The 115343-nt window shown below is 53.5% G+C and carries 107 protein-coding genes and 3 pseudogenes (1 of these 110 running past the window's edge); 71 read left to right on the top strand and 39 right to left on the bottom strand.

Going from position 1 to position 115343, the window contains the following annotated elements; all coding sequences use genetic code 11:
• The 10 genes from DFP98_RS28975 to DFP98_RS28930 form a co-directional block, all read right to left on the bottom strand.
• On the bottom strand, window positions 1-730 hold the 5' portion of the coding sequence (locus tag DFP98_RS28975) for a Ger(x)C family spore germination protein (RefSeq protein ID WP_116064130.1). The gene continues 440 nt to the left of window position 1, outside the view; the window shows 730 of its 1170 coding nt (coding positions 1-730); it begins with the start codon at window positions 728-730; the stop codon falls past the left edge of the window.
• Window positions 727-2298: a spore germination protein gene (locus DFP98_RS28970; protein ID WP_116064129.1), complete on the bottom strand. Its 1572-nt coding sequence runs from the start codon at window positions 2296-2298 to the stop codon at window positions 727-729. The genes DFP98_RS28975 and DFP98_RS28970 overlap by 4 nt, the downstream gene beginning before the upstream one ends.
• 227 nt (window positions 2299-2525) lie before the next feature.
• Window positions 2526-3569, bottom strand: coding sequence for an NADH:flavin oxidoreductase/NADH oxidase (locus tag DFP98_RS28965; protein WP_116064128.1), 1044 nt, complete (start codon window positions 3567-3569; stop codon window positions 2526-2528).
• 74 nt (window positions 3570-3643) lie between these two features.
• Complete coding sequence (locus tag DFP98_RS28960) at window positions 3644-4552, bottom strand: SDR family oxidoreductase (protein WP_116064127.1); 909 nt, start codon at window positions 4550-4552, stop codon at window positions 3644-3646.
• Between the two features lie 115 nt (window positions 4553-4667).
• The gene (locus tag DFP98_RS28955) at window positions 4668-5822 is read right to left on the bottom strand and encodes a GNAT family N-acetyltransferase (protein ID WP_116064126.1); all 1155 of its coding nucleotides are present in this window, start codon (window positions 5820-5822) and stop codon (window positions 4668-4670) included.
• On the bottom strand, window positions 5819-7150 hold the full coding sequence (locus tag DFP98_RS28950) for a F390 synthetase-related protein (protein ID WP_116064125.1): 1332 nt from the start codon (window positions 7148-7150) through the stop codon (window positions 5819-5821). The genes DFP98_RS28955 and DFP98_RS28950 overlap by 4 nt, the downstream gene beginning before the upstream one ends.
• On the bottom strand, window positions 7147-8010 hold the full coding sequence (locus DFP98_RS28945; RefSeq protein ID WP_116064124.1) for an MBL fold metallo-hydrolase: 864 nt from the start codon (window positions 8008-8010) through the stop codon (window positions 7147-7149). The genes DFP98_RS28950 and DFP98_RS28945 overlap by 4 nt, the downstream gene beginning before the upstream one ends.
• A complete protein-coding gene (locus DFP98_RS28940) occupies window positions 8007-9005 on the bottom strand; it encodes an NAD-dependent epimerase/dehydratase family protein (RefSeq protein ID WP_116064123.1) in 999 nt (332 codons plus the stop codon). The genes DFP98_RS28945 and DFP98_RS28940 overlap by 4 nt, the downstream gene beginning before the upstream one ends.
• Window positions 9002-10267, bottom strand: coding sequence for an ATP-grasp domain-containing protein (locus tag DFP98_RS28935; protein ID WP_116064122.1), 1266 nt, complete (start codon window positions 10265-10267; stop codon window positions 9002-9004). Before DFP98_RS28935 ends, DFP98_RS28940 begins: the two co-directional genes overlap by 4 nt.
• The gene (locus tag DFP98_RS28930) at window positions 10257-11258 is read right to left on the bottom strand and encodes a beta-ketoacyl-ACP synthase III (protein ID WP_116064121.1); all 1002 of its coding nucleotides are present in this window, start codon (window positions 11256-11258) and stop codon (window positions 10257-10259) included. The genes DFP98_RS28935 and DFP98_RS28930 overlap by 11 nt, the downstream gene beginning before the upstream one ends.
• A 528-nt stretch (window positions 11259-11786) precedes the next feature.
• Between DFP98_RS28930 and cyoE the strand changes: the two genes are divergently transcribed.
• From cyoE to DFP98_RS28900, 6 genes are all read left to right on the top strand, one after another.
• Window positions 11787-12710 (top strand): heme o synthase, encoded by a 924-nt coding sequence (cyoE, locus tag DFP98_RS28925; RefSeq protein ID WP_116064120.1) that lies wholly within the window; start codon window positions 11787-11789, stop codon window positions 12708-12710.
• A 208-nt stretch (window positions 12711-12918) separates the two neighbouring features.
• Window positions 12919-13482: an alkyl hydroperoxide reductase subunit C gene (gene ahpC / locus DFP98_RS28920; RefSeq protein WP_116064119.1), complete on the top strand. Its 564-nt coding sequence runs from the start codon at window positions 12919-12921 to the stop codon at window positions 13480-13482.
• A 14-nt stretch (window positions 13483-13496) separates the two neighbouring features.
• Window positions 13497-15029 (top strand): alkyl hydroperoxide reductase subunit F, encoded by a 1533-nt coding sequence (ahpF, locus tag DFP98_RS28915; protein WP_116064118.1) that lies wholly within the window; start codon window positions 13497-13499, stop codon window positions 15027-15029.
• 163 nt (window positions 15030-15192) lie between these two features.
• Complete coding sequence (locus DFP98_RS28910) at window positions 15193-15438, top strand: hypothetical protein (RefSeq protein ID WP_116064117.1); 246 nt, start codon at window positions 15193-15195, stop codon at window positions 15436-15438.
• A gap of 252 nt (window positions 15439-15690) precedes the next feature.
• A complete protein-coding gene (locus DFP98_RS28905) occupies window positions 15691-17433 on the top strand; it encodes a pyrroloquinoline quinone-dependent dehydrogenase (protein ID WP_116064116.1) in 1743 nt (580 codons plus the stop codon).
• Between the two features lie 15 nt (window positions 17434-17448).
• Entirely contained in the window at window positions 17449-18567 is a 1119-nt protein-coding gene (locus DFP98_RS28900; protein WP_116064115.1) for a carboxypeptidase-like regulatory domain-containing protein, read from the top strand.
• On the opposite strand, the gene DFP98_RS28895 is transcribed toward DFP98_RS28900, so the two are convergent.
• The 7 genes from DFP98_RS28895 to DFP98_RS28865 all read right to left on the bottom strand — a co-directional run bounded on the left by DFP98_RS28895 (window position 18531) and on the right by DFP98_RS28865 (window position 23162).
• Entirely contained in the window at window positions 18531-19514 is a 984-nt protein-coding gene (locus tag DFP98_RS28895; RefSeq protein WP_116064114.1) for a dipeptidase, read from the bottom strand. The two genes, DFP98_RS28900 and DFP98_RS28895, sit on opposite strands and share 37 nt — an antisense overlap.
• An 8-nt stretch (window positions 19515-19522) precedes the next feature.
• Window positions 19523-20605 carry a pyrroloquinoline quinone biosynthesis protein PqqE gene (gene pqqE / locus DFP98_RS28890; protein ID WP_116064113.1) on the bottom strand — a complete coding sequence of 361 codons (1083 nt, stop codon included), beginning with the start codon at window positions 20603-20605 and terminating at the stop codon, window positions 19523-19525.
• The gene (gene pqqD / locus DFP98_RS28885; protein WP_116064112.1) at window positions 20596-20874 is read right to left on the bottom strand and encodes a pyrroloquinoline quinone biosynthesis peptide chaperone PqqD; all 279 of its coding nucleotides are present in this window, start codon (window positions 20872-20874) and stop codon (window positions 20596-20598) included. The genes pqqE and pqqD overlap by 10 nt, the downstream gene beginning before the upstream one ends.
• Entirely contained in the window at window positions 20871-21581 is a 711-nt protein-coding gene (pqqC, locus tag DFP98_RS28880; protein WP_246016824.1) for a pyrroloquinoline-quinone synthase PqqC, read from the bottom strand. The genes pqqD and pqqC overlap by 4 nt, the downstream gene beginning before the upstream one ends.
• A 2-nt stretch (window positions 21582-21583) precedes the next feature.
• The gene (gene pqqB / locus DFP98_RS28875; protein ID WP_116064111.1) at window positions 21584-22492 is read right to left on the bottom strand and encodes a pyrroloquinoline quinone biosynthesis protein PqqB; all 909 of its coding nucleotides are present in this window, start codon (window positions 22490-22492) and stop codon (window positions 21584-21586) included.
• Window positions 22493-22541: 49 nt separating this feature from the next.
• Window positions 22542-22613, bottom strand: a complete 72-nt coding sequence (pqqA, locus tag DFP98_RS40330; protein ID WP_371822901.1) for a pyrroloquinoline quinone precursor peptide PqqA — start codon at window positions 22611-22613, stop codon at window positions 22542-22544.
• 141 nt (window positions 22614-22754) lie between these two features.
• The gene (locus DFP98_RS28865; RefSeq protein ID WP_116064109.1) at window positions 22755-23162 is read right to left on the bottom strand and encodes a WGxxGxxG family protein; all 408 of its coding nucleotides are present in this window, start codon (window positions 23160-23162) and stop codon (window positions 22755-22757) included.
• A 142-nt stretch (window positions 23163-23304) separates the two neighbouring features.
• On the opposite strand from DFP98_RS28865, the gene DFP98_RS28860 reads away from it, so the two are divergent.
• The gene (locus tag DFP98_RS28860; protein WP_246016822.1) at window positions 23305-23838 is read left to right on the top strand and encodes a manganese efflux pump MntP; all 534 of its coding nucleotides are present in this window, start codon (window positions 23305-23307) and stop codon (window positions 23836-23838) included.
• 150 nt (window positions 23839-23988) lie between these two features.
• On the opposite strand, the gene DFP98_RS28855 is transcribed toward DFP98_RS28860, so the two are convergent.
• Entirely contained in the window at window positions 23989-25437 is a 1449-nt protein-coding gene (locus DFP98_RS28855) for a CAP-associated domain-containing protein (protein ID WP_181918000.1), read from the bottom strand.
• Between the two features lie 251 nt (window positions 25438-25688).
• On the opposite strand from DFP98_RS28855, the gene DFP98_RS28850 reads away from it, so the two are divergent.
• Together DFP98_RS28850 and DFP98_RS28845 are read left to right on the top strand one after the other, a co-directional pair.
• Window positions 25689-26039: a PadR family transcriptional regulator gene (locus tag DFP98_RS28850; protein ID WP_116064106.1), complete on the top strand. Its 351-nt coding sequence runs from the start codon at window positions 25689-25691 to the stop codon at window positions 26037-26039.
• A 2-nt stretch (window positions 26040-26041) separates the two neighbouring features.
• The gene (locus DFP98_RS28845; protein ID WP_116064105.1) at window positions 26042-27052 is read left to right on the top strand and encodes a hypothetical protein; all 1011 of its coding nucleotides are present in this window, start codon (window positions 26042-26044) and stop codon (window positions 27050-27052) included.
• A 15-nt stretch (window positions 27053-27067) separates the two neighbouring features.
• Here DFP98_RS28845 and DFP98_RS28840 read toward each other — a convergent pair whose 3' ends face one another.
• The 4 genes from DFP98_RS28840 to DFP98_RS28825 all read right to left on the bottom strand — a co-directional run bounded on the left by DFP98_RS28840 (window position 27068) and on the right by DFP98_RS28825 (window position 30416).
• A complete protein-coding gene (locus DFP98_RS28840) occupies window positions 27068-28057 on the bottom strand; it encodes a serine hydrolase domain-containing protein (protein WP_116064104.1) in 990 nt (329 codons plus the stop codon).
• 202 nt (window positions 28058-28259) lie between these two features.
• Window positions 28260-28763, bottom strand: coding sequence for a hypothetical protein (locus DFP98_RS28835; protein ID WP_116064103.1), 504 nt, complete (start codon window positions 28761-28763; stop codon window positions 28260-28262).
• A 186-nt stretch (window positions 28764-28949) separates the two neighbouring features.
• On the bottom strand, window positions 28950-29462 hold the full coding sequence (locus DFP98_RS28830) for a hypothetical protein (RefSeq protein WP_116064102.1): 513 nt from the start codon (window positions 29460-29462) through the stop codon (window positions 28950-28952).
• 87 nt (window positions 29463-29549) lie between these two features.
• Window positions 29550-30416 (bottom strand): helix-turn-helix domain-containing protein, encoded by an 867-nt coding sequence (locus tag DFP98_RS28825; protein WP_116064101.1) that lies wholly within the window; start codon window positions 30414-30416, stop codon window positions 29550-29552.
• Between the two features lie 146 nt (window positions 30417-30562).
• Between DFP98_RS28825 and DFP98_RS28820 the strand changes: the two genes are divergently transcribed.
• The 3 genes from DFP98_RS28820 to mnmH all read left to right on the top strand — a co-directional run bounded on the left by DFP98_RS28820 (window position 30563) and on the right by mnmH (window position 35372).
• On the top strand, window positions 30563-33154 hold the full coding sequence (locus tag DFP98_RS28820) for a GH116 family glycosyl-hydrolase (protein WP_116064100.1): 2592 nt from the start codon (window positions 30563-30565) through the stop codon (window positions 33152-33154).
• A 100-nt stretch (window positions 33155-33254) separates the two neighbouring features.
• The gene (gene selD / locus DFP98_RS28815) at window positions 33255-34304 is read left to right on the top strand and encodes a selenide, water dikinase SelD (protein ID WP_116064099.1); all 1050 of its coding nucleotides are present in this window, start codon (window positions 33255-33257) and stop codon (window positions 34302-34304) included.
• 30 nt (window positions 34305-34334) lie between these two features.
• A complete protein-coding gene (gene mnmH / locus DFP98_RS28810; RefSeq protein WP_116064098.1) occupies window positions 34335-35372 on the top strand; it encodes a tRNA 2-selenouridine(34) synthase MnmH in 1038 nt (345 codons plus the stop codon).
• A 504-nt stretch (window positions 35373-35876) separates the two neighbouring features.
• On the opposite strand, the gene DFP98_RS28805 is transcribed toward mnmH, so the two are convergent.
• Window positions 35877-36458, bottom strand: coding sequence for a DUF4358 domain-containing protein (locus DFP98_RS28805; RefSeq protein ID WP_116064097.1), 582 nt, complete (start codon window positions 36456-36458; stop codon window positions 35877-35879).
• A 133-nt stretch (window positions 36459-36591) separates the two neighbouring features.
• On the opposite strand from DFP98_RS28805, the gene DFP98_RS28800 reads away from it, so the two are divergent.
• The 6 genes and pseudogenes from DFP98_RS28800 to DFP98_RS28780 all read left to right on the top strand — a co-directional run.
• Window positions 36592-37920: a vWA domain-containing protein gene (locus DFP98_RS28800; protein ID WP_116064096.1), complete on the top strand. Its 1329-nt coding sequence runs from the start codon at window positions 36592-36594 to the stop codon at window positions 37918-37920.
• Window positions 37921-38016: 96 nt separating this feature from the next.
• Window positions 38017-38553, top strand: a complete 537-nt coding sequence (locus DFP98_RS28795) for a GNAT family N-acetyltransferase (RefSeq protein WP_116064095.1) — start codon at window positions 38017-38019, stop codon at window positions 38551-38553.
• Between the two features lie 329 nt (window positions 38554-38882).
• Window positions 38883-39452 carry a sigma-70 family RNA polymerase sigma factor gene (locus DFP98_RS28790; protein ID WP_116064094.1) on the top strand — a complete coding sequence of 190 codons (570 nt, stop codon included), beginning with the start codon at window positions 38883-38885 and terminating at the stop codon, window positions 39450-39452.
• The gene (locus DFP98_RS28785) at window positions 39424-40176 is read left to right on the top strand and encodes a hypothetical protein (RefSeq protein WP_116064093.1); all 753 of its coding nucleotides are present in this window, start codon (window positions 39424-39426) and stop codon (window positions 40174-40176) included. The genes DFP98_RS28790 and DFP98_RS28785 overlap by 29 nt, the downstream gene beginning before the upstream one ends.
• Window positions 40177-40209: 33 nt before the next feature.
• Window positions 40210-40530: pseudogene (locus tag DFP98_RS39895) on the top strand (AraC family transcriptional regulator); the annotation flags it as partial.
• Window positions 40530-40976 (top strand): annotated as a pseudogene (locus DFP98_RS28780) (SDR family oxidoreductase); the annotation flags it as partial. The pseudogenes DFP98_RS39895 and DFP98_RS28780, both read left to right, overlap by 1 nt.
• A gap of 103 nt (window positions 40977-41079) precedes the next feature.
• On the opposite strand, the gene DFP98_RS28775 reads toward DFP98_RS28780, so the two are convergent.
• Together DFP98_RS28775 and DFP98_RS28770 are read right to left on the bottom strand one after the other, a co-directional pair.
• Window positions 41080-42366 (bottom strand): leucine-rich repeat domain-containing protein, encoded by a 1287-nt coding sequence (locus DFP98_RS28775; protein ID WP_116064092.1) that lies wholly within the window; start codon window positions 42364-42366, stop codon window positions 41080-41082.
• 15 nt (window positions 42367-42381) lie between these two features.
• Window positions 42382-43290 (bottom strand): VOC family protein, encoded by a 909-nt coding sequence (locus DFP98_RS28770; RefSeq protein ID WP_116064091.1) that lies wholly within the window; start codon window positions 43288-43290, stop codon window positions 42382-42384.
• 171 nt (window positions 43291-43461) lie between these two features.
• Between DFP98_RS28770 and DFP98_RS28765 the strand changes: the two genes are divergently transcribed.
• The 17 genes from DFP98_RS28765 (at window position 43462) to DFP98_RS39285 (ending at window position 59085) form a co-directional block, all read left to right on the top strand.
• The gene (locus DFP98_RS28765; protein ID WP_116064147.1) at window positions 43462-44013 is read left to right on the top strand and encodes a MarR family winged helix-turn-helix transcriptional regulator; all 552 of its coding nucleotides are present in this window, start codon (window positions 43462-43464) and stop codon (window positions 44011-44013) included.
• Window positions 44014-44313: 300 nt separating this feature from the next.
• Entirely contained in the window at window positions 44314-45471 is a 1158-nt protein-coding gene (locus tag DFP98_RS28760; RefSeq protein WP_116064090.1) for an MFS transporter, read from the top strand.
• A gap of 86 nt (window positions 45472-45557) precedes the next feature.
• Window positions 45558-46046, top strand: a complete 489-nt coding sequence (locus DFP98_RS28755) for a MarR family winged helix-turn-helix transcriptional regulator (protein ID WP_116064089.1) — start codon at window positions 45558-45560, stop codon at window positions 46044-46046.
• Window position 46047: 1 nt separating this feature from the next.
• Entirely contained in the window at window positions 46048-46485 is a 438-nt protein-coding gene (locus DFP98_RS28750; protein WP_116064088.1) for a flavodoxin domain-containing protein, read from the top strand.
• Between the two features lie 223 nt (window positions 46486-46708).
• The gene (locus DFP98_RS28745) at window positions 46709-47203 is read left to right on the top strand and encodes an SH3 domain-containing protein (protein ID WP_116064087.1); all 495 of its coding nucleotides are present in this window, start codon (window positions 46709-46711) and stop codon (window positions 47201-47203) included.
• On the top strand, window positions 47193-47882 hold the full coding sequence (locus tag DFP98_RS28740) for an AIM24 family protein (RefSeq protein ID WP_116064086.1): 690 nt from the start codon (window positions 47193-47195) through the stop codon (window positions 47880-47882). The genes DFP98_RS28745 and DFP98_RS28740 overlap by 11 nt, the downstream gene beginning before the upstream one ends.
• Window positions 47883-48119: 237 nt before the next feature.
• Entirely contained in the window at window positions 48120-49913 is a 1794-nt protein-coding gene (locus tag DFP98_RS28735; RefSeq protein WP_116064085.1) for an ABC transporter substrate-binding protein, read from the top strand.
• A gap of 112 nt (window positions 49914-50025) precedes the next feature.
• Window positions 50026-52257: an accessory Sec system translocase SecA2 gene (gene secA2 / locus DFP98_RS28730; RefSeq protein ID WP_116064084.1), complete on the top strand. Its 2232-nt coding sequence runs from the start codon at window positions 50026-50028 to the stop codon at window positions 52255-52257.
• A 26-nt stretch (window positions 52258-52283) separates the two neighbouring features.
• Window positions 52284-53600, top strand: coding sequence for a deoxyguanosinetriphosphate triphosphohydrolase family protein (locus DFP98_RS28725; RefSeq protein WP_116064083.1), 1317 nt, complete (start codon window positions 52284-52286; stop codon window positions 53598-53600).
• A gap of 72 nt (window positions 53601-53672) precedes the next feature.
• Window positions 53673-54023, top strand: coding sequence for a MerR family transcriptional regulator (locus DFP98_RS28720; protein ID WP_116064082.1), 351 nt, complete (start codon window positions 53673-53675; stop codon window positions 54021-54023).
• Between the two features lie 188 nt (window positions 54024-54211).
• On the top strand, window positions 54212-54523 hold the full coding sequence (trxA, locus tag DFP98_RS28715; protein WP_116064081.1) for a thioredoxin: 312 nt from the start codon (window positions 54212-54214) through the stop codon (window positions 54521-54523).
• Between the two features lie 140 nt (window positions 54524-54663).
• Window positions 54664-55962 (top strand): SWIM zinc finger family protein, encoded by a 1299-nt coding sequence (locus DFP98_RS28710; RefSeq protein ID WP_116064080.1) that lies wholly within the window; start codon window positions 54664-54666, stop codon window positions 55960-55962.
• Window positions 55963-56091: 129 nt separating this feature from the next.
• Window positions 56092-56853 carry an SDR family NAD(P)-dependent oxidoreductase gene (locus DFP98_RS28705; protein WP_116064146.1) on the top strand — a complete coding sequence of 254 codons (762 nt, stop codon included), beginning with the start codon at window positions 56092-56094 and terminating at the stop codon, window positions 56851-56853.
• A gap of 25 nt (window positions 56854-56878) precedes the next feature.
• Window positions 56879-57583 (top strand): alpha/beta fold hydrolase, encoded by a 705-nt coding sequence (locus tag DFP98_RS28700; protein WP_116064079.1) that lies wholly within the window; start codon window positions 56879-56881, stop codon window positions 57581-57583.
• A 105-nt stretch (window positions 57584-57688) separates the two neighbouring features.
• Window positions 57689-58330, top strand: a complete 642-nt coding sequence (locus DFP98_RS28695; RefSeq protein ID WP_116064078.1) for an HAD family hydrolase — start codon at window positions 57689-57691, stop codon at window positions 58328-58330.
• A gap of 88 nt (window positions 58331-58418) precedes the next feature.
• Window positions 58419-58928 (top strand): GNAT family N-acetyltransferase, encoded by a 510-nt coding sequence (locus tag DFP98_RS28690; protein WP_116064077.1) that lies wholly within the window; start codon window positions 58419-58421, stop codon window positions 58926-58928.
• A gap of 16 nt (window positions 58929-58944) precedes the next feature.
• Window positions 58945-59085, top strand: coding sequence for a hypothetical protein (locus tag DFP98_RS39285; RefSeq protein ID WP_181917999.1), 141 nt, complete (start codon window positions 58945-58947; stop codon window positions 59083-59085).
• A 94-nt stretch (window positions 59086-59179) separates the two neighbouring features.
• Here the strand turns inward: DFP98_RS39285 and DFP98_RS28685 are convergent, their stop codons facing one another.
• Window positions 59180-60736, bottom strand: a complete 1557-nt coding sequence (locus DFP98_RS28685; RefSeq protein ID WP_116064076.1) for an ABC-F family ATP-binding cassette domain-containing protein — start codon at window positions 60734-60736, stop codon at window positions 59180-59182.
• 131 nt (window positions 60737-60867) lie between these two features.
• On the opposite strand from DFP98_RS28685, the gene DFP98_RS28680 reads away from it, so the two are divergent.
• Window positions 60868-61827 carry a hypothetical protein gene (locus DFP98_RS28680; protein ID WP_116064075.1) on the top strand — a complete coding sequence of 320 codons (960 nt, stop codon included), beginning with the start codon at window positions 60868-60870 and terminating at the stop codon, window positions 61825-61827.
• On the opposite strand, the gene DFP98_RS28675 is transcribed toward DFP98_RS28680, so the two are convergent.
• Both DFP98_RS28675 and DFP98_RS28670 read right to left on the bottom strand, forming a co-directional pair.
• Complete coding sequence (locus tag DFP98_RS28675; protein WP_116064074.1) at window positions 61820-62185, bottom strand: GIY-YIG nuclease family protein; 366 nt, start codon at window positions 62183-62185, stop codon at window positions 61820-61822. The genes DFP98_RS28680 and DFP98_RS28675 overlap by 8 nt on opposite strands.
• An 18-nt stretch (window positions 62186-62203) precedes the next feature.
• Window positions 62204-62959, bottom strand: a complete 756-nt coding sequence (locus DFP98_RS28670; RefSeq protein ID WP_116064073.1) for a DUF2087 domain-containing protein — start codon at window positions 62957-62959, stop codon at window positions 62204-62206.
• A 168-nt stretch (window positions 62960-63127) separates the two neighbouring features.
• Between DFP98_RS28670 and hisC the strand changes: the two genes are divergently transcribed.
• Window positions 63128-64186: a histidinol-phosphate transaminase gene (gene hisC, locus DFP98_RS28665; RefSeq protein WP_116064145.1), complete on the top strand. Its 1059-nt coding sequence runs from the start codon at window positions 63128-63130 to the stop codon at window positions 64184-64186.
• 90 nt (window positions 64187-64276) lie between these two features.
• On the opposite strand, the gene DFP98_RS28660 is transcribed toward hisC, so the two are convergent.
• The 3 genes from DFP98_RS28660 to DFP98_RS28650 all read right to left on the bottom strand — a co-directional run bounded on the left by DFP98_RS28660 (window position 64277) and on the right by DFP98_RS28650 (window position 71076).
• The gene (locus tag DFP98_RS28660; protein WP_116064072.1) at window positions 64277-66181 is read right to left on the bottom strand and encodes an EAL domain-containing protein; all 1905 of its coding nucleotides are present in this window, start codon (window positions 66179-66181) and stop codon (window positions 64277-64279) included.
• A 247-nt stretch (window positions 66182-66428) separates the two neighbouring features.
• Window positions 66429-67160 (bottom strand): response regulator transcription factor, encoded by a 732-nt coding sequence (locus DFP98_RS28655; protein ID WP_342772515.1) that lies wholly within the window; start codon window positions 67158-67160, stop codon window positions 66429-66431.
• Between the two features lie 91 nt (window positions 67161-67251).
• Entirely contained in the window at window positions 67252-71076 is a 3825-nt protein-coding gene (locus DFP98_RS28650; RefSeq protein ID WP_116064071.1) for a response regulator, read from the bottom strand.
• A gap of 156 nt (window positions 71077-71232) precedes the next feature.
• On the opposite strand from DFP98_RS28650, the gene DFP98_RS28645 reads away from it, so the two are divergent.
• Window positions 71233-71526 (top strand): hypothetical protein, encoded by a 294-nt coding sequence (locus DFP98_RS28645; protein WP_116064070.1) that lies wholly within the window; start codon window positions 71233-71235, stop codon window positions 71524-71526.
• 38 nt (window positions 71527-71564) lie between these two features.
• On the opposite strand, the gene DFP98_RS28640 is transcribed toward DFP98_RS28645, so the two are convergent.
• The gene (locus DFP98_RS28640) at window positions 71565-72740 is read right to left on the bottom strand and encodes a HAMP domain-containing sensor histidine kinase (RefSeq protein WP_246016819.1); all 1176 of its coding nucleotides are present in this window, start codon (window positions 72738-72740) and stop codon (window positions 71565-71567) included.
• Entirely contained in the window at window positions 72737-73411 is a 675-nt protein-coding gene (locus DFP98_RS28635; RefSeq protein WP_116064142.1) for a response regulator transcription factor, read from the bottom strand. The genes DFP98_RS28640 and DFP98_RS28635 overlap by 4 nt, the downstream gene beginning before the upstream one ends.
• A gap of 184 nt (window positions 73412-73595) precedes the next feature.
• Here DFP98_RS28635 and DFP98_RS28630 point away from each other — a divergent pair, with 184 nt between their 5' ends.
• The 6 genes and pseudogenes from DFP98_RS28630 (at window position 73596) to DFP98_RS28610 (ending at window position 77789) form a co-directional block, all read left to right on the top strand.
• Window positions 73596-74228 (top strand): HD domain-containing protein, encoded by a 633-nt coding sequence (locus DFP98_RS28630; RefSeq protein WP_116064069.1) that lies wholly within the window; start codon window positions 73596-73598, stop codon window positions 74226-74228.
• 2 nt (window positions 74229-74230) lie between these two features.
• Window positions 74231-74785, top strand: coding sequence for a GNAT family N-acetyltransferase (locus DFP98_RS28625; RefSeq protein ID WP_116064068.1), 555 nt, complete (start codon window positions 74231-74233; stop codon window positions 74783-74785).
• Window positions 74782-75582: pseudogene (locus DFP98_RS39890) on the top strand (VanW family protein); the annotation flags it as partial. The gene DFP98_RS28625 and the pseudogene DFP98_RS39890, both read left to right, overlap by 4 nt.
• A complete protein-coding gene (locus DFP98_RS39885; RefSeq protein ID WP_342772517.1) occupies window positions 75562-76686 on the top strand; it encodes a phosphotransferase in 1125 nt (374 codons plus the stop codon). The pseudogene DFP98_RS39890 and the gene DFP98_RS39885, both read left to right, overlap by 21 nt.
• An 87-nt stretch (window positions 76687-76773) precedes the next feature.
• Complete coding sequence (locus DFP98_RS28615) at window positions 76774-77070, top strand: GNAT family N-acetyltransferase (RefSeq protein ID WP_116064066.1); 297 nt, start codon at window positions 76774-76776, stop codon at window positions 77068-77070.
• Window positions 77067-77789: a metallophosphoesterase family protein gene (locus tag DFP98_RS28610; RefSeq protein WP_116064065.1), complete on the top strand. Its 723-nt coding sequence runs from the start codon at window positions 77067-77069 to the stop codon at window positions 77787-77789. The genes DFP98_RS28615 and DFP98_RS28610 overlap by 4 nt, the downstream gene beginning before the upstream one ends.
• On the opposite strand, the gene DFP98_RS28605 is transcribed toward DFP98_RS28610, so the two are convergent.
• Window positions 77752-79347, bottom strand: coding sequence for an AraC family transcriptional regulator (locus tag DFP98_RS28605; protein WP_181917998.1), 1596 nt, complete (start codon window positions 79345-79347; stop codon window positions 77752-77754). The two genes, DFP98_RS28610 and DFP98_RS28605, sit on opposite strands and share 38 nt — an antisense overlap.
• A gap of 255 nt (window positions 79348-79602) precedes the next feature.
• Here DFP98_RS28605 and DFP98_RS28600 point away from each other — a divergent pair, with 255 nt between their 5' ends.
• The 5 genes from DFP98_RS28600 (at window position 79603) to DFP98_RS28580 (ending at window position 84003) form a co-directional block, all read left to right on the top strand.
• Window positions 79603-80133, top strand: a complete 531-nt coding sequence (locus tag DFP98_RS28600) for a hypothetical protein (protein ID WP_116064063.1) — start codon at window positions 79603-79605, stop codon at window positions 80131-80133.
• Window positions 80134-80151: 18 nt separating this feature from the next.
• Entirely contained in the window at window positions 80152-81438 is a 1287-nt protein-coding gene (locus DFP98_RS28595; protein ID WP_116064062.1) for a stalk domain-containing protein, read from the top strand.
• Window positions 81439-81532: 94 nt separating this feature from the next.
• On the top strand, window positions 81533-82549 hold the full coding sequence (locus DFP98_RS28590) for a FecCD family ABC transporter permease (RefSeq protein WP_116064061.1): 1017 nt from the start codon (window positions 81533-81535) through the stop codon (window positions 82547-82549).
• On the top strand, window positions 82546-83532 hold the full coding sequence (locus DFP98_RS28585) for a FecCD family ABC transporter permease (protein ID WP_116064060.1): 987 nt from the start codon (window positions 82546-82548) through the stop codon (window positions 83530-83532). Before DFP98_RS28590 ends, DFP98_RS28585 begins: the two co-directional genes overlap by 4 nt.
• A 75-nt stretch (window positions 83533-83607) precedes the next feature.
• Entirely contained in the window at window positions 83608-84003 is a 396-nt protein-coding gene (locus DFP98_RS28580) for a glyoxalase superfamily protein (RefSeq protein WP_116064059.1), read from the top strand.
• On the opposite strand, the gene DFP98_RS28575 is transcribed toward DFP98_RS28580, so the two are convergent.
• Complete coding sequence (locus DFP98_RS28575; RefSeq protein ID WP_116064058.1) at window positions 83960-84313, bottom strand: DUF3889 domain-containing protein; 354 nt, start codon at window positions 84311-84313, stop codon at window positions 83960-83962. The two genes, DFP98_RS28580 and DFP98_RS28575, sit on opposite strands and share 44 nt — an antisense overlap.
• A 47-nt stretch (window positions 84314-84360) precedes the next feature.
• Between DFP98_RS28575 and DFP98_RS39280 the strand changes: the two genes are divergently transcribed.
• Window positions 84361-84522 (top strand): hypothetical protein, encoded by a 162-nt coding sequence (locus DFP98_RS39280; RefSeq protein ID WP_181917996.1) that lies wholly within the window; start codon window positions 84361-84363, stop codon window positions 84520-84522.
• 31 nt (window positions 84523-84553) lie between these two features.
• Here DFP98_RS39280 and fumC read toward each other — a convergent pair whose 3' ends face one another.
• A complete protein-coding gene (gene fumC / locus DFP98_RS28570; RefSeq protein WP_116064057.1) occupies window positions 84554-85939 on the bottom strand; it encodes a class II fumarate hydratase in 1386 nt (461 codons plus the stop codon).
• A gap of 540 nt (window positions 85940-86479) precedes the next feature.
• Between fumC and DFP98_RS28565 the strand changes: the two genes are divergently transcribed.
• Entirely contained in the window at window positions 86480-90028 is a 3549-nt protein-coding gene (locus DFP98_RS28565; RefSeq protein ID WP_220377185.1) for an nSTAND3 domain-containing NTPase, read from the top strand.
• Window positions 90029-90040: 12 nt separating this feature from the next.
• The gene (locus DFP98_RS28560; protein ID WP_116064056.1) at window positions 90041-91705 is read left to right on the top strand and encodes a restriction endonuclease; all 1665 of its coding nucleotides are present in this window, start codon (window positions 90041-90043) and stop codon (window positions 91703-91705) included.
• A gap of 104 nt (window positions 91706-91809) precedes the next feature.
• On the opposite strand, the gene xerS is transcribed toward DFP98_RS28560, so the two are convergent.
• Window positions 91810-92895 carry a tyrosine recombinase XerS gene (gene xerS / locus DFP98_RS28555; RefSeq protein ID WP_116064055.1) on the bottom strand — a complete coding sequence of 362 codons (1086 nt, stop codon included), beginning with the start codon at window positions 92893-92895 and terminating at the stop codon, window positions 91810-91812.
• 155 nt (window positions 92896-93050) lie between these two features.
• On the opposite strand from xerS, the gene DFP98_RS28550 reads away from it, so the two are divergent.
• The 3 genes from DFP98_RS28550 (at window position 93051) to DFP98_RS28535 (ending at window position 95559) form a co-directional block, all read left to right on the top strand.
• Entirely contained in the window at window positions 93051-93320 is a 270-nt protein-coding gene (locus DFP98_RS28550) for a hypothetical protein (protein WP_116064054.1), read from the top strand.
• A gap of 126 nt (window positions 93321-93446) precedes the next feature.
• On the top strand, window positions 93447-94550 hold the full coding sequence (locus tag DFP98_RS28545; protein ID WP_116064053.1) for a nitric oxide synthase oxygenase: 1104 nt from the start codon (window positions 93447-93449) through the stop codon (window positions 94548-94550).
• 694 nt (window positions 94551-95244) lie between these two features.
• The gene (locus tag DFP98_RS28535) at window positions 95245-95559 is read left to right on the top strand and encodes an MTH1187 family thiamine-binding protein (RefSeq protein WP_116064051.1); all 315 of its coding nucleotides are present in this window, start codon (window positions 95245-95247) and stop codon (window positions 95557-95559) included.
• Here the strand turns inward: DFP98_RS28535 and DFP98_RS28530 are convergent.
• A complete protein-coding gene (locus tag DFP98_RS28530) occupies window positions 95549-96136 on the bottom strand; it encodes a hypothetical protein (RefSeq protein ID WP_116064050.1) in 588 nt (195 codons plus the stop codon). The two genes, DFP98_RS28535 and DFP98_RS28530, sit on opposite strands and share 11 nt — an antisense overlap.
• 149 nt (window positions 96137-96285) lie before the next feature.
• On the opposite strand from DFP98_RS28530, the gene DFP98_RS28525 reads away from it, so the two are divergent.
• The 13 genes from DFP98_RS28525 to DFP98_RS28465 all read left to right on the top strand — a co-directional run bounded on the left by DFP98_RS28525 (window position 96286) and on the right by DFP98_RS28465 (window position 111564).
• Complete coding sequence (locus DFP98_RS28525) at window positions 96286-96993, top strand: response regulator transcription factor (RefSeq protein WP_116064049.1); 708 nt, start codon at window positions 96286-96288, stop codon at window positions 96991-96993.
• Window positions 96990-97982 (top strand): sensor histidine kinase, encoded by a 993-nt coding sequence (locus DFP98_RS28520; protein ID WP_116064048.1) that lies wholly within the window; start codon window positions 96990-96992, stop codon window positions 97980-97982. Before DFP98_RS28525 ends, DFP98_RS28520 begins: the two co-directional genes overlap by 4 nt.
• A 125-nt stretch (window positions 97983-98107) precedes the next feature.
• Entirely contained in the window at window positions 98108-98872 is a 765-nt protein-coding gene (locus DFP98_RS28515) for an ABC transporter ATP-binding protein (protein WP_116064140.1), read from the top strand.
• Window positions 98847-100718: an FtsX-like permease family protein gene (locus DFP98_RS28510; protein WP_116064047.1), complete on the top strand. Its 1872-nt coding sequence runs from the start codon at window positions 98847-98849 to the stop codon at window positions 100716-100718. The genes DFP98_RS28515 and DFP98_RS28510 overlap by 26 nt, the downstream gene beginning before the upstream one ends.
• 107 nt (window positions 100719-100825) lie before the next feature.
• Window positions 100826-101743, top strand: a complete 918-nt coding sequence (locus DFP98_RS28505; protein ID WP_116064046.1) for an aldo/keto reductase — start codon at window positions 100826-100828, stop codon at window positions 101741-101743.
• Between the two features lie 224 nt (window positions 101744-101967).
• Window positions 101968-102621, top strand: a complete 654-nt coding sequence (locus DFP98_RS28500) for a FusB/FusC family EF-G-binding protein (RefSeq protein WP_116064045.1) — start codon at window positions 101968-101970, stop codon at window positions 102619-102621.
• Between the two features lie 169 nt (window positions 102622-102790).
• On the top strand, window positions 102791-103891 hold the full coding sequence (locus tag DFP98_RS28495) for a type III polyketide synthase (protein ID WP_116064044.1): 1101 nt from the start codon (window positions 102791-102793) through the stop codon (window positions 103889-103891).
• A 41-nt stretch (window positions 103892-103932) separates the two neighbouring features.
• On the top strand, window positions 103933-104628 hold the full coding sequence (locus DFP98_RS28490) for a methyltransferase domain-containing protein (protein ID WP_246016817.1): 696 nt from the start codon (window positions 103933-103935) through the stop codon (window positions 104626-104628).
• The gene (locus tag DFP98_RS28485; RefSeq protein ID WP_116064042.1) at window positions 104612-105757 is read left to right on the top strand and encodes an NAD(P)/FAD-dependent oxidoreductase; all 1146 of its coding nucleotides are present in this window, start codon (window positions 104612-104614) and stop codon (window positions 105755-105757) included. The genes DFP98_RS28490 and DFP98_RS28485 overlap by 17 nt, the downstream gene beginning before the upstream one ends.
• Before the next feature lie 17 nt (window positions 105758-105774).
• Entirely contained in the window at window positions 105775-107007 is a 1233-nt protein-coding gene (gene fabF / locus DFP98_RS28480; RefSeq protein WP_116064041.1) for a beta-ketoacyl-ACP synthase II, read from the top strand.
• 11 nt (window positions 107008-107018) lie between these two features.
• The gene (locus tag DFP98_RS28475) at window positions 107019-109052 is read left to right on the top strand and encodes an MMPL family transporter (RefSeq protein ID WP_220377184.1); all 2034 of its coding nucleotides are present in this window, start codon (window positions 107019-107021) and stop codon (window positions 109050-109052) included.
• A gap of 45 nt (window positions 109053-109097) precedes the next feature.
• Window positions 109098-110636 (top strand): FAD-dependent oxidoreductase, encoded by a 1539-nt coding sequence (locus DFP98_RS28470; protein ID WP_116064039.1) that lies wholly within the window; start codon window positions 109098-109100, stop codon window positions 110634-110636.
• Window positions 110637-110910: 274 nt separating this feature from the next.
• Window positions 110911-111564 carry a hypothetical protein gene (locus tag DFP98_RS28465; RefSeq protein ID WP_116064038.1) on the top strand — a complete coding sequence of 218 codons (654 nt, stop codon included), beginning with the start codon at window positions 110911-110913 and terminating at the stop codon, window positions 111562-111564.
• Here the strand turns inward: DFP98_RS28465 and DFP98_RS39275 are convergent.
• On the bottom strand, window positions 111551-112495 hold the full coding sequence (locus tag DFP98_RS39275) for a hypothetical protein (protein WP_181918004.1): 945 nt from the start codon (window positions 112493-112495) through the stop codon (window positions 111551-111553). The genes DFP98_RS28465 and DFP98_RS39275 overlap by 14 nt on opposite strands.
• A 507-nt stretch (window positions 112496-113002) precedes the next feature.
• On the opposite strand from DFP98_RS39275, the gene DFP98_RS28460 reads away from it, so the two are divergent.
• From DFP98_RS28460 to DFP98_RS28450, 3 genes are all read left to right on the top strand, one after another.
• Entirely contained in the window at window positions 113003-113758 is a 756-nt protein-coding gene (locus tag DFP98_RS28460; protein WP_116064037.1) for a hypothetical protein, read from the top strand.
• Window positions 113759-113866: 108 nt separating this feature from the next.
• Window positions 113867-114817, top strand: a complete 951-nt coding sequence (locus tag DFP98_RS28455; protein ID WP_147310290.1) for a formylglycine-generating enzyme family protein — start codon at window positions 113867-113869, stop codon at window positions 114815-114817.
• Between the two features lie 111 nt (window positions 114818-114928).
• Window positions 114929-115343 (top strand): ankyrin repeat domain-containing protein (locus DFP98_RS28450; protein WP_147310289.1); only part of this gene is annotated, 415 nt, incomplete at its 3' end.

The raw sequence follows: 115343 nt of genomic DNA, 5'->3' as shown, positions 1-115343 counted from the left end.
CCACTATTCCGCTTTTGTACCGGTCCGTCAGCATCAAGTAGGCTTCCGAATCTTTCTCCTCCAGAACGGTCACCAGTTTGCTATCTTTGACCATGGCAATTTTGGAAATGGTCGCGGTGCGACCGGAATCGCTCTTATGAATAAACGGAATGTCCGAGGCTCGCGAAGGGCTTTTCAGGTGAATGGCCAACTCGTACAACGGAATGCTCGTTGTTTTGGCAGAATAAAGAGAGCCGTTTGTTTCCATCTTTTTGTACTGCTGGCCTACGGTTTGCTCGATATAGGGAGGGATCTTCAAATAGTCTCCGGCTCGTCCTTCGGCGATAAGCGGCAGTACCGTTCCTCGCGGCTCATGATCCCGAGAGAAATAATCGAGAATTTCCCGGATATTTTGCGACCGCGCGAGCTGTTCTCCGATCAAAATAACGCGCATATGATCCCATTTCGCTTTGCGGCCGAACTTCATGGGAACGTCGCGAATAGCTTCGAACAGCGTCTTTCCGCTCGTGCTGATGTTGATGCCCTTCTGCGCAGCCTTGACTTCCTCTCCCATTCCCATTTTGCTCGACGGATTGTAGAATAGCGTCGTAAGCTGAAGCAGGCCGTCTTCACCGTGATCAATCGCTACAGCCTGGACGTAACCGTATTCGTCCAGCTCGTGATTGTCCCAGCAGCCTGCCGTCAACAAGAGTAACAACAGGGCGGCGGCGATGGAGAAGAGCGGCCTCATGCTCGCTGTTTTCCCTTCGGGCCGCCGCGGCGCAAATGTCGGTTACGCGGCGATCGCAGAAGCACGAGACGCGGGAATACGATCAGCGTATCCCTGAGGCGGCTGATGTCCAGCGGTCCGAACGAGGCCAAGTACGGCTGGCCGAGCGATCGCAGCTGTGACAGATGCAAATAGATGAGAAGAAAGCCGACCATAATGCCGAGTCCGCCAAACGTTGCAGCCAGAAGCATAAGCGGAAACCGCAAAATCCGGATGGCGATCGCCATATTGTATTGCGGAAGCGCGAACGACGCGATTCCCGTAAGGGCTACGACTATGACCATGACCGGCGAAGCGATCTGCGATTGAATAGCTGCCTGGCCGATGACAAGGGCGCCGACGATGCTTACGGCAGAGCCGATCGGACGAGGCAGGCGAATGCCGGCTTCCCGGAGCAGCTCGAAGAAAAATTCCATGATGAGCGCTTCGACAAGCGCAGGGAACGGAATGCCTTCCCGCGTATTCAGAATCGCCAGCAGCAGCACCGTCGGGATAAGCTCCGAATGAAAGGTGGACAGGGCGATATAGGTGCTCGGGAGCATCAACGCTATGATGAACGCGAACATCCTCAGGAAGCGGATGAGCGACGAGAACACCGTGCGATAGTAATAATCTTCGCTGGTCACGAAAAATTCCAGGAAAATGCCCGGACAGATGAGAATGGACGGGCTTCCGTTTACCAGCGCGATAATTTTGCCGTCGAGCAGCGCGGACACGGCGGTATCCGGTCGTTCCGTATAGCGAACCTGCGGAAACGGCGAGTAGCTGGAATCCTCGATCCATTCCTCCAAATAAGAGGTTTCGAGGATTTCCGCCTGCCCCACATCGGCGATTCGGCGCTTGAACTCGGCCAGCGTCTCCTCCTTGACGCTTCCGGACAAGTAGCCGTAAGCAATCTTCCTGTTGCTCTGTTCTCCGGCGGTGACAAATTCGAATTTCAAATTGGGCGACTTCAGCAGAGAACGCAGAACGCCGACATTGCGATCGAGATTTTCGATCGTGCTCACATGCGGGCCTTGCACGCTCGGCTCGGTGATCGCCTCCGACGGTTGGCGCTGTTCAAGATGAAGGGCGTCGTAGGCAAGCGCTTTGTTCCACCCGTCGAAAAAAATAACGACTTTCCCGTCCAACGCGCCGCGTACCGCTTCCCCCACAGTAGCGAGAAGCTCGGCGGACGAAGCGGAAGCGCCGCGATGTTCGTAAAAATGGGCGACCTCCTCCACAGTGACTTCTGTGGCCGGGCCGATGTCGTGAAATACGAGGTTTTGCAGCGTCTCTCTAAGAAAGCTGCGACGGTCGGAGCGGGCAAGCGTCTGAAAATAAACCGAAAAAGCCGATTGCTGCAGCTTCGGTCCATACTGCCATGCCGTCACTTCCAGATCGCCGCAACCGGCAAAAGTTTCTTTCATTCGCCGCAGGCTGTCCGGGAGCAGAGCGGGAATCGGCTCGGCGTGGGAAGTAGAAGACGGAGTCTCGGGTTGGGGCGGTATGCCGGAAGTCGCTTGTCGATAAGTCGGATTTTTCCTCATATGCGCCCGCCTCTACAGGAAAAGGATGACAATAGCGTAATTAAGTTGTCCGATTGGCAGGGGAAATATACAATTTCTGGACTGGTCATATGGAGAAGCGGCAGAAGGAAGGCGGAAGAGGCGAAGTTTTGCGAACGACAAAAAGAGGCGGACTCATAAGTAGAGTCGCACAAGATCATCCATTCGTACGACTCTTTTTTAGGAGACAGCCTCTATTGCTTGCTGGATCAGCGAACGTAAATGCCTCTGGCGTAAGGTGCGGGCGGCTCTACCTTTCGACTGATAGTCATAATCGCATGAAGCGCCCAGTAAGGATCGTTCAGCATGCCGCGCCCGACGGCGACCAACTCGGCGTCGCCATTGGCCAGAGCCGCCTCGGCCAGGTGAGGTTGGTCGAGATTGCCGACGGCGATGACCGGCACGTTCAGCGTCTCCTTGAAAGCTCGCGCGAACGGAAGCTGGTAGCCCGGATGGTTGGCCGGCTTGCGGCGTCCCGGAGGCGCTTCTCCTCCGCTGGATACGTGAAACATGTCGACGCCGGCGTCTTTGTAGCGCTGCGCGATTCGGAGCGCATGGTCGAGCTCGTAGCCGCCGTCCATATATTCGACCGCGGACATCCGCATAATTAGCGGCATGTTCTGCGGCATTGCGCTGCGGGCGGCTCTGACGACTTCTTCGCCGAAGAGGGCGAGATCGCGTCCGTATTCGTCGGAGCGATTGTTGATGCCAGGGGAATGGAACTGATGAAGCAGATAACCGTGCGCGCCGTGCAGCTCAATGGCGTCGAAGCCGGCCTCGACGGCGCGCCGGACGGAGTCCCGGAACTTGCCGACCATCGCTTGAACCTCCGACGTATCCAACGCCCTCGGTCGCCGGTACACGGTGTTCCCGGCAGCATCCGGAACGGGAATATCCGACGCTCCTACGGGTGCTGGGGCGTCCTCGGCTTTGCGTCCTGCGTGCGCGATCTGGATGGCGATTTTCGCCCCGTATTTATGAACTTCGTCCACGATGCGGGCATAAGCGGGAATTTGCTCGTCCGACCAGAGCCCCAGGTCGCGGTCGGAAATTCTGCCGTCCGGTTCGACGTCGGTCATCTCGACAATGATCAGTCCCGCGCCGCCAACAGCGCGAGAGACATAGTGAACGAAGTGCCAATCGGTCGGCGTGCCGTCCTTCAGCTCGACGGAATACTGGCACATCGGAGGCATGACTATACGGTTTGTTAAGGTAAGTCCCTTCAACGAAAAGGGGGAATCCAGGTGGGTCATCGACGATCTCTCCTCTGCCTATATAAGTTGAATTAATGGAGGGTAAGTCCATTCCCTATCTTCATGCCATTGGGTTATCTCTGCGAAGTCTCATCCTTTGCGTAGGTTTTCGCAGACGGGTCGGCTTTAGCCGCGGCGCGATTCAACGTCCTGCGAATCGCCGCTTCAATCCAGCGCCAGGGAACAAAGCGCGAAGCTGCAACAAGCGTGCGAGCCCCTTGGCCAATCGGATGCCGCAGCGTTTTCGTGCGGCTGGAAACAGCCAGCCGCGCGACCAACGCAGCTACCTCCCGCGGATGAGGAGCGGACTCCGCCGATTTGCGGGCGAAGCCGAGCACGGCGTTAAGCATCCTCTCGTAAGGAGAATCCGGCTTAGCGTGAATCGTGGCGAAGCCTTTGTCCCAGATCGGCGTGCGATAGGCTCCGGGTTCTACAAGGTATACCCGGATGCCGTAAGGCGCAACCTCGTGTCGCAGACTTTCGCTGAAGCCTTCAACCGCGAATTTGGAGGCGGCGTAGACTCCGTAACCGGGCAAACCGACCCTCCCGCTGACGCTGCCGATGTGGATGACGGTTCCTTCGCCTTGTCGGCGCATCGCGGGCAGCACGGCCTGCGTTACCGCGACGACGCCGATCAAGTTCGTTTCCAGCTGCGCTCGCCACGCTTCCAGCGGAACCTCTTCGACAAAGCCGCCAACGGCATAACCGGCGTTATTGACGAGCACGTCGATCCGTCCGTAGCGCTCGAGCGTCTGCGCAACGACCGCTTCTATTGAAGCGGCGTCGGTGACGTCGAGCCGGGCAACTTCCAATTTGTCGGCGACGCCAAGCCGTTCGGCTTCCTGAAGCAGCGGATCGCGACGCTGCGGATCGCGCATTGTCGCAACGACGCGACAGCCTTTATTCGCCAAAGAGAGGGAAATCAACAGACCGAAGCCGCTTGAGGCTCCGGTTACGAGCGCGATTCGCTCAACGGTCGACATGGACCGACCTCCTTTCCGGTTGCGGATGCCGTGCGGATGTCTATCAGTTTACCACTTTTTTGGTTTCGGGGCTCGCAGCGGCGGAACGAAATGCTGAAGCCAGAAGGCCGAACTGCTATAACTTGTATTTGCGCAGCAGAGGCACGCCGATTTTAGTAAGCAAATCTGCAAGCGCCGTCCAAGGCACACGCCGCCGCAGCGGCAGATGGCCGACTTGGACCGCCGTATATTCGATCTCCGCCTCGGCTCCCCGATTGCGCTTGAACTGGGCCGCTCCGGAGCTCTCGTGCAGCAGAACCCGTCGCTCGCAGGCGATTTCGATCAATCGCGCGGATAGCATCCGGTATAAGCCAAGCTGCTGCGGCAGCGATGTATCGTAACCGAATAACGGCGTTGTCATCGCGTCTCCTCTGAAGTAGAAGCCGAGCACCGCGTCGAGCCGGCCGTCGCGACGGAAGCCGTGAAGCTCCAGTATTCCGTTATGCAGCGCTTCTTTCAGATAACGTTCCGTGAACTGGGGATTATGTCGCGAATACTTCTCGAGATACAAGAGACGGTACAGTTCCGCGATGCGAGGGATATCGGAGTCCGCCATATCGTCGGGGCCGGCTCTTGCGTATCCCCCCTTGGCGGCCAAAGCGCCGTCCCGCTTCAACAGCCAGCGAGATTTGGCGCTGCCGAAACCGGTCTCGCCGGTTCGCAGCAAATAAATCTGTCTGCTTGGAACAAGAATGCAGCCACGGGACTGCAAGCTGTCGATCGTACGCTTGTTGAGAGAGGGACAGAGCGAGCGAAAGGCGATCGCATGTCCGGGAAAAAGCGCAAGCAGCTTATCCAGTACGGCTGCCCACTGCGATTCGGCAAGCTCGGGGGACAGGTTGGTGGACAGCAGCCAGTTATTGACATGTACGATCCGGTTGAAGTCGGCGCGTTTTAGCAGGCAGCCGACGCCAGACAGAAGAGCGTCCAAGCAACCGATCAACGCTCGATTGCCCAGCAATACAAGCTCCTGCTTCGCATAGCTGACATAGTGAGTATAAGGGGAGCATACGTAACTGTTGTCGTATTCCTTCTCGTTCACGGTTATGGGCAGCGGTATGCCGTCCACATCCAGCACAAGCAGCCGGGTGCGGACGTTGCGGACGAAGCGCTCGGAGCCTTCCGCGAGCAGCGGCAGCAAATATTGCTTAGCGTAACGGCCGTAATCGCTGTCGGGCCACACGTATTGATCTATATTGGCTGTATCGTACAGCTTGATGCGAGAGGTCATCGCTTGTATCTCCTTTCGACGCGCCGAAGCTTCGCGACGCCGGCTTCATGCGTGTAGGGGGAGAAGGCGAGAATTGGCGTTCGACAGCGCAGACGGCCGCATAACGCGGCAATGGCCGTGCGAACCCGATCCTCCGTCATGCTGCGCTGATCGTCCGGCAGCTCCAGCTCGATCGTCCATTGATCTAGTCCGGTCTGAATCGCCCGGTACTGCGCGATAGCGGGCGAAGCTCCGATGATCGCTCGCGTTACGAAGTCCGGATAGATGGTGACAAACTCTTCCCCTGAACTAGAGTCGCCGCTGTTCGTTGCGATAAAGATATCGTCGCAGCGGCCTTCAATCCGTTCGATAGCCGTAAACGGGGAACCGCAGGGACAGGGACGGTCGCTCTCCGTCAACAGATCGTTAAGCCGGTAACGGACAATCGGCTGCGTCTTGCGCGAGAAGTCGGTGACGATCGGCACGAACGTGCGGTCTTTTCCGGGCACGTATTCCTTTTCGATGTAGACGAGGTCCTCGTTCAGGTGAAGAGTCCCGTGCGGACAGGTGCAGCCGAGAAAGCCTTCTGTGCATTGATAGATTTGATGGACGATCTGGCCGAACGTCTGGCCGATATACTCGCGATCGAGCGGGTCCAGCACCTCCGCAACGGAAATCACTTGTCGCGGCTTCACGGTAAGCTTGCCGGAACGAACGGCTTCGGCAAGACGGCGAAGCAGGGAAGGAGGTCCCGCGATAACATCGGGCTGTTGGCGTTCTATACGCTCAATCTGGTCGGATAACGGTTCGAGCAGATCGTAAAATTGAAATGACAGCCGCCTGCTGCGCACCGACTCGTACAAATTGCTGTTCGCCCTCAGGAAAAAGGCGATCGAGCAGCGAGACAGCAGCGATCCGGGCAGCAGCTTGCCAAGTACGGCGCCGGCCCAGCCGGCCTGCTCCTGCGCGTCGACAAGGAATAGCCCGCGATTGCCTGACGTGCCGGATGACAATCCGACCGTCACCCGGCCGATAGCGGGCTGAAAGTCTCGCGAAGATTCGGCGGCCTCGGCCACGGCAAACGCTTGGGATTTCGTGATGCCCGCCGTATTGAGCGTATCGAAATGCGCCATCATCACCGTTTTGTCGATGGACGGGAAGGAGCGCCACTGATCGGAGGGGATAGAGCCCCACCAATCGCGATAGAAAGCGGAGCGTTCGCGGACATGCGAGACATGCCGGACGACGAGCCGCTCCAGCTTGCGTTCGAAGGTTCGGCGATCCTGCTTGCCGCCGCGTCTTTTGCCGCTTCGATAATACTTGATAAACGCCAGCGCATTCCGAATCATAAGCGTCTCACCTCCCGGCTGTCGATATCGAAAAACTCCCGGCAATGACTTGGCGCGATAACCAGCTCCGGATCGGCCGCCTGCCAGCTGCGCAGCCGTCGGAACGAATCGCGGTAAGCCGCGCGGTCATGCATAACCAGACCCGCGGCAGGGTGGGGCGGGCGGTTGTCGCGGAGCGCCCGGCTCGACCAGGAGGCGTCGGCGCAGAGCAGTACGCGCGCGTCCGATGTAGATAGCAGCAGGCCGACCTGGCCCGCCGCATGTCCCGGCATGGCAATCGCGATCAGGCTGCCGTCGCCGAACAGGTCGTAGCCGGAGTCAAATGGAACGTTATCCGGCAGAGAGACGCGTTCGGCCAATGATTCGATCGGCTGGGCGATTTCGGAGAAGCGATCCGGAAGCAGGCCGGCGACGAAGCCCGCTCGGGTCGCCCGGATCGGCCCGAGATTGCGGACGGCGTCGTATGCCGCCTGCGGGTATAGAAAGCGGGAGAACGGAAAGTCCCGCGCGCCGCCGATATGGTCCGCATGGAAATGCGAAAGAATAACGAAGCGAACGTCCTCGGCGGCAATGCCGAGACGAGCGAGCTGCCGGACGGCGACGTTTTCTTCGCGCAAAATTACCGGTGTGAGACGACGATACATGGAATAAGGAAAAGAAGCGGTTAGCTCCCGGAACCGGTGAGAATAGCCGGTATCAAACAGGATCCAGCCCTGCGAGGGGTGACGGATGCAGGCGAATCCGGCCGGATAAGCGGCCGGGCGCAGCGAACCGCCTCGCAGCGTCACAAATTCGGGATGAACGCAATAACCGGCGGACATCAGCATCAGCTCGACTAGAACTTGCTGCGGTTGGTTCATGACAGGTTGCTCCTCCACCAGTCCGCAAAGCGGCGCAAGCCTTCGTCGACGGAAATTCGCGGCTCGTATCGCAGCGCGTCGCGCGCCTTGGTCAGATCAAGCGTCTGACTGTAAGCAAGCAGCCCGACCGTATAGCGGGTAAACGGCGGTTCCGCCCCCAGCGCAGGGAAAGCTCTATACAGCCACTCCAGCATTTGTCCTGCTGCAAGGGCGGCGGGACGGGAGACGCGCCGCGTGCGAAGCGGCAGCTCCAACAGGTCGAACAAGCGGCGCAGCACCTCGATCAGCTTGACCGGCTCGCCGTTCGACAGATTGTAGATCGCGCCGGCTGCGCTCTCCGGTGCGGAGCAAGCCAGCACTAGCCCGTCAACGGCGTTATCGATATAGGTCAGATCGAGCAGAGCCTCTCCGCCGCCGATTAGAGGAATACCGCGCGATTCCTGCACCCTCAGCAGCCGCGGAAACAGCGACGTGTCTCCCGGACCGAACACCGCCCTCGGACGCACGACGATTGAAGACAATCCGTCACGGCTCGCATTCGCCACGACCCTTTCCGCGATTAGCTTGGTGGCGGCGTAAGAGTTGACCGGCTTGCGAGGCAGTTCCTCTTCCTCGGAAACTAGCAGCCGATCATTATAATTGAAGTAAACGCTTGGCGTCGAGACGTGAACGAGCCTGCGCACGCCATGACGAAGGCAACCGGCGACGATATTCTCCGTTCCGGAGACGTTAGTCTCGTAGAAAGCCGGGTAGCGGCCCCAAGGAGAAGACAGCGCTGCACAGTGAATGACGTAGTCGCGTCCCTCGCAAACGTCTTCGATTTCCCGGCGATTGCGCAGGTCCGCCTGAACGAAGGGGATGCCCTGCCCGGTCAATTGACGGCCGACGCTCTCATCGCGCCCCAGCCCCGTCACTTCCCAGCCGAGGCGATGAAGACGAACGGCCGTCGCCCGGCCTAGAAATCCGGTCGCTCCCGTTACTAAGACTCGTTTCATGAATCACCATTCCATTCAATATCGAAGGTAGACGCTTGCTGCAGCGTCAGGTTCCGCCGTTTGGCCGTCTTCCTTGTCCATGCGAGCAGGCGGAACTGCTCCGCGAAAGGCTTCGGATCGTCTCGCCGGAACACGACATCTCGTCCGTTTTGCCATGCGCGCAGCCATTCGCCGGGCATCCTCTCGCGGACGGATTGAACGAGACCGTAGCTCAGCATAGCGGCGGACAGCATGGCGCCGCGACCGGCCTTGCTCGCAGGAGAAGTAATCCGATCGGCCGCAAGAAGAGCGGAGGGGGCGAGCAGCGCTTCCGTCAGCCCGCAATCCGAACTGAACAGATGCACGCCGCTGGTCGCGCGAGGATTGCATTCCATCGGCATAACGGCGCCTTCCGGTGATACCATGAAATCGAAGGCGATCTGTCCGGTAAAGCCGATGCCGGCCACAAAGCGCCGAACCCAATCGAGCAGCATCGGCTGCTCGGCCGGTTCGTAGTGAATGCTGGCTCCGCGGCCGGCGCGAAACCGGCTGCGGTATGCAGTATGCGCTGCGATGCGGCCAGACTGCGCCACACTGTAGGTGCACCACTCCTCGCCGCGAAGCAGCTCTTGAGCGACCCACGGCCGCTGGAAAGACACGCCGGTTGTTTCGAGCTCCTCTACCATTTCTTTGCTGCGCTTGGCAGTAGACAAAGGAGCTCGGCGAAGATCCAGCAGCAGCGTGCGCGAAGCAAATCGCGAGTACGCCGGCTTGAGCACGAGACCTTCGCGGAACCGCGATTGTTGCAGCAGCGGCAGCCAGCCGTCGGGGGTATCGACCGGAACCGTAGTCGGGACGGGCAGGCCGATTTCCGCGACGGTTGCAATAAACTTGCCTTTATGATGAAGGCGGTCCATTTCAGCAAGCGGAGCGGCCAGCACGCGGCACAAGCCTGCGAAGCGGCCGAGCTCCTTAGAGATATGGAAGATTTCTTCGCAGGTCGGAATCAGTAGATCGATGCGGTGTTCCCTGACAATCTCGCACAACGCGGCGGCGAACCTCCCCGAGCCTTCGGACGGAGGCGGAACAAGAAAGCTCCGCTCGACGGCGCAGGAAACTCGGCACAAATGATAGGGAGCCGATTCGGCCGCATAAACCCGATGTCCGGCTGAGTGAAAAAGGCGGGCCAGCTCCAGCGCTGCGGGCGAACGGCCTCCCGTAAGAAGAATGCGCTGCGGCCTCTGCGAATCCGATGCTGTCTCAGCGACCGCCTCAGTAGTCAAGGATCAACCCTCCAAGCGTCAGTCCCGCCGCCGTGCCGATAAGCAGCACGCGGTCTCCCCGTGCGATCCGTCCGGTGCGGATCGCTTCATGCAGTCCCATCGGAAGCGAGGCGGCGATCGTATTGCCGTGATTCGGCGTAATATAGACAAGCTGGCGCTCGGCGATGCCCAGCTTTTTGCGCATAAGGCGAACGGCCATCGCGCTGCCCTGATGGGGGATGACCGCTGAAAAATCGGTCATGCTCGTATGAGAAGCTCGTAGCAGCTCCTCAGTGAAGTCGGGTAGAAGGCGAGAGGCCATTCTATAGATGGCCGGGCCATCCATCTGGAACAAATAGTCGTCGGCACCCGCAGGGCGATACCCGTTCGGATGGCGTTTGGTGCCGCCGGCGCGAATTTCGGAGAAAGCGGCTCCGGCGCTGTAAGTGCGCATAGAAGCTCCGACGATAGCGGACGGTTCGCCATCCTCCGCCGGACCGATGACCACTGCAGCGGCTCCGTCTCCGAATAGCGCCGCGCTTTCCTTATGCCGCCAATCGAGGCCGACCGAAGCGATCTCGGACGTCACGATCAGTACGTAGCGATATCTCCCGGCGGCGATCATGCAGGACATGGCGTCGAGGGCGGCCAGAAAGCTGAGGCAGGTCGAATCGATATCGAAGGCGGGGACTCCGGATTGCTCCATTCCCAGCGCTTGCTGAATAAAGACGGCGGAGCAGGGAAGGGCTTGCTCCTTCGTGCCGCTGGCGCCGACTAGACAATCCATGTCGGAAAATTTCAAATTTGCCGCCTCAAGGGCGGCCAGCGCGGCTTTCGCTCCCATTGCGGAAGCCGTATCGTCTTCCCCGGCGTAGTGCCGGGCGACGATATCCGTGACCCTGCGGGTCCAGCCCCGCGACACTCCGAGGCGATCGTCCATTTCCAAATCGGTGATGGGCCGGCCGGGCAAATATTTTCCCGTTCCGTATATTTTGACTTTGCGTATGTTCATTAGAGATTCTCCTTTCCGCGCATCGTTCCCGCACGTTCATTGTGCCGGATCGTCGGCGGAGCGAATAGTACCTATTTTGCTTAGTACCCCATGATTCGACTGCAACTGTACATGTTCGACAAAGGAGGCGTCCGTTCCTGTCGCACGACAAAACAGCCCGGACCGCGAACGGCCGGGCTGAGCGAAAGGCAACTATTGCTCCCACTTAAGAATGTTCTTGCCGAACAAGTACAGAACGCCGACTCCGCCGAAAAGCAGAATCAACAGAAAGTAAAAGTAGAACATACTCAGCACCTCCAAAGTTGATATCCCCAATGTAGAGTGAAGCGGCTGAGGTGTAACCATCCAATTGCCCGGAACGTGCGTCCAGCCAAATTGAGCTGTTCTCATACGGGTGCGCAGGCGTAAATTGTGACGACGCTGACATAAATTTATGACAAAATAGTGGTGTATCTTCGAAATTCGAGAATGATCGTGCAAGTTGTGATAGCATAAGGGAGAGAATAATCTGGAAGGAGCGGATAAGCCGTGCAGCGAGTGCAAAACAATCGTCTGAGTCTTGAAATGCCCACGAAATCGTTTATTCATGTCTTATTCGATACAATAAAAATCGGCATCATCAAATCCAATTTGATTGCGATGTTTGCAGGGCTGTGTATGGCTCTGTACGTCGAGGGAGTTCCGTTCTTCGATAAAATCGGCACGATTATACTGGCCGCGGTCGGCTCTTTCCTTGTGATCGGATCTGCGGGCGCGTTTAATAATTTGTACGACAGAGACATCGATTCCATCATGGAGAGAACGAAAGGTAGACCGACCGTAACCGGCAGGGTGGGGACGGCTAACGGCTTGTTCATCGCCATCTGGACCGCCGTGTTAGGTTTGATCGCCCTATACTTCGCGTCGCCGCTGGCAGCGGTATTCGGGTTTCTCGGTCTGTTCTTGTATGTCGTGCCTTATACGATATGGACCAAGCGGACAACGATCTACAATACGGAGGTCGGCAGCTTGTCCGGGGCCATGCCGCCGCTTATCGGCTGGGCGGCGATCTCGTCCGATCTGACTCACTCCGGAGCGCTGGCGATCTTCATGATGATGCTGGTCTGGCAAATGCCTCATTTCTATGCGATCGCGATCCGCAGAATGGAAGAGTACCGCGCCGCGGGCATCCCCATGCTGCCGGTAGTCAAGGGCATTCGCAGAACCTACGTTCAAATGAACGTTTACCTGGTGGCGCTGTTGCTGTCCAGCGCGTTGTTCTGGCCGTTCAGTCCGGTCATCGCGATTTCAAACGCCGTCTTAAGCGTCTGGTGGTTGGCGATGAGCGTGTCCGGATATCGTCGTAAACCGGAGAAGAAGTGGGCGAATGCGATGTTCGTGTTCTCTCTATTCCATATTACGATTCTGATGCTGGGCATTATCGGCTTCTCCTTGATCAGACCGTTATTTTAAGAGACCCAAATGTATAATCGCAATTATGCGTGGAACACTAAATGATGTATGTTCACAAAATGGACAAATTCTCTTCATCTATTCTTCATGAGAAACTAGTCGAATGGTGATACTATTTGTAATAAGCAGTAGATAAGAATAATTATAGACTGCTAACGATTCTCAATTAAAGTTTTTACAAAAAATACACCATACTGGAGGAATTTCAATGTCTCTGATTGGAACAGAAGTCAAACCATTTAAAGCAGCAGCGTACCAAAACGGCAAGTTTATCGATGTAAGCGAACAAAACTTCAAAGGAAAATGGAGCGTTGTTTGCTTCTATCCAGCAGACTTCACGTTCGTCTGCCCGACTGAACTAGGCGACCTGCAAGATCAATACGAAGCGCTGAAAGCTCTTGGCGTAGAAGTGTACTCCGTCTCGACGGACACGCACTTTACACATAAAGCTTGGCACGACAGCTCCGAGACGATCGGCAAAATCACATACATCATGATCGGCGACCCGTCCCACACGATCTCCCGCAACTTCGACGTTCTGATCGAAGCGGACGGCCTGGCTGACCGCGGCACGTTCATCATCGATCCGGACGGCGTTATTCAGACGGTCGAGATCAACGCAGGCGGCATCGGTCGCGATGCAAGCACGCTGGTCAACAAAATCAAAGCGGCGCAATACGTACGCAACAATCCGGGCGAGGTTTGCCCTGCAAAATGGCAAGAAGGATCGCAAACTTTGAAACCAAGCCTTGATCTCGTAGGCAAAATCTAAAGGGGGCCATTTCGGTGTTGGATGCGGATATCAAACAACAACTCAGCCAATACCTTCAGCTCCTGGAAGGCGATGTGCTCATCAAGGTGAGCGCATCGTCCGACGATGCCGTATCCAACGACATGCAGGCTTTCCTCGACGAGCTGGCCGGCATGTCCTCCCGAATTACGCTTGAGCAGGCACAGTTGGCAAGAACGCCGAGCTTCAGCGTGAACCGCGCCGGAGGAGAGGATACGGGCATCGTGTTCGCGGGCATTCCGCTCGGGCACGAGTTCACTTCGCTCGTCCTGGCGTTGCTGCAGGTGAGCGGACGAGCTCCGAAGGTAGAGCAGAGCGTTATCGACCAGATCAAAAGCATACAAGGCAATTATGCGTTCGAATCTTACGTCAGCCTGAGCTGTCATAACTGTCCGGACGTCGTGCAAGCGCTGAATGTCATGAGCGTGCTGAACCCGGGCATTTCCCATACGATGATCGACGGAGCCGCCTTTAAGGACGAAGTCGAGAGCAAGGACGTTATGGCCGTTCCGTCGGTCTTCCTGAACGGGGAGTTTTTCGGCAGCGGACGGATGTCCTTGGAAGAAATCATCGCCAAAATCTCCGATGCGCCGGATGCTTCGGCATTCGCCGACAAGGAGCCGTTCGACGTGCTCGTCATCGGGGGCGGCCCTGCAGGTGCCAGCTCTGCAATCTATGCGGCGCGTAAAGGCATTCGCACGGGAATCGTCGCCGAGCGCTTTGGCGGACAAGTGATGGATACCGTCGGGATCGAAAACTTCATCAGCGTGAAGTATACCGAAGGCGCCAAGCTTGCCGCTAGCCTGGAAGAGCATGTCAAGGAATACAACGTCGACGTCATGAAGCTTCAGCGGGCCAAACGGCTGGAGAAGAAGGACTTCATCGAGGTAGAGCTTGAGAACGGAGCCGTGCTGAAGAGCAAGACGGTCATTCTGTCCACCGGCGCGCGCTGGCGCAATGTCGGCGTTCCCGGGGAAGCCGAATTCAAAAATAAAGGCGTTGCTTACTGTCCGCATTGCGACGGCCCGCTGTTCGCAGGCAAGCATGTCGCGGTCATCGGCGGAGGCAATTCCGGCATTGAAGCGGCGATTGACCTTGCCGGCATCGTCAGCCATGTCACGGTATTGGAGTTCATGCCGGAGCTGAAGGCGGATTCCGTGCTGCAGGATCGCCTATACAGCCTGCCTAACGTTACGGTCCACAAGAACGTGCAGACAAAGGAAATTACCGGTACGGACAAAGTAAACGGAATTTCTTTCATCGACCGGGCAACGGGAGAAGAAGCGCACGTTGAACTGCAAGGCGTATTCGTGCAGATCGGTCTCGTTCCGAATACCGATTGGCTCGGAGATGCCCTTGAACGCACTCGCATGGGCGAAATCGTCATTGACCGTCATGGCGCGACGAGCTTGCCGGGCGTATTCGCGGCAGGCGATTGCACGAACAGTCCGTACAAGCAAATCATCATCTCGATGGGTTCGGGCGCTACTGCGGCGCTTGGCGCATTCGATTACTTGATTCGCAATTAAAGCCTCGATCAACGTAAGAGCCGTAAGAAATGATTGTAATGGGAATGGAACTTTCATTCTCATCTACCGTTTCTTGCGGCTTTTTGTTATCAGCTTGTCGGCATAATCCTACGAATGCTCGGCATACAATCGGTAGAAAGGATATCGACAGGAGGGTGAACGCGTGAGGAAAGCTTTCTTTAATTCGTCCGTTAAGGGGGCGATTGCGGGAGCCATCATGACCGGCGGTTGGCTCTTGGCCGACTTGCTGCTGCCGGAGCCTTGGGGAGATGTCGTCTTGTTCGCGGCAATGGCGGTAGTGAATGTCGGGATCGGCTGGAAGCTCGGGAAGCTGTACGACCAGCAAGAGGCTAAGGAAGCGAACGCCGAAGCTGCAGAAGCACTCGATCCCAAAAGCGCAGCCAATTAGAAACTTTCCATAGAAAAGCAAGCTGCGGCTCCAAATAAACCTGGGCCCAGCAATTCGAGCAACGTCAAAGGTCCCTTTGGCGTTGTTTTTTTGCGTAGCAACATGGCACACGGCAAAAGTTTCTTCATGGAATGGACTAAGCTGACTGAATTGTCATCGGTTTGGAAATACCATACTCAGCGGAGATTACATGAAACCGAGCAAACCATGAATTGAATTGCGAATCAGCGTACTTCAACTGGAGGTATCGACGTGAAGAAAACAAATATCAAAATCGGACAAGCACTCGTCTTATTGTTAGTGCTGAGCGCTTGTACGGGGAATAACAATCAGGCTTCACCTACGCCATCGCCTTCGCAATCGCCTTCACCGACTCAAACTGCAACCACTCCGCCGTCCGCAACGGGAGTGACCGGCACCTCTTTTGACAATTGGGGTTCCTTCGGCTATACACTGACCAATAACCGTCACGTTCCTTACAAGGAGATCACCGCGGATAATGTCAAAGATTTGGGCGTCATTTGGTCTGCAGACTTAAAGTCGCTGGACCCGGATGTCAAAAACGGAAATCAGTCGTATCCTGTCGTCGTCGACGGCGTCGTCTTCATTACGACGGCGGGCAATCAGGTGTTCGCCTTCGATTCCGTTACAGGCAATACGATCTGGCACTGGAAGCCAACGGCGGAGCAAGCGGCCGGCTTCTCCAAAGCAGGAATCATCGCGAACCGCGGCGTAGCGGTAGGCGGCGGCAAGGTGTTCATGCTGGCGATCGACAATTCCCTAATTGCCCTGGATCAGAAAACGGGAGAGCTGGTCAAAATGATCAAGCTGTCCGACTATATCGACGGCGTTACGATGGAAAACGGATACTACGAGACGAATGCTCCCCAGTATTACAAAGGCAACGTCTATATTGGAAGCAGCGGCGGAGACAACGGAGTCCGCGGCTTCGTAGCGGCGTTTAAGGCGGACGATTTGACGCCGGCATGGGATTCCCCGTTTTGGACCGTACCGCCTAAAGGCCAAGATTGGCTGGCGAACAGCAAGTTCCAAGGGGGCGGAGCGGTATGGTCGCCGGTTGCGATTGACGAAGAAACCGATATCATGTACTTCGCGACAGGCAATCCAGCCCCGGATTTCTATGGCGACAAACGTCCGGGAGCCAATCCGCACACCGACTCGGTCGTGGCCGTCCATGCGATGACCGGCCAGCTCGTCTGGGCCAAACAGGAAGTCAGCCACGATTTGTGGGACTACGATGCCGCAGCCTCGCCAATGATCATCCAGGCGACGGCGAAGGGGAAGAAAAGGAAGCTTGTCGTTCAGGGCGGAAAATCCGGACTGTGGTTCGCCTGGGATGCTGCTACGGGGGATGAAGTATGGCATGGCATACCGTTTGCCAAAATCGATCATCCGAAGCCTACGGTCGAAGGCGTAGTTGGCTATCCCGGAGTGCTTGGCGGGGAAAATTATGCCCCCGAAGCGTACGATCCGGCGACAAATTATGTTTTGATTCCCGGCATTGAACAGCCTTCTCTCTTCAAGGCGGCGAAGACGGAAGAGGAAGCGGGCACACCGGATTTTCCCGGAGCCGCAGCTTTCGGAACGGTGATCGAGGAGGTGCCGGATGTTAAGGGATACGGCACGATTACCGCAATTGATGTGGACACGGGCAAGCAAGCCTACCAGATCAAAACGACCGATCCGCAGCGCGGAGGCCTGACGAGCACGGAATCGGGCTTGGCTTTCTTCGGCGAACTGGATGGCAAGGTGAATGCGCTGGATATCAAGTCGGGCAAAGTGATCTGGACGTTCCAGACGTCAGGAGATAACGTTCAGTCCGCGCCTTCGATTTTCAAAGTCGACGGCAAATCCTACGTCGTCTTTACCACTGGCGGGGCAAAACCCAAAGTGCACGTATTTGGACTGGGCGGAGATAAGACGCAAGGATCGTCAGGCGAAGCCGAAACCGGCGGCGCGCATTCGGCAAAATAACGGAGAGAATCCGAGATGAAAAAGAAGAGCGTTGCCGGTCGATTCTTCTTCACGGCCGCCGCTTTGGCGCTGCTATGGACCGGTTATTGCGATGAAGCCAAAGCGCAGGCCGAAAGCCCTGAGAGCCAGATCTCTCTTGAGGAGACGGTGTTTGCCGTTAAGACGTGGCAGACGGACGGCTCACACTTGACCGCCGTCAAAGGGAGACTGACTTATGAGGGACAGCCGGTCGCAAATGCGATCGTGCAGGCTGCTTTGAACGGAAGGCAGATTCGGACTGCGAAGGACGGCTCTTTCAAGCTGCTTGTCGACCGCAGTCTGCTAACCCGCACAGCGGTTCGCGTCGTTTCGGTCCAACAAGCGAGCATTTCCGGACAAGAGATCGGGGAAATTGAAACGGCTCGATTACTGTCGGCATCCGTCGCCATTAGCGTGTATCATCCGATCCAAATCCTCCGAACGGAGATTTCCGATACGGATTCAGGCATGATCAAAGTACATGCGCGGATCGGGAGCGAGGACGGCGATGCCATATCCTTTTTTCAGATAGATAAATACAGGATCGCCGGCAGGGTGGAGGATGCCGACGGCAATCCGGTGAAGAACGCCATCGTGTGGATCGATAGGGATCGGGGAGAAGGCTTCGCCAAATCGACTCCGACGGATCGGGACGGGAGATACGAGATGTTTTACTGGCCGGAAGAGGAGGACACGAACCTTACGGTGATCGTCGGCTCGCGCCGATACGCGCTGCCAGACGGGAAGGTGTTTATTCTTCCGCGCAATACGAGCGTCGATATCCGGATTCGGCTTCCGAGAGAAGGCACAACCATCGACGACAGGTCTCCTAACCTGGTCTGTACGACATCGAAGGGAGCCAAGTATACGGGATTGCTGGCGGGACTGGATGTCCCGCCAGAAGTGCCTTACAGCGTAACTGTTCCCGACCGGAGCGGCCAGTTCGTTCTAACGGTTCCGAGGGAAGTGTGGAAGCGGCGGCCTATATTTTTCGAAACTCGACTGACGAAGTTCGTCGAGCGGGAGAAGGGGCTTAAGGCCGGCGATCCGCTCCCCGTTGGGTTTGTGCTGCCGAGCGATCAAGATCCGAGAGTGATTCCGTCTTCTGCATCCTGAACCGTCGCTGGGATCTCGTCTGGCAGATGCTCCATGTAAAACCGATGCCAGTTGCCGAATACGAACGACTTGACATCTTCCTCCCGGTAATGGCTCAGCAGCAGATTGACCAATCGGTCGTATTTTCCGGCGTGCTCCAGCCCGACGAGCCATTGCCGGATTCCATCGAAGTCGGAGCCGAAGCCGATATGCCGCTTGCCTCCGAGTGCGCAGATGTGCTCGATGTGCAGTAAAATTTTATCCATCGCGACCGGCTCCTCCTCGCTAACGAAAGGAGGAACGAACGTGATCCCAATGACGCCGTCCGACGCAATAAGGGCCCGGATCTGGGCATCCGTCAAGTTTCTCATGCGGGGACTGATCGCGCTTGCATTGGAGTGGGAAGCGATAACGGGCTTTCGGGACGCCTCAATAAGCTCCCAGAAGCCCTTCTCCGCGAGGTGGGAGACGTCCATGATTAAGCCTAGCCGATTGCATTCGCGGATCAGTTCCAACCCGGCTGCCGTAAATCCGCCTTTTCTCGGCTCAAGAACCCCGTCCGCGGCCCAATTGGCGCGGTTCCAGGTAATGCCGACGCTTGTTAATCCAAGGCGGTGAAGAATGCGAAGCAAAGCCAAGCTGCCGTGGAGGGAATCGACGCCCTCCAGGGACAGCAGAGCTCCAATCCGATTTTCGGCGGAAGAGAGCCGTAAATCGGTTTTCGTACGAATAAAACGCATTTGCGGCTCGCGTAATATACGTTCATGGAACAGATCGATGCTTTCCAGGACATACCTGAAATCGCCAGAGTATCGTTCGGGCAAGTACACGGCAAAGTTTTGCACGGCTATGCCCGATGCAAGCATTCTCTCGAGCGTAACGTCCAAACCGCTTCCATGGACGAAGTCAAGCTCCGGGTTCTCCAGAAGCTTGCTGAGCACGTCGCAGTGGGCGTCGAAGATTTTCATTAAGCCGATCACCTGCCACGGTAGGAATAGAGGGGCCAACCGGCATTTTCGTTCGCGATCGTGCCGATCCGATCCGCGATGATACCGCGGTGAGGAGATCGCACGCACACCGGATCGGCCGAACGCGCGTCGCCGGTCAATAGGAAGGCTTGACAGCGGCATCCGCCGTAGTCCAATTCTCGCCGCTCGCAATTTCTGCAGGGCTCCGCCATCCATTCATAGCCCCGATAAGCATTAAAGGAAGGAGAGTCGCGCCAGATCCACGCAAGCTCGCGCTCCTTCACATTTTCGAAAGATAATGTCCGTATTTCCGATGATACCGTGCAGGGCAGAACCCGCCCGTCCGGCGCTACTGTCAGAGATAATTGGCCCCATCCGCCCATGCACGGCTTGGGAAAATCCTCGTAATAATCCGGTAAAATCCATAAAAGTTCGATTTGATGGCCGAAGCGTCGCTGCGCCCGCATATAGGCGGCTTCGGCTTCATGAAGCTGATCTTGTCGCGGCAGCAACTGATCGATGTTGCGCAAGGCCCAGCCGTAATATTGGGCATTGGCCAGTTCCAACCGCTCGGCGCCCCATGAAACGCAGAGTTCGATAATTTCTTCGATCTGATGAAGGTTGGTCCGGTGGAGCACGACGTTCATATGCAGAGGAAGCCCGTTGTCGCGAATCCGCTGCGCCGCTTGCCGTTTCAGCTCATGAGCCGAGAAACCGGCAATCGAGTCGGCGAGCTCGGAAGAGGAGGCTTGAACGCTGAGCTGGATGCTGTCGATGCCGGCCTCCGCCAGCTGCCGCGCGCGCCTGTCCGTCAATCCCACTCCGCTAGTAATAAGATTGACGTACAGACCAAGCTCCCGGGCGTGGCGGACGAGCAGTTCCAGATCCGGGCGCAGCAATGGCTCTCCGCCCGTGAAATGGACCTGCAGAACTCCAAGCTCGCCGGCCTGTTCCAAGACGCTCAGCCATGTGTCGGTCGACAGCTCGCTCTCCTTCTTCTGAAGCTCGATCGGATTGGAGCAGTAGGGACAATGAAGCGGACAGCGATGCGTTAACTCCGCGGTCAGGGCATACGGCAGGTTTACGGGCATAGCTCCAACCACCCTCTTTCCGCCGATGCAGCGAGAAATTCGACAATATCGTTTTCGAGTCCGGTCTGACCGTATGTCGATTCGAGCTCTCCGATCATTTGCGCAATCGTACGATGCCCGTCGCAGAGCCGGAGAATCGCTGCCGCCGCTTCGTTAAGCTCTACGACTCGTTCCGGCAGCAGGAGCAAATCGGTCTTGCGGGCTTTGTCGTACTTCATGCGACCCGGAGCGCGCAGCTTTGGCCGTTCCGACAGCGCCCGCGCGCTCATCGTTCGTTGTCCCCGTCAGGGTAGGCCAAGCTTAATGCGTCAAGCAGCGCCCACAGAACATCGCACTTAAACCGCAAGGCGGAGAGCGCTTGCTCTTGGTCTTCGCGATTTCTGCATTCGCGTAATACTAGACTCAGGCCATGCTCCGCATCTCGGGGCGCTTGGTGAAGCCGGGCTTGAAAATAGGCCAAGCCCTCGGGAAGAATCCACGAATACAGCTGCAGGAAGACGCCGATCCGTTTGGAGACAAGGGTGGGAGCGAATAGTTCCGTCAACGAGGAGGCTACGGCGATCGGCCAGGGCTGCAGGCGACAGAAGTTCACGTAGGCATCGACGGCAAATCGGACGGCGGGCAGTACGTGACGTTCATCCAGCATTTCCTCTCTAGGGATGCCGGCGGCTTCGCCCAGCCGCACCCATGCCTCGATTCCGCCCTCTTCGCCATCTCTTCCGTCATGGTCGATGATTCGCTGAATCCACTCCCGACGTTCTTCCCGAGAAGGAAGTTTGGACAAAATCAGCGCGTCTTTGACCGGAATGTTCTTCTGATAGTAAAAACGGTTGGCGATCCACGCCCGCAGTTGGACGGGGGAGAGCTTGCCTTCGTGCATGGCGATGTGATAGGGATGCTTGTCGTGATAGCGCTCCTCGCCGACCTGCCGCAGACGCGAGACGAATCGTTCGTTAGACAGCAAATGCGATTCCAACTTCAAACCTCCATTTCCATTCCGTCAACTCCGACTTCGATGCCCAGCTCCGTCAGCCTGTGGCGTTCCGGAGAGCTTTCGTCCAGCATCGGGTTCGTGTTGTTGACATGAATATAGACTTTGCGACGAGCGGGAAGCCTAGCTAGACGCTCGGCGCTTCCGTGAGGACCCGCAACGGGGAGATGGCCCATGTCGGCTGCGACTAAGTCGGATACGCCAAGCGAGCGAAGCTCGTCCCCGTGCCAGAAGGTGCCGTCCAGAAACAGGCAGTCGGCTCCATCCAAATGCTGCTCCAGCGTCGGCGACCATGTTTCTATTCCCGGAGCATAGACGGCGACGCCGCCCGTCAATCGATCGGTCAGCCGATAACCGACGACCCATGCCGCTCGGTCTTGATGACTGTTGGCGCCAGCGTAGCGGGGAGGCTTGTCGCCCAAATAAAACGGGCATACCGCTAATTCTCCCCCAAAAAGTGGAAAAGATTCCTCCGGCTGCGCCTCTAGCCAGCGGAAATTCGCGTAAGGCTCGACGATCCTCCTAAGCGGAAATTCGTCCGAAAGGGCAGAGAGGACGGGAGGGGGCGCGTAAATTTCCAAAGACGCGCTTTGTCTTAATTGAAGAAGTCCCGTCGTATGATCTAATTCCCCATCGGTAAGCAGTACGGCTTGAATGGGGGACTCGCGCAAGGAGGGTCCGGGATGAAGCGGGCCGTACGCTTCCGTCTGGAGACAAACATCGGGGCCTGCATTAAGCAGCGCCCATCGTTTGCCGTCCGGGCTGACGGCCAGCGAATCGTTCCTTCTGGCGCGTAAGGACGGGGCGCCTGCGCGCGCGCGCTTGCAATTCGGACAGGCGCAATTCCATTGCGGGTAGCCGCCTCCCGCGGCGGAACCCAACACTTTAATGATCACGGCTATCCCCCTTTACATGAGAGATGCCGGATTTCTCCGGCATGGATGCTTACTTCCGATAGGCGTAAGCCGTTACTTCGGCGCAAAGCTCGATAATCTTGAAGGAGGGCTTCACCCACATAGCCATTCCTCCCTTCCTTGGGATCGCGATGGGAAGCACGATTCATTGTATGTCGGGAACGGGATGTCCAAGAAGCAAAAAATAACGATGCACTCTCGTCCGATTGCCGGAACGGGAAATGCATCGTTATTGGCGGAAGATTCAGCGATTGCCTTGCGGGTTGCGATTCCGGAGACCGATAAGCCCGAAGAGTCCGAGCAATCCGAGCCATGCCCAGCCTGCGTTTCTGGTCGGATTAGCGGCGGCTGTCCGGTACGTTCCCGCGGGGGTCCGATTGGTGTAATCGCCTCTACCGCTATCCGTTCCGGTGTTCGCCGGATTAATGTTTCTAAACTGACTGCCCGTTCCCGTGCCGTAGACGCTGATCTCATGACCGGTCGCGCTGCCTGTGCTTTGAGCGTGAATGTGCGACCCGGCGGATGGCGTTCCCATCCCGTTGCCTAAACCGCCGTTTCCGCCGTTTGCCGTCCCCGTATACGCGTAAGCGGGAGCGGCCAGCGTCAGGGACAGGACGGCAATCCCGAATGCGCTTGTAAATCGGCTTTTCATAAGAATCCCTGCCTTTGAAGATGTTTTGATCTTCTGGCTAGCTTCTCTATTCGGCTCCGTTCTTATGCAAGGCTTGTACTACCGTATGCCGCCCGGGAATATACCTGTAAAAAAAGATCCCGGGGGCGGGAGCATGGAAAAGATGTTCGCTTGGATCCTAACGATGAGTCTCGGTTTCGATACGTTGGTCGTCTCGGCTTCGTTGGGATTAAAAAAGGAAACCCGGAATAAGGTGAAAATCGCGCTCGTATTCGCGGCGGCCGAAGCCGTTATGCCCATTGCCGGCATCGTCATCGGCGGTGCGCTTGGCCACATGTTCCGATCTGCGGCGTCTCTAATCGGCTCGCTGTTATTAATCGCGGTGGCCATTTACTTCCTTTTCTTCGATGATGAGGGGGAAGAGGGGACGTTCCATGCAGAACTCGCCGGTTGGCCGTTGATTGCGGCGGCCGTCAGCATCAGCATTGACGAGCTGGCGGTAGGGGTTTCCGCCGGATTTATGCAGGTGCCGATGTTGCTTACGATTCTGCTGATCGCCTCCCGCTCGTTCGTCTTCACTTTTATCGGTGTGACGTTCGCGGCCAAGCTCAAGCCGATCATGGGCGAATGGGCGGAAAAGTGTTCTGGCGTTTTGCTTGGACTTATAGGTCTGTGGATGTTGCTGGAGTCTTTCTGAAGAAATGGAAGGGCGCTCTCTCATAAGTAGGGTCGTACGAGATGATCGATTAAGAAAAAGGGCATGTGTCTCCTGGAGACACATGCACGATAACATTCTCTTCGTACGACCCTCTTTGGCTTATGAGACAGCCCCCCGAGCTCTAATCGGCTATCGGCGGGGAGTATAAAATTTCTGGGTGTAGTAAATTCGGTATTCGTAATCTTTCGAATAAGCGATCCCTACGCCAAGCTTTTCGTATTTGTCGCTTAGAATATTTTGGCGATGACCTTCGGAGTTCATCCATTCCGCATGGGCGAAGACGGCGTTGATGTGTCCGGCAGCAATGTTCTCGCCCGCAGCCGAGTAGGAGATGCCGTCGGCTTTCAGCCGATCGAACGGGGTAAGACCTTCCAGGTTAACGTGATCGAAAAAGCCGCTCTGGCCCATATCCTTGCTGTGGGCGCGCGCGATTGCGGCGACCTTGTCGTCCCACGCGAGCGCTTTTTTGCCGGCAAGAACCCGGGATACGTTTGCGAGATCCAGCAACTCCCGCTCATAGGCGGTGAGGAGGGCGGAATTAACTGCGCCGTAATTCCCGTCCCGCGCGGCCGCAGTTTTCTTCTCGATCATGTAGATGCCCATTGTTTTGCCGCCGTTGTGCTGATCAAGCATAAAAGTCAGATAAGAGCCGTCCACTTCGTAGCTAGGGTAGACGTCGCTTTCCGTTCGAATGGATATATTCGCCTTAAGCTCCGTCAAACTGGACGGTTTGCCTAGCTTAGCCGAGATCGAAGCTTTCGTGGAGCCTATGGCGAGCCCGTCGCCGCTGCGCCACACGTTCGCATTGGAGAATAGGGCGACGACCTTGCCGCCCTTGATGCCAATCTGGGCATACTGCGCGTAGTCGTCGTTGTAAATATGCCATTGGAAGCCGTATTCGCTCGGATCTACGCGGCTCGGCTTGCCGAGCTTAGCCGTTACCGCTGCTTCCGAGTCTCCGACGGCAATGCCTCTCAGCCGGTATTCGTCGCCGATCTCCGGCTCAGGTTTGGCCTCGCCGCCCAAAGCGTTCACGATAAACTGGATAGCTTCGGCGCGGCTTAGCGCCTTTTGCATCTGATAGCCTTCCACTGTCGCCGACGTAATGCCTTTGGATAAGCCGTTGTCGAGCAAATACCGGACGGCCTCGGTGCGCCCGAGTATTTGTCCCTTCAAGGCGGCGATAAGCTGTGCCGCGCCGCCTCTGTCGAAGCTCGCGCCAGCTTCGGACAACGGAAAGCTTCGTTCCTTGGCGTACTTGTAATACGGGGCGCTCCATGTCTCTCCCGCCTGACGAACGGTCAGCTCGCCGGGAACGGCTGCCGCCAGCAGAAGCTTTAGAAATTCGGCTTCGGTAACCTGCTGCGACGGACGGAATGACCCATCGCTGTAACCGTCGACCCAGCTCTCCGCAGCGGCCCGAGCAATCGCGTCGTAGGCCCAATGCGATGCCGGCACATCCTTGAAGCCCGCGGCAGCCGCCGATAAAGGTTGAAGCGCAGACGTCAGGAAAAGTACAGCACCCGTAAGAAGTAACGTCATAAACCTCCTTTTCAAGCTGCTTGCGTTTTTGTTCATCTGCATATCCTCCCTTGTTGTAATTGCAAACCGGATCCTCTTCGAGAAGGACAATATGTATTTCGGACATTCGGTCTCGTATCGACATAGGCCTTTTTTCTCATCGTCTTTCCCAAAAGTGAACCGAGTCCGCTTATAGCGTAACAAAAACCCGCGGAAATCGCGGGTTTTTAGTTCTGATTAGTTAAATATTAATGTGTAATTTACAATAGTGTGTGTCATACAGTATAATCGTAATAGGAGATGATGATATGCCAGACATAAACGAAACGATTAACGGTCTCCTGGGCGAGCTTAGGCGCGGCACGATCGTCATCGGCGTGCTAAGTCAGTTAACTGAGCCGCAGTACGGCTATTCTCTCGTTCCGGTGCTGGAAGAGAAAGGCGTGGCCGTTGATCCGGGAACGCTGTATCCGTTGCTGCGCAGGCTCGAGAAGCAGCAATTGCTAGAGAGCCAGTGGGACACGAACGAGGCGCGGCCCCGCAAGTATTACGTGCTTAGCCCGTTCGGAAAAGAAGTGTATGAAGAATTGTGCTTGGAGTGGCGGAAGCTGATTGTCAGTATGGATGCGCTCACGGCCGGAGCAAAAGGAGGAGAATAGAGATGGAACTGATCGACCGTTATATCTATGCGGTAACGCAACGTCTGCCCGAGCCGCAAAGGGAGGACATTAAACGGGAGCTGCGAGGCTTGATCGAGGATATGATGGATGAAAGGGCGTCTGGGGAAGGAACTCGTGAGGATGCGAAGGGCGTTCTCATGGAGCTGGGAGACCCGAACGCGCTGGCCGCAAAATATCGCGGTTTCAACGAACGCTACTTAATCGGGCCTTCCATGTTCGATTCGTATTTGACTACGCTTAAAATCGTGCTGTTCTCGATATTAATTGGCTTGACCGCCCTGTTCGCAATCGAAATTATCGTTAAGCCTGGCGACGTGCCGGAACGATTTACTGAGTTTATCGTTTCCTTGTTTACCGCCTCTGCCCAAGGCTTCGGGTGGGTAACGGTCATATTCGCTTGGATTGAATACCGGAAGCGCATGAATGCGTCGAGCAGCGCCGATACGTCTAAGGGCTGGGATCCGGAGAACTTGCCGCAAATCCCCGATCAACAAGCGAGGATCAAATTGAGCGAACCGATTACAGGCATTATTTTTACTGTTCTAATTGCGGTAATCTGTATCTATTCGGTCGAGTTGCTCGGCATATGGAGACTCCGTGAAGGAGAACGCGTAGTCATTTCCTTCTTGGATGCCGACGCGTTCCGCGCCTATCTACCGGTCGTCTGGGCATTGGCCGCTCTCGGAATTTTCAAGGAGTGCATTCGGATTATTGCGCGTAACCGATCGGGTACGCTGCTTGTGTTCCACATCGTCGCGACGATCGCCTCCACGGTTGCGGCATGCATCATACTGGCTGACTCGGCCATCTGGAACCCGGATTTCATTCGAGAGCTGGAAGCTACGGGGCTGTTCACTTCCGAAGGGAAAAATTACGATTCATTCGTGTCGGTATGGGCCAGAATAAACGAGTGGTTCGTCGGCGTAATTGCTTTGTTCGGCGTAATCGATATTTTATCCGAGACGTATAAGTGGTATCGGGTTAAAACTTAATTCGTGCGGGGGGAATCAACGCACCAGCGCCGGAGCGATGATTTCCCGGAATACGTTCGTCGGATTGCGTTCTTTTTTCCTTCTGTCATCCGTCAGAACGACAACGAGCCGGAAAACGGGAACGACATAGACGAATTGACCTCCGTAACCCCGCGCATAGAAATAATCGAATGAGGAAGGCGCGATGTCCGTCTCGTCATTCGGTGGCGCGTGCTCCGACGCCGACGACAGCGGAGGGCTAAACGTATCCGTCCACCAATGCCAGCCGTAATAACCGACATTCGGCGGGCCGGCGGGAGCGGCCGGCTGTACGGAACGGATCGCGCGCTCCTCGGAGACGAGCTGCCGTCCAGCGGCGCGGCCCCGATTCAAATAGAGCTGCCCGAATGCGAGCAAATCAGCCGGACGAAGCCGGAGGCCGTATCCTCCCGTGTGAATGCCTTGCGGATCCGTCTCCCATTCGTATTGCTCGATACCAAGAGGACCGAACAGCTCCAGCTCGGCAAAGCGGGCGAGCGGCATGCCGCAGGCTTGAACAAGTATCGCAGACAGCAATTGGGATGCTCCGGAGCTGTATTCCATTTTCCGTCCCGGCGCTTCCGCCATCGGTTGAGACAGCACAAAATCGACCCAGTTGTCGGAACGGGTCATGCGAGGAAACGATTTAATTTCGCCGAATTCGGTCCACTTGAGCCCGTCGGTCATTGTCAGAAGATGTTCAATTGTAATTTCCCTTTTTCGGGAATCCCCATCCGTCAGAAGCGTCGGGAAAAATTCCGCGATTGGCGTATGCGACTCCGGGAGCCTTCCCCGATCCATGGCCATACAAATTAAAGCGGACAAAATGCTCTTCGTGCACGAGTTTATTTTGGCTATTTCCTCCGGTATGCGAGAATGGCGGTAATGCTCGTACAGGTTTTGCCCGCCCTGGTTAACCAGACAGCTTCTAAGGTTAAGAGAAGGGATCGCGGATGTCAAAACGGTTGTCAGATAAGAGAGATTCATACGTTTGATCTTATCGTCCTGACCGCGGGAATGCAAATAAGAGGCGATAGTTGCTTGAGATGATCGAGATATAAAGAAAGGGGGATGCGCCTCCCGAAGACTGCCTCATACGCTTCTGAAATCACCTTATCACGGGGTTTACCCATTCAGATTTCAGAAAGCGTATAGCGTCGGAGGGAGACACATCCCCTTTGCACCTTATTCATCGATTAACTTTCGCCGAACCGAAGCGCAGCGTTCGAACATAAGCCGCAAGTTCGGCGAACGGAAGCCGCAACAGCGTCATCCCGTTAGCGGTCTGCGAGTCGGCGCCAGGCAGTGAGAGGAGCTTAATGAACAGCTTCGGCAGCTTCTCGCGATCTCCCGGGCACCAGAACTGAAACCATTCGACCTCCGGATTGCCTTCCTTTGCCGCATCAAGCAGGGCGCGGAGCCCCTGAACGAACAAGCCGATCTTCCGATGCTCCGGAAGCACAAAGGCGAGCTCCGCCTGGCACACGTGGCGATCCTGATGATCGTTAGCCCCGGTGCCAAAGACGAAACCCGCCGCTCCGACAAGCTCGTAAGATTCTTCTTCGATAACGAGCATCGCTTTGCCGAGAACGAGAGGGCTGCCGGCAAAGCTGAGCTTGACGTGGAACGGGTAAGGCAAATTCAATGCTTGATGGTTCGATAGGATAAACTTGATATAAGCTTCATGATCCATGTCGAACTCGCAAACTCGAAAAAGGTAGGGCATTATTTCGTTACGATGACCGGAGCAGCACGGAGAAAATCGTTTGCTTTGACGATTTTGCCGAATCCGGAACCTTTTTTGATTTCTTTGATGTCAGGCTTAGCTGGATACATGGGCTTGTCCTCCTTTAACGCATAATTTGGAAATCCCTTTTAATTATAGGGGATTCAGCCGGTTTAGAATATACCTAATATGGGGTATTTCTGCGGAAAATACCGATTCCTGTCCGACACTGCCTTCCCGAGTGCCCTCGAATCGGGCGAATTTCGCATAAAGCTTGCATAAGTACGGATTATCCGAGAGCGCGCACAACCTGACAACTTCTACTTCAGGGTGATGCTCGGAAATGTGTTCGATCATATACTGCAAGCCTCTGGCAAACACGCGCGATCCTCTTCGCTCCTTGTCCACAATACAGATGTCGAGCAGCGCGCTGCGAGCTTGGGCTCCCTTTTCCAACTCTTCAAAATAGAGGCCAGATGCTCCGACTACTTGTCCGTCACCATTCACTCCGTAATGCAGCTGACCGTCCGCCATATATCCGTACAGCAGCGTAACCATGTCGACCGTACATAATGAAGGATGTAAATCCCTTCTACGCTCCACCATGAAAAGGGAGACCTTGGCGTAATCGTTATCCTCGACGCAGCGTTGGAATGTTACCGTCATACCGTTTCTCCTCTCTACGCAATTCCTTTTCCTATGTTTGCTAAAAATAGAGTACAGCAGTTTTATTAAGCTGTAAACGAGCCCGTCTTAACGAGGGTCGAGATTCTTTTTGTAATAGCCGGGATTCATTCCCGTTATCGCCCTGAACGTCTTGGAGAAATGATGAACGTCCGTAAAACCGCAATACTCGCTCGTTTTTTGAAGGGAAAGTCCTTCTCGCAGCAGCTCCTGAGCGTATTCGATCCGCTTCTTCAACAAGTATTGGTAAGGAGTCGTACTGAAATGCTGCTTGAAGAGCACGGTAAACCGGGAAGGAGAGAGCCCGGCTTTTTTCGCCATGTCGCTCACATTGATCGGTTCCGAGATGTGAAAAGCAAAATAGGACTCGATCCAGTTCAAGAAAGGCTGCTGTGCGAGCATGCTGGGCTGAGGGCGCATGTATTGCTTGAAGAGCGCCATGATCCATTCGTAGGCAAGTTGATGCGCCTCCATAACTCCCAGGTAGGTTTGCTGCTGCCAGCAATCGATCATGCGGATAACCAGCTCCCGCATTTTGCCCGGATGGGCGGTTTCGAGCAGAAACGGGATGCGAAAGGCATCGCAATCATGCAGTCGAGGCTGCATGTAAGCCGAGTAAGGCGTCATATCCAGTTGTCCGGGATAAGTGACAAAGCTGCTTTCCCTATTCGGGTTATAGAAAAAATCAAGATGAATGTAAGGATTGTTCGTCGGGGTGAGCCCCTTGATCGTATGGATGTCGCCGGGTTGAAGAAAACACAGGTCGCCTTCCTTCAGCTTATGGAGCCGACCGTTTACTTCAATTTCGAACAGACCCTCCTGCGCGAAAAAAATGATGTAGTCGAGCAAGTTGCGTTCGCCCAAGAAGAAGGGAGGACGGGCCGCATAGCCTGCGATCCGGATATAGGGGGCGAGGACGTGATCGTCTATTTTCATTGGCGGACCGCCTCTTCCGGTTGCGGATTTTCAATCGTTTTTTACATAAAAAAAGCGTTGAATCTACAAAGGAATCCGAATCCGTTTTCACTATGATTGAAGTAAGCTTATGCAAGTATATCATAGTTCAGAAATGGGGATAAACCTTGAAAAACGTTTATAAAGGCGCTAAAACAAAAGAAATCAGCTTCCCGCTCGGAGGAATCGGAAGCGGAAGCATCGGTCTTGCGGGCAACGGCAGATTAATCGATTGGGAGATTTTTAATCGTCCGAACAAAAGAAGCTTTAACGGTTTTAGCCACTTCGCAATCAAGGCGGAACGACAAGGGAAGCTACTGGAAGCGCGGGTATTGAACGGGGATTTGCAGACCTCCTTTATGGGCGAGCCTCTTCGCGGCGCCCCGTTCCATAGCGGATACGGGTTCGGCCCGGAAAGTCAGACGATGGCGGGAATGCCGCACTTTAGAGAGGTGGAATTCAAAGGCGAGTTTCCGCTCGCGAGCCTCTCGTTCTACGAGGCGACGTTCCCCGGACGAATCGGGCTGACGGCGTTTAACCCGTTCATTCCGCTGCAGGAGGACGATTCCAGTCTTCCCGCGGCTTTCTTCGAATGGGAGATCGAAAATACGGAACAGGAGACGACAGCCTATACGCTGTGTCTATCTGCGGGCAATCCGATTCCGACCGAGCGGGTCTATCATCGATACGGCGTTAGCGAGGTCGCGCGCGGGCAACGTATTCATTCGATCCAACTTGGCTCCAACCAATATGACGACGGTCATTCTCAATTCGGCAATATCGTCCTGGCGACGGATGCGGCGGATGTCAGCTATCAGGAGTTCTGGTATCGCGGCGGATGGTGCGACAATCTGGAGATGTTCTGGCATGATTTTGCGCGGCCCGGACGCATGAAGAATAGAAGCTACTCCGAGGATGAGCCGCCGTATGCGAGGAAGGACACGGCATCGTTGGCCGCGCATGTCGAACTCAAGCCGGGAGAAAGGAAGAAGGTTCGCTTCACGATCAGTTGGCATTATCCTAACATTGAAAATTATTGGAACCCGGACTCGGCTGGGCCTAACGGCTGGAGGAATTACTATGCGACGATGTTCGAGGATTCCCGGGCAAGCGCGACATATGCTTTCGAGCACTGGGACCGTCTATATGCGGATACGCTGAAATTCAAGGAGGCGCTGTTCTCTTCTACGGTGCCGGACGTTGTTAAGGAAGCGGCATCGGCTAATTTGGCCGTGCTTAAATCCGCCACAACTTTGCGGCTGACGGACGGTTCCCTTTATGGTTTCGAAGGCTGTATAGAGGATTCGGGCTGCTGCGAGGGCTCCTGCACGCATGTCTGGAACTATGCCTATGCAGTTCCGTTTCTGTTTCCGCGATTGGAGCGCAGCATGCGCAATCTGGACTTCCGGTTCAACAAACGCGAAGATGGCCAAATGTCCTTCCGCTTAATGCTTCCCCTCGGACGCGAAAGGATGGATTGCTCCTGCGCCGACGGTCAGTTCGGAGGCGTAATCAAGGCTTATCGCGATTGGAAGATTTCCGGAGATACGGACTGGCTGAGAACGATCTGGCCGGATATCAAGCAATCTATTGCGTACGCATGGGCGGAGAGCAACGAGGACAAGTGGGACCCGGACAAGACGGGCGTTCTTACGGGGAGACAGCATCATACTCTGGATATGGAGCTATTCGGTCCGAATGCCTGGCTAAGCGGATTTTATTTAGCGGCATTAAAAGCCGGAGCCGAAATGGCAGCCTTCCTGGGCGAAAAGACGACGGCGGATGAATTCGATTATTTGTTCCGCAAGGGAAAGCTGTGGGTCGACGAGCACCTGTTTAATGGAGATTACTACGATCAGCGTATCGACTTGTCGGATAGAACTCTGCTCGACCCCTTTGAAGACGATTCCGTCAAGTCGTATTGGAACGACGAGTTGAATGAATTGAAATACCAGATCGGAAGCGGTTGCGGCATCGATCAGGTTGTCGCCCAGTGGCATGCGAATCTGTGCGGGCTCGGCGAGATTTTCGACAAGGAGCAGACTCGTACAGCGCTGAAATCGTTGTATCGTTACAATTTCAAGACGAATAGAAGAGAGGATGCGAACACTTGGCGTTTATATTCGCTTAACGACGAGGGCGGACTTGTCATTTGTACTTGGCCGGAGGGCGTCAACAAGCCGGCCATTCCGCTTACCTACAATTCGGAGACGATGACGGGCTTCGAATATCAAGCCGCTTCTCATATGATCCAGGAAGGCTTGGTCGAAGAAGGTCTCTCTATCGTTCATGCGATTCGCGAGCGCTACGACGGCGAGAAGCGAAATCCGTGGAACGAAATCGAATGCGGCAGCAATTACGCGAGATCGATGGCGAGCTATTCGTTGCTTCAGGCGTTCAGCGGCTTCGAATACGACAGCGTTGTCGGGAGAATCGGGTTTATGCCTATACGCTCGGGGGAAGGCGAGTTCCGCACGATTTGGTCGCTCGATAGCGGATGGGGGACATTCGAATGCAACGAAGAACAAGCGCTGCTCCAAGTATTAGGCGGACAGCTCGCTTTGCGAACGTTTAAGCTGCCCCGGGAGCTGATTGCTGCAGTGGATGGCGTTAGAGCGAACGAACGCTCCTTGAATTTTAATAAGGTCGGAGAGGAGCTAAGTTTAGTCGAGTCGTGTCAACTGGATGTGAACACCCCGCTGTCGATTACATTCATCTAACGGACCTTAAATTCGACAATCGCACGGAGCCCCTTTGCGAAGCAGCCCGGCAATCGTGTACTATTTAGGTAGTGATAACACAATGAAAGGGATGTGCGGCATGTCGTCATCAGATAAAATCAAACTGACTTCATACTCCAGCAAAGGAGGCTGCGGCTGTAAAATCGGTCCGGCAGACTTGGCACAAGTCATCCGTTCTCTTCCGCCAGCCGCTCCGAATCCGAATCTGCTGGTAGGCTTGGATACGAGCGACGACGCGGGGGTATACCGTCTAACCGACGAGCTTGCGATTGTGCAAACCGTGGACTTCTTTACTCCGATCGTTGACGATCCTTACTCCTTCGGACAGATTGCCGCGGCCAACGCGATCAGCGATATTTACGCAATGGGGGGGACGCCGCTGACAGCGCTGAACATCGTGGCGTTCCCCATCACGACACTGGACAAGCAAGTGCTGGCGGAAATTTTGCGGGGCGCGGCGGACAAGGTGAACGAAGCGGGAGTTACGCTCGTCGGCGGCCATTCCATTGACGACAAGGAACCGAAATTCGGTCTTGCCGTGACCGGTCTTATTCATCCGGAGAAGGTGCGCACCAATACCGGGGCTAGGCCCGGAGATCAGCTCATCTTGACTAAGCCGATCGGAGTCGGCATTCTGACAACGTCGATCAAGAAGGATCAGCTGTCGGAAGAAGAAGCTGCACGCGTGACGGCCGTCATGGCCGAATTGAATAAAACGGCGGCGGAGACGATGAGCCGCTTCGAGGTACACGGCTGCACAGATGTGACCGGATTCGGGCTGCTTGGACACTCGCTGGAAATGGCCAAAGGCAGCCAAGTCGGACTGCGGATCGAGAAGGATCGGGTTCCGCTGCTGCCGAGAGTAAGAGAGCTCGCTGAGAAGGGTTTCGTGCCCGGCGGGACGAAAAACAACTTCGGACATGTGCAGGATTCGGTTGCTTTCCCGGAAGCGATGGATCAAATCGACCGTTGGATTTTGTGCGATGCCGTTACTTCGGGAGGCCTGCTTATTGCCGTTGCTGCAACCGATGCAGCGGATCTGCTCTCCGCACTGCAGGAAGCAGGGGTCGAAGCAAGCCGGATCGGCGAAGCGGTGCCGGAGCATCCCGGACGGATCGAAGTCGTATAAATCAGGCAGCAAGAGTTAGGAGAGAATCTTTTGTTTCAGGATATGACTTTGGAAGAAATCAGAGCGCTGCAACAGAAGCAGCAGCTCGCGTTTATCGATGTCCGTTCCCCGTCCGAGTACGAGCTATCCACGATTCCGGGCAGCTTAAATATTCCGTTGTTCAGCGACGCCGAGAGAGCGGAGATCGGCACGATCTATAAGCAAACGAGCGTACAGGCGGCCAAAGAACGGGGGCTGGAGATCGTATCGGCCAAGCTTCCCGCCTTTATCAAGGAGTTTGCCGGCATCGGTCCTAGGAAAGTCGTGTTTTGCTGGCGCGGAGGCATGAGAAGCAGGACGACAGCGACGCTGTTGTCATTGATGGGCATATCTACGGTGCGCCTCATCGGAGGTTATCGGGAATATCGCAGCTGGGTCGTCGAAACTTTGAGCACGATGGACTACGCTCCGCAGGCCTATGTCATTCACGGCAACACGGGCATAGGCAAAACGGCGATCTTGAACCGATTGCAAGAGGAAGGATGGCCGGTATTGGATCTGGAAGCGATGGCGGGACACAGAGGATCGATCTTCGGGCATATCGGCTTGCGCAGCCATAATCAGAAGACGTTCGACGCATTGCTTCTCGAGGAGATGCTCCGCGTGCGGGAGTCGCCGTTTGTCCTCTTCGAAGCGGAGAGTAAACGGATCGGCAAAGCCGTACTGCCGGATGTGCTGGTCCGCAAAAAGGAAACCGGCATTCCGATTCGCATCGAAATGCCGGTAGCGGCAAGGGTTGAACAAATTATTCGCGATTACCGGCCCGAGGAATACAAGGATCAGTACATCCAGGCGTTCAGACAGATCAAATCGCGCATTCATACGCCGGTAGCGGCCGAGATCGAGAAGTTGCTGCAGGCCGATCGTTATGCCGAAGCCGTGGAACTGTTGCTGGAGCATTATTACGATCCGAGATATGCTTACACGGCCGATCAGTACGGAGAAAATCCGGGTGTTCAATTCAACGTCCAAAACGTAGAGGAAGCGCTGGCGGCGGTTCGAGACTATTTATCGCCGCTGCGTCAGTAATATATACGACGGGGCTGCCCCATAAGCGCTTTTAAGTGGCTCCTCAGAAAGATAATCGATAAACAAGGTGCAAGGGGATGTACCTTCTTCCGATGCTATACGCTCCTGAAATGGGAATAGGTAAACCCGTGACAAGGTGATTTCAGGAGCGTATGAGGCTTAGGCAGTTTGCAGGCTACTCGTGATCATACAACCCTTGATCTTGGTCGATTTATACGATCTTTCCTACAAACTTCCGTCGTTTGAGCCTGATTCGAGATGTTTTGTACGGTTTTTCGAACAAATGTTTGCCGGTTGAGCCTGATTCGAGATGTTTTGTACGGTTTTCCGACTAACTTCCCTGCATAAACGTTTGTGTGCAAATAGATAGATCCGCCGTAAAATTTTTAAACCAATTGGAAAAGTGTGGGACATGATTAGGTCTACAGGAAGTACATTTATCTATCGATCATTTCCAGCAATTCTGCTGATGGGACAGCCCCTTCGCATAACTGACAATATTCATTAGCCTTTGGCGGCTTCCTTGAAAGCTTTCACCAGATCGTCGGCGCTCTCTGAGATGAGGAACAGAACGTAGTCGCCTTCAACGGCGATTTTATAATTTTGCGCATTTTTGTACGGTTCGGGCAAGTATTGCTCAAACATCTTCTGAACGTCCTTTGCGCGCTGCTCCATGCTCTTCTTGATCGCGTCGATGTTTTTGGCGTCCTTGACTTTAACAACTGCAATCTCGTTGGAGATAAGGTTGATAGCCGGAGTTTTAATCGTAAACTCCTCGATCAGCTCGCGGTCGATATCATAGTAATCCTTGAGCGTTTCCTCCGTCAGATCGAACAAGCTCGGTTGCTCAATCTTTTTCAGCATTTGATTGACAATTTTGTCTGTAGACGACTCTTCCGCCTTTTCATCCGGCTCTTGAGTTTGACCCGGTTCGGAGGAGGGGCTTGGATTGGCGCTTTCGCTGGCAGTCGGCGTGCTAGTCGGACTTGGAGATTCAACGTTATTATTGGATTTGCCCGAGCAAGCCGTCAAGAGCATGCCAAGCAACGCGGTAACGAGAAGAAACGATGCAGCGGTTTTTTTCATGGGATTTCTCTCCTTGTTCTGTCATTTCTAAGAAGTAATCTTCTTGACATGTTATACGGACGGCACGTTCCGCCGAAAGGTTGCAGCCAATTTTATACGAGAATACGAGTACATAGGTTGAGGAGGCCATCATATGTCGAATTCGACAAAGCTGATTACAGGCTCTAACGCGCCCTTGCCAAACGAGTCCTTGCTGGAACTTACGGTGGAATGGACAAGCTCGCCGGCCGAGCTGGACGTAAGCTGTTTTATGGTGAACGAGCAGGGCAAGGTCCCATCGGATCATTATTTTATTTTTTATAATCAAGCGGAAGACCCGGGGCGTCACGTTCGTTTTGAACCCCAAAATCCCACTTCGGTAAAATTTACAATCGACCTGAACGGACTGATGTCTTCCCCGATTCAAAAATGCGTGTTCGCGGCAACGCTTGACGGACCAGGTACGTTCTCCGAGGTGCAGGGCTGCAAAATTACGGCCAATGTCTCGGGTTCAGAGATTGCGTACGATTGCAATGAGGGCAAAGCGGAGAAGACGCTGGTGCTGGTCGAATTGTATCGGCATGGAGGCTGGTTCAAGCTTAGGGCGATCGGCCGCGGCTTTAACGGCGGGCTGAAGCCGCTTGCGGAATCACATGGCGTAGTCGTCGACGAGCCGGAAACGGAAGCTGCGCCGGAAGTCGCGGCATCGTCCTCCGCGAGCCCGTCTGCGCAGACCTCCAGTCCGACGCCTGTCGCCGATCCGGCTCCGGTCCAGTCGAATCCGCCGGAAACGAAGGTCAACTTGACCAAAATCGATCTGTTGAAGAAAAAGGTCCAAATCTCGTTGGAGAAAAAGAGAATGGATACGATTAAGGCGCGAGTCGCAGTCGTATTCGACGCTTCCGGCTCCATGATGTCACTGTATCACAAAGGGACCGTACAGCGAGCGTTCGAGAAGGTGCTGGCAATAGCGGCCTGCATGGACGACGACGGCGTGATGGACGTATGGTTTTTTGGCAGCAAGTCGAAAAGGACGCCTAGCGTCACGGAGAACGACTACGAGGATTACGTCAAGAAAACCTATCCGTCACCGAGAGTGTTCGGCGGTCTGGGCGCCGGCAATAACGAGCCGGTCGTGATGGCGGACGTGATCAAAAAGTATACGAAAGAGGAGCCGAGCGACGTTCTTCCGACGTATGTCATTTTCTTCAGCGATGGCGGCATTTACGAGACGAAGAAAATATCCAAGCTGCTTATCGAAAGCTCGAAGACGAGCATTTTCTGGCAGTTCGTCGGCCTTGGAAACGCAAGCTTCGGCGTATTGGAGGAGCTTGACAATTTGCAGGGACGGTTCATCGACAATGCCGATTTTTTTGCGCTTAGCGATCTGGACAAAGTCACCGATGAGGAGCTGTACGATCGGATATTCAACGAGTTCCCGGGCTGGCATCGCCAGGCGAAGGAAAAGGGCATTTTGCGCTAGGGCGTGTATGCAAACCCGCCCTAGCGGATGTCAAGAATGGCAAGGCTCGGCGCGAAGCTTCGGCAAACTATAATTGGCATTATAGGAGGTGACACGATGTCGGAGCAGCAGATCTATATTCGATTTCCTGAGGAGACGGACGCAGCGGAATTGGCAGACCTGTACAAACGCAACAGGGAGTTCTTCGAGAGGTTTTCGCCCGGTTGCCCGGATGAATTTTATACGAAGGAGCACCAGCTTCAAGCGATCGTCAAAAGCCAGGTGGATCGCAAGGAGGATCGAAGATATTCCTTCGTCATTTGCCACAAAGAGGACGAGCGGATTATCGGGAATGTGGATCTGAACTTCGTGATGCGAGGAGTCCTGCAGAGCTGCATGGTCGGATACAGTCTGGATCAGACCTACAACGGCAAAGGCTACATGACCGAGGCCGTAAAACAGGTAGTTCGCTATGCCTTCGAAAAGCTGAAGTTTCACCGAATCGTGGGAGAAGCCTCCCCGCGAAATCCCGGATCGATCCGCGTGCTGGAAAATGCCGGCTTCCATAAAGAGGGGATCGCGCGCAGCAACGTAAAAATAAACGGGGTATGGGAGGATCATCAGGTGTTGGCTCTGATCAATCCGGCCGATTAGCATGTTAAGCAACCAGTTGCTCTAAAGATGATCGACAACAAGGTTAGAAGTGCATATATCTCCTTCCGAGGCTATACAATCCTGAAGACCGAATGGTAAATCCGTAATAGGTGATTTCAGGAGCGTATGAGGCCTTCTCCGGGAGGAGATATATGCACTTTTTTTCCTATCGATTATTCAGTTCAGCTCCGCTTATGGAACAGTCTCTTTCGTTTGCATTAAAGTTAAACTTGAGAAATCAAGTTTTTTTTGCGTATCCACAGATCCTAATGCAACAAATGAGAGAGAAACTGGATATTTATAGGTAGCGGCCGTTAGGAGGAGATAAGTTGTTAGAAGCGACCCTACTGCATCAATTAAAACAAGGGAAACAATCCGCATTGGAGCGTCTTATTGACATGTATGCGGGTTATGTAAGCAAAATCGTTAGAAACGTGATCGGGAGTCAGATGAAAAACGAAGACGTCGAGGAAGTCGTTTCAGACGTATTCGTATTGCTGTGGACGCATGCCGGACAGATTCGCGAAGACAGTAAAACAATAAAATCCTACCTTGCCGCTATCGCAAGAAATCAGTCTCTCAAAAAATTGCGAGAGCACGCTCCTCGAATGTATCCGCTTGATGACGATATCTTGATCGTGGAGGATTCAACGAGCGCGTTCGCCGAATCGGAACAAAAGTATTTTCTCGAATGGGCGTTGTCGTTGATGAGCGAGCTGGATCGGAATATATTCGTGCGTTATTACTTTTTGATGGAGAGGACCGCCGATATCGCCGAACAATTGCAAATGAATGAATCCACCGTGAGAAGCAGGCTTTCGCGGGGACGCGACTATTTGAGACAAGTGCTTAGAGATGGAGGCGGCTACGATGAAAATAAAAATATCCGAAATGTTTGAGTATGCGCGTATTAATGCGGATGACCTCCAGATCGAAGAAGATCCGACTATCGATAAGGACAGAATTCGGAAAATCGTTTTACATAAAATCTCTCCTAAGAAAACCTCTCGGAGGTTTGCCGTAATCGCCGTAGCTATAGTGGCCATGTTAGCGGCGGCCATTGGCGCAAATGCGGCTACCGGAGGCAAATTGTTCGGCGCGATCGTATTAAACGACGAAAACAGGCATCTTGCTGAAATGCCAGACTATGCTTCAATGACGGAGGCGTCTGCCGCGCCATCGATTAATGACGTTAATAAACGTAGTCTCAACAGCACTATCATTCGTGAAGGTCAACTACAGACCCTTAACGCCGGTTCCGTCACTAACATTGAACTGGAGGAGAAAGACAGCTTGTTTCTTATTCCGCAGCTTCTTACCGGCAACGGAGATCTGGTCATTTTTACGAAAGAGAAGGGTGCAGGGTGGGAGCTGAAAAAAGGCGATAAGCTGTCGATCGAGTTTAATCTGGATCTGACGACGAATAGCTATTCGGATCCGAACGGCGAGTATATGGAGCTCGGATTCATCCATAACGGAGAGCTGATCAAAGGCTTCCATAGCAAGGAGAAAAGCTTCGCCTATACCGTAACGGCAGACGAAGATGGTGTATATTACTTCTATGCGGAGAATTATTCGGCCGGTAAAATTATCGTTGAAAGCGGGATTGTTGAACAACAATAAACCGCAACAGAACGAAGATGGAGGATTACAGCTATGATTTCCCCAACCGTCGAGCGGATTCAACTCGCCCCCGGGTTCTGGTCCAGCTTGCGCCGATTAGGAATAGAGGCACGGGACATAGCCCGGCAAGCGCAACTGCCGACATCTCTTATTCAACAACCTTCCTTCACTATCGAACCATATTTCGCAATCTGGCAAGCTTATTCCGATCTCATCGGCGATGTAGGCACGGCAATCGTTAAGCTTGCGACCGCCTTCGAGACGGCGCATTATCCGCCATCCGCTTTATCGACTTTCCATGCGCGCGACTACCGGGAAGCGCTGACTCGCATGTCACGTTACAAGCAGTTGTGCCTAACGGATTATCCAAATTTTACTTGCCGAAAATGTTGAAAAGCGATTATGGCCGCATTGTTTTTATCGCGAGCGAAGAAGCCGTTATGCCTTCCGGGCAGATGCCTCAATATGCCATGACGAAATCGATGCTGCTCTCGTTGTCCAAAAGCTTGTCCAAGCTGACGAGAGGAACCGAGGTCACCGTTAATACGATTATGCCGGGACCGACTCTCTCCGAGAACGTGCAGCAAATTATAGACGGCATATATCCGCACGAAGAGATGACATTTGCCGAGAAAGAGCAACGGTTCATGGCTGCCAACCTGCCTCAGTCCGAAATCCAACGATTTATCAAGCCCAATGAGATAGGCAGACTGGCCACGTTCGTATGCAGTCCTCTTTCATCCGCATTTAAGGGATCTCCAATCCGTATGGACGGGGGAATGGTGCCGACCATCTATTAACCGTTTACCTTAAATAAACAACGGGGGTGCTGTCCCATACATGCACGACGCCATTCCTTCTTTCGTACGACTTTTTACTTATGAGACAGCGCCCCCGAATCAATCAATACGTTTCATACACGAGCTCGCTGTCTATTTTCAGCTGTTTATCAAAAGCGACGTAAATATACAGATTACCGGCCGGAGTATCGCCTGCATCGTAGCCTAATCGAAAGGAGCTATCCACACTAAATTCAAGCTCGGACAATACCAGCTCATTCACATCTTCGTCGGGATGAGCTTCGGCAATCAGACCAAGCGCGCTGCCGATTAATTCGTCCAAGTTTTCCCACGCGTTCCTGATGACAGAAGACAATCGTTTCATATCGGCTTTGGTGGCCGCTTCCGTTCTAACCGAAAGCTCATGCCCTCCGTAGCTCAGCGTAGAAGCATAGGAAGACATCGAAACATCGTATTGAAAAACTCCAACCCCTTTGACCGCATGATCCGATTCGACAATCAGATTATCGGCATAATTCAACTGCTTCAGCTTGGGGTTATGGGCGGTATCCAGCTTCGTTATTTTGTTCTCCGAGCAAAAAAGTTCGACCAAATGCGCATTATGGCTGAGATCCAAGCTCGCGATATGATTGTTGAAGCATCTTAATCCCCGCAGTACCGTATTCCCGCTTATGTCCAAATGTTTGAGATGATTGTTATTGCAGCGGATATCCGACAATTCCGCACAGGTCGTTACATCCAGGCCGATTAAATAATTGTTCCCGCAATCCAGCCGGGCAAGCCGGAGGTTATGACTCAGGTTCAAATCAAACAGGGAATTGTAACCGCAGTTAAGCTCCTGCAAATTTACGTTTTGCTCTACGTTCAATTCCGAAAGGATATTCCAATAACAGATCAGCTTGACGAGCATAACGTTGTGACGTACATCAAGATTCCGGATCCGGTTAAACCCGCAATCGATCGTTTCCAATAGGGCATTGTCCTTCAAACTTAAGGAAGCAATTTCGTTCTTGTTGCAGTCGAGCTCTTTCAAGAGCGGATTGCGGCTTGTATCCAGCCGAGTCAGCGCGTTGTATCTGCAAGACAGCTTTTCCAAGTTCGGATGATTGGCCGTATCGAGCGAGGTTAATTGGTTTGCAGCGCAATCGAGCGTCTTCAGAAGGCGATTGCGGCTAAGATCAAGTTCCGTCAAGCTATTGAAAGAGCAATCCAGTTCCTCCAGGGAGGCAAAATGCTCGATTCCTTTTAAGCTTGAATATTGGTGATTGGCAAGCTGCAACGACTCTACTCGATCTACATCGCCGAGCAGAATCGTCCCGCGATTGCCGCAAAATGTTTCCATGATGTAGGCTTTGAAACCGTCGTCAATGAAATCCTGAGTGATATCCAAAACGTACCTCCGATATTATAGATTCCCCAAATACGCTTTCTCCAGCTCCGCCAAGTCGAACTTCTTCATTTTCATGAACGCTTTGGTAACGCGACTGCGTTGTTCCGGAGTGCCTTCGGCCAACATTTTATCCATCCGGACGGAGGAGATTTGCCAGGAAACTCCGTATTTGTCCTTCAACCAGCCGCATTGCTCGGCATTAGGCACCGCGGACAGGCGGTCCCAATAGTAGTCGATTTCCTCCTGCGTCTCGCAGTTGATCAACAGGGAGACAGCCTCGTTAAATTGAAAGTTGTGCGAGTGCGCGCTGTCCATTGCCGTAAACCAGGTATTCTCCAACATAAAATCGCTGAACATAACGGTGCCTTCGCGGTCCGGCTCCATACCGGGTCCGTAACGAAACAGCGAGCCGGGTCTGGCATTGCGGAAGAAGGACAGATAGAATTCTCTTGCTTCCTCCGTCTTGCCGCAGTTGTCGCCCACGAACAGGAGGGAAGAGATAATCGGGGGGCGAGGCTCGCCTTCGGGATTGGTTAGCATCAGCTGCCAGGAGACGCCGTACTTGTCCTGGATCCAGCCGTATCGTTCGCTGAATGGATATTTGTCCAGCGGCATCAGCGCAGTTCCGCCGTCGGCAAGCTTGCCCCAAGCTTCGTCGATCATTTCTCTTGCGTTCGTCTCCCGGGAAGGATCGAAATTGACGGTGAACGAGATCGAAGGATTGATCTTGAAGTACGGTCCTGCGGAGATAGCCATAAACGGTTGTCCCCAGACGAGAAACGATACAAGATCGCATTCGCCCGAAGGAGTGTCGTACAGAACGGTCGAGCTCGTGATTCGGGAGTCCGGAAAAACGGAGCAGTAGAACTCCGCGGCGTCTTTCGCCCCTTTGTCAAACCACAGATGCGGGGTGATGGGCTGCATATCATTTTCCTCCCTAAACATGGATTTGACTTTTATTTTATCATAAAGAACCTAACGTTTCGAAATAGAGGATTATAGGTCTGTGGAACTATAAAACGACTGTTGCATTTATCTAGCTGATCCGGTATATTGGATTTAGTTAGATAATCTAATTATATGCCGGGTGAGACGATGAACAAGAAAAGCAGGAGGGAAAGCGGTTTGGATCAATTGCCCAAGCTGGGGATTACGCCTTATTTGGAATTATTGGACAAGACCGCCGATGGAGAGACAAACCGAACCTCCGGCCGGCTAGGGCTGTTAATGCTATGGTTCAGCGATCATTTTCTGGATGCGGTCGATGTGGAGCTGGCGCCGTTCGATATTACCGAAAGCAAATTGGATTTGCTGCTGCTGCTTAAGCTTCACGAAAGCAGAGAATTTATTTCGCCGTCTTCGCTTGCGGACAGATTGGGAATCAGACGAGCTTCGGTGACGGCAATGCTGGACTGGCTGGAAAAACGAAGCTTGATTTTCCGCGAGCCAAGCGAACAGGATCGTCGAATGATTCATGTCAGCCTGACATCGGAAGGACGGCGGCTGCTGGACCTTGTATTGCCCACGTTTTGGTCTGCCTGCTCCTCGATCATGAATGATCTGGATCAAGAAGAGGCGATTCTGTTGGATAAAATACTGGTGAAGCTAAATGCCGGCATTGAAAAACGATTGGGGGTGGGGCGTTAAAATTTTTTTTGGACATATAATTAGATTGTCTAACTATACAAGTTGAACCAAAGATACCTCGAAGAATTAACCCAATGGAATGGAGAAAGGGAATGGTTTTGCCGCGAGTTTTGGCTTTGGGCTGCTTACCTATAAAGTTCTTATCGATCCAAGCAGCCCAAAACAACCTGTCTGAAGTCGGTAAAACCATCCCTTTTAGAATGCAATGGGCTTTCCCTTCATTGGTTCAACTTATATGAACAACTTATATGAAATCGCATAATAACGAGGTGTATCCATTTGTCAAAAAACTATTCTCTTATGACTTTTATTCTTTGCTGGGCCGGAATGGTCGTTATGTCCAGTTTATATGTCACAATCCCGCTTTCCTCTGTGTTTGCCGATGCTTTCGGGATTTCATTAACGCAAGCCGCTGCGGCCGGGAGCGGATTTTCGGCGGGGTTTGCCTTAGGCTGCTTGATCTATGGCCCGTTGTCCGAAAAGTATGGACGCAAGCGAGTGATCGTGATCGGACTTGTCGCTTTAGTACTCCTATCTCTATTGCTCGGAATGGTAAATAGCTTTTCTGGGCTCGTTATTCTGAGATTTATGCAAGGCGCTGCCGCAGCTACCTTTTCTCCCGTTGCGCTTGCTTACGCCGTCGAGATGTTCCCTGCAGCCAGGAGGGTAACCGCAATCGGCTTTATCAGTACAGGATTTCTGGTCGCAGGGATTGTCGGTCAGGTGATCAGCGGCATAGTCAATCAGCAGTATGGCTGGAATACGGTGTTTGTTGTTCTCGCCGTTGTTTACGCAGCCACTCTGCTTCTGGTGGCAATCGGTTTGCCGAGAGAGGAGACCCGATCTGCCAGCGCGAACATTTGGGATCCGATTAGACGGATGCCATCGCTCTTCAAGCAAAAAAACATCGTGTTGAGCTACATCATCGCTTTGGTGCTGTTGATGTCCTTTGTCAGTATGTACACAGTTTTGGGCAGTTATTTGGCGGGGCCTGATTTTAGCCTTGATGCGCGGCATATTTTGTATATCCGATCGATCGGCGTTGTGGGCATGCTCATTTCTCCATTTGCGGGCATGCTGACGCAGCGATTCGGCGTACATGCCGTAATTCGCTGGGGATTAGGCGCGGCGATTGCAGCACTGGCTTCGCTTGGTCTCAGTTCGAATTTAGTTGTGATGGTTGCGACAAGCGTGGTTTTCGTAGCCGGAATCGCGGTATCCGTTCCTGCTCTGATCTCGTTGATCGGTCAGTTGGGCGGCAAATCGCGGGGAATCGCGGTTTCTGTCTATACGTTTATTCTTTTTGCGGGAACCAGTCTGGGACCGATCCTGTCCATCCGATTTATGGCATTGGGGAGTTATACGCTGACCTTTTTGCTGCTTGCCGTCGTTCTCGGCGTCGGTTTATTGTCCGCATGTCTGATTCGCAAGGATTCCTCTGTTGAAGCAGGGGGATGAAACTTGCTTTAAAACTCCTTTTCATATATCTTGATTGTATAGTATCTTTATAATCAAGATATATTTTTCGGAGGAGGAAAAGACGATTGCCCCACGACAAGCATAATCAACCCACGCAGCAGCAGGAGAACCTCACCTTGCGCATGCGCGGACTTGGCGCTCGCACAGTGATTTACCAGCAAAATGTGGCATCCCGTTTGGGCTTGAATAACAGCGATTTTTTGGCGATTGATATTTTGCACGAGAAGGGTCCGATTACTGCAGGCGAACTAGCGAAATTTACCGGGCTTACGACAGGCAGCGTTACGGCGTTAATCGATCGACTTGAGAAAAGCGACTACGTCCGCAGGCAGCCTGATCCCAAAGATCGTCGGAAAGTGATTCTCGTTCCGGTATATGAAAATAAGAAAGAAGTCAGCGACATTTATTTATCTCTTCACACAGCGATGATCCGGTTGGCTTCCAGTTATGAGGATATAGAGCTTGAGCTTATTGCACAGTTCTTAGACAAAGCATGTACGGTTTTGGAGGAACAGATTCACGAACTCAATTCCAATATATCGGGGGGGAATTAAAGTGGCGGTATTGGTGCTATACGCAACGAAAACAGGAGCAACCGAGCAATGTGTAAAGATGCTAACGGAAGAACTCTCGGAATGCACGATTTGTAACGTTGAAGCGGAGAAGCCCAAGCTGGAAGGATTTGAGAGTGTTATTTTAGGCGCAGGGGTAAGAGACGGGAAAATCTACAAACCGCTGCGCGACTTTATCAAAAAAAACCACGACGAGTTATTGACCAAGCGAGCGGGTTACTTTATTTGCAACGAGAAACCGAAGGAAACGGAAGAAATCATCGAGCGGAACATTCCCGGAGATCTGAAAGAGGCTGCCGTCTGCATAGCGTCTTTTGGCGGGTATAAAGCGTATGCTGCGCCGAAAGAGGGAACGGATCAGCTGAAGGGGATTTTCGTAGATAAAATAAAAGCTTTTGCCGAGATCATTAAACATCGGTAAGCTGCGGTTACAATAAACGATGAACGAGAGAAGGGCCTCGAATTCCGCTGCAAAGCGGGCGAGGTCTTTTTCCTCGTATCGTGCTTCCCGGGCAACATATGGTATAGTAGAAAATAATCGAAAAATGTAGGGAAATGCTGGCGAATCGATCAAGCAGGGGCGAAAAGGCGGTGAAAGGTGCCCCTGAGCGGGTTTGCAGACACGCCCTAGGAGGAGGAGAAATATGGGTGGGCGCAGACTTCTGAGACACGGATTCGTTCTGGCGCTGCTGCTGTCCGTCGCGCTGCCAGCGCTGCCGGCGGAGGCAGGCATGTTTGATCGGATCAGAGACATTTATAACGCCCCGGACAAGGTGGACGAGCTTCGCGAGCAGTATGAGGAAACGGCCCGCTCGCTGGAGGAGCAGCGCCGTAAGCTGACCGAGGCGGAAGCCTCGTTGGATGCCTATTCGGCCGAACAGGAGCGGATGCGGGCAGAGAACGAGCTGTACCGACAGCAGAATGAGGAGCTGCGGACGCAGAACACGCTGCTCACGGATCGGCTGGAACAGCTCGAGAAGGACAAAGCGGACAAGCAGGCCATGTATCGTAGATGGATGACGATGATCGGGGCGGCCGTTGCGCTGGTTGTCGGTTATGTGCTGTCGATCCGACTGTGGCGCTATTCCGAATGGCGGAGAAGAAAACGGCTGCGCGGAGGGATGAGAAATGCGGGTTGATGCGCCGCCGAATCTGGGACACGTTCGCATTGATCTGGACGGCGAGGAGACGTTGCAGCTGCTGCACCCGAAAGCGCTGCTTGCCTTTCATGGGGACCCGCGCCATCGCGAGGATCGCTTTATGGATCTGTCCGGGATGTATCGCAAGCGCAAGCTGATCAAGTCGGAGCTGCGCGGTCCGGCAAGCCTTATTCTCGGAATGATGCCCGGCTGCCTGATGGAGGTTGTCGACATTCCGGAGGACAGCAATTTGTTGTTCGACTTTCGCCATGTGCTATTTTACACAGATGGCATGACGATGAAAAGCAGGGTGCAGACGTTCAAGAACGCCTGGATTACCCGGGAGCTGGTACGGATGAGATTTTCCGGGCCCGGACGAATCGGACTGCTGTCTTCCGGGTCGATCGCGACGCTGCAGCTCGATCCATATGTTCCGTTGTTCGTGGAAGCCGGCTCCCTTGTGGCCTACCCGGAAAATGCGAGCATTAAGCTGTCCGTCTACGGCAATCCTTTGGCCACCCAGCATATGAACGTGCAATGGGAGATGACGGGCACCGGTCCGATTCTGATGCAGACGGGCTTTCGCGATAGCGCTCTGGAGGACCAGATCCATAAGGACAGCATCGTCAGGAGAACGCTGCGGGAGCTTCTTCCATTTGGCGGCGTATATATTCGATAGCGGGTACGTTTCGGAGCTGTTCCGAGGAACAGCTGGGGGCTGTCTCATAAGTAGGAGCGTCAAAGATGATCGGTCATCTTTTCGTGCGACTCTTTTACTTAGGAGACAGCTCCTTGTTGTTGTAGCGTAGATGAGATTCGGGATTGCCCTTTGTTCCCGTCCCCGTTATGCTAGAGTTAAAAGAGGAATTAGTCGATCCTGCCTTAATACTCGCTTCCCCTTTTCTAGGAGGTAGTTATGTCGCTATCGACGGAAAAATATTTAATGCTATTAAATCATTTCGGAAATCGGGCGATTGTCGGCGAGGAAGCCGAAGCGACGATCGAAGAGATGTCCGGCGCGCTGTACTGTACGTCTCGCAACGCGAAGATTGTGATTCGCAGACTGGTCGAGGAGCGGTTGATCCAGTGGCGGTCGGGTAGAGGAAGAGGGAACGTTTCGCGCATCGTTTTCTTGGCGGAGAAGGAGCCCTTCCTTGTCGAGAGAGCGCAGGAGATGGCCCGCAAAGGGGAATATAAGCAGGCGTTCGAGCTGCTGCATGAGTTCGGCGCGGAGTCCACGACGGTGGATCGTTTTATTATGTGGCTCAACGATCAATTCGGCTATCAATCCGAGCCGGCTCAAGGGGATGAAATGGCGGATACGCTGAGATTTCCGATGTTCGAGCCGATTCTGACGCTGGACCCTAAGCAGGTTTACTTTTCGGTCGATGCTCACATGATGAGACAGCTGTACGACCGCTTGGTCGAATACGACGCTTCCACCGGGATGTTAACGCCGGGGCTGGCCCATTATTGGGAGTCCAACCCGGAAGCGACGGAATGGACGTTCTACTTGCGCAAAGGCGTGCGATTCCACCATGGCAGGGAGCTGCAAGCGGAAGATGTTCGCTTTACGTTCGAGAGGCTGCGCGGTAACCAGCCTTCAAGCTGGCTGGTCAGGACGGTGAAGGATGTGATATGCGTCGGCTCTCGCGGCGTTCGCGTACGGCTGAACCAGCCGAACGTCATTTTTCCCAGGTTCGCCAGCTCCAACGGAATGTCGATTTTACCGAGAGAAGCGGAGGACGAGGCGTTCTGGAGCAAGCCGTCCGGGACCGGGCCGTTTCGCGTGACGAGCTTGACGAATGATCATTGCGAGCTGGCAGCCCATCGGGAGTACTATCGCGGCCGGGCGCATTTGGATCGCGTCGTCATCGCCTTTATGCCCAAGGAGACGGCCAAGCACTCGGAGAACGCCGAATGGCGTCAACTGTTGCACGGCAAGAAGTTGTACGATCGTCGGCAGAACGACAGCTGGGACAAGATTGAGGCGCTGTGCAGGGGAAGCATGCTGATGATGTGGAATTCGAGCAAGGACGGACCGCAGCAATCCATGGATTTTCGGAGGGCGTTCGGTCTCTTCCTCAATCGCAAGCAGATGATTCGCGATCTGGGCGAGGATCGGATCTATCCTGCACGGGGCTTCAGGCCAACGCTGCAAACGCCCTATCTGAACGAAGAGATGGACGAGCGCGAGGCTAGGCGGCTTCTGCTCAAATCGGGGTATAACGGAGAGGAGATCGTGATTTCCACCTACGGCTCGAACTCGTCCGACGCCCACTGGATCGAGCGGCGCTGCGCGGACTTCGGAGTAAATATCAAACTCCATTTCACGACACATGCCAGCGTTCGTAAGGAAGGCGTCTTGCCAAGCGCCGACGCGATGCTGTTCTGTCTCGTATTCGCCGTTGAGGACGTGTGCGAGATCGAGAACTACGAGCAGAACGGCAATTTTCTTAAGGAGCATCTTCATCCGGACATAGGCGAGTGGGTGAAGCGGCAGATCGACAAGACGCTTGCCGCTCCCGATCCGGCCGTTCGCCGCCAGTTGCTGGATGCGATAGAAGACCGATTGCGAGAGGAAGCGCACGTTACGTTCGTTCTTCATAAGAAGCTCAACATGTATATCCATCCTACGGTCAAGGGCGTTGGCCTGAACTCGTTAGGCTGGATCGACTTTAAGGATATTTGGTTGGAGAAATGCGATTAAACGGGCGCAAGGAAGGCGGATTCGTCGCTTTACCCGAACGGTTGCTAGGATTTCGCCCGAAATGACCCTATAATAGAAATTAGAACGAATATTGTCGGAAGGGATTGTTTGAATGAATTTTGCCAGCAGGCTTATGCAGAAGGTCAAGAGCCGGTTTGTTCAACATAAACTTAAAGCGTACACGGACAAGCTGAACGCGATCTCCGAACGGAATTTGACGGGGTGGGACGATAATCGGTTAAAGGCCGAATCGGCTAAATTAAGGGAAAAGGCGCGGTCGGGAACGGCGTTGGACGACATTCTGGTCGAAGCGTTCGCCATCGCGTCGGAGGCGGCGAGCCGAGTGCTGGGCATGCGTCCTTACGATGTGCAGATGATGGCCGCAGCGGCGCTCCACGACGGCAATATGGTCGAGATGCAGACCGGCGAGGGCAAGACGCTCGCAGCGGTGATGCCCGCTTATTTGAACGCGCTGCAAGGCATGGGCGTGCATGTGCTGACCTTCAACGATTACTTGGCCGGACGCGATGCGCAATGGATGGGACCGGTCTATCGGTTTCTTGGGCTGACGGTCGCTTCGGTCAAGGAGGACATGACGACGGAGGAGCGCCGGCAGGCGTATGCGGCCGACATTACTTATGTGACGGCCAAGCAGGCCGGGTTCGATTATTTGCGGGATACGATCGCCATGACGAACAACGACATTGTGCATCGTCCGTTCCATTATGCGATCGTAGACGAGGCGGATTCGCTATTGATCGACGAGGCGCGCGTGCCCCTGGTCATTGCCGGGGAAGTGGCCTCCGGCGGCAATGACGGGGGGCGGATGGCGAAGCTGGCCAAGGAGTTGGCGTTGGGCGAGGATTATGACTTCGACGAGAACAAGCGCAATGTTTTCCTAACCGAATCCGGCTCGGAGAAGGTGGAGAAACGGCTTGGCACAGGCAATCTGTACGAAGCGCATAACAGCAATTTATTAACGGCATTAAATTGTGCATTGCATGCGGAATCGCTGCTTAAGCGCGACGTCGATTACGTCGTTCGCGACGGCAAGCTGGAAATTATCGATCCTTATACGGGACGCGTAGCGCAAAACCGCCATTGGCCGGACGGCCTGCAAGCCGCCGTTGAGGCGAAGGAAGGCATCGAGACGAAGTCGTCGGGCAAAATTCTCGGCACGATCACGCTGCAGCATCTGCTCAGCCTGTACCCGAAAATTAGCGGTATGACGGCTACGGCGCAGGACTCTGCGGACGAGTTCGAGGAGACGTACGCGCTAAGCGTCGTCCAGATTCCGCCCAATCGGCCGCGCATTCGCGTCGATCACGAGAGCCGGATCTACACGCATAAGGAAGCGAAGCTCAAAGCTCTCGTTCAGGAGATTGCGGAGGTGCATGCGACGGGACGTCCGATTCTGATCGGAACGAGCAGCGTCGAGGAATCCGATCAATTGGCGGAGGAGCTTCATAAGGCGAACGTGAGCTGCCATGTCCTTAACGCCAAGAACGACGAGAAGGAAGCGGAAATTATTGCGCGCGCGGGAGAGCTGGGCGCAGTCACGGTGTCTACGAACATGGCCGGACGCGGCGTTGACATCCGTCTCGGCGCGGCGGACGCCGCCCAAGCGGAACAAGTGGCAAGGCTCGGCGGCTTGTACGTCATCGGCACGCATATGAACGAGAGCGCGCGCATCGACAATCAGCTGAGAGGCCGCGCCGGGAGGCAGGGAGACCCTGGGTCTTCGCGGTTTTACGTCTGTCTGGAGGACGAACTGATCAATCGGTTCGGCATCGAGAAAGCGATTCCGGCCGCTTACCGGACGGGCAAACAGGACGAGGAGCTGTCCGCTTCGGTGTTCAGCAAAAAAATGGATCATATTCAGCGCGTCGTGATGGGGCAAAATTTCGAGCTGCGCAAGACGCTGAACAAGTATTCGGATATGGTGGAGGAGCAGCGGCGCATTCACCATGACCAGCGCGAAGCGGTGCTGCACGATCGCAGCGGCATGAGCGATCGCGAGAAGCACATCCGACTGTATTTGATGGACAAGGCTTGGGCGGATCATCTCGCTTACGTCTCCTACATTCGCGAAGGCATCCATCTGGAAAGTCTGGCGAACCGCAACCCGGTCGACGAATTTCATCACCGGATCATACACGCCTTCGAGCAGATTCCGGATAAACTGGAGAAGGAGACGGTTAAGGCGCTTAGGAGGCTCGATGCCTCAGGCACCGGCGATCGTGCGGAATGGGAGCGGATGGGCTTTAAGCCGCCAGCGAGAACGTGGACCTATCTGATCCAGGATCAGTTTATGGAGAAGAAGACGAGTATTTTCAACTTCTAAACGAAGTTGTGCAAGGGAGACATCGCATGAACGTCAGAAAGATGAGATTATACGATACCGAGAACATCCATTCCGGGGACGACCGCGACGAGTTTGAGAAAGATTACGCGAGGCTGATTCAGTCTCCGGCTTTTCGTAGACTGCAAGGAAAATCCCAAGTGTTCGGCGCCGGCTCGGGAGACTACTACCGGACGCGGCTGACCCATTCCCTGGAAGTGTCGCAAATTGCCCGAGAAGTGGCTAGGCGGCTTGGCAAGTCGTATCCGTTCCTGGCGGTGAAGGAGCATCCCGGCTTGACGATCGATCCCGAGGTTGTGGAATGCGCATCGCTTGCCCATGACCTGGGCCATCCGCCGTTCGGACATAAAGGAGAAGAGGTGCTGGATCGCCTTCTCCGCGCGGAGCACGGCCTGAAGTACGAGGGGAACGCGCAAAATTTTCGCATCCTCATGTTCCTGGAGAAGCGGGCGGGCAGCGACAGCGGCCTGGATCTGACAGCGGCGGTGCTGCTGGCGATCAACAAATACCCGTACTGCATCGACGATCCGGGGAGGAACAAAGGCGTCTATCGCAAGGAATGGGAAGGCATCGAGTTTCTTCGACAGACGTGGGGAATGCCTGAAAGCTGCGCGACGCTGGAAGCCCAACTGATGGATCTGTGCGACGATATCGCTTATTCGACCCACGATCTGGAGGACGGCATTCGAGCCGGGAAAATTTTGATGGATCGCGCCTTCTTCGAGGATGATCGGGTTGTCGCTCACGTGCTGCAGGAGATTACGGAAGACCCGAACTACTCCGCCGGCAACTGGCAGGGCGTCGATCAGGAGGCGATGGTTAAGCGCGTGCTGATCGAGTTCTACGAGCAATGGGCGCAGATCTACGTGGAATGCGAGCGCGAGCCGTCGCGAACCCGCCGGGAAATGAAAGCGCGCTGGGTACGAAAGTTTGCCAGCGAGGTCGGCATTATCGACGATGCGGCGAGCGGCTGGAAAAAGGTGACGTTCGTGCGCGAGGGGCAGCGGGATTGGGGACTGCTGCGGACGATGGAAATATTGAAGAAGCTCGCTTGGGTGACCTTGATCAAAGATTTTCGCGTACAGAGGCTGCATAAGCGGAGCGAGGTTATGATCGAACGACTGTGGGGCAGCTTCAAAAACTACGACACCGGGCGGTTGATTATTCCCCCGGATTGGCTCTCCAGCTACGAGGCGCAGAAGGCGAAATGGCCGTGGGAGCGGCTTGCCGCCGACTACATCTCCGGCATGACGGACGCTTATGCGGAGAAGGTGTACGCCGAATTTTACGCCAGCCGCTCCGGCTCGATCTACGAACGCGATTAAAATTTTCCTTGACCCTGACATCAATGTCAGGGTTTATGCTTGTTAGGAATCGACCGCCAAGGGGGAGCAGCCATGCAAATCGGGGAATTGTCCGCCAAAACCGGAGTCAGCATACGTTCGCTCCGGTACTATGAGGAACGGAAGCTGCTGACCTCGGTCCGCGGCAGCAACGGTTACCGGGAATACTCGCCCCTTGCCGTGGAGCAGGTACAAACGATCCGGCTTTATTTGGCTTTGGGGCTGACGACGGAGCAGATTGCGAGCTTTCTTCATTGCGTGCTTAAAAATGAAGAAGCCTTCTGCCGGGAAGTGCTTCCGGTATACGAAAGCAAGCTGCGGGAAATCGATGCCCAAATTGCCGAGCTTAGTCAGATTCGCGCCAACCTGCTGGACAGAATCCGATCGATTCGGAAAAAAGATTAGGGCGTGTCTGAATACTCCGAGGGCAGCAAATTTTGCCGAATTTTCGTTCCATGCAAGGAACTTTTGTGAAGGCGTACCGGAGGTACGTCAAGCAAAAGTGACGAAGCAGGGGGCGAAAAGGCGGTGAAAGATGCCCCTGAGCGGGTTTTCAGACACGCCCTAGCAAGCAAAGGAGGCAAAGCGGCGATATGATTCGAGTTAACGATGCGAACTTAACGGAAAATCTTCCGAGCCAGGGCTTGGCGCTCGTCGATTTTGGAGCGGTCTGGTGCCCGCCCTGCAAAATGCTTAAGCCGATTATGAACGAGATCGGGGCCGAGTACGGGGAGAAAGTCACCGTGCTGGAAGTCGATTGCGACGAATCGCCGGAAACGGCTTCGACGTATGGCGTCATGTCGATGCCGACGGTGCTGCTGTTTCGCGACGGACAACCGGTCGAGAAGCTGGTCGGCTTCAGACCGAAATCGGCGTACGAGAATTTGCTCGCGAAATATGTTTGAAAAAGCTGGGCTTCAAAAATGAAATGAGAACCTACCCTTGGTGTAAAAACTTGGGGTAGTTTTTTTGCGATACAGCATGCCGGAGCCTGTGATATTATGGTGTTGATACTGAACCTAATATAGGATAGCGGTGATAAAAAATGAATATTCGTCATTTTGAGAACGAGATAGATCGCACGATTTTGGAAAGAGGCTATGGTTACTACATAGAAGGGAATATACTGGAGGTTCTCTGCCAGGGAAAGAATCAATACTTTGTGCAGGTTGAAGGCAGCGAAGTATACGAGGTAGAGATAACAATCGACGAGAGCGGAAGGATTGAGCGCTCTGTTTGCGATTGTCCGTATGACCTGGGCTCGGTTTGCAAACATGAGGTTGCGGCTTATTATGAATTGCGCGACATTCTCGACGACGATAGCGACATAGAGGTTATACAAGGACCGGCAGTCACGCATCCGAAATTGGCAGAGGTCTTAAGCGCGCTCTCCAAGGAGCAATTAATTGAGGTTATCGTAGAGATGGCACAGCAGGATGGCGTCTTGAAAAATAGCCTCATTTTAAAATATTCTCAAGGCAGCGATGCCGAAGAGCTTGATAGATGCAAGAAATTGATCGCAGCTATCGTCAAAAAATATACGGGCAGGGGCGGTTTTATAGAATACCGGAAAGTCGGCAGTTTTGCGAAAGAGATAGCTGAGGTGCTGGAGAAGGCCTGGGAAACCGAAAACGTACTTTTGACGACGGATATAGCGTGCCTTGTGCTGGTTGAGGCTGTAGAAGCTTTCCAGTATGCGGACGATTCCGACGGTGACATCGGCTGGCTGGCGGACGAAGCGGTGGATCAACTACATGAGGCGCTAGCAGACAATGCCAACTGGGAGCCGGAATTGAGAGAGCGGTTATTTCGGAAACTGTTGCAGGAGAGCGAAAGAACGACCTTCGATGACTGGGAGGATTACAGAGTTGCTCTTCTGGGCATGTGTGCTCAGTTTGCCGATGTTGAAACCTTAAGAAATGCGCTAAAAGCGAATATAGAAGATCTCGTACACGCATACGCAAGCCAAGAATATCAGAAGTATACGAGTGAAGCTTTACACGGAATATGGCTTGGTATTCTTCGGGAATATGGTTCTGCGGAGGAAACGGAGCAGTTTATCGTAGCTAATCTCCACTACAGCTCCTTTAGGGAATCGCTCATAACCAAGTATAAGCAAGAGAATGATTTCGATCGTGTTGTACAATTGGCTTTGGAAGGTGAGGAGCTGGACAAGGGTCATGCCGGGAGGATATTAAAATGGCAAGAAATCAGATATGCCGCCTATCGTGAGTTGCAGCTTAAGGAAGAACAGATGAGGTTGGCCGAACAGTTGCTGCTTGCTGGCAAGTTCGAATATTACCGCGAACTTCAACAGTTAGCTGGAGAAGAGAGGGAAACGTAATATGAGAAAAAAAGAGCAACGTCGGAAAACGAATGATTAGGATTAATCGATATATTTAAACCCAATTTTTTGTTGTCAACGCGAAGGATGTTGCCTATGATGAAGTGGAATGAAGAAGGGGGACAAACGATGAAAATCGATCTTGGCAAACGAACCGCGCTCGTAACCGGAGCAACCGGGCAATTGGGAAGGGTAATGGCACGCACGCTGGCGCAGTGCGGCGCGAACGTCGCGATTCATTACCGCAGCAGCGAGGCTCAAGCGGTTGCTCTGCAGGAGGAATTGACCGGCTTGGGCGTGAGATCGGCAATCGTAAAGGCGGACATTACCGATCTGCAGTCGATTATCGACATGAAGCGGGAGATTGAAGCCAAGCTTGCGCCGATTGACATCGTGGTCGCCAACGCGGTTGTCCAATACGAGTGGACAAGTATATTAGAACAGGCCCCGGAGGATTATGCCAGCCAGTTCGACTCTTGCGTTATGCAAAGCGTCTACTTGGCCAAAGCGTTCGCGCCCGGCATGATCGAGCGGAAGTGGGGCAGATTTGTCGGTATCAACACGGAATGCGCGATGCAAAATTTTCCGACGCAATCGGCGTACGTGGCGGGCAAACGTGGAATGGACGGCATCTATCGCGTGCTGGCCAAGGAAATCGGCGAGCACGGCATTACGGTGAACCAAGTCGCTCCGGGCTGGACGATCAGCGATAGAGATCGGGAGAACCATACCGAGCGCCAACAATCGTATGAGCAGAGCGTTCCACTAAAGCGCAGGGGCACGGACCAGGAAATCGCCAATGCGGTCGCTTTTCTGGCATCCGATCTTGCAAGCTTTACAACAGGGGCATATCTTCCGGTCAACGGCGGCAATGTAATGCCGTCTATCTAATCTATCGGATGGGCGGAGGGGCGGCATGGATATAAGTTCGCATCGAGCTAGCAATGGCAAGATTGAAATCCATTATCTCATCTCGAACGGCCAGGATACGTCGGTTCCTCTGCTTATCTGTCCGGGTTTATCGGAGACCGCCGAGGAATACGTAGAGCTGATGACCTATTTGTCTCCCCGGAAATGCGTAGTGCTGTCGTTTCGAGGACGCGGTCAGAGCGATACTCCGGAGAACGGGTACGACTTGCAGCACCACGTTTCGGATATCGCGGCCGTCGTCGGGGACGCGCAGCTTAACCGATTTCATCTGTACGGGATTTTCCGTGGCGTGGCTTATGCGCTCGGCTACATGGAGAAGCATTCCTCGGGAGTCATGTCTGTCATCCTTCAGGAGTATCCAGCCGAGCATAGGGCGATGCCGGAAGGCTGGGCGAAAGATTACATAAACAGGTACCAGGTCCAGTTCTCTCGACAGCGCCATATTCGTCCCGAAGCGGTTAGAGGGATCGAGCGGGAATCCACGCAGCTTCGCCTATCTAAAGGAATCAACAAGAAGCTGCTAGTGTTGCGCGGAAAGCTGGAAGACAGTTTGCTCAGCGATGAGGACTGTCGGCGATACGAACGCTTATGCACCGAGGCGAGCTTTGCCTTATTCGAACACTCCGGTCACGATCTGCGGCATATGGAGAAAGAGCTGTTGTACCGGACGATTGGGGACTTTATTTTATAATACCTCGAAGAGATGACCCAATGGAATGCAAGGGGCTTCCCTTAATTGGTTCAACTTAAATAGTTCCGGCAAAATAAGACTAATGCAATGGAGGACAGCTTCAACATGATACAGGCGTTTATTTTCGATATGGACGGCGTCATTATCGACAGCGAGCCTCTGCACTTTGCAGGCGATATCGATACGATGCGGCATTTGGGCGGAGAAATTACGCAGGAGGAGCTGGAACGGTTTGTCGGCATGACTAATCCGGAAATGTGGAAGATCATCCGCGCCGAGCGAGCGCTAGTGCAAACGGTGGATGAAATTATCGCGTATCAGCTCGCTGGTAAAATCAAGGCGCTTGAGGAAAGCGCCTATGAGCCGATCGACGGCATTCCGGAGCTGCTGGAAGAGTTAAAGCGGCGCGGCATTCCGGTAGGAATCGCTTCTTCGTCTGCAAAGGATTTTATTCTTGCCGTGCTGGCGAAATTCGGCATCGCGTCCTACTTCTCCTGCGTCGTTAGCGGGGAAGAGGTGGACCAAGGCAAGCCGGCGCCGGACGTCTATCTGGAAGCCGCCAGACAGCTAGTAGCGGACCCGAGCCGCTGCGTTGTGCTTGAAGACTCCCGGAACGGCATCATTGCGGCGAAAGCGGCAGGGATGGCGTGTATCGGCTACGTCAATGAAAACTCGGGCAACCAGGATTTGTCCGCTGCCGACCGGATCGTTCGTTCAGTTAGGGAAGTATCGATCGACTCGTTGTAATTATTGGCGACATGTCATTCCGAGCGGTATAATCAAGCCATGAAGCAGATCGCATTACATCGAGACATTTCCGCTTGGGGGAAGTTCCATGCAGCAAATCTTTGAAATCGTAAATGCCGCTAGAGACGATCTTGAACGAATCGTCGCCATCTACAATACAACGATCGCCAGCCGCAGCGTGACCGCCGATCTTGAGCCGGTGACGCTGGAGGACAGAATAGCATGGTTTGAAGAGCATTCGCCCGGGCATCGTCCGATCTGGGTGATGAAGGAGGGCGGTGCGACCGTCGCCTGGCTCAGCTTCTCCAAGTTCAACAGCCGAGCCGCTTACGACAGCACGGCGGAGATTAGCATTTACATCGATCCCGAATATCGATCCAAGGGGATCGGAAGCTTGTTTTTGCGTAAAGCGATCGAGGAGTGCCCGCGTCTGGGTATTCGCAATATTATCGCACTGGTGTTCGGACATAACGAGGCGAGTCTTGCGCTGCTGCGGAAGTTCGGTTTCGAGCAATGGGGGCTGCTACCTGGCGTAACTACGCTGGACGGCATCGACCGGGACGTCGTCTATATGGGGCGGAAGGTGGCGGCTCCTTGATCAAGGAGGTAACGAAGTGACGCTGTTTATCGCCATCGTGCTAATTATCGGTTTTGCGGGCATCATCGGCAATCAATATTCCGGCTTGCAAAGAATGACGCAGATGCAGAAGACGCTGGAGGAAATCCGCGACGAGCTGCGCGGTAAGAACGGTTGAACGGCCGGATTAGCCAAACAAGGACCGAGCGACGGGAGGGAGACTCATCTCCATATCCCAATCGCTCGGTCCTTGTCGGTTAATACGGACAAATTTAGAATACTTTAGTTGTCCAGGTCTCGCAGTTCCACACATCGGTCGCGACTTCGCGATAAAACTCCGGTTCGTGGCTGATGAGCAGAATACTGCCTTTATAAGCCTTCAGAGCGCGCTTCAGCTCGTCCTTGGCGTCGACGTCCAGATGGTTGGTCGGTTCGTCGAGCACAAGCAGGTTGGTCTGCTTGTTGATCAGGTTGCACAGCCGAACTTTCGCTTTCTCGCCGCCGCTCAGCACGGCCACCTTGCTCTCGATATGCTTGGTCGTCAGGCCGCACTTGGCGAGCGCCGCGCGAACCTCGAACTGGGTCATCGCCGGGAAGTTTTGCCACACTGCTTCGATACAGGTTTCATCGGCCACGTTTTTGATCTCCTGCTCGAAATAGCCGACGAACAGGTTATCGCCCCGCTTCGCTTCTCCCGACAGAGCCGGCAGTTCGCCGAGCAGGCTGCGCAGAAGCGTCGTCTTGCCGATGCCGTTGGCGCCGACGAGAGCAATCTTCTGGCCGCGCTCCATCAGCAGGTCGATCGGACGACACAGCGGCTCGTCGTAGCCGATGACGAGGTTTTTCGCTTCGAAGATCAGACGTCCCGAAGTGCGCGCTTCCTTGAAGTTAAATTCCGGCTTCGGCTTCTCGCGGGCGAGCTCGATGACGTCCATGTTGTCGAGCTTCTTCTGGCGGGACATCGCCATATTGCGCGTAGAGACGCGCGCCTTGTTGCGGGCGACAAAATCCTTCAGATCCTCGATCTCTTGCTGTTGACGCTTGTAGGCCGACTCCAATTGCTGCTTCTTCGCTTCATGCAGTTGCACGAAGTTGTCGTAATCTCCAACGTAGCGGTTCAGCTCCTGGTTACCCATGTGGTATACCAGGTTAATGACGCTGTTGAGGAACGGAATGTCGTGGGAAACGAGAATAAAGGCGTTCTCGTAGTTTTGCAGGAAACGCGTCAGCCAAGTGATATGCTGTTCGTCCAAGTAGTTGGTCGGCTCGTCAAGCAGCAAAATGTCCGGTTTCTCCAGCAGCAGCTTGGCTAGCAGCACCTTCGTGCGCTGACCGCCGCTTAGATCGTGCACGTCGCGGTCAAGGCCGATGTCGCCCAGTCCGAGGCCGCGGGCGATCTCCTCCACTTTAGCGTCGATCAGATAAAAGTCGTTGTTCGTCAAAATGTCCTGAATCGTGCCGACTTCCTCCAGCAGCTGCTCCAGCTCGTCCGGCTCCACGGAGCCCATTTTCTCATACATCCCGTTCATTTCGGCTTCCAGGTCGACCAGATAGCGGAACGCCCCGCGCAGCACATCGCGAATCGTCATTCCTTTCTCCAATACGGAATGCTGGTCGAGGTAGCCTACGCGCACTTTTTTCGCCCATTCGACTTTGCCGGCGTCCGGCTCCAGACTGCCCGTAATAATGTTCATAAACGTCGATTTGCCTTCGCCGTTGGCGCCGACGAGTCCGACGTGTTCGCCTTTGAGCAGGCGAAAGCTGACGTCGTTAAAGATGGCCCGGTCTCCGAAGCCATGGGATAAGTTCGTAACGGTTAATATGCTCATTAATCAGACACCTTTTCCTTTATTGACACACTAACTTCCATTATAAGCGGTGAACGGAGGAAAACTCAACGATTTCGATTGTCGGCTGTCGAACTGTTATAATAGAGTAAAATATAAAGGGGGAGTTACCTTTGAAGCTGAGAGCGTTAATTGCATTGCTGGCATTGACCGTTGCCGGTTGCTCGGGGGGAAACAACGATTCCGGCTCGCCTCAGGCCAGCCCAAGCGCCGTTAATCAGGAGTCGCCGCCAGCCTCCGTGGCGGAGACGGAATCGCCTTCCGCGACGCCAAGCGCTTCGGAGACGCCTGAGCCGTCGAAAGCGATGCTGAATATGGAGGGGCTGAACGCGCTGTTCGGTTTTGCCGACGAACAGGGAACAAAGCTGATGGCGCTGACCGACGAAATGGAACCGGGAGCGGCTGAGAAGAGCGATCTGAAAGGCTACAAGCTGGCTATCGGTGAAGGGGGCGGTCAAGTGCTTAGCATCCGTTATGCGAATCACCAAGACAGATCGGAGCAGGATAACGGCCGTCAGTCCATGTACAACTTTGACAATATGGCTGGAGATATCTATGCGATAGAAGAGGGGAAGGCGACGCCGAACGAGAGCTACATTCTCGTATCCCCGGAGCAGTTCGACATCGATGCGCTCATTCCGCTCAAGCCGGCTGCCGATCGCGCGCTGCCCGACGATATCGCCAAGAAAATCGCGGAAGAGAAGGAACGGGCAATCGAACAAGGCTGGCTGCTCGCTCACGCCCAGGACGGTCAACGAATCTACGTCGTTCAGTTTGAGCGTCAGGGCGAGAACATGCTGGCCAGCCTCGTATGGCAGGAGGGAGAACGACTCGTCTTTATGGACTATCCGGCGACCTATAACGATAATTCTGCTTGGCGGGTCGATGACGGAGGAGAGATCTCTCCGGATATGTTCCGCTTCCTCTTCGCCGCTCGAAGCGCCGACGACGGCATTGTTCTCGGCGTGCAATGGATGGGAGCGGAAGGAGAAAATCTGAGCATTCTAAGTTCTTCGGGCGATCGCTTCGAGAAGAGCGGCATCTCCGGCGGCCGTTATTTGTCGCCTATTTGAGCTTATGGTAGCCCTTGTCGCCGAACGGTTGAAGCCGCTCGATCCATTTGGTCTCGAGCTGCTTTAATTCGTCCTTGATATTCACGAACGGATTGTCGCTCGGCTCCAGTACTTCCAGCACTTCCATGGCGAAGGCGTCCGCGCCGTATTCGGTCCATTCCCGCTGGAGCTCCTTGTTCGGATAAGTGCCAAGGCTTAAGCTGCCGGCTCTTCCGTTCAGGGACTTCAGGTTCGGGGTTGTGTCGACCAGCACTTTGCCGTTGATTTTATTGCGAATTTGGTAGACCCCGGCTTCGATCTTAATTTCTTTATATTGCTCCAACAGCCGGGCGCGTTCTTCTTTGCTTAATTTGTTCATTGCAGTTCGCTCCATTCTTTAAACTTTGAGCCAGTAGGCGCTGCCGTCCAGCTCGCGATCCATAAATCCGTATTCGATCAAGTACCTTCTGAGGACGGCGTAATCCTCGTAAGCCGTCAGCAAAATTTCGTTCACTTCTTTCTCCGAGTAAACCCGACCGTTCTCGAACCGCTTGGCCAGCTCGGTCAGGACGATCACCTTGTGCTTCTCTTTAATAGAGAACTTGCTCAGCTTGCCGTCGCGGCCATCGGGAAAATAGGCATCGAGCACGCCCGCCGCTTCGTCCGCCGTAATATGATAGCGTTCGTCGACCATGCGCGCGGTTTTGTGGACATTGACAATGTCAGGGGCATGGCGGTCCTTTTCCTTCAACAGCTCCATCAGAGCCAGATATACCTTCGCCTGACGTTCCTTCTCCTTCAGTACGAATCGATGATTGCGAATCGTAGAAGCGCTGCCGATTCCCAGCTCCGTGCGGACCTCGTCGTCCGATTTGCCTTGATAGAACAGACGCAGCAGGCTGTTCTGGTGGTCGGTCAACCCTGTAAGCTTCTTGTCCAGGTCAATCAAACAGTCGAATACCGAGCCGTGGTCCTTGCCGATATGACGCCGCATCGCTTTCTCCGCATCGTAATAGCCGCCGTCATCCGGATAGATAACGCCAAGCTCGGTCCGTATGCCGCACAGCAGGCAGGTAAAATATTCTCCCTCGCGTACATAGCCTTGCTTCAGCTCTTCCACAGAGCTGCTCCAGAAAACATCCGTAATGCTCATTTAGCAAACACATCCCAATAATGTCTGTATTTATAATAGACAATATACAACAATGTTTGCCTTCAGTCAATGAAGATGGGCTGGGGCCGGAGCGGACGGAAGACGCGGATATAGACCCGGATAGCGGCCGAAGGTATAATCAGGAGAAAAACAGTGGAGGTTCTGACATTGAGTACATACTGGAGCGAATTAACGACATCCTTGGAGCCTTATGTGCCCGGGGAGCAGCCGAAGGATCGGACATACATCAAGCTGAACACGAACGAGAACCCGTACCCTCCGTCCCCGAAAGCGTTGGAAGCGATCCGAGAAGCGGCCGGAGCGGACTTGCGTCTGTATCCCGATCCGTCCTGCGATGCTTTGCGCGAGACGATTGCAGCCTATTACGGTTTTGCGAAGGAGCAAGTGTTCGTCGGCAACGGCTCGGACGAAATTTTGGCGTTTGCTTTTCCGGCCTTCTTCTCGGCCAATCGCAAGATTCTATTCCCGGACATTACCTATTCATTTTACCCGGTCTATGCGCAGCTGTATGGCATTCCTTATGAGACGGTACCGACAGATGAACAATTCAGAATCGATCCGAAGACGTATGCGGTAGAGAACGGAGGCGTTATTTTGCCGAATCCGAACGCGCCGACCGCACGTTTTTTACTTGTTAATGGCATTAAAGAAATTCTCGAAGCAAACAAAGAACAAGTCGTCATTGTCGATGAAGCTTACATTGACTTCGGCGGAGAATCGGTTGCGCCCCTCATTGCCGAATATCCGAATTTGCTCGTTGTTCAAACGCTGTCGAAGTCAAGATCGCTGGCGGGATTGCGAGTAGGCATGGCGCTAGGTCACCCCGACCTGATCGAAGGGCTGAACCGGATCAAAAACTCGTTTAACTCCTATACGTTGGACAGGCTGGCATTGGCGGGAGCGGTCGCCGCAATCGAGGATCGGGACTATTTCGAGGAGACGAACCGGAAAGTCGTAGCGACAAGGGACAGAACGACCGCGGCGCTGCGGGAGCTCGGCTTCGAGGTTATCGATTCGTTGGCGAATTTCGTCTTTGTTACGCATCCGCAGAAGGAAGCTCGCGAGCTGTTTGCGCTGTTGAAGGAACGGGGAATTCTGGTGCGGTATTTCAACAAGCCGAGGATCGACCGGTATTTACGCGTAAGCATCGGCACAGACGAAGAAATGGACGCTTTGTTGGACGTGCTGCGGGACATCTCCGTTTAAAAGGCGGGAACTGATTTATCTATTGCTTACAGGAACAGGGGCTGTCCCGTAAGCAGAGTTGCTTAAGGGACAGCCCCTGTAATGTTAAACCTACGAATGGGAGAAGGGCTCTGCCTCGGACGAAGCGTCGACAGACTGAGCGGCGACGACCAGAGCTTGGAGCCGGTCGCTGTCCATCGGTCGTCCCAGCAGGTTGCCCTGGGCGAACTGACAATCGTTTTTCTTGTAGAAGGCGAGCTGCTCGTAAGTCTCCAGCCTCATGGCGACGATATCGCATTGCAGCTGCTTGATCGCTTCGAACAAGGAATCGCTCAGCTCTTCATTGGAGGAAGCTAGCTTTTCCTGCAGCAGAGTGTTGTCGATTTTGACGGACTGAATAGGCAGCTTACGCCAATGGATTAGCGTGTCCGCTTCCATCTTGTAATCGTCAATCGTCAGCCTGACGCCCAAAGCCTGAAGGCGCTTCATCGGCAGCTCGGCTTGCTCGAGAAGCCCGGAAAGCGCTTGCTCCGCGATTTCGAATTCCAGCCGATGCGGCTCTATTCCAGTATCGGCGAGCGCCTGCTCGACGATTGCGGCTAGCTCCGGGTCCAGCAGCTGCGAAGCCGACAGGTTCACGGAGATCGTCATGGAGGAGGGCGCAGGGATTGCTTGCGCAACTGTCATGCAAGCTTGGCGGATCACCCATGCGCCGATCGGAAGCAGCGCTCCCGTCTGGTCGGCGATCGGGATGAACTCTTCCGGTTCAACGCTCCCCAGCTCCGGATGCTGCCAACGAAGCAGCGCTTCAAAGCCGCGCAATCTCCCCGAGCGAACCTCGTACTGAGGCTGATACAGCAAATACAATTGCTTATGCTGCAGCGCGGTACGGATATGGACTTCGATCATCGTGCGGCGACGAATCTGCAAGGTCAACCAATCGTGATCGTGTACGGCTTGCTGAAGACCCGAAGCTGTGGCATGCTGCAGCGCCGCGTAGATTCGCTGAAGCAGCTCGTCTACGGCAATGTCCTCCTCGGCACACGTCGTCACCGCGATACGGGGAGTCAAGTGATATAGCCTCTTATTAATCCAATAAGGCGACGATAACAAGGTTTGCAATTCGTCCCACGTTCCCGGCGGTACGTAGGGCAGCTTCCGGGTGGGGGAACCGGTCATCGCAATCAACAGTTGCTCGCCTTCAAGCCAGCACGCCGCAGAGTGACTCGACAGCCAGATCTGCAGGCGCTGAACGACCTGATGGCGCAGATGGGTTCTGGACAGCTCGCGGTTCAAGCGCTGCACGGTCTCTCCGTCGATATCGAGCAGGGCCAGGCAAAAAGGCGTACGCGCTTGAATCCAGCCGCTCAGTTGCTCTCGAAAGAGCTTGGGCGACATCACCTTATTCATATCTTCGATTCCGTTGCGCCGCTTTCTTGTCCATTCCGAGCTGATGAAGTAATGGACGAGGACGGAGAAGACGGGAAATAGAAGAAACATGCTGGGCGTGTAGCGCTGCAACCAGCTTGAGCGCACCTCTTCGGGCAAAATGACGGCGGCTACTCCAAAGCCCATGATAGAGACGAGGACGCCAAACAGCACGGGATGTATAAAGTAAAGGCGGCGATTGCGATCCTGCGGACGGTATCGCCAAAAGGCGAGCCCGATGGCAGTGGCGAGCAGAATGGTCGCAATTCCGGTCTCCAAACCCGCCCCGCCAATAACGATCCGCACGCCGATCATTCCGGCATCGGATACGAGTGCGGACAACGGACCTCCAAGCCAAGCAGCCAGTCCGGCGACAATGAAATACATCGGAGCAAGCGTGCCGGCTTGTTCATGCAGCGGAAACAGCATTGTCGATATGCCGGCGGCTCCGAACAACAAACCGTATATTCCGTTTCTAAGAGCGATTCTCCGGTAAATTCCGGCAGGAACCAGGCGATAACCAATGACGAGAAATAAGATGACGACAGCCATATGCTGCATGAGATCGATTAGGCTAAGCCAATTCATTAACAGTTCTCACTCCCCAAGCATAAACGGCATTCGCAGTTGTCGGTCATATCGGAAAGGTGGGGGACCGCGAGCTTCAGAAACCCCCTCTACAGTTTGACTGTTAAGCGTTAAGGGGATTACGGGAAAAGTATTAAGGAAAGTGTTAGGAAAAAATGTGTGTCGTTAACAAATGAAAAGAACTTCCTGTTCGCGCCGGTAAGCGGAATAAGGAAGTTCTTCTCATTTCGTTATGTAGTCGATAAGTTCATGGATTCATGAATTTGTAACCGACGCCCCAGACCGTTTTAATAAATTGCGGTTCTTTAGGGTTTTTCTCCAGTTTGCGTCTCAGGTTCGTGACATGAACGTCAATGGCCCTGTCGTTAATGAAGGAATCGATACCACGAACGGCGTTAATCAATTCTTCACGGCTGAAAACGCGGTTCGGATGCTGATAGAAGAGCTTCATAATTTCGTATTCGGAGAACGTCGTCTCGATATGCTCGCCGTCGAGCACGATCGTGCGCCGCTCCAAATCCAGAGTCAAGCCGCCGCTAGAGGAGGGCGGGGCATGGTGCGAATCGTGCTGCGGCAGTGAAGCGGGAGCTTTGACGCCGCCGGGGATTAAGTTCATCGTTCGCCTTAACACGGCTTCCATACGCACCTTGAGCTCTTGCATGCTGAACGGCTTGACGAGAAAGTCGTCCGCTCCGTAGCTGATCGCCTGAATCCGCACGGTAACGGACGGCTTCATGGAAATGACGATGATCGGCACAGCGGTCAGATGTCTGAATTCGGCGCAAAGCTCTGTTCCGCTCGCGTCGGGAAGCATCAGATCGAGCAGCAAAATATCCGGTTTAAAGGTGTCGAGCGCGTGCTTGCCGTCTCGTGCGGTTTCAACGCGCTGAACGTCGAAATTTTCTTCGGTGAGGTAGAGGGTGAGCATCTCTCCGATGATAGGATCATCTTCAATTACAAGCACTCTCGTCAACGTCATGTCACACCCTTTTAAATGAAATGTTAGGAATATTCATATTTTGCTAACATTTGCCTCGCCTACTTATTATATAACGAGGTTTGTCGTTCGTCTAACTCCTTTTTTGTTCAAGCAGGCGATTTATCGTCTCCAAGCCGGTCTCAAGCGAACGATGGAGCTGCCGCTCCGCCTCCGCGACCTGTTCGTCGCTGCGCAGCGAACGCTCCAAACCCGCAGCCGCTTCCTGAATGGCCAAAGCTCCGAGATGCCCGGCCGAACCGCTCAGCGAATGCGCAAGGCGGATCGCGTCGTTCGTCTTGCCGTCCTCGCGCAGCCGATCGAGCTGGGCGTGAAAATCGGAATATTGCGCGATAAATTTATCCAGCAGTCTCATGTATAGTTGCTCCTTGCCGCCGACTCGCTGCAGGGCTACGCCTGCTTCCAAATCGGGCGCATTGGGCCATGATTCCGCACCGGCGATCGAAGCGATGTTGGCCGACTCTGAGAAGGACACGGGCGCGCCGGGCAGCCATTTGGCAATAACGGAATAGAGAAGGACGGGCTCGATCGGCTTGGTCACAATATCGTTCATGCCTGCTTCGCGGCAGCGGACATGCATCTCGGGCGTTACGTCTGCCGTGACCGCGATAATCGGAAGACTCTCTTCACCGCGAAGCTGTCGGATGCGAGCCGTAGCCTCGATCCCGTCCATGTCCGGCATGTGCAAATCCATTAAAATCAGATCGGCTTGAGTCTGTCCCGATTCGATGAGCGCAACCGCCTCTGCTCCGCTTTCCAGCAATAAAGTACCATAGCCTTGCGAGTTCAGCAGCTGGTTTACGACGATGCGGTTGATTTCCTGATCGTCGACAACCCAGATGCGCGAGCGCGTTTCCGCAGCCGCGGCGGTCTTCCCAAGTTTACCGTCGTCAAAGCTCGGAGGAGGGAAAACGCTCATAGACGGCATTCGCGAGGCGTTCGTTATCACTTGAAGCGCTTGGCGAATCGGCACAGCGGAGCATGGCTTGACCAGCACGACTTCGGGACGGTAGACGTCGGCAAGCTGGTAGAGGGCGTCGCGCCCGGAAAGCGTTGTCGATGCGATCGCCTTTACTCCGGCTGCGTTAAGCGTATCTTTCCATTCCATCCACGTCTCTTCTCCATGCATGTCGCCGCACTCCATGTCGATGACGATCGCATCCCAGCGAGATTCCTGCAGCAGCAGCAGAGCCTGCCGCCAAGAAGACAAAGCGACCGTCTCGCATCCGAATGAAGTGAGCAGCACGCGCCAATGCTCGGCGACTTGGTCGTGATCCTCAAGAACGATCACTTTCAATCCCGGAAATTGCGGCTTCATCGCAGTTGGCTGCTCCGGATTGACAGGAAACGTCAGCTCGAAGCCGAATTCGCTCCCGACCTGATACTCGCTTGCGACGGAGAACGTTCCGCCCATCCGCTCGACAAGCGTGTGGGAGATCGCCAGACCGAGTCCGGTTCCTCCGTATTTGCGGCTTGTTTTCTCATCGGCTTGCATGAAAGGCTTGAACAAGCGTTCGCGCTGATCCTCCGTCATGCCGATGCCGGTATCTTTCACGGAGAATTTAAGCTTTGCTTTCCGATCGTCGAGTTCGAGGAGGGAGACGGAAAGCTCAATCAAGCCGCTGTTCGTAAACTTGATCGCATTGCTGCCCAAATTAAGCAAGATCTGCTTTAGCCGGGTAGGGTCCCCGATCAGCCCGTCGGGAATGCTCGGGTTCGCGCGAATAATGATATCGACCGGCTTCGGCCCGATTAGCACGGAAAACAGCCCGCTCAGCTTATGCAGCAAATCTTCGAGCTCAAAAGGCACGTTCTCGAGAGTCAGCTTATCCGCCTCCAGCTTCGAGAAGTCTAAAATGTCGTTAAGCAGTCTAAGGAGGTTATCGGAAGAGACCGCAATCTGCTTTAAGTAGTTCGCCTGCAAATCGGTATGCTCCAAACGCTGAAGCAGATGGGTCAAACCGATAATGCCGTTAAGAGGCGTGCGAATCTCGTGGCTCATCCGCGCAAGGAAGGAGCTCTTCGCTTCGTTGGCCCGGTCGGCTTCTTCCTTGGCGCCCAGCAACTGTTGCTGAATTTCCTTCTGTTGTGAAATGTCCCGTGCGATCGCCGAATAGTAGATTTCTTTCTCGTTATCGGCTTGGTGGGCCACGACGGTAATAGAGGTGGTCAGAATAGAGCCGCTTGCGGTTGTAAAGTCGATTTCTCCCTGCCAATATCCGTAGGTCCGGGCCTCCGACAAGCCTTCCGCAAACCGAACCGTCATCGAGATGGTCATATACCGATTAAGACCATTGTTATCCTCGCTTAACTCCGCGATATCGAGAAAGGCGAGACCGGCTTTATTCAAATAGAAGATTTGACCGCGCACGTCGAAGGATGCGATCATATCGTGCGCGCTGTCGGTAATTTCGAAGAGCCTTGTATTCGTCGCGACCGCTTGTTTGATCTCGCTAATATCTCTGGCAATGAGAACATAACCTTTGGCGGCTCCGTTCGGATGGCGGATAATGCTCGTGTTCAACGATACGAGCATGCGTTCGCCGTCGCGGTTAATCCATATCCATTCCCAGTCCGGCAAGAAGCCCTTGCTCGGCATCAGGAACAGCACGGATTCGTCCGGATTCACATGAGTCTGCAGCTTGTTCGAATAATAGGTCGCGCGTTCATACAGCTGTTGCTGATCGTGCCAGACCAGCAGCGCTTTTCTTCCGATCACTTCCCGTTCGCCGTAGCCCAGCATCTCCTCCGCGCGCTGGTTAAAAGAGGTAATGACAAAATGGGAATCCGTTACGATCATAGCATATTGATTGTGCCGGATGAAAGCTTGATAGGGCTCGAACAGCTCCTGCAGGTTATCGATCATGCCGTTAACGGAACTGGCCAGCATGCCCATTTCGTCTTCGCTCTTAAGGGTCACCGGGCGGGGGTAGAAATTTCCTGCCGCCACTTTTTGCGTCACGGCTACGACCTGTTTCAGTCGGCTTAGAACCGAACGATTCATTACGATGTATAGGAACAGTCCCAGAAAAATTTGCGTGACGGCTATCAGAGCGGCGTTCAGCCATAGTGAACGCCGCAGCGGCGCTTCGAACTCGCTCTTCGACACCGAGTAGACCGCATACCACTGCGTGTCCGGCACTTTTATGTAAAACAGCTTCAGTACGCGTCCGAACACCATCGACTCGCCATAGCCTTGCTCGCTGCCCTGCAGCTGCTTCACGAATGCGGCGATAGCCGGCTCCTCCTCGCTGAAGTTGCGCTTCAGGATAAGAGAGATGTCGGTAGAATGCAGCAGGTTCGTGCGATTATCGATTAGAATAGTCGAGCTGTCTTTAAAATTGTCGGACTGCACGTTCAGATGCCGGGAGAACAAGAGGGGCGCATCCAGCGCAAAGCCGATGACGCCGATCAGCCGGGCTTCCGGATCGTAGAACGGAACCATATGCCAGAGCACGGGGTAGCCCGTCGAGTCCAGCATCATCTCCGCCATGGAGCTTTTGCCTTCCAGCGCTTCGTTGAAGGAGGGAAAATCTGCGATTTGAATAATTTCTCCCGTCGTTAAGGTCATATTACCGGCCAACGAGGCGATGCCGATATGTCTGGCCGGGAGATCGGTTTTGGCTACGGAGGCGCTGAGATAGGCAAGACGTTCTCCGGTGGTGCGGTAGCGCATCGGAATCGAGCGGCTGAGCAGCTGCGCTTCCTTCATTCGCAGAGAGAGCATCGCGCGCAGGCTCGTTACGGTTCCGCTTAAGCTAGCCAGCCGGTGACGCTCGAGCTGATCGTTCATTTGTTTGTTGGAGGTTTCGTAATTGATGAAGTTCATTGCGATAAACGCGAGCGTATTGAGCGCAATAAGAATGACGGCGATTTTGAAGCGAAGAGAGCGGAACATGTCGAACCCCCCAAACAACTTTTGGCAAAATATTAGACATTTTCATACAAAACAAATACATCCTGTATAAATCTTCTAATACACTTCTTCTATCATATCTAATAGAGATCGATTTCGACAGACCCAACTTGCAACACCGAGAGGAGATTCGGTATCGTGGCAACCATGATGACGAATTGGGAGGTCGTAACGACGGATGACGCCCGAACCGTCCGATTGTGCGAGGAATTCGGCGATCGGTACGGCTTTACGGCTTGTGAGACGACAACGTTAAAGCTGTGTCTTTTGTACGGATTGTCGGACGAGGAGATCGTTCTGTATACGAAAACAGAGCCCCAGCAACTAAGGGCCCGGCTCGATTGTATAATGGGCAAGACAAGAACGCATACATCGCGCGAGCTTCAGGCCTTGTTTCTTCGGTATATGCTGCACAGGCTTCCGACGCAATAGACGCCGAAAGCCTGTGTGTGCCCGTGCAATGATCGAGATCAGGAAGCGGGGAGGTCGACTATGAAGGCGGCGCCGGACGGGGAGCGATTGTAGGCGAACGTTTCTCCTTCATGCATGTCTACAATTTTTTTGACGATCGACAACCCGAGACCGCTGCCTCCTCCCGAGCGCGAACGCGCTTTGTCCTCCTTGTAAAATCGCTCGAAAATATAGGGGAGAGCCTCTTCGGATACGCCCGGCCCGTCGTCGGTAATCAGTACGCGAACCCGATCGTTGATTTTCGTTATACTGACGCCGATCGTGCCGTTCTCGGGCGCGAACTTGATGCCGTTGTGCAGCAGATTAACCCATACCTGGCTCATCAGATCCTCATCCGCGGTAATCGTGCATTCCGGCAAGTCGACGTCCATCTCGACGTTTTTTTGCTGCCACTGGGGCTCGCAACTGAGAATGAGATGGCGAAGCTGTCGGTCCAGCCGATAACTCTTTTTCTCGAACGGATGTTGACGGGACTCGAGCGATGTCAGCTTGAGTAAATTGTCGCTCATACGGGATAGCCGCTTGCTCTCGATTTCAATAATGTTCTGATAATGCTTGCGCGTCTCGGGAGCCAGGTCGTCGCGCTGCAGCGCGCGGGCAAATCCGGCAATCGACGTAAGCGGAGACTGCATCTCGTGCGAGACGTTGGAAATGAACTCCTGGCGAAGCTGCTCCATATGGTTCAATTGGGTAGCCATCTCGTTGAAGCCTTGAATAAGCGGGCCGAATTGTCCCATAAATCGCGGGTTGGCGTCCAGATTTACGTTGAAGTTGCCCTTGGACAGCTGCTTCATGGCGCTGAGCATCTGCATAAACCATTCCATCTGACGTCGCATGGGAGCAACGAAGATACGTAAAATGCTCATTCCTAGAAACAGGAAGGTCATGGTCAGCAGAAAAGTAAAATACTGTCGCAGCAGCGTATCCTCGTACTGTGAAAACCATTTGGCGTAGACGGCGTCCAGCACGAGATGCGCGAGCAGCCAACAGGCTGCCAGTCCGAGATGCATCAGCGCGAAGAAGAGAAAGACCCATTTGCGGGAGGGCCGGAAATCCTTCCCCAGCTCTCTCATCCGCTGTCTGTGCTCCAGGTTGTCCCGGAACACGTTAAAGGGTCGTCCGCGCCTGCGTTCCTTATGTTCCGAGAAGCTCCGCGGCCGGCCGCGCGGGGTCATGAAGACACCTCAAGCCGATAGCCCAAGCCGCGGATCGTGGCGATCCGAAAGGCGCACCGATCGTCCGGAAATTTCTCCCGCAACCGCTTAATGTGGACGTCTACCGTACGTTCGTCCCCCTCGTAATCGAATCCCCATATTTGCTCGATCAACTGCTCCCTGGAGAAGGTTTTGCCTGCATAGCTGGCCAACTTGAACAGCAGCTCGAACTCCTTCAGAGGAAGGGAAAGCGACTGATCGCCTACTTGCACCGTATAGGTTTGCTTATTCAACGTTACGGCTCCAACCGTCACGTTCTGCGAGATCGAGATCCGGTATCGCTTAAGCAGCGCTTTGATTCGCGCGACCAGCTCGACAGGCTCGAACGGCTTGACCATGTAATCGTCCGTTCCGAGCTGGAATCCTTTGACCTTCTGCATCGTCTCTCCTTTGGCGGTAAGCATCAGCAGCGGCATATCGTAATGCTCGCGCAGCTCCTTGCACAGCTCCCAGCCGTCCATGCGCGGCATCATTATGTCCAGAACGGCCAGATCGACCTTGACAGACTCAAGCAGCTCAAGCGCATGTATGCCGTCGTTTGCTTCTACTACCTCAAAGCCCTCCTGAACGAGGAACACTTCAACCAATTCGCGAATGTGCGGATCGTCGTCGACAATTAGTATTCGGGTCATCGTCATAGCTCCTTTCAGTCGGTTATCGTACCGGAATCGCATTATTTTTACATTATCCGCTTTATAAAGCCGGAAATCCATTCTTCTATTGTGCGCTGCGAATATGAACGGAATATGAACTCCGGGATAGGAAGCGCGCCCGCGTCCATGGTACAATGGGGCAATAGAAATCGGAGGGAAAGACATGACGAAGGATGTATGGATCGGCAACGACCGGCTGAGCGCTCAGCTCGCTTTTCTGGTGGAAATCGACAAGCTGAAATCGGTGCTTCGCAAAACCTACTTAATCGATAAGAGCCGCCTCGAAAATTCGGCCGAGCATAGCTGGCATGTGGCCCTGTGGTCGATGCTGATGCTGGAGCACGCCAACGATCCGTCGCTGGATTTGCATCGCGTCGTTCGCATGCTGCTGCTGCACGACCTCGTGGAAATCGATGCGGGCGATACGTTCGCTTACGACACCCAAGGCTATGAGGACAAGGAGGAGCGGGAAAATGCCGCGGCGGCCAGACTGTTCGGTCTGCTGCCGGACGATCAGCGCGAGGAATGGATAACTCTGTGGCGCGAATTCGAGGACGGCGAGACGGCCGAGGCGAAGTACGCTTCGGCGCTTGATCGCCTGCAGCCGATTATTCACAACCATTACACCGGCGGCGTGAGCTGGCGCAAAAACGGCATCGTACGCTCGCAGGTGTTGAAGCGGCTGGACCCGGTTAAGCAGGTATCGGAGACATTATGGGCGTTTACGAAGGAAATTTTGCAAAAGTCGATCGATCAGGGCATTCTCCTGGACGATCCCAAGGAAGGGGAGGGCTGACAATGCCGCGATTGCCGGGAACGAACGTGATGCTAAGAGAATATCGAAGAGACGATTTGCCTTGGATTCGGCAATGGGTGAACGATCCGGCTATCGTCCTCCATCTGTCCGATATTTTTCTGTATCCGCATGCGCAGGAAGCGACGGAAGCTTATCTGGAAGCGATGCTGGAGGGCAAGTCGGACGGAAGAGGGTTCGTCATCGCCGATCTCGCGACGGAAGCCTACATCGGACAGGTGAATTTGGATGCGATCGATTGGAAAAACCGCGTCGGCAAAATCGGCATCGTCATCGGGTCGACGGAGCATATGGGGCACGGCTTCGGCACGGAGGCGATGCGCCTGCTGGTCGACTTTGCGTTCCGCGAGCTGAATCTGAATCGTCTGGAGCTAGAGGTGTACGACTTTAACGAGCGGGCCATCCGCTGTTACGCAAGCTGCGGATTCGTGCAGGAGGGGCGCTTGCGCGAGCGTCAGTACAAGAACGGCCGCTACTTCGACGTCATTCAGATGGGGCTGCTGAAATCCGACTGGAAAAAAGGGAAGGACGCGCCGTGAGTCCGGAGCTTCGCCCGATTGCGCGTTCGGCGCTGCGGCTGAAAGTCGGCAAATGGTACTATGTAACGCGGCGCTATGGGGAATGGATGTTCGGAGGAGTCAAATTCGCCAAGAGGAGAACCGCGGATCCGTTACCGAGCATCGTCGCGAAGCATCGAACCCCGCTCCTGCGCAAGCTTGGCGATTCGGACATGCAGCTGCAGCGCAACAAGATTGTTAATCTGCAAGCGGCGCTGCCGCGGCTGGACGGGATTTTATTGCATCCTGGAGAAACGCTGAGCTACTGGCGGTTGCTCGGCAAGCCGACGCGGCGTAAGGGCTACGTAAACGGTATGGTGCTGTTCTGCGGCGAGGTGAGGAAAGGCCTGGCGGGCGGCTTGTGCCAGCTGTCCAATCTCATCTACTGGATGACGCTGCATACCGGGCTGACCGTGACCGAGAGGCATCGGCACAGCTATGACGTATTTCCCGATGCGCGGCGGACTCAGCCATTCGGGAGCGGCGCCACCTGCTCTTATAATTATTTGGATTTACGGATTAAGAATCGCACATCTTCGATCTATCAGCTGCGCTTGAGTATGGACGACGAATATTTGTACGGGGCATGGCATGCAGAGCAGCCCGAGCGTTACCGCTACGAGGTGCGGGAGCGGAATCATCGCATGACGCAAGAGCCCTGGGGCGGTTATGTTCGGCACAACGAGCTTTACCGCGATGTCTATACGGCGGACGGGGAATGGCTGCTAGCCGAAGAAATCGCCGAAAACCACGCGCTGATGATGTACTCGCCGCTGCTTCAAGAGCCTTCGGGCGAAGCGGGCGAAGTGGGAGAGAAACTGAGGGGCAGGCATACGATCCGGCTGGACGGACCGATGAAAAGCAGGAAAGTAGGAAAGACGGTGCCATTCGATTTCATTTTACAGCGGTTTTTCCCCAGCGGGTGCTGGGAGATCGAGCAGGGTCATTCGGGCTGGAACAATACGACTCGCTTTGTGCGCGCAGACGGGCGCAGGTGGGTGCTGAGAATATACGAAACGCATAAAGATGAAGATAAAGTCCGTTTTGAGCATCGGCTGCTGGAGAAACTTAATGAGGTTAATCTTTCGTTCCGCGTGCCGAGGCCTGCAGCCTGCAGCGATAGGAATACGATCGTTCGGCTGGAGGACGGGACGGAGCGGCTGGCTTGTCTATTCGCTTACCTCGAAGGAGAACGTCCGGCAGAGGGAAACGCGGCCGCTGCGCAAAGCTTGGGAGAAGCGACCGCAGAGCTTATTTACGCCCTGGGGAAGCTGAATTTGACGGAAGCGGCGGCTTACGCGCCCTATTACGAGATGGAGTCGTCGTATCCTTGGTGTACGCCGGACAAGGTGGCGAGGTTCTGCGAGGAAGCGCCAGTGGAGTTCGCGGAGGAGGCGAAAGCGCTGAGATTCATCGGCGAGGAGCTGAACGCTTTTCGCGCCTTTTTGCCGCGTTTTCGCACGCTTCCTCATCAACTGATCCACGGGGATATCAATTTCTCCAACTGCCTCACGGCGCCGGACAATACCGATCGAATCGGCTCGATCCTCGACTTCGAGTTCTGCACTCGGGATCTTCGGGCGATGGAGATCGCCGTTGTCGTATCCGGCTTCCTTGATGCGGACAATGGTCGGGAGATGATTCATGCGTTTCTTCGCGGCGCAGGCAGCCGGGTACGGCTGAGCCCTGAAGAAGCGGAAGCGATCCCCCACTTGATCCGGCTTCGGACGCTCGATGTATTTCTCCATTTTCTGAATCGGTATTTCGACGGAGTGGACGGCATTGCCGTGCTGAAAGAACAGACGACTTCGGCATCGAGCAACTTACGCAAGCTTAACGAAGAGAGCGAATGGCTGGCTACCGCAGTTGAAGCGCTATATTAGGCTGAATATTGAAAAAGGAAAAAAGAAGATACGCGCAGAATGTTATAGTGTGGAAGTTAATAACGTTAATAGAAGGGAGAGGCCGCTATGTTCCAGTACCGTGACGCCACAGACGCGGATTTCCCGGTGATTGCATCTTTTCCGCAAAACGAGGACGAGGCCTTCTACATGTATCCGAAATCGACTTATCCATTGACTGCGGAGCAGCTTCGCTTGGCCGCTGCAGATCGAAGCTCCTTGACTGTCATTACCGATTCCGAATCCGTGATCGGCTACGGCAACCTGTACGAGATAAACGTTGGAGAAGATTGCTGGATCGGCACTGTCATCGTTCCCCCTTCGAGCAGAGGCTCGGGAGCAGTCGAAGGGCAGGTAACCCTATGACGAGGATGCTGATGATTAGCGACATTCACGGTTGTCTGGAGCCGTTCGAACGATTGTTGGAGGAAGTTCGTTTCGTGCCGGGACGGGACCGACTCGTTCTGTTGGGCGATTATGTGGATAGAGGCCCGAAGAGCAAGGATGTCGTCGCGAAGGTAATGGAGCTGGTTGAGCAGTATGGGGCGATCGCTCTTAGGGGGAATCACGATCAGAGGCTGGTCGACCTGATTCGTACCAACGATCCGTACGTGCGTTCGAAGTTTATGGAGCACGGCGGCAAGATGACCATCAACAGCTATTGGGAGCGGGGCCGGGAGAAGATGAACGAGGATATTCTTCGCGAAGCGGTCGCTTATATCGAACATAATTACGGGCATCATATCGATTTTCTTGGCAAGCTTCCGCTCTACTATGAGGACGATCGGCATATTTGCGTGCATGCGGGGCTGAATCCCGCTTACCCGAATTGGAAGGACCAGCCGGCACGCGATTTTATGTATATCAAGAAAGACTTCTACCGTGCGAAAACGAAGGTTGACCGAACCGTCGTGTTCGGACATACGCGGGCTGCGGAAATACACGGAGTCTCCGAGGTGTGGTTCCACGAAGGCAAGATCGCGATCGACGGGGGCTGCGCTTACGGAGCGCAGCTCAACTGCCTCATCTACGAGGAAGGCGCGTACACTACGCACGCGACAAAAAATAGTCCGTCATCTCTTTAATCATATATTGTCGGCCAATGGGACCCCAAGGGTCCCATTGTTTGCTGTTCGGGTAATAGACGCGCTGTTCCCGCGCCGCCTGCAGCTCCTTCCATAACGGCTGCGAGGCGAAAGCAGCCACCGTCTCCGGATCGCTCCAGATAATAAGCAGCCGTTCCGGGTTCATCGCCGCCAATTCCTCCAGCGAACAACTCTTATAGGAACGATAGTCAAGCCCGGCGTCGGGCTGAAAATGCAAATCTCGGTAAAACAGATCCGTGAACGCATGCCCGGTTCGACCGTAGACGCGGCAATCCCCAGGCAGCAGACGGACAATCGTCCAAGTGCCCTGCCGCGAGAAGGTAGACAGCGCGCGTGCTCCGGCGCGCTCGGCTTTTTTGACCTGTCGTTCAATTCGCTGCAGTTCCCGTTCTTTATTTAATTGCTGCGCGATATCCCGTAAATAGCTTTCCCAGCTATCCCGCTCCTTCAGACGCACCAGGTTGGCGGCGCTTTGCCATTGCGCGTCGTTCTCGTTGCGAATGAAATCGGCTTTTAAAATCAAGTCGGGGGAGAGGCCGGTGACCTCTTCGGCGGCAATCGTTCGCTCGGCGTTAATCGGCATTGTCAGCGACAGTTGTTTATCCAAGTAGACGGGAAAGCCGGAAGCGGTGCCGTAGAAGTTCGGAAAGCCGGGAGCGGCAATCGGACGAATGCCGAGAGCGAGCATCTGATCCTGCAAATTCAAGCCGCTGACAATCGCAACGCGCTGCTGGTTGCGTTTGATATAGATCGTTGGGGATACGCCCTCCTGTTTTTTGAACACCCTGCTGAAATAGAGCTCGTCCTGAAAGCCGACAATGCCGGCGATTTGCTTAAAGTTCATATCCGGCTCAAGCATCAGCGACTTGGCGCGATCAATTCTTAGCTGCGTCAAGAACGCGCCGGGAGTTTTGCCGGCAAGCTGCTTAAAGCCGCGGCTGAACGAGCTGGGCGTCAGTCCGCTCATTCCGGCTAGCGACGCGATGGGCAGCGGCTTCATATAATTCGTTCTCATATACGCCATCGTCTTGCGAAGCATTCCCTGATCCTCGGACGGGGAAGAGGGAAGCGATTCGGCTTCGCGGAGCAGCATCGTCAGCTCCGCCATCAGAACCTGCAAACGCGATTCGTGCCCGGGAGCGAGCTTGCCGTTCTCCAGCAATTTGCCGACCTGAGCGGCCAACGGAGGCGGGAGCCGGTCCGTAATCGGTGAGTCGTCCGCCTCTTGCCAGCGGGCATGCAGGCCGGAGTAGTCTCCCGCGATTCTCATCGTGCGGTATTGCAGCAGGGTCAGTCGCAAAGGCAGTTCGTCGTCGTTGCTCCAGTCGAAAGCGACGGAGCCTCCGAACGATAAGCAAGCGCCGGGCTCAAGCCGGAACTCCGCGCCATCTGCGGTGCGCAGATTTCCGGCTCCGTTATGGATGTAGAGGATGGAGCTATGCCCGAGCTTAACCGTTCTTCGTCTGGCGCGTAGGGCAAGCTCATGCGTTTTCAAGGAGAGCGGATAAGCCTGAACGAAATCGACGATACGCTTCATGAGAGGGACTCCTTTCATAGCGACGAATGAGAGAGAACGAAAAATAAGCAGAACGGTAGATCAACAAGTGCTTGCACACTTGAGAATCGTTATCATTTACATTCTACCAAGACGAGCGATGGCAATCAATCGTTACCCTCCAAGCTTCGGAAATTTTGTCCATGTTAAAATGACAAATTCGTGTATACAAATACAGACGCTCACTCTATAAAATGATATTGAAAATCATTATCAATCGGAGACGGAGGTTAGCGTTTGGCACGAAAGTATCGACTGTTATGCGCGGTTGTTCTTGCGATCGCCTTCGCAGGATTGGCTGTCGGGTGCGCATCGTCCGGCGGCAGCGCGAAGGAAAACGGTGAGACCGCGATTCCGACATCCGAGTCCTCTTCCGGGGGCGGAGATTTATACGAGGCGATAACGCCGCTGCCAGCAGCGGACGCAGCAGATGGCTTGGCGAAGATGAACGACCTCGTCAAGACGTACAAGCAAGCGATCGAGTCGGACGATACGGCCGCCGCCCAGCAAGCGGCGCAGGATCTTGCCGGCACTTGGAAGGCGTTCGAAGAGGAGGCGGCGAAGCTGGACGGCCAACGCGCCGTTGCGGTTCGCGAGAATCTGGTCTTATTGCTGGAGCAATCCAGCGACGCGAAGAACCGGGATCAACTCGTCGATATTTCGTACAGCCTCTACCAGACGATCCGCGATCTTAAAGAAAAAGCGGAAGGCAGTCTCTTGAACGAAGACACGGCCACCGAAGCCGAAGATTCGGAAATCTACCCGTAGGAAAGGTGAGTTTGCATTATGATTCGCATGAACAAACGTTTGTTGGGCTTTGCTTTGTCGCTGGCCCTGATTATTGGTCTTCTTCCGTTTACGGCTGCCTCGGCTGCGCCGGTGCAGAGCGTTACGCTTAACCTGGACGGCAAGAAAGTTTCCTTCTCTGGAGCTCAGCCGCAACTGATCGGCGGCAAAATCTATGTTCCTTACGCTACGCTCGCTTCGCAACTGAAAGCGACAGTGAAGACGGAAGCGAAGAAGACGACGATTACCCTGAACGGCAAATCGCTCGCCTTCACTACGGGCACAGTCAATGCGACGATTAACGGCAAAGCCGTTAAACTGGAAGGCGCACCGGTCTCGAAGGACAAAGCCGTGCTCGTTCCGGCTCGCGCAATCGGCGATGCATTCGGCATCTGGGTGTCGTGGAACGGCTCGACTAAGACGGTAAGCCTGAACCGGACGAAAACGGTTAAGCACGCTCTTGGCGAAACGAAGCTAAACGGCGTTCCGCAGCGCGTCGTCATTTTGTTCAACGGTATGGTCGATACGAGCGTTCTGCTGGGCGTGAAGCCGGTAGGCGCGGTCGAATCGTACTTGCAGCAGCCTTTTTACGAATACTTGCGCCCTAGCCTGATTGGGGTCAAAGACCTTGGCGACGAGACGCAGCCGAACCTTGAAGGCATCGCCGCCCTGAAGCCGGATCTCATCATCGCTTCGAAAATGAGACACGAGAAAATCAACGATCAACTGAACAAAATCGCGCCTACCGTACATACAGAAGACGTATTTAGCTGGCAGACGAACCTTAAGTTTGCGGCGGATATACTGAACAAGCAGCCGCAGGCCGACGCTTACTTGGCCAACTGGAACAAACGCGTAGCCGAATTCAAGAAGAAAATGGGCGCCAAATTGTCCCAGACCGAAGTGTCGGTTATCCGCACGAACCCGAACGGCACAGCCCGCTTCTACGTAGAAGGCTTTGCACCGAACATCCTGCTGGACCTCGGCTTCAAATTCCCGAAAACCCAGACGGATTTGACGCAAGACATTATGAACCTGGCAACGAAGGAGCAAACTCCGCTGCTGGACGCCGATTACATTTTCGACTTCACCGTGGACTGGGATGGAGACGGAGCCGTCTACAAGCTGCAGAAGGAATGGATCGATAACCCGCTCTGGAAAAACTTGAAGGCGGTCAAAAACAAAAAGTATTACAAAGTGAACGCCGTCAACTGGAACTTGTCCGGCGGACCGCTCGCAGCGCAAAAAATGCTGGACGATCTGTACTTCTACTTCAATCTGGAATAAAGCTTGATCCACCCTATGGATCGCCGGGGAACGAGACGCGAATGCGCTCGTTCTTCGGCGTCTTGCCCTCTATCGACGAACAGGAGCTTAAGCAATGACAGAACAAGGATTGTCGAGATTTTCGTACAAGCTGGCAGGGCTGCTCGCGGGAGCGGTCCTGCTTGCATTCGGTTTTGTCGCCAATATCCGCTGGGGATTTACGAGTGTGAGCTGGAGCGATACGATCGCCGCGCTGTTTCATTACGACGAAACTTCTATGAATCAGGTGATCGTGAAGCTAACAAGATTGCCGAGAGCGCTGATCGCCGCCGCGGTCGGAGCGAGCTTGGCGGTGGCGGGCGTCATTATGCAGGCAATTACGCGCAACCCGCTGGCCTCGCCTTCGATTCTAGGCATTAACTCGGGCGCGGCCCTCGGAGTTGTCCTTGGCGTGACGGCGCTGGCGATTCAGAGCCAGAGCACGCTCGTCTGGTTTGCATTCGGCGGGGCGGCCATCGCGGCTGCTACCGTGTACGCGCTGAGCGCGCTCGGCTACGAAGGCATGACGCCGATGCGGATCGTGCTTGCGGGCGCGGCGATGTCCGCGCTGTTCATGTCGGCCACGCAGGGCTTGCTCGTCCGCAATCAGAGCTCGCTGCAGGACGTGCTGTTCTGGCTGGCCGGATCGATCGCGGGCAGGCCGCTGGAGCTGCTTGTCACCGTCATTCCTTATATGGCGGTTAGCTGGCTCGGGGCGTGGCTGCTGTCCCGCCATCTGAACGTGCTTGCCGCCGGGGAAGAGACGGCGGTCGGCGTCGGCATGCGAACGTCGCTGGTCAAGTTTGCCGGCGGTCTGTGCATCGTACTGCTGGCCGGCAGTTCCGTTGCCGTGGCAGGGCCGATCGGCTTCATCGGCATCGTCATTCCGCATGTGGCGCGCTACTTGGCCGGCCTTGATCATCGCTGGCTCATTCCGTATTCCGCCGTGCTTGGCGCGACGCTGCTGCTGTTAGCAGACCTCGCGGCGAGATTCGTCATTCCGCCACAAGAGCTGCCCGTAGGCGTGATGACGGCGGCGGTCGGCACGCCGTTCTTCATTTATATCGCGCGCAGAGGGAAGGTGAAGGCATGATCCGCTCCGCCGGATGGTTTGCGGCGCTTAGCGGCGCTTTGATCGCCTTCTCCGTTATTTATATCGCTTTTGGAGATATGTCGATTCCCGTGGAACGGGTCGTACAGGCATTGTTTGGCGAAGGTTTGGCCGAAGAGACGCTTGTCGTACGCGAGCTGCGTGCGCCGCGCCTCGTCGTTGCCTTGCTGACCGGCGCTTCCTTGGCGGTAGCCGGCGCAATTCTGCAAGGCGTCTTCCGCAATCCGCTGGCAGCGCCCGATCTGGTCGGCATTACCGGAGGAGCGGCCGCAGCAGCCGCGTCGTTCCTGACGTTCCGATCCGCCGCGGTAAGCATCGGGTGGCTGCCGGCAGCGGCGATGTGCGGGGCGGGTTTCGTCTCCATGCTCATCTATCTGTTCGCATGGAAGAAGGGCGTTGCCCCAAGCCGGCTTATTCTCGTCGGCATCGGAATCGGCGCATTGACCGGCGCCTACACGAACGCTCTGCTCGTGTTCGGCAACGAATATACTGCCGCCGACGCTTACCTGTGGCTGACCGGCACGATCTACGCCAGCTCGTGGAAGCATGTGCTCATGCTTGCGCCATGGACGGTCGTGTTTCTGCTGCTGGCGGTCTACCAAGGGAGAAACATGAACGTGCTGGCGCTGACCGACGATTCGGCCATTAGCGTAGGCAACAACGTTGGCCGCAGCCGGTTTACGCTGATCGCGATCAGCGTCGGGCTGGCCGGATCGGCCGTCGCGATCGGCGGCGTCATCGGCTTCGTCGGGCTGATCGGTCCGCATATCGCGCGCCGTCTCGTCGGCCCGGGAGCGCGCAAGCTGATTCCGATGGCGGCGATTTGCGGCAGCTTGATCGTCGTTGCCGCAGATTTTGTCGCTCGCACCGCTTTCCTGCCTTACGATCTTCCCGTGGGTGTGTTTACGGCCGGGGTCGGCGCTCCGTTTTTCATCTATTTGCTGTATCGCAGTCGTAAGCGTTGATCTGTCGGCACCCTCGTGATACGATGGGCATCTAAGCGCAAGTCGATTATATTCGAAGAAAAGGGAGGGTGGACGTTGGAAAATACGAGGTTTGAACTAACGACCGTGACTCCGCTGCTGCGCATTTTCGACGTAGCGAAGGCAAAGGAGTTTTACGTCGATTTCTTGGGATTTGCACTGGATTGGGAGCACCGCTATGAGCCCGATATGCCTTTGTACGCGCAAGTGTCGCTGGGGCGCTGTGCGTTGCATTTGACGGAGCATCATGGCGACTGTACGCCGGGTTCGGCGATACGCATCGAAGCGTCGAACTTGACGGAATACCATGAAATATTGACCGCCAAAAAGTACGGTTACGCCAGACCCGGTCTGGAACAGGCTTTCGGCTGTCTGGAGGTTCGAATCGCCGATCCGTTCGGCAACCGTCTTACCTTCTTCGAGAGATTGGACGGTCTGTCTCCTGAAACTTGACGGTAATCAGCCGATCGTTCGCCGTATAAAATTGAACGGAGACGATAACGCCGAATTCCCGGCTGCCGTCTTTAAGCCATAGCTTGAATCTTTCCTCGGCCGTGCCTGGGGCGGCGGGGAATCTGCCGAGGTGAAGGTAATCGACGATGGGAACGCCGTACTTGGCTTTGGCCGCCTCCATCGCGACAATTCCCCACTTGGCGTATTCCGGCTGGGCTGTCTGCCCGTAAGCAGCCGAAGGATGAAGCGCGATCGGGGGGAGCAGGCAAAGCGCGAGCAATAGGAAGGCTTGACGGAAAGAACGGTTCATGCAGTCACCTGTTTTCCTTGGAATATCTCCCGGAAAGGAGAGAGGGCTTGGAGACGTTCGGAAGAGGCTGTCTTTATTTAATCGGCTTTGTCGTACTGGTCTTGATCTTGTCTGCGGTTGTGGGAAGCACGATCAACATCCCGTGGATTATTCTTATTCCGGTCATCATTTTGGCTTTCTGGATCGCAAGCAAGAAGAGCAGGAAGTAGGGCGGGGGCGCCTTGCTTCCTGCTCTTTATCTTATTGGGGATGGATCATGTGCTCGGGACGGACGATCTCGTCGAATTGTTCCTCCGTCAGCAAGCCGCTTCGCAAGGCGGCTTCCTTCAATGTCAATCCCTGCGCATGCGCCGTCTTGGCGATCGACGCCGCATTCTCGTAGCCGATATGCGGATTCAGCGCCGTTACGAGCATGAGCGACCGTTCGAGATGGCCCTGAATGACGGGGATATTGGCCTCAAGGCCGACAGCGCAGTTGTCGTTCCACGAATGGATCGCATCCGCCAGCAAACGGGCCGATTGCAGGAAGTTGAGGATAATAACCGGCTTAAACACGTTCAGCTCGAAGTTGCCTTGGCTGGCCGCAAACCCGATCGTGACATCGTTGCCCATCACCTGGGCGACGACCATCGTCATCGCTTCCGATTGGGTCGGGTTCACCTTGCCCGGCATAATCGAGCTTCCCGGTTCGTTGGCGGGAATCGTAATCTCGCCGATGCCGCTGCGCGGGCCGCTCGCCAGCCAGCGCACGTCGTTGGCGATCTTCATCAGATCGGCGGCCAGCGCTTTGAACGCGCCGTGGACATGAACAAGCTCGTCATGGCTTGTCAGCGCGTGGAACTTATTGACGGCCGAGCGGAACGACTTGCCGCTTAGTTCGCTTAGCTTCTCCGCGACTTTGTCCCCGAACTGCGGGTGGGCGTTAATGCCCGTTCCGACGGCGGTTCCGCCGATCGCCAGCTCGCGCAAATATTCGGCGCTGTCGCGGATCATCCTGGCGGACTTGTCCAGCATCGCGACCCAGCCGCTAATCTCTTGACCTAGCGTAAGCGGAGTAGCGTCCTGTAAATGCGTTCGGCCGATTTTGATCACGTCCGCAAACTGCTCGCTCTTCGCTTGAAGCGTCGCTTTCAGCTTGTCGATCGCAGGCAGAACAAGATCTTCCACGGCGACTAGCGCAGCGATATGCATCGCGGTCGGGAACGTGTCGTTCGAGCTTTGCGACTTGTTGACATCGTCGTTCGGATGGACGCGCTGCTCGGCGCCCCGCTCGGTCATCAGCGTATTGGCTCGATTGGCGATCACTTCGTTAACGTTCATATTCGACTGCGTGCCGCTGCCCGTCTGCCATACCGCGAGCGGGAAGTGTTCGTCCCAGTCGCCTCGGACGATCTCGTCGGCGGCATCCACGATCGCTTGCGTTTTATCGGCCGGGAGCTTGCCAAGCTCCGCATTGACGAGTGCCGCGCTTTTCTTGAGCAGGGCGAACACGCGAATGAGCTCTAGCGGCATTTTCTCCGTGCCGATCTTAAAGTTGCCCAAGCTTCGCTGCGTCTGCGCTCCCCACAGCTTCTCCACAGGTACCTGGACCTCTCCAAGCGAATCTTTTTCAATCCGGTAATCCATCTGAAAACACCTCAACTTCCTTATAAATTAGTCAGAAACTGCTAGGGCGTGTATGCATACTCCGAGGAAAACAGATATGGCCGAATTTTCGTTCCATGCAAGGAGCTTTTGTGAAGGCGTACCGGGGGTACGTCAAGCAAAAGTGACAAAGCAGGGGATGAAAGATGCCCCCAAGCGGGTTTGCATACACGCCCTAGGGCCACGATTGTAGCATCTAACTTATGGAAGAAAATTAATCATGGCCGTCGAAATGAAAATGAAAATGAAACTCAACTACACCAGTTTACCATATTTTTTGACAGGTTACAGTGTACGGATGTAAATGTGATGTAAAAAGGAGGAAAACGTCGCAGAGAATAAAGGATTCTTATTTTGCAAAATCTCTATTCAGAAGAGGGGAAATAAAAACTATGTGAAAAATGTTATTTTTTATAAAATCGTTTTACTATAATATGAAAACAAACTGAGTAAACACGATCTTTTCATTATTTTGTTATCAGCCAACCTAGGACCACGAACAATTTATTTATTCTAAAGAAGGTGATCAAAATACCGCCAAATTATGATTTTCATAATTGTTTATCTCCACGCGAATTTGAAGAATTGGTCCAAGATATTTTGGAGATTAGAGAAAACCTACATTTTGAAATATCTGGACGGGGCAGAGATGGGGGAATCGATCTTCGATATTGCGAAGACACGACAAAAATTGTTGTTCAGGTAAAATGCTATCAGAACAATTACAGGCAGTTGTTTAACGTCTTAAAGAATCAAGAAAAACAGAAAGCGACGGCTTCACGTCCAACAAGATATATTCTCGTTACGTCCATAAAATTAGAATTGTCTCAGCGTGATGAGATATTGAATTTATTCGATGGGTTAATTAAGGATCGTACTGACATTATGGACAGAGATGATTTGAATCGGTTACTCGCGCAAGAGCAGTATCAGAATGTAGAACGCACCCACTATAAACTTTGGCTCAGCAGCACTAATGTTTTAACTGGACTAGTTGATGAAATTGTTCACCGAGATATCTTGACTGAATCAAGTTATGAGTTAGAGGAAATAAAGAGTTCAGTTAAAGTATTCGTTCAAAATCCTAGTTTTGTACGAGCTATCGATATATTAGATAAATTCAGATACGTGTTGATTTCGGGGGAACCTGGCATTGGAAAAACAACTTTAGGCCGCAGTTTAGTTGCTTATTTTTTACAACGCAAAGGGTACCAAGATTTCATTTATGCCAATACTGTTGGTATTGCACGTAAAATGTATAAAGAGAATGAGAAGCAGATTTTCTTTTTCGATGACTTTTGGGGAGATACGTTCAAAGATGAAAAGTTCCCTCATAACGAAGAAAAACACTTGTTGAGGTTTATTAAGCAAGTTTCTGAGTCCTCAAATAAGATTTTAATTTTGGCTAGTCGTGAATATGTATTACAGCAAGGGATGGCTGAATATCAAAATGAGCAACTCAGCAAAACACTGAATATTGGCAAGTGCTTTCTTCAACTGGAAGATTACTCTGAGTTGATTAGGACAAAAATTTTGTTCAATCATCTTTATTTCTCTCGTCTTGAATGGAACTATGTGCGAATTATAGCTGAGAGATATGAAGAAATCATTAACCATCCTAATTATAATCCCAGGATTATTGAGACTTTTCTGGATCAAGGTTCAGTTTTGTTCGAAGAAAGTGCTCCTGTAGAGTTTTTTAAGGAATTTCTGAATTATTTAAATGAACCACTGGACTTCTGGAAAAATATTTTTATGAAGCAGACTTTCGGTGCAAAGATAGCTGCTCTTATATTATTTTTGTCCTCTCAACCTATGAGATTGATGGACTTAAAGTCATCTTATTATTCTTGCATAGAGGCTGGAGGGCAAATTAACATACTAGATCAAGGATTGGAATTTGATAGCATAGTTACACAATTAGAAAAAACAATGATTAAGACCTATTATCAGAGAACATCGTCAACAATTCTAGTGAAGTTCCAGAACCCCTCTATTAAGGATTTTTTATATCAGCATTTGGCGAATAATATACTATACTATGGCAAGATGTTCATTCAAGGTTGTCCGTTTATTAATCAGCTCTTTTTTATGTTTAACGCTACCAGTTCAACTCGTAGTATCTATGACATTTCAGATGACGATATTTTTTATCAAAAGATGATACATTTACCGGAGAACCTGGTCATTATACTTCGAGATAGAATAATCTCTGATTTTGATATTTTAAAATATTCATATCCTGAGAGGGATGTTTTCGAGCGCATGCCATGTATTGATGAGGCGCCGGAAGATTGTATTGTAAAAAAGTTAGAAGATGTTATCTTTCATTTTGGGGTTAATGAAAATCCCAAAATGGATGAGTTTATTAAAGATAAAATTCAGTATCTAGTTTCATTAATTCATGAAAAGGATTACCCATTATCTTATGATGATATGGTCGCATTTCCAGGGTTAATTCAAGAAGTGATTCCATTAAAGATTAAGCTTGACCGGAATAAGCTGATTAATGACTTCTATGAGCGTTCAAGATTTGCCGAGCATGTGCTTGCTTGTCATCAATTTAGAGATATTTTTCCGGAAGAATTTTCTGAGTTTTATAAAATTAACTATAAGACGATAAAACGAAAAATTAAATATATACTGCTTGATGATATTGATTTTTTCGCTTCGAATGGAGAATATGACCGAATTGACTGGTTAATTGACATAGTGTACCCGGAGATATTGGAAAGATTTAAGCTCCGCGATAGCAAAACGTTTCGAAAAGAACTAAAAATTAATGCAGGTTATTTAGATGAGGAGGATCAAACGAGCCGATTAAATGCGGTTGAAAGTAATGAAAGAAAAAGCAGAGCTAAAGAAGAACAGCAAAAAAAACAAGAAGAAATGATCAATATAGAAAAAGACTCTTTGTTAGGGAAATCAGAGGAAATACTTGATCAAGATATTGTGGATTTTATTGAAAATAACGCTCAATCTGCATCAGAAGCTAGAGCCTTAGTTTTGCTTTTTGAAAGCGAAACACCTTGGTTCATTCAGCCTTTTTATAGTAATTGGAATAGAGTATCTGTATTGATGGCTTACTATCGTGAAAAGAAAAAATTTCCATCGACAAGTGCCTTGTTCTACGAAGAGTTTGCATCATATTTATGTACTCAAATCAATCAATTGAATTCTGTTACTGAGATTGAATCAATGATCGACATGTTTTCTGAATTTGCTTTTGAAATGATGAAAAAGGGACAGATTATTTTTTCCGAACGGACCCTTGCAAATTATCCGGTTTTTAAAAATAAACTAGAATCGGGAGCAATTGATTTGCCCACAATACTTGCTTTTCCTTTTATCGTTCAGAGAGGGAAATGGTACGAGTTTCAAACTCTTTTATTTCAGTCGTATTTGTCGTTAAAAAGTTTTCTTTCTTCCAGGGATAAGAAAAAAACCATTCCTTATAAGGAGTTCTTAAACCTGCGCGATGCTTTTATAGATAGTGAGCACGACATTTGGGTAATGTGTTCTGAGCTGGATCTTCAGTATTTTAATCAACAATATTTGCTTCCGATTTTGAATAACTATTTAACATCCGTAGATGCGACAAGTTCCAGAACATTATGTACTTCCACTCTCAGTTTTTTTGATCTCAAATTGAACTTCAAAATTCCTCAGGATACGTTTCTTCCAGACTATCCGGGATCATGTTGTAATGGATTAGAGGCTTCTGCATTTGAGTTTGTTGATCTTGATTTGTTAAGTATTGAACTTTATCTAAGTAGTTCTGAAATGGAAAATACTGAAGAAAACCATTCAAATCTGTTACGTTTCAGCCAGTTTGTAATTGAAAATGGATCGAAGTCGGATGAAGATGAATACGAACTTGATTTTAAAGCATACGGGGCCGATCCAAAGTTATTGGATATTCTTGAGGCTCTAGGAGTGTGTGATTTTGTAGAGAATATTCATAGGCAAGTATTATTGAAAATAGAAACGGCAGTAAATTCCAACTTCTGTTCCCGCCTTGATTCGTATATAACGGATCCAAAAACTCGTAGGTTCGTCTCGAATGATTAATTAGGAGGAAATATGAGATTCCCTGACAGCACAGGATTGTTGCTTACCATTATCGATGGCTCAATAAGAGAAGAAAAAATGATGGTCCATTGCATTGATAATTACCACTATCCTTTTCAGGATTTTGTAGAGAAAGCTCGTTCAAGTCATTTCATTCCTGTTGATACTGAGGACTGTGAGCAAGTTCCAAGAATGTACGTTATTGCTGGGCACAAAGATAAGCTTAGTGATGTAGAGCAAACTTGGAGAACAAAAATTCAAGATGCGTTCGAGCAATATTTGGTGAGTGAACGGATTCTCAGAAAAATAGCAAAAAAGGTAAACGAAGCAGATCGCTACTGTTTAGAATCAATGTCCTGGCTCTATTTGTCAGAGTTGATGACACCTGATGCTATCAATTATCCTCAGATGACTAAAGTGAGCCACAAAGAACAAGAGGAACTAGAGGTTTTGGTGTTCTACTGGTCATCCAAACCAAATGAAACCTTGAAAGCTGAAGTGCAACAATCGCTCACTTTTTGGTTAGACAATGAACGGCTAATACTGAAGGGCTATCAATGTTTAACTCGGTCCTTTATTTTACGCAACATGGTTGGTCGCAAAGTATTAGCGACTTTCCCTGACCAGTATGGTAGCTGGGGGGCGCTGTTAGAGGGAGGATTGTTTTTACCTCTATCAGATAATTTTGAGGATGATTTAAGCAAACTGAAAAGCGAGCATGTTGGTCAATGGACTGCAGGGGAAGTGGAAGAAATATTACTTAACCCTATCTACGCTTTTGGCTATTATTTCAACAACATAGATTTAATTTCAGAGTGGATCTATGTGTTTCTTTATGTGTTGGCTACTACGGATGATAACGATTTAGCAACAATTGATCTCGGCCATCTATATCGCCGTTACTGTAAATACTTAGGGAAATACGTTTCTCCTTTTATTTTGATCAAACCAAGAATCATAGAAGTAAATCTATTTGTTTCAGTATTAAAAAGGAAGTTAAACGAAATAAGGGAATATCTAAAAGGAGAAGAAGAACCGGGAGTTTCCAAAAACATTTTACTGATGATGCGAAATCGGCATGCCTTTTTGCCAACAGTTAATAAGTTTATTCGTGAAAATTCCGGTCTTTCAATCAGAAATAAAACGTGTTCAGTAATTTTCGATCACTTTTATTGGGAAACTTCTCTTCGTCAATTGAAGGAAGTGTCTCAAGCCTTTGAAAAGGGAAAGAAATTAGAGCAACTGGTTCAATATTTTTTCGAAATGATTCCAGGCTTAAAAGTTGTTGACGCTAGATCGAAAAGAGGTAGAGCTGAAGTAGATCTTTACTGCTGTAACATTTCTTATGATTCTTGGCTTTGGAGACTCGGTGCGTCAATAATCGTCGAATGCAAAAATAGAAGAAATAAAGTTCAGGTGTCTGATATTCGAAACCTGGCTCCAACAATGGAAGCTAAAGGAATTCATGGAGCGGTGATTATTAGCACGGCTGGTTTTACTTCCGTTGCTATAGAAGAAATTAGACATCAACTAGCAGGTGGTAAGTTAATTGTTCCTATTTCCCTCAGTGAACTAGAAAGAATAGGAGCCAAGGACGGGGCATACCACCTTTTAAAAACAAAGTTAGAGGAATTCGATCGAATGTTGGATAGAGACGATAAACAGTTTTATTTTTAAGCAACTAGCAGAATAAATACAGTTAATTTCAATGTTTTTACAGAACTTTCTTTCAGAAAAGCGTATAAAACGGGAACAGCGGTGGTCTGGCCGCTGTTCCCGTTTTAGCCTTCTTCCCGGCGACGGTCGATCGCTTCGGCCATCGTCTTGTCGGTGAGATGAGCGTAAATCTGCGTCGTCTCTGGCGAGGCGTGACCAAGCTGCTCCTGCGTTTTGTACAAGTCGTTGCTTAAGTAATAATCGGTGGCGAAGGAGTGGCGCAGCTTGTGCACAGACAAATACGGCTTGCCGAAACGTTTGGCGTATTTGAGCACCATCGCCTGAATGGCCCGCTTGGTCATGCGCGAGCCTTCCTTTTTGCCGTTGGCGATCGCAAGGAACATCGCTTTCTCGCGCTTGGGCGCTTTGTATCTCGTATCCCGCTGGGCCAAGTACTGCTCGAGATCGGGAATGGTGTCTTGGCGAAAATAGACGGGCGTCTTGAATGTATCGTCGTTTTTACCTTTGCGATAGACGTAAATGAGACGCTTCTTAATATCGACGTCATCGAGGTTCAGGTTGACGAGTTCGGATACGCGCAAGCCGGAATTAAGGATGAGGCTGACGATGCAGCAATCGCGAATCCGGTTAAGCTCATGCGCGTAAATCGCCTGCTTGTTGGTAGCGACATCATGGCCGTAATCTTCTTTAATGTAGCTAATGAATTCGATGATTTCCTGCTCCTGCAGCAGTTTGCCTTCCAGCTTGGCGGCGGTATCCTTCGGCTTGTGCGTGCGTTTAACCGATACCTTGGCCATGACGTTGCGCTTCAGCAGCGGGTAGAAGTTATCGTCTTCGGCGATTTGGCTTAAATAATGGAATAGCGATCGGAGCGAAGACAGCTTGCGCGAGATCGTCGTTTTCGTATTGGCGTGATCCCGCTTTGTCGCCAGATGCATGCGAAAATGATCGACGCTGTCCATATGTAGACGTTCCAGGTCCTCCAGCGGCACCTCCGACATTTTCGGGGCCGAGGTCAGCCCTTCCGCCATGAGCCACGAGAGAAAAACCTCGTAATCTCTGACGTATTCGAGCAGGGAGGACGGAGAGAGATCAGGCAGCTTGTAGTTGATGAATTTATCGACGTACCAGGGCATGGCCGGAATACGCCGATCAAGCTCTTCGCGGTCTTTGCGTTTTTGCAGATTCATGCGCTCACCTCGTTAGGAATAACTCCACTGTAATCTGACAAGGCGCTGAATTCAAGAGCCGCGGGGCTTAAGTTACCAGAACTGTCATTTCGCATGCGTGGCGGATTTTGTTACAATGGAGTTGAATTCGACGCCGATTTCGAGGGGGAGACCGTATGCACGGACCGGTGTATATTGCGGTTTGGATCGTATTCGTCGTATTGCCGATCATGGCCGGGGTCAGGAGAAAATGGTGGCCGCTGGGCATCTATGCGATCGGGTTCATCATTATGCTGCAAGCGCAGCTGCGAGACACGGGAGATTGGGACGATCTGGGCGACTTTGCGACCATGCTTGTATTCGTAATCCCGCTTTATTTGATTGGCTCGATCGTGTGGATCATTCAGGCCATCGTCGAGCGTCATCGTCGGAAAAAAAAGGGGTAAATGTGTTGTCACGGGAAATTTTCGGATTTTAATCAATTAAGAATATAAATTCCATTTTGATGATGTGATTGTCAAACTTCGTTATAAGGGAACATAACAAAAATTATGTAAACTAGAGGATACAAAATGATTAATGCCATTAATGTAAATGCAAAGTTAGAAAGCCAAGCCGAAACGTTCATCCGATCTTACTACGCAGAAACGAAGGGAATCGCTCTAGAGTGCGAGTCGCGGCTAAGCGAGGTTGCGCGGGAAATTCGCGAGACGGGCACGTATACGCATACGAAGCAGGAGTTGACGTTCGGGGCGAAAATCGCTTGGCGCAACAACGCCAAATGTATCGGGCGACTGTTTTGGGACTCTCTTGAGGTGTTCGACGAAAGAGGAGCGGAGAATGAGGAGGACATCGTAGCGGCGTTACTGCGGCATATCGCATATGCGACGAATGAAGGACGTATTCGCCCGACGCTGACCGCATTCGCTCCTTCGACAGCGGACGGTCGGACCATTCGCATCTGGAATCACCAGCTCGTTCGTTACGCAGGATACCGGACGTCGACGGGGATCGTCGGCGATCCCGCTTCCGTGGAACTGACGGAGGCCATTCAGCGTCTAGGCTGGACCGGGCAGGGAACGAAATACGACGTGCTGCCGCTCGTGATCCAGATCGGCGACCGCGAGCCGAAATGGTTTCCGCTTCCAGAAGGCGCCGTTAAGGAGGTTCCGTTCGAGCACCCGAGCATCGCCGGGTTTGCGGAGCTTGGGCTGAAGTGGTATGCAGTGCCGATTTTGTCGGATATGGCGCTCGATATAGGCGGTGTGCGTTATACGGCGGCTCCGTTTAACGGGTGGTATATGGGAACGGAGATCGGGGCGCGTAATCTGGCAGATACGGAACGCTACGACGAGCTGCCGGCAATCGCCGATCTGCTCGGCCTCGACCGTTCTACGAATACGTCGCTGTGGAAGGATCGGGCGCTGGTTGAACTGAATGTAGCGGTTATCCATTCCTTTAAGGCGAACGGCGTAAGTATCGTCGACCATCATACGGCGGCGGAGCAGTTTATGCGGTTTATGAAGCGCGAACAGGAGCAAGGTCGGGAAGTGAACGCGCGTTGGTCATGGCTTATTCCGCCGATGTCGCCTGCAGCAACTCCCGTATGGCATCAAAGCGAGCTCCGTGAATGGGAGATCGACCCGGACTATGCCGCGCAGGAACGGCCTTACTAGCAGAGCGATTCGAACAAGTTGTCGGAGGAAAGAGGCCGGCTGCGTTCTACGCTTGGGCTAAATGATGATCTATAAGGATACTAATAATTGAAAATCCTAATTTTAAACCAAAATCTATATATTCGGCTATCATTTACCACGAACAAGACTGAAATTCCATCCAAGCACTACAGGGCAACCGATAAGGCCGCCACGCGGTCTTATTGGTCCGAATCGGGCTGGGGAGTGAGCGATAAGGCCGCCACGCGGTCTTATTGGTCCGAACGGGACTGAGAGTGGGCGGATAAGGCCGCCACGCGGTCTTATTGGCCCGAACGAGGCTGGGATATGAGCGATAAGGCCGCCACGCGGTCTTATTGGCCCGAAGAGGGCTGGGGAGTGAGCGATAAGGCCGCCACGCGGTCTTATTGGTCCGAACGGGGTTGGGATGTGAGCGATAAGGCCGCCACGCGGTCTTATTGCAGGTTAGAACGAGAAAACGCGGCGATATTGTGCCGTAAGCAGAATGTGTCGGACTTGAGCGAGATATTCCAAGGTAATGGTGCTAAAGCAGAATGTGATGGGCCAAAGTGAGAAATTGCGGGATGAAGGTGCGATAAGCAGATTGTGTCGGCTAAGTGCGAGAAAGCGCAGTATGATGAAGCTGCAAGCTGACAGAATCGGCTTCGAGAGTTATAACGAGGAGGGATAGAGGATGGCAATTGTACAGGTAACCATCGTACCGCTCGGAACGGGTACACCGAGCTTGAGCGAGTATGTGGCGGAGGTTCATCAGGTGCTGGAGCAATCCGCGGTCTCCAGTCGGATCAAATACCAGTTAACTCCGATGAGCACGATTATTGAAGGAGAGCTGGACGAGCTGATCGCGATCGTTCGCAGGATGCACGAGGTTCCGTTCGCCAATGGAGCGGCAAGGGTGTCGACGACGTTAACGATCGACGATCGTCGGGATAAGCAGGGGACGATGGAGCAGAAGCTTCTCTCGGTGGAAGAGAAGCTTAAGCGGTAGCGGTTGCAAGAGAGGCCCCGAATACGGACGCCGGATAAGTCGCACTGAACCGGGACAAGTAGCCGGACACCGTTCCGCGATAAATCTGCTGAGCTTCGAGCGCGTGCTCGAAATCTGCAGGCGTGACGAAGTAGGCGGGCTTATCGACCGGACGGCATTCGCCGCGTTCCAATACAGAGGCGACGAAGTGCGAGCAGAAATAGGCGTTCTCGCGAGGAAATCTGCGACGGACGAGCACGCCGATCAGGCCGAGCAGATCGTAGCGGTAACGATCCGGCTGCCGTTTCATTTCGTGCACGAGGAGCTGCATCTTCGCACGTTCCCGCTCTCCGACCCGCAGGCGGTATACGGCGCATGGCGCGTCCTCGAAGAACGGGTCGTTGAAATTTTCTTGAACGAACCCGGCCAGAATCGGGTTGCTGAGCTTTTTACGGCCGAAGCTGTAGACTTCCTTAAGTTCCCGATCGAAGCTCAGGGAGGCATGGCTAAGCGGAGCCTTCGTTACCCACCTGATCGCTTCGCTGAGCCAGGTTCCGGTGGCGGTCAAGACGATATATACTTCATCGTTAGCGGGCATAAACGAAAACTCCTTCCGTGCGGCATCTGTTACTATTATTTTATAGAAAGCAGCAAAGGCCGATCACGTCCATGGGTAGTGTTGACGAATAGGACATTGGGCTGGCCCGCCCCCCGACTTAAGGCTGAATCGATGAAAGGATGAGCGCATTGCAGCGAATTATGATTTGCGAGGACGATCCGAAGTTGGCGGCTTTGCTGCAAGCGAATATCGAAAAATACGGATACGATACCGGGGTCGTCGAAGATTTCTCCGGGGTGACGGATTTCTTCCGCCGATACGATCCTCATCTTGTGCTGATGGACGTTAACCTGCCTAAGTTCGACGGCTTCTACTGGTGCCGCCAAATCCGCGCGTTGTCCAAATGTCAGATCCTGTTTATTTCCGCTCGCGACGGAGAGATGGATCAGGTAATGGCGCTAGAATACGGCGCGGACGACTACATAACGAAGCCCTTCCATATGGAAGTCGTCATGGCCAAAATTCGCAGTCAGTTAAGAAGAGCCTACGGAGAATATGCGGAGCGGACAGAGGAAAGAATCGTAAAGCTGGCAGGGCTGCAGCTCTATCCGGAGCGACTGGAGCTGGCACTCCATGGCGTCAACAGCATGCTTACGAAGAAGGAAGCCGTTCTGCTGGAAATGCTGATGAGGCGGTCGCCACGGATCGTCAGCCGCGAGGCGCTGCTGGAGGAGCTGTGGGACGACCAGGCGTTCGTCGACGAGAACACGTTAAATGTAAATATTACTCGCCTGCGTAAGAAGCTTCAGGAGTTCGGCATCGACGCCAGTCTGGAAACGGTGCGCGGCGCCGGCTACCGATTGTTGCCGTCGTGGGAAGCGGAGGAGCTTTCATGAGACTGTTTATCCGCGAGCACCGGCCATTAATCTTCATGCAGATCGCGCAGCTGTTTCTCGTCCTGATGATTTACTGGCTGGACGGCTATCGCCATTTTCTAACCGGACTTTATTCCGTGTTTATCGGGCTCGTCGCGCTGACGGGCTATTTGGTATACCGCTATCAGGCGGAGCGACGGCTGTATCGGACATTAAGCGAGCCGATGGCCGAACTGGACGATTCCATTCAAGGGCTTGGCCAAGGTCCGCTGCCAGAGGCGGTCGATGCGCTGCTGCAATCGCAATATGGGCATTACCAGGAACGCATCAAGCTGACCGAGAAAGCCCGCAAGGACCATCTGGCGTTCATGAACCAATGGGTGCATCAGATGAAAACGCCGTTGTCGGTCATCCGGCTTACGATGGAGCAAGAGGACGATCCGCGCTCGGCCAGCGTGCTGGAGGAGGCCGACCGGATGGAGAAAGGACTGGAAACGGTGCTGTACGCCGCCCGCCTGGAAACGTTCGATCGCGACTTTCGGGTCGAGTCGGTCTCGCTGAAGACCATCTGCGAAAACGCGATCCGCGATAATAAGCGGCTGTTCATCGGCAGCAAGGTGTACCCGGACCTGCAGGTCGATCCCGCTTTGCTCGTCGAGAGCGATGCGAAATGGCTTGGCTTTCTTATCGGACAGATCGTGACGAACGCAGTGAAATATTCGGCCGAATCCCACGAGAAGGTGACTTTCTTCTCGTTCCTGCGCGGCTCCGAGGCGGTGCTGGAAATTCGCGACCGCGGCATTGGCATCCCTCCGGAGGACATCAAGCGCGTATTCCAGCCCTTCTTCACCGGGGACAACGGACGCAAGTTCCGCGAGTCGACCGGAATGGGACTGTACTTCGCCCGCGAGATCGCCGAGCGACTGGGGCATCGGATCGAGCTGGAGTCGGAACCGGGCACAGGCACGCACGTTCGTATCGTCTTTATCTCTTACCTTACAACCGTGTAAGGTAAGTGAAAGGCAAATCGATAGGCCGCCTTTTTCTCTCCGGCTACAATGGCATTATGAGACGGACGGCGGCTTTAACTTTAGGCCGCCTGCCGACAAGGAGAAGGAGAGAAAACGCGATGGAAATGCTAAGTGTACGTCAATTAAGCAAAATTTACGGGGGCAAGGTGCCTTCGCGGGCGCTGAGCGACATTAACCTGTCGATCGAGGAGGGAGAATTCGTCGGCATTATGGGCCCGTCCGGCAGCGGCAAAACGACGCTGCTGAATCTCGTAGCCGCGATCGATGCGCCGACGACGGGAGAGGTGCTGATCGGCGGCCGCAATCCGCACAAGCTGAAGAAGGGGGAGCTGGCGAAGTTCCGGCGGCGCGAGCTTGGCTTCGTGTTCCAGGATTTCAATCTGCTGAACACGCTGACCGTGGAGGAGAACATCGTGCTGCCGCTGACGCTGGAGGGCGAATCGGTTAAAGCGATGGAAAGCAAGGTACGCGACATTGCCGCCAAGCTCGGTATCGAGTCGATTCTGAACAAGCGCACTTACGAAATTTCCGGGGGACAGGCGCAGCGGACGGCAATCGCGCGGGCGATGATCCACAAGCCGAAATTTCTGTTCGCGGACGAGCCGACGGGCAACCTCGATTCGAAAGCGGCCAAAGACGTCATGGACATTCTCGTGGCGCTGAATCGCTCGGAACGGACGGCGATGATGCTCGTCACGCACGATGCGGTCGCCGCGAGCTACTGCCATCGGGTCGTATTCATCAAGGACGGTCAACTGTTCAATGAGATTCATTGCGGGGAGAGCAGACAGGCGTTCTTCCAGAAAATTATCGACGTGCTGTCGCTGCTGGGAGGGAACGCGCATGACCTTTCGACGATTCGCGTTTAACAACGTCATGCGCAACAAGCGCACGTACGCCGCCTATTTTCTGAGCAGCGCATTTTCCGTGATGGCGTTTTTCGTCTATGCGGTTTTTGCGTTTCACCCCGACGTGTCCGGAGGTACGGTACACAGCAACGTGTCTACCGCGATGCATTTTGCCGAAGGGCTGATCTACGTCTTCTCGTTTTTCTTTGTGCTGTACTCGATGAGCGCGTTTCTGAAGACGCGCAAGAAGGAATTCGGCCTGCTGGTCATGCTCGGGATGAGCGATTCGCAGCTTAAGACGATGGTGTTTCTGGAAAATGTGCTGATTGGACTGGGTGCGACGGCGACGGGAATCGGTATGGGGCTCGTGATGGCCAAGGTCATGCTGCTGATGGCCGAAAACCTGCTCGGACTGGACGATACGTTGAAGTTCTACTTGCCATGGGAGGCGCTCGGGCTGACGCTGGCCGCTTTCCTAGCGCTCTTCGTCGTCATCTCGGCGTTCACGGTAGTCATTCTGCGCGGCAATCATCTGATCGACCTGCTCAAGGGGAGCGCCAAACCGAAGAAGGAGCCGAAGGCGTCCGTCCTGCTGTCCCTGCTGGCGGTCGTGCTTCTCGTCGGAGGTTATGTCATCGCCTTGACGGCTAAAGGTCTGGTCGTGTTCATGGTGATGATCCCGGTGACGGTGATGGTAATTGTCGGAACCTACTTCCTATTTACACAGCTCAGCGTCTACATCATTCATAAGTGCCGGAGCAACCGTTCATTCTTCTGGCGCAAAACGAATCTGCTCTTCCTGTCCGACCTGGCTTATCGGATGAAGGATAACGCCCGGACTTTTTTCATGGTTGCGATTTTGTCGACGGTGGCGTTCTCGGCAATCGGTTCGTTGGTCGGCTTTAAAACGATGTCGACGAACGTTCTAGTGGACGAAAATCCGTTCGCACTCGAATATACGTCCGGCAAGGGCGAGACGGAGCGCGTGCAGACGGAGGTTGCGGAGATCGAACGCTCGCTTAAAGAGGCAGGCTTCGACTATCGGAAGCTAGGAGCTTCGATGTCGGACCAGAAGCTTGCGCAAGCGAAGCATAGCGTAATGGTCCTGAGAGCGTCCGAATTCAACGCAATTGCGGAAGCGGCAGGAGAGAAGCCGGTCGAGCTGAAAGAAAACGAATCGATGATGATCTATTATACGAATACGATGGCGGGCAATCAGGCGACCGCTCCCAAGAAAGCCGTTCTGGAAGCGGGAGGCGTCAAACTTGACCCGATTGGATCAAAGCCGTCTGTGACGTTCCGGGGCTATGGCGACTTTTATGTGGTAACGGACGCGCAGTACGATCAACTGGTGCATTCGTCCGTCAGGCACTTCTACGCGTTTGACGTGAAGGAATGGAAGAAGACGAAGGAGGTCGGGCAGGCGCTTGAAGAGAAGCTGGCGACAAGCGACAGTAGATTTTTCTCCATCGCCTACGATCTGCATAGGATGAACCAGGCTTACGGCATCGTGCTGTTCATCGGCTTGTTTATCGGAGCTGTATTTTTCGTCGCCTCGGGCAGCTTCCTGTACTTCCGTTTATACGCGGACTTGCCTGACGATAAAGCGAAATTCAAGTCGATCGCCAAGCTCGGTTTGACCGATCGGGAGCTATCCGGCATCGTCACGAAACAATTGATGATTCTATTCTTCGTGCCGATCGTCGTTGCCTTTGTGCATGGCGTAGTCGCGCTCACCTCGATGCAGAACATGTTTGGCTACTCCTTGATGACGACGTCGATGACAGTGCTCGGCACGTTTATGTTGATCCAGGCTGTCTACTTCCTGCTGATCCGCGGACGCTACGTCAGAGAAGTCGTCTCATAACGGACAATCTTGAAACGGCTCCTCCGCTGTGGGAAAATGTAATGAGGCTGTTTTTTTCGCGACAGCCTCATCTACATACTTTAAGCGCAGGAGAGGATGGATTCGGGATGAGAACGATCAAGCTGGGAACGAGTCAACTAGACGTGCCTGTCGTCGCGATAGGCTGCATGAGAATCAATTCGCTGGAGAAGGGCGAGGCGGAGCGCTTCGTGCGGACGGCGATGGATCAGGGCGCGAATTTCTTCGATCATGCCGACATCTATGGCAAAGGCGTTTGCGAAGAAATTTTCGCGGACGCGGTCGGGATGAACGCCTCTATTCGCGAGCAGATGATTTTGCAGTCGAAATGCGGCATTCGTCCGGGCATGTTCGACTTCTCCAAGGAGCATATTTTGGCGTCGGTGGACGGTATTCTGCAAAGATTGAAAACCGACTATTTGGACATTTTGCTGCTGCATCGTCCGGATGCGCTAGTCGAGCCGGAAGAAGTGGCCGAAGCGTTCGACCTACTGGAAAGCTCGGGCAAGGTTCGCCATTTCGGCGTATCCAACCAGAAGCCGATGCAGATCGAGCTGCTCAAGAAGCACGTGAAGCAGCCGATCGTAGCCAATCAGCTGCAGCTGAGCATCACGAACGCGACTATGATCTCCAACGGCGTTAACGTGAATATGGAGAATGAATCGGCGATCGATCGCGACGACAGCATCTTGGATTATTGCCGCCTCCACGACATTACGGTTCAGCCTTGGTCTCCGTTCCAGTACGGATTTTTCGAGGGCGTGTTCCTGAACAACGACAAGTTCCCCGAACTGAACGCGAAGATCGACGAGATCGCCGCCAACTATGGCGTTAGCAATACGACGATCGCTATCGCATGGCTGCTGCGTCATCCGGCCGGCATGCAGCCGGTGACCGGCACGATGAACATCGAGCGGCTGATCGATTGCTGCAAAGCGAGCGACGTTCATTTGACGCGTCAGGAATGGTACGAGATTTTCCGTGCAGCGGGCAACATTTTGCCGTAAGGTTATTGTATAATTAACGCATCTCCCTTGAGAGGAGGAGGATGAAATTGACAATCAAAGATTGTCGGACTAGCCGAACTCATGCAAAGCCCGATACGGAGGCGATACTTTGCATGGGGTGCATGTTGATTCATCCTATCGCCTAATAAGCAAACATAGCTTCGTTTCCGTCATTTGGCTTTGCACTTGTTTGTAACGAATACAAATAAGGAGCTGAAGTCCGAATGTGCGAAACTTTTATTGCAAACCATCAATTTAATGCCATTAAGAAACATGCGGAAAACGTCTTAAACGCGGTACGTACCGCTTCCGACCGCAAGGTCATCGAATCGGTCAAATCGAGTGCGGAAGCCGAAGTTGCGGCGATGTTCCCGCTAGCGACAGGGGAGCGGCTCAAGCTGCTCGGAGAGATCGTTAACGTTCAGACGGCCGAGGATTACGCGAAATTCACGCGCGCCTTGGAGCCTTATCTGACCGAGTTCCCGCGAGTGACGAAAGAGCAGATCGTTAAGCTGTTTCCGAAAAACAAGAAGCTGAAGCTGCCCGACCTGGCCGCGATCGATTATCGTTATATCACGTATTTAAGCTGGCTGGACGTCGCTTCGAACAAGCTGTTCATCGTTTATCCGCTGGACGGAAAGCTGATAGGCGTCGAAGGCAGATATACGCCAATGAACAAGAAGAACTACTGCTTTATTTGCCGCAAGTACGACGAGCTGGCGCTTTTCTCCGCAGTATCGAAGAAAAGGCCGCCAAACAGCTCGCCCGATTACTACAAGGCGGTGGGAAACTACCTGTGCGCGAGCGGCCATGACTGCAACGCCAACATGACCGATACGACGGCGCTCGAGAGCTTTATTCGCTCGGTGCTCGCATAGTTTGCGCTTGACGATGGCAGTCTCATAAGTAAAATTTGTTCCAATAAAGCGTCCGCGAATCTATTCTCTTGCGGGCGCTTTTTGGCGTACTTGGCATGCATTCGCTCGTTCGCTCATATGTTGAAAATACGACTTCTTGTCCGATTTTTCAGTAAGGGGGCTTAGCGTTGTGGAGTATATCGCCATAAGGGGGATCGGCACGGCCGTTCCGTCCTATCGTCTGGAGCAAGAGGACGCTTCGCGGCGATTAAAGGAAGCGTTAAGGGATCGACCGACAGACGCGAGATGGGTCCAGCGGATTTTCGCAAGCTGCGGGGTAGAGAGCCGCTATACCTGCGAGCCTGAATTGTTGAAGCCGGCGGACAGCTGCCGGTACATTCCCGCTTCGGCGGAAGTTCGCATTCCCACGACAGCGGAACGGATGGGGCTCTATCACGAAGCATCCGTTCCGCTTGCCGAGGAGGCTGCAAGGAAAGCGTTGGCCGATAGCGGGATCCATCCCGGCGACATTACTCATCTCATTGCGGCGAGCTGCACGGGGATGTTTCTTCCCGGGCTGGATACGGAGCTAAGCGGAAGGCTCGACTTGCGTGCGGACGTGAACAGGACGCCGCTTACGTTTCTGGGATGCGCGGCCGGTCTGACTGCACTGCGGCTGGCGCTGGAAACGGTTCGCGCCGATCGCGAAGCTCAGGTGCTTGTCGTTATGACGGAGCTGTGCAGCCTACATATCCAACCTTCCTTCGATCGCGAGGAGCTCTTCACTTCCGCCTTGTTCGGCGATGGAGCGTCGGCTTGCGTGGTGGCGGCGCCGGTTCCCGGACAGCGGGGGATCCTGGCGATCCATGAGGCGCAAGCGGCGACGATTCCTCGCAGCGCAGAGCTTATGCAATGGACGATCGGCAATTACGGCTTCCGACTGCGGCTTTCTCCGGAAATTCCGGCGCTGATTGCTGAGCAGGTTCCCGAAGCGGTCCGAACGTTCGGGGCCGGTGAGAAAATTCCGGAGCTATGGGCGATCCATCCGGGAGGGAGAGGCATCATCGACGCAGTCGCCTCCGCGTTTCGGCTAACGGACGGTCAGGTCGAGGCCAGCCGCTCGGTGCTTCGCGAGTACGGCAACATGTCTTCGGCAACCATTCTGTTTGTGCTGGATCGGTTGCGAGAACGGCAGCGCCAAGCGAATGAACAAGCGAAGCAAGGCATCGCCCTGGCGTTCGGACCTGGAATGGTCGCCGAAATGCTTCGCTTCACCTATCAACCATGCTAGGCGAACAGGGACTGAGGCGGCGCTCTTCGGAGCCGGAGCTGATGGACGATTTTACTTTCGGCGGAGAACCGCTTCGCGAAGCGCTGCGGCATCTGCATCGGTTGAATCGGTTGTTCGGAGCAAGCGGGCCGATAGTTTATGGCATTAATCAATTGTGGAGGGGCGCCGGAAAGCCAGCCGCGCTGACCGTCCTCGACGTCGGCTCCGGTTCAGGAGACATCAACCGAGCCGTGTTGAAGTGGGCCGACCGAAGAGGCGTGAACCTGAACGTTATTTTGACCGATCTCACGGAGGAAGCCGAAAGAGAGGCCGAGCGCCTGTTCCGCTATGAACGGCGCGTGACCTTTGTGAGGCAGGATTTGTTTGAGCTGAAGGACGGAGCGGCCGATATCGTGACCGCGTCGCAGTTCGTGCATCATTTTCCGTCGGAACGTCTGCCGGAGGTGGTGGGGAAAATGCGTAAAGCTGCCCGAATCGGCGTTGTCTTGGGCGACATTCACCGTCACTGGCTTCCGTGGGCGGCGGTGTGGCTGGCGACGCGGCTGTTGTCGCGCAATCGCTATATCCGGCATGACGGTCCGCTTTCTGTAGCAAAGGGGTTCAGGGGCAGCGATTTTCGCGAGCTTGCCGAGCAGATCGACCGGCCCGAGCTGTCGTATCGATGGCGGCCGCTGTTTCGCTATAGCGTTATCGTACCTCAATTGCGGGAGGACGAAAGCCATGAGAACGGAATTTGACGCCGTCGTCATCGGCGCGGGAATCGCCGGAAGCGCTGCCGCCTGCGCGCTGGCCAGACGGGGCTGGGAAGTCGCGCTGATCGACAAAGACAAGTTTCCCCGACATAAGGCGTGCGGCGAGTTCCTGTCCCCGGAGTCGCTTGGGACGCTGAAGAAGCTGGGCCTAAGTCGAGCGATCGCAGCTTTAGGGCCGGCGACGATCCGAACCGTACGTCTCCATACGGAACGCGGCGGCGCATCATTGCAGATTCCGCTTCCGGGACCGGCTATCGGGTTAAGCCGTCTGGCGCTCGACTCTGCCTTGCAGCAGTCAGCCCGGGCCGAGGGCGCCAGCGTCTACACCGGGGTGACGGTAGCGGGAATATCGGACATTGGCGACGACCGCTTCGTAACGCTCTCGGCGAAGGACGGCGGCGAGCTTGTGCGGGCGCGAGCTGTCATTGCGGCTTGGGGACGGCATCCGCTGCGCTCCTATGATCGCGCCAAGACGGAGCCATCGAGCGGAGAAACGTATATGGGTATCAAAACCCACTACTCTACTATCGACACGGACGAGGCGGTCGATCTTTATTTTTTCAGGGACGGATATATCGGACTTGCGCCGATCGAGGGAGGGCGACTGAACGCAGCCGCGATCATCACGCCGTCGGCTTATCGCCGGTATGGCTCGACGAATGCGGTCGCCCATATACTGGACGAAGCCTCGGCGCGCATCCCCCTCCTGCGCAGAAGATTGGAGAAAGCGGAGCAAGTGCCCGGAACCCAAGCCGCTGCCGCTCCGGTGCGAACGCGGGCGAAGCCGAGCAGTTGGAACGGGCTTCCGTGCGTGGGCGACGCCATGGCGGCGATTCCTCCTTTTTGCGGAGACGGAATGGCGATGGCGCTGCGTTCGGCGGAGCTGTGCGTACCGATGGCGGACGCTTATTTGCACGGATTGAGTACTTACGAGCAATGGGAAGAGACGTACACGGCGCAAATCCGGGAGGAGTTTGCCGGTCCGCTCCGATGGGGCGGCTGGCTAGAGCGACTGCTGACCCGACCGGCGCTGGCATCGTGGGCGCTTCGAGCCGGCGCGGTCATGCCGGGAATCGCGGAGAGACTGGTACGGGCGACAAGACTGCGGCATTAGCCGGAAGGAGGTAGCATATGAGCAGGCGGGTAGCAATAACGGGGATGGGCTGCGTGACTCCGATCGGGACGGATAAGTCGGAAATGTGGCGCAATGCGTTAAATGGCGTTACGGGCATTCGTCGGTTATCCGATGAGCTGACGGCGCAATTGCCGGTGAAGCTGGCTGCGACAATAGACGAATTCGATCCGCTGCGAACGATGGAGGCCAAGGAAACGAGAAAAACCGACCGTTTCATGCAGTTGGCGATCGCGGCGGCCGACGAAGCGGTGCGGGATAGCGGGTTGGTTTTGGGAGACAACGTCGATCCGCAGCGGACGGGCGTATGGATCGGAAGCGGAGTCGGCGGCATTGCGACGTTCGAAGCGGGAATGACGGGAGCGGTCAAAAATGGATACGATCGCGTATCTCCGTTTGCGCTGCCGATGTTTCTGCCCAATATGGCGGCCAGCCGCGTGGCGATTCGTTTCGGAGCGAAGGGGATAACGGCGTGTACGACGACGGCTTGCGCTTCCGGCTCGCAATCGATTGGAGAGGCTTTTCGGGCCATCCGCAGAGGAGAGGCCGACGCGATGATCGCCGGAGGCGCGGAGGCTCCGATTTGCCGAATCGGACTGGCTTCGTTCGCCGCTATGCGGGCGCTGTCGCTGCAGACCGACCCGTCGCAAGGCAGTCGCCCGTTCGACAGAAGGCGCGACGGCTTCGTGATGGGCGAAGGAGCGGGGATGCTCGTCCTGGAGGCATGGGAGCATGCGAAGGCGCGCCGCGCCCCGATTTATGCCGAGCTGCTCGGATACGGAGCTTGCGGCGAAGGCTATCATATCGCGGCGCCGCGTCCCGACGGGAGCGATTGGGCCAGGGCGATGAATCTCGCGCTGGAGGATGCCGCCCTGTCCAGAGGCAGCATCGGCTACATCAACGCTCATGGAACGAGCACGCCTTTGAACGATGCGACGGAGACGCTTGCGATCAAATCGGCGTTCGGCTCCCGCGCCTATGACGTCTCGATCAGCTCGACCAAATCGATGACCGGACATTTGCTTGGCGCATCGGGAGCGGTGGAGGCGGTATTGACCGCGCTCGCGCTGAGAGACGGAATTATCCCTCCGACGGTCAACTATCAGGAGCGGGACGGCGACCTGGATTTGGACTATACGCCTAATATGGCCAAGCCTAAGAGGTTGGTCGCGGCGATGTCCAACACGTTCGCTTTCGGCGGCCATAACGCTGTGCTTGTGTTCGGCAGATGACTCTGCGGCGCTTGACGAACACAGCGATCCGGCGGCGCTCGTGGATTATCGGCTTCTGGCTTATTCTGGCCGCTTGTTTCACTCCGCTTGCCGCCAAGCTGCCAGACGTGCTTGGGGATCACGGTCTGGAGACGGACGGCCAATATGCCGATGTTCAAAGACTGTTGTCGCAGGAGCTGCGGATGCCGGAGGAGCCGGTAATCGTCTTGTTCCATAACCACGACGGCAGATCCTCTCGAAGTTTTGGCCAGTCGATTGCGAACACGATGAGCCGGATCGGTCAAATTTCCGGAACGCTCGTCGCATCGTCTCCGCTTGAGCGGCCGGAAATGCTGCAGGGAGAATACGCCTACGCCACGCTTGCCATTCTCCCCGGCTCGATGGAGGACAAGCAGCTCGCGTTGGAACGAATTCGCGGCGTGCTGACAAACAGCGGCGACGTCAAAGCGACGCTGACCGGCAAGCCGGTTGTGCAGCAGGACGTTAACCGCTTGAGCCGAACGGATTTGCAAGCAGCCGAAGCCGTCGGTCTGCCGATCGCGTTCGGACTGCTCGTCTTCGCGCTCGGAGGACTGCTGCCCGCCGTTCTTCCGCTTGCAGCGGGCGGCATCACGGTTATCGTCTCCATGGGAATGATGTGCTTGATCGGGCAATACAGCGGACTGTCGCTATCCGTGTTCGTGTACAACGTCATCCCGATGGTCGGCATGGCCGTATGTATCGATTTCGCGCTGCTGATGGTGAGTCGTTTCCGGGAAGAGCGCCAGGGGCAGAAGGCGGACGAAGCGCTGCGCAGGACGATGATCACCTCAGGAAGAGCGGTGACAATATCCGCGGGCTGCGTTGCACTCGCACTACTCGGCACGCTCTACGTTCGCATGCCCATTTTCAATACCGTCGCGCTGGGGACGCTCGTCGTTTTGGCCGTTTCGATGCTTGTGAACCTGACTTTCGTTCCGGCGCTGCTATATGCGCTTCGCGGAAGACTGGCTTCCCGCAGGGAGAGACCGCATCCTTCCGGCAGGTTATGGCGGACGCTGGCGAATGCCGTTATGAGACGGCCGGCTGCTGCTGTAACTTTTGCCATGGGCTTTCTGCTCATCTGCATGTTCCCGATCCGCTCGTTGGAGGTTGGCGTGCCGGGACCGCAATCGCTGCCGCAGTCTCAGGAATCGCGACTGGCCGCCGAAGCGTTCGCTCTTCATTTTCAACCGTCGTCCGTATCGCAGGTGTGGCTTGCGGTGAAGGAGGGGCCCGGCAGCAGACAAGCTGTTGAAAGCATTCGTCATGAGCTGCTTCGCGATCCGTACGTGGTGCAAGCGGATATTAAGGAAGGTCATCTGGCCGGCGGTCAGGGGCATCGCTGGATTTCGGTATGGCTGCAGGGGGATAAAGCAGCGAATACGACGATGCAATGGTTGCGGGAGCGGGACAGGCAATATGCCGATCTTGACGTGAAGATCGGAGGAGAACCGAAATACGATCAGGAGGTACATGACGAGGTATTCGGCCGTATGAAGCACGTGCTGCTCTTCGTTGTCCTGTCCAATTTTCTCGTTCTCGCGGCAGCCTTCCGCTCTTTGTTCATTCCGGTGAAGGCGATTGCGATGAATCTGATGTCCATAGCGGCTTCCTTCGGTCTGCTGTCCTGGCTGTTTCAAGGAGGCCGTTTCGGTATCGAAGCGACCGACATTGCGATTATGATTCCGGTGTTTATTTTTGGCCTGACGTTCGGCATCAGTATGGATTACGGCATTTTTCTGCTATCGCGAATATATGAGGGCTACGGGGAGACGCGCAACAACGACAGGGCGATCCGCGAAGGATTGACGGCTTCGGGAAGCATCATCGCATCGGCGGCCGCGATCATGATCGCGGTAACGGCTCCGTTCGCGCTAGCCGATGTCTCGGGGGTTAAGCAGCTTGGCATCGGCATTGCGGCCGTTGTGCTCCTGGATGCGACTATCGTGCGGATGCTACTCGTCCCGGCGCTGATGAAATGTTTCGGAAAATGGAATTGGTGGCTGCCGTTTGTGAGAAGCTAAGCCAAAGCTTCCAATTCTTAACCGAACAGCAAAGGAGCGCACAGGATGAAGCAGCTTCCCGAATTTCCGCAGTCGTACTGGACGTCGTCTGTCCGTCTGCCCGAATTCCCTCCGTTAACGAGCGATACGGAGGCCGATGTCGTCATCGTCGGCGCCGGAATTACCGGAATTACTGCCGCTTATTTGCTGTCCCGCGCCGGGAGAAAGACCATTCTCCTGGAAGCGGGTCGCATTCTTAACGGAACGACCGGACATACGACCGCCAAAATCACCACCCAGCACGATCTGATCTACGACGAGTTCATCAACCACTTTGGCGAGGACAAAACGCGTCTGTACTATGAGGCCAATCTTGAGGCCATGAATTTTATGCGCGAGACGATTGCCACGGAAAGCATCGACTGCGATTTGGCGGACGAGCCTTCCTATATTTACACCGAGTCCAATTTGGCGATCGAAAATCTCGAGAACGAGCTCCGCGCCTACGAGAAGCTCGGCATCTCCGGAGAGCTGACGGATCATATTGCGCTACCGATTGAAATCAAGGCAGCCCTGCTGATGCCTAGTCAAGCCAGATTTCATCCGCTGTCCTATTTAATGGCATTAACAAACAAAGCAGTGGAGGCGGGGGCTCGGATTTTTGAGCAGACGACGGCGATGAAGGTGGAGGATGGAGACGCGCCGGTCGTACTTACGGAAGCGGGAGCCCGCATTCGCTGCGGCCATGTGATTTGCGCCTCACACTTTCCGTTCGCCGATTGGAAAGGGTTTTATTTCGCGCGCATGCATGCGGAGCGTTCCTATGTTCTAGGGGTTAAAATCGAGGAGAGCTATGGCGGCGGAATGTACATCAATGCGGACAATCCGAAACGGTCGATTCGGATTGCAGCCGACGGTCAGGAACCGCTCGTGCTGATCGGCGGCGAAGGTCATAAAGCCGGGCAGAGTCCCTGCACGATCCGCCATTACGATGCGCTGAAGACATTTGCCGATTCTCTGTACCGCGTGAGGGAGATCGCTTATCGCTGGTCTGCTCAAGATCTCGTTACATTGGACAAAATGCCCTACATCGGGCGGATTACTTCCGGTTCGGATCGCATTTTCGTCGCGACCGGATATCGGAAATGGGGAATGACGAACGGAACGGCTGCCGCACGTCTGTTGACCAATCTGGTGCTGGGTCAAGAGGATCGGTATCGCGAATTGTTCGATCCGTCCCGTTTGCATGCAGATCCCGATATCAAAAGCTTCGTAACCGACAATTTGGACGTCGCTAAGCAGCTTATCGCCGGTAAAATGGATATCGTATATCGATTGCCAAGCAGCCTGATCCCGGGCGAGGGCGCAACTGTCCGCGTTAACGGCAAGCGCGCGGGCGCTTATCGCGATCCGGAAGGAAAGCTGCATGTGGTGGATACGACTTGCACGCATATGGGCTGCGAGACGAATTGGAACGACGGGGACCTGACATGGGATTGCCCTTGCCATGGATCGCGTTTCTCGTATACGGGCGAGGTGGTCGAGGGGCCGGCCAAGGAGCCTCTTACCGTTCTTGAGGTTAATGAGGTCAGTTCAGTTACATAATTAATATTATGTAAACTTAAGTAAACATCGCCTAACATAAAATCAGGAAACGCCGAACATGTCGTGAGAAACGATGTGCGTCGGCGTTTCTTTTGCGTTTGGTCAAATCTGAAGGACGGCGAAGGCGGTTTTCCTTCTGATCTGCAGATGGACGACCGCCTTGTTTTTTGCGGGAGCGTTGGATAGCCGATTCGATCTTGCCGACATATGATGTCGTAATCCGTTCTTTCGGGTTCGTGAATGAGTCGAGACGATAAAGGAGATGTATAGCGAATTGACTACAATTACTTTTCGACGACTCATCCAGACGGCAATCCTGCCAGAGAAAGAGAAACTTGCGAAACCTGAGTTGCTTGATCAGGAAGCAAGATGGATTAAGAACCGTAGAGTCAAGGGCGTTTGCTGGCCGTATCGCAGCGCCAAGGAGCTGGGTTGGACGCTTTATTCTCCCGTCGATGTCGCCATCCATCCGTTATCGGAAATTCAAACGACGATGGATAAGCCTGAAGAATTTGCGCGGCTCAAACAATTGGCGGATATGGACGAATGGGTGCAGAAGGACGATATTTTATTGGGAGTTAAGCCGTCTTCCTGGTACAAAATTCATGAATACGAATATGAAGGTCGTTATCGCTCGATGTTCATTCCAAACGGGGAAGGAACATTGGAATGGCGACTTGGCTGGTCTGTTGACATCCCGGACGATCATCTGTTGTTGATCCAGCCGATCGAAATGAAGGACGCTCGTTTCATCGTACATCCGGGACTTCTCATGGGCACATCGGTACAATCCGTTCAGCTGCACCTCGGATTGCCGATTGCGTTCGAACCTCTGCAGCCTTGTAAGATCATTCGCGGAGAGCCGTTAGCAAAGCTATTTGTGCTGCCTAAATCAGTCCTGGCAATCAAAAGCACTACGCAATCGTAACAATGGTCATGGTGGCGCCAAGGTTATTGACGGTGAAACCCGAAACGTTGACCCATTGCAGGACGCTCGGTCCGCCCGGCGGCGTCGTGACGATACTCGTGCCTGCTGTCGACGAGCCTAACGCTTGTACTGCGGAAGTAAAGCTGTAGGGCACTTCCGTCCCGTTCAACGTTAAAATAAACTGAACCGGAGCCGATGTGGTCGTGATGTTCCCGATCTCCCGATTGATAAGGTAAGTGTGGCCGCCTTCCAGAAACACACTTGGAGAGGGGGGCGTCTGCGAGATAAATGTCCCGTTAATCTCCGGCGGCATATTAAAAGGAATCGGGGAGTTATTGGGAATGGCCCCGGTAAATCCGCCGTCAATTGTGGCAAACTCCTCCAGAAAATTGTTCCCTTGCGGACCCTGAGGACCTTGAGGACCCTGCGGCCCTTGTGGGCCCTGAGGACCTTGCGGCCCTTGAGGACCTTGTGGCCCTTGAGGACCTTGCGGGCCTGGTGCTCCAGCTGTTCCGGGAAGTCCTTGCGGCCCTTGCAATCCGATCGGTCCCGGAGGGCCGGGAGGACCCTGACTGGTTTGTAAGGCTAGATTGAGATCGATCTGGATCTGCAAAATTTCTCTCTCTAACCTGGAAATAGACGCTTCCGAAAGCTCAAACCGGAGAATGAACGTTTCGACTCGATTGAAAATCTCTTTTAATGCGAGGCTCAGCGCTAGCAATGAGAAATCCTCCGGTTTGGTTTCCGCCAATGTCAATTCTTGCAATGCCGTCCGAATGGGAATGTTAACGCCCAATTCGTCAAATTGCGCTCTCAAAGCGATCAATTCTTTGCGAAGCGCTTTGATCTGCTCATCGTTCAGAGGGGTTAGCCCCTGATGCAGCCGTTGTTCCAAAGCTTCCAGAATCCGCTGTATCCCGCCGAACCGCATTCTGGAGACCCGGATTCTGCGGCGTTTCCGTTTCTTTACGCAGCACACAATTTTTACTTTCTTTTTGCACGCTTTGTGAGTTGACGTGTGTTTTGTCTTGATGGGCACTTCATCACCGTCCTCCAATTGAATTCAGTTAAAATTCAGGGCATCGTGATGTTTCAGCATAGTATATTGGCATACAACATGAGTTGCTTGGACATCTATCATGCCAGGCGTTCACCTTGCTGAGCTGCACGCGCTGAACAAGCGCTGGAATTGGACAAGCTGCATGCGGAGACGTTTAATTATTTTAAGGGGCGGATTTGGGATACCTAAATTTCACAATAAATAACGGGATGTTCTGAAGTGGGAAAGCGTTGTAAAAGTAGTGGTGAAAAGTGGAAACAATAGTACAATGATATAACAGGCTACCGTCACGAAAGACAGTCTGATGACGATCGGGCAGAATAATCCAGTTACAAGTATAGATTAACCCAGCACCCCGATTTAAAGGGAGTTATCCTATTGCGTTATGACCTTAATATTGCTTGCACTTCTTATCTGACACTTCACGAACAAAAACTGCGGATCAAGTCGTTTCTAATAGAGTATTTTGGCACGGTGCGCTTTTCTCTTGTTGAGACAGGTTCATCTATTACAGCTGTAGAGGACGAAACGGTTTTGTTCGAATGGGTTAATGCGGGCAGACCGGACCGAACGGCTAAAGAATTGTTTCTTTTTGAATGGACAGAGCAAGTGAGCTGGGGTGGGCATTTCTTATTGAAATGCAGCTTTTTTAACCGTTTGGAAGATAACAGCCGACAGAAGCAATTCGAGAAAATCGTTTTGCAAATCAAAGAGCATTTGGATCATCCCACTTTGACACTCCGTATCACTGAAAAAGATAATCTCATCGATGTACGGCAATTTCATCGTCGTTGTGATGGGAATATCGGCTACGGGCTGTACCCTTATGCTGAAGATGAGAAGGGGCATTGGCGGGATAATTTGGGTATCGGCTTATGGATATATCGCGAGGATTTTCATCTTTTATACGAAGGAATCAAGCAGGTATATCCACTTAAGGGGAAAGGTTTTGAGAATTTTGATCATACCGGCATGAATTCCATTAGTAAATCGGAATGGCAAGTGATCCTGGACCATTGGTCTATACTAGCAATCAATAACCCATCCAGCGCTGAATTTATTGATTACGTAGGTCGGTGGGTGGTAGCAACGCTAGAGCATGTGGACGAAATTGCTATCGAAGGGAATTTGTAATTTGCTGTTTTGCGGAGGAATTGTAGTCTATACAAAAAAGGGGAGACAATCGTGATAAGGGATCGGGCGACTTGGAATAAACAAACAAGTGAATATAAGGAGGAGCTGTTGCGCGAGTTAAATGCACGCCTGCCTGCCGGTTTCACGTTTCTGAAAATGGAACGCTTCGAGCGGTTCGGGCTTGAGCTGGAAACGGGTATCTTTGTGTATGAAGGCTGCGAATTCGTATATGTGCCCGGTGACCGAGTTACACTCGGATGGGAGCAATGGGCAATCGGACCGGATGAAGAGACGAAAGGAGAGCTTGAGAGCGGCTTGGAGGATTTGAGCAGAGAGCCTGCGGAGTTGGAGCATGTACTACGAGAGCAAATGTCGCCTGTGCGAGAGGCGGACATAGGTCCGTTGTTAATTGAGCGCCAAACCCGCCTTGTTGCCTGGTATGAGGTGGAACTGGATGACTTGGATCCGGAGGAAGACAGCGATGTGCTGGAGGCGCTCGAGCTCGTCAAGTCCTCGAATTACGGCTCCTATGAGCAGCATCAGTCTTTTCGATTGGACAAAGAGGATGGGCGTATCCGCATTTGGTTGTTTGCCGATAGTCCCAGCCAGCAGGCTTGGGCGAAAGATGAACTGCCCGATGGCTTCGATTTGTTAACAGAAGAGGAATGGGAATATGTGTACGGCGGAGGTCGTCGAACGTTATTTCCTTGGGGCGACAGCTTCGACTACCGCATGAGGGTCAGGCACTTCGGAGAACTGAATCCGGAGCAGAAAGAGCAGGGCGAACCGGCAGTGAGCGACAGAGCTTTCGATCTGGAGGAGAGTAGCGGCATGGGGCTACAATTCCTTGGCGATCCTTACAAACAGGAGCTGACCGTATCGCCTGAAGGACTCGTGCGCGGTAAAGGCGGGGACGGCGGTGCGCTTATCTGTGGCGGTATGGGCGTCACATGGGGCTATGTTCCTGTTGCTACCTATTATCGCGACCCCTATGAGGAAGAGCAGAAGTGGGAGGACCGTGCCGAATACTTGCATTATCGTCGCATCGTTCGTCTTTAATCAACCATGGAGCTTCGAGAAGTTTTGAGCCTCACGGCGACTGCAACGGAACGGTTAGTGGGTAAGTTGATAACGATAAATCCGACTTGGGTGTTGAAGGGGTAACTACAGATGACAGCAACGAAAAATAATGAAACCTTGCATCATGCTTGTTATAACCAAAATGTGGATCTGGTGCGGGAGTATGTAAGTAATGCGAAAGCGAATAGTCTAAATAAAAAGCTGACTGATTATTCGAATCCGATAAACGGAACACCTTTGCAAATAGCGTGTAGAGTAGGAAATCTGGATATAGTGAAGCTTCTAATCGAAGCAGGTGCAGATAAAGAAATTAAAGATGTCGGAAGACAATCGCCCTTATCAATTGCAATTAGTCACAATTACATAGAGATAACTCGATATTTAATTGAAGCAGGCGCAGATGTCCATTCCAAAGGTCCGAACAATCTGCAGCCGATACATTTTGCATGTGAACGTGGAAATAAAGAAATGATTGAATTACTATTAGCCCAAGGAATCGATATTA

Source organism: Cohnella phaseoli, from assembly GCF_003386235.1.
In the GTDB taxonomy this organism is placed as follows: domain Bacteria; phylum Bacillota; class Bacilli; order Paenibacillales; family Paenibacillaceae; genus Cohnella; species Cohnella phaseoli.
Note: the sequence above shows the minus strand (reverse complement) of the source record. Positions and strands in the feature narration are given on the sequence as shown.

Bases quoted from the DNA above. Each gene is read 5' to 3' on its own strand.
- DFP98_RS28745 (WP_116064087.1), top strand. From the start codon at position 46,709: ATGGGTGGGCGCAGACTTCTGAGACACGGATTCGTTCTGGCGCTGCTG.
- DFP98_RS28545 (WP_116064053.1), top strand. From the start codon at position 93,447: ATGATTAATGCCATTAATGTAAATGCAAAGTTAGAAAGCCAAGCCGAA.
- DFP98_RS28675 (WP_116064074.1), bottom strand. From the start codon at position 62,185: ATGAACAAATTAAGCAAAGAAGAACGCGCCCGGCTGTTGGAGCAATAT.
- selD (WP_116064099.1), top strand. From the start codon at position 33,255: ATGTCGTCATCAGATAAAATCAAACTGACTTCATACTCCAGCAAAGGA.
- trxA (WP_116064081.1), top strand. From the start codon at position 54,212: ATGATTCGAGTTAACGATGCGAACTTAACGGAAAATCTTCCGAGCCAG.
- DFP98_RS28490 (WP_246016817.1), top strand. From the start codon at position 103,933: ATGGACGATTTTACTTTCGGCGGAGAACCGCTTCGCGAAGCGCTGCGG.
- DFP98_RS28900 (WP_116064115.1), top strand. From the start codon at position 17,449: ATGAAAAAGAAGAGCGTTGCCGGTCGATTCTTCTTCACGGCCGCCGCT.
- DFP98_RS28960 (WP_116064127.1), bottom strand. From the start codon at position 4,552: ATGTCGACCGTTGAGCGAATCGCGCTCGTAACCGGAGCCTCAAGCGGC.
- DFP98_RS28770 (WP_116064091.1), bottom strand. From the start codon at position 43,290: ATGCAGCCCATCACCCCGCATCTGTGGTTTGACAAAGGGGCGAAAGAC.
- DFP98_RS28640 (WP_246016819.1), bottom strand. From the start codon at position 72,740: ATGACCCCGCGCGGCCGGCCGCGGAGCTTCTCGGAACATAAGGAACGC.
- DFP98_RS28950 (WP_116064125.1), bottom strand. From the start codon at position 7,150: ATGATTCGGAATGCGCTGGCGTTTATCAAGTATTATCGAAGCGGCAAA.
- DFP98_RS28670 (WP_116064073.1), bottom strand. From the start codon at position 62,959: ATGAGCATTACGGATGTTTTCTGGAGCAGCTCTGTGGAAGAGCTGAAG.
- DFP98_RS28825 (WP_116064101.1), bottom strand. From the start codon at position 30,416: ATGAAAATAGACGATCACGTCCTCGCCCCCTATATCCGGATCGCAGGC.
- DFP98_RS28970 (WP_116064129.1), bottom strand. From the start codon at position 2,298: ATGAGGAAAAATCCGACTTATCGACAAGCGACTTCCGGCATACCGCCC.
- DFP98_RS28515 (WP_116064140.1), top strand. From the start codon at position 98,108: ATGCTAAGTGTACGTCAATTAAGCAAAATTTACGGGGGCAAGGTGCCT.
- xerS (WP_116064055.1), bottom strand. From the start codon at position 92,895: ATGAATCTGCAAAAACGCAAAGACCGCGAAGAGCTTGATCGGCGTATT.
- DFP98_RS28635 (WP_116064142.1), bottom strand. From the start codon at position 73,411: ATGACCCGAATACTAATTGTCGACGACGATCCGCACATTCGCGAATTG.
- DFP98_RS28965 (WP_116064128.1), bottom strand. From the start codon at position 3,569: ATGACCCACCTGGATTCCCCCTTTTCGTTGAAGGGACTTACCTTAACA.
- DFP98_RS28595 (WP_116064062.1), top strand. From the start codon at position 80,152: ATGATTCGCATGAACAAACGTTTGTTGGGCTTTGCTTTGTCGCTGGCC.
- DFP98_RS28860 (WP_246016822.1), top strand. From the start codon at position 23,305: ATGTTCGCTTGGATCCTAACGATGAGTCTCGGTTTCGATACGTTGGTC.
- DFP98_RS28850 (WP_116064106.1), top strand. From the start codon at position 25,689: ATGCCAGACATAAACGAAACGATTAACGGTCTCCTGGGCGAGCTTAGG.
- DFP98_RS28700 (WP_116064079.1), top strand. From the start codon at position 56,879: ATGGATATAAGTTCGCATCGAGCTAGCAATGGCAAGATTGAAATCCAT.
- DFP98_RS28725 (WP_116064083.1), top strand. From the start codon at position 52,284: ATGAACGTCAGAAAGATGAGATTATACGATACCGAGAACATCCATTCC.
- DFP98_RS28530 (WP_116064050.1), bottom strand. From the start codon at position 96,136: ATGCCCGCTAACGATGAAGTATATATCGTCTTGACCGCCACCGGAACC.
- DFP98_RS28605 (WP_181917998.1), bottom strand. From the start codon at position 79,347: ATGAAGCGTATCGTCGATTTCGTTCAGGCTTATCCGCTCTCCTTGAAA.
- DFP98_RS28590 (WP_116064061.1), top strand. From the start codon at position 81,533: ATGACAGAACAAGGATTGTCGAGATTTTCGTACAAGCTGGCAGGGCTG.
- DFP98_RS28485 (WP_116064042.1), top strand. From the start codon at position 104,612: ATGAGAACGGAATTTGACGCCGTCGTCATCGGCGCGGGAATCGCCGGA.
- DFP98_RS28760 (WP_116064090.1), top strand. From the start codon at position 44,314: ATGACTTTTATTCTTTGCTGGGCCGGAATGGTCGTTATGTCCAGTTTA.
- fumC (WP_116064057.1), bottom strand. From the start codon at position 85,939: ATGGATTACCGGATTGAAAAAGATTCGCTTGGAGAGGTCCAGGTACCT.
- DFP98_RS28895 (WP_116064114.1), bottom strand. From the start codon at position 19,514: ATGAAAATCTTCGACGCCCACTGCGACGTGCTCAGCAAGCTTCTGGAG.
- DFP98_RS28685 (WP_116064076.1), bottom strand. From the start codon at position 60,736: ATGAGCATATTAACCGTTACGAACTTATCCCATGGCTTCGGAGACCGG.
- DFP98_RS28865 (WP_116064109.1), bottom strand. From the start codon at position 23,162: ATGAAAAGCCGATTTACAAGCGCATTCGGGATTGCCGTCCTGTCCCTG.
- DFP98_RS28785 (WP_116064093.1), top strand. From the start codon at position 39,424: ATGAAAATAAAAATATCCGAAATGTTTGAGTATGCGCGTATTAATGCG.
- DFP98_RS28610 (WP_116064065.1), top strand. From the start codon at position 77,067: ATGACGAGGATGCTGATGATTAGCGACATTCACGGTTGTCTGGAGCCG.
- DFP98_RS28470 (WP_116064039.1), top strand. From the start codon at position 109,098: ATGAAGCAGCTTCCCGAATTTCCGCAGTCGTACTGGACGTCGTCTGTC.
- DFP98_RS28630 (WP_116064069.1), top strand. From the start codon at position 73,596: ATGACGAAGGATGTATGGATCGGCAACGACCGGCTGAGCGCTCAGCTC.
- DFP98_RS28830 (WP_116064102.1), bottom strand. From the start codon at position 29,462: ATGACGGTAACATTCCAACGCTGCGTCGAGGATAACGATTACGCCAAG.
- DFP98_RS28585 (WP_116064060.1), top strand. From the start codon at position 82,546: ATGATCCGCTCCGCCGGATGGTTTGCGGCGCTTAGCGGCGCTTTGATC.
- DFP98_RS28845 (WP_116064105.1), top strand. From the start codon at position 26,042: ATGGAACTGATCGACCGTTATATCTATGCGGTAACGCAACGTCTGCCC.
- DFP98_RS28740 (WP_116064086.1), top strand. From the start codon at position 47,193: ATGCGGGTTGATGCGCCGCCGAATCTGGGACACGTTCGCATTGATCTG.
- DFP98_RS39885 (WP_342772517.1), top strand. From the start codon at position 75,562: ATGATGTACTCGCCGCTGCTTCAAGAGCCTTCGGGCGAAGCGGGCGAA.
- DFP98_RS28795 (WP_116064095.1), top strand. From the start codon at position 38,017: ATGTCGGAGCAGCAGATCTATATTCGATTTCCTGAGGAGACGGACGCA.
- DFP98_RS28575 (WP_116064058.1), bottom strand. From the start codon at position 84,313: ATGAACCGTTCTTTCCGTCAAGCCTTCCTATTGCTCGCGCTTTGCCTG.
- DFP98_RS28705 (WP_116064146.1), top strand. From the start codon at position 56,092: ATGAAAATCGATCTTGGCAAACGAACCGCGCTCGTAACCGGAGCAACC.
- DFP98_RS28655 (WP_342772515.1), bottom strand. From the start codon at position 67,160: ATGACGTTGACGAGAGTGCTTGTAATTGAAGATGATCCTATCATCGGA.
- DFP98_RS39275 (WP_181918004.1), bottom strand. From the start codon at position 112,495: ATGCGGTTCGGCGGGATACAGCGGATTCTGGAAGCTTTGGAACAACGG.
- DFP98_RS28765 (WP_116064147.1), top strand. From the start codon at position 43,462: ATGAACAAGAAAAGCAGGAGGGAAAGCGGTTTGGATCAATTGCCCAAG.
- secA2 (WP_116064084.1), top strand. From the start codon at position 50,026: ATGAATTTTGCCAGCAGGCTTATGCAGAAGGTCAAGAGCCGGTTTGTT.
- DFP98_RS28735 (WP_116064085.1), top strand. From the start codon at position 48,120: ATGTCGCTATCGACGGAAAAATATTTAATGCTATTAAATCATTTCGGA.
- DFP98_RS28500 (WP_116064045.1), top strand. From the start codon at position 101,968: ATGTGCGAAACTTTTATTGCAAACCATCAATTTAATGCCATTAAGAAA.
- DFP98_RS28550 (WP_116064054.1), top strand. From the start codon at position 93,051: ATGCACGGACCGGTGTATATTGCGGTTTGGATCGTATTCGTCGTATTG.
- DFP98_RS28800 (WP_116064096.1), top strand. From the start codon at position 36,592: ATGTCGAATTCGACAAAGCTGATTACAGGCTCTAACGCGCCCTTGCCA.
- pqqD (WP_116064112.1), bottom strand. From the start codon at position 20,874: ATGAGCGCGCGGGCGCTGTCGGAACGGCCAAAGCTGCGCGCTCCGGGT.
- DFP98_RS28805 (WP_116064097.1), bottom strand. From the start codon at position 36,458: ATGAAAAAAACCGCTGCATCGTTTCTTCTCGTTACCGCGTTGCTTGGC.
- DFP98_RS28535 (WP_116064051.1), top strand. From the start codon at position 95,245: ATGGCAATTGTACAGGTAACCATCGTACCGCTCGGAACGGGTACACCG.
- ahpC (WP_116064119.1), top strand. From the start codon at position 12,919: ATGTCTCTGATTGGAACAGAAGTCAAACCATTTAAAGCAGCAGCGTAC.
- DFP98_RS28510 (WP_116064047.1), top strand. From the start codon at position 98,847: ATGACCTTTCGACGATTCGCGTTTAACAACGTCATGCGCAACAAGCGC.
- DFP98_RS28695 (WP_116064078.1), top strand. From the start codon at position 57,689: ATGATACAGGCGTTTATTTTCGATATGGACGGCGTCATTATCGACAGC.
- DFP98_RS28840 (WP_116064104.1), bottom strand. From the start codon at position 28,057: ATGAATCTCTCTTATCTGACAACCGTTTTGACATCCGCGATCCCTTCT.
- DFP98_RS28505 (WP_116064046.1), top strand. From the start codon at position 100,826: ATGAGAACGATCAAGCTGGGAACGAGTCAACTAGACGTGCCTGTCGTC.
- DFP98_RS28560 (WP_116064056.1), top strand. From the start codon at position 90,041: ATGAGATTCCCTGACAGCACAGGATTGTTGCTTACCATTATCGATGGC.
- DFP98_RS28650 (WP_116064071.1), bottom strand. From the start codon at position 71,076: ATGTTCCGCTCTCTTCGCTTCAAAATCGCCGTCATTCTTATTGCGCTC.
- DFP98_RS28940 (WP_116064123.1), bottom strand. From the start codon at position 9,005: ATGAAACGAGTCTTAGTAACGGGAGCGACCGGATTTCTAGGCCGGGCG.
- DFP98_RS28835 (WP_116064103.1), bottom strand. From the start codon at position 28,763: ATGGATCATGAAGCTTATATCAAGTTTATCCTATCGAACCATCAAGCA.
- DFP98_RS28520 (WP_116064048.1), top strand. From the start codon at position 96,990: ATGAGACTGTTTATCCGCGAGCACCGGCCATTAATCTTCATGCAGATC.
- DFP98_RS28955 (WP_116064126.1), bottom strand. From the start codon at position 5,822: ATGACCTCTCGCATCAAGCTGTACGATACAGCCAATATAGATCAATAC.
- pqqE (WP_116064113.1), bottom strand. From the start codon at position 20,605: ATGCCCGTAAACCTGCCGTATGCCCTGACCGCGGAGTTAACGCATCGC.
- DFP98_RS28720 (WP_116064082.1), top strand. From the start codon at position 53,673: ATGCAAATCGGGGAATTGTCCGCCAAAACCGGAGTCAGCATACGTTCG.
- DFP98_RS28615 (WP_116064066.1), top strand. From the start codon at position 76,774: ATGTTCCAGTACCGTGACGCCACAGACGCGGATTTCCCGGTGATTGCA.
- DFP98_RS28945 (WP_116064124.1), bottom strand. From the start codon at position 8,010: ATGAACCAACCGCAGCAAGTTCTAGTCGAGCTGATGCTGATGTCCGCC.
- DFP98_RS28660 (WP_116064072.1), bottom strand. From the start codon at position 66,181: ATGAATTGGCTTAGCCTAATCGATCTCATGCAGCATATGGCTGTCGTC.
- DFP98_RS28930 (WP_116064121.1), bottom strand. From the start codon at position 11,258: ATGAACATACGCAAAGTCAAAATATACGGAACGGGAAAATATTTGCCC.
- DFP98_RS28690 (WP_116064077.1), top strand. From the start codon at position 58,419: ATGCAGCAAATCTTTGAAATCGTAAATGCCGCTAGAGACGATCTTGAA.
- fabF (WP_116064041.1), top strand. From the start codon at position 105,775: ATGAGCAGGCGGGTAGCAATAACGGGGATGGGCTGCGTGACTCCGATC.
- DFP98_RS28710 (WP_116064080.1), top strand. From the start codon at position 54,664: ATGAATATTCGTCATTTTGAGAACGAGATAGATCGCACGATTTTGGAA.
- DFP98_RS28855 (WP_181918000.1), bottom strand. From the start codon at position 25,437: ATGAACAAAAACGCAAGCAGCTTGAAAAGGAGGTTTATGACGTTACTT.
- DFP98_RS28625 (WP_116064068.1), top strand. From the start codon at position 74,231: ATGCCGCGATTGCCGGGAACGAACGTGATGCTAAGAGAATATCGAAGA.